Origin of the sequence: Rheinheimera marina (assembly GCF_042654345.1) — a bacterium.
Lineage (GTDB): Bacteria > Pseudomonadota > Gammaproteobacteria > Enterobacterales > Alteromonadaceae > Pararheinheimera > Pararheinheimera marina.
The window spans coordinates 57672-173014 of sequence record NZ_JBHSGB010000012.1 but is presented as its reverse complement, the minus strand read 5'-3'; the positions used below and the strand labels follow the sequence as shown (position 1 = coordinate 173014).

At 51.5% G+C, this 115343-nt stretch carries 100 protein-coding genes and 1 other RNA gene (2 of these 101 cut by a window edge); 58 read left to right on the top strand and 43 right to left on the bottom strand.

Annotated features, from left to right (window positions below; translation table 11 throughout):
* The 7 genes from ACFO3I_RS14070 to ACFO3I_RS14040 form a co-directional block, all read left to right on the top strand.
* Positions 1 to 518, top strand: the 3' portion of a protein-coding gene (locus ACFO3I_RS14070; RefSeq protein WP_377334931.1) for a mannitol dehydrogenase family protein. Its footprint begins 1006 nt before the window's first position; only the last 518 of its 1524 coding nucleotides appear in the window; its start codon lies off the left edge, out of view; its stop codon occupies positions 516 to 518.
* Entirely contained in the window at positions 515 to 1183 is a 669-nt protein-coding gene (gene eda, locus ACFO3I_RS14065) for a bifunctional 4-hydroxy-2-oxoglutarate aldolase/2-dehydro-3-deoxy-phosphogluconate aldolase (RefSeq protein ID WP_377334929.1), read from the top strand. The genes ACFO3I_RS14070 and eda overlap by 4 nt, the downstream gene beginning before the upstream one ends.
* A 13-nt stretch (positions 1184 to 1196) precedes the next feature.
* Positions 1197 to 2138: a sugar kinase gene (locus tag ACFO3I_RS14060; protein ID WP_377334927.1), complete on the top strand. Its 942-nt coding sequence runs from the start codon at positions 1197 to 1199 to the stop codon at positions 2136 to 2138.
* A 90-nt stretch (positions 2139 to 2228) separates the two neighbouring features.
* Complete coding sequence (locus tag ACFO3I_RS14055; RefSeq protein WP_377334925.1) at positions 2229 to 3851, top strand: aldehyde dehydrogenase family protein; 1623 nt, start codon at positions 2229 to 2231, stop codon at positions 3849 to 3851.
* A 187-nt stretch (positions 3852 to 4038) separates the two neighbouring features.
* The gene (locus ACFO3I_RS14050) at positions 4039 to 7047 is read left to right on the top strand and encodes a TonB-dependent receptor (RefSeq protein WP_377334923.1); all 3009 of its coding nucleotides are present in this window, start codon (positions 4039 to 4041) and stop codon (positions 7045 to 7047) included.
* A complete protein-coding gene (pelA, locus tag ACFO3I_RS14045) occupies positions 7047 to 8231 on the top strand; it encodes a pectate lyase (RefSeq protein WP_377334921.1) in 1185 nt (394 codons plus the stop codon). Before ACFO3I_RS14050 ends, pelA begins: the two co-directional genes overlap by 1 nt.
* Complete coding sequence (locus ACFO3I_RS14040; RefSeq protein ID WP_377334919.1) at positions 8212 to 9171, top strand: family 43 glycosylhydrolase; 960 nt, start codon at positions 8212 to 8214, stop codon at positions 9169 to 9171. The genes pelA and ACFO3I_RS14040 overlap by 20 nt, the downstream gene beginning before the upstream one ends.
* Positions 9172 to 9222: 51 nt before the next feature.
* Here ACFO3I_RS14040 and ACFO3I_RS14035 read toward each other — a convergent pair whose 3' ends face one another.
* Together ACFO3I_RS14035 and ACFO3I_RS14030 are read right to left on the bottom strand one after the other, a co-directional pair.
* Positions 9223 to 10392 carry an acetyltransferase domain-containing protein gene (locus ACFO3I_RS14035; protein WP_377334917.1) on the bottom strand — a complete coding sequence of 390 codons (1170 nt, stop codon included), beginning with the start codon at positions 10390 to 10392 and terminating at the stop codon, positions 9223 to 9225.
* Between the two features lie 7 nt (positions 10393 to 10399).
* Positions 10400 to 12478 (bottom strand): TonB-dependent siderophore receptor, encoded by a 2079-nt coding sequence (locus ACFO3I_RS14030; RefSeq protein ID WP_377334915.1) that lies wholly within the window; start codon positions 12476 to 12478, stop codon positions 10400 to 10402.
* Positions 12479 to 13024: 546 nt separating this feature from the next.
* On the opposite strand from ACFO3I_RS14030, the gene ACFO3I_RS14025 reads away from it, so the two are divergent.
* Positions 13025 to 14746 (top strand): potassium/proton antiporter, encoded by a 1722-nt coding sequence (locus tag ACFO3I_RS14025; RefSeq protein WP_377334913.1) that lies wholly within the window; start codon positions 13025 to 13027, stop codon positions 14744 to 14746.
* Positions 14746 to 15552: a polysaccharide deacetylase family protein gene (locus ACFO3I_RS14020; protein ID WP_377334911.1), complete on the top strand. Its 807-nt coding sequence runs from the start codon at positions 14746 to 14748 to the stop codon at positions 15550 to 15552. The genes ACFO3I_RS14025 and ACFO3I_RS14020 overlap by 1 nt, the downstream gene beginning before the upstream one ends.
* Positions 15553 to 15562: 10 nt before the next feature.
* On the opposite strand, the gene ACFO3I_RS14015 is transcribed toward ACFO3I_RS14020, so the two are convergent.
* Positions 15563 to 16501: a ZIP family metal transporter gene (locus tag ACFO3I_RS14015; RefSeq protein WP_377334909.1), complete on the bottom strand. Its 939-nt coding sequence runs from the start codon at positions 16499 to 16501 to the stop codon at positions 15563 to 15565.
* Positions 16502 to 16609: 108 nt separating this feature from the next.
* The gene (locus ACFO3I_RS14010; protein ID WP_377334907.1) at positions 16610 to 17104 is read right to left on the bottom strand and encodes an aldolase/citrate lyase/malate synthase family protein; all 495 of its coding nucleotides are present in this window, start codon (positions 17102 to 17104) and stop codon (positions 16610 to 16612) included.
* A 121-nt stretch (positions 17105 to 17225) separates the two neighbouring features.
* Here ACFO3I_RS14010 and ACFO3I_RS14005 point away from each other — a divergent pair, with 121 nt between their 5' ends.
* Positions 17226 to 18737, top strand: a complete 1512-nt coding sequence (locus ACFO3I_RS14005; RefSeq protein WP_377334905.1) for a DUF3612 domain-containing protein — start codon at positions 17226 to 17228, stop codon at positions 18735 to 18737.
* Here the strand turns inward: ACFO3I_RS14005 and pyrC are convergent, their stop codons facing one another.
* On the bottom strand, positions 18738 to 19778 hold the full coding sequence (gene pyrC / locus ACFO3I_RS14000; RefSeq protein WP_377334903.1) for a dihydroorotase: 1041 nt from the start codon (positions 19776 to 19778) through the stop codon (positions 18738 to 18740).
* A gap of 222 nt (positions 19779 to 20000) precedes the next feature.
* Between pyrC and ACFO3I_RS13995 the strand changes: the two genes are divergently transcribed.
* Both ACFO3I_RS13995 and ACFO3I_RS13990 read left to right on the top strand, forming a co-directional pair.
* Positions 20001 to 21917: an ATP-binding protein gene (locus tag ACFO3I_RS13995; protein ID WP_377334901.1), complete on the top strand. Its 1917-nt coding sequence runs from the start codon at positions 20001 to 20003 to the stop codon at positions 21915 to 21917.
* A gap of 18 nt (positions 21918 to 21935) precedes the next feature.
* Positions 21936 to 22610, top strand: coding sequence for a DUF599 domain-containing protein (locus ACFO3I_RS13990; RefSeq protein WP_377334899.1), 675 nt, complete (start codon positions 21936 to 21938; stop codon positions 22608 to 22610).
* Positions 22611 to 22685: 75 nt separating this feature from the next.
* Here the strand turns inward: ACFO3I_RS13990 and dolP are convergent, their stop codons facing one another.
* The 4 genes from dolP to ACFO3I_RS13970 are packed head-to-tail and all read right to left on the bottom strand — an operon-like array spanning position 22686 to position 25949.
* On the bottom strand, positions 22686 to 23252 hold the full coding sequence (dolP, locus tag ACFO3I_RS13985) for a division/outer membrane stress-associated lipid-binding lipoprotein (protein WP_377334897.1): 567 nt from the start codon (positions 23250 to 23252) through the stop codon (positions 22686 to 22688).
* A complete protein-coding gene (locus tag ACFO3I_RS13980; RefSeq protein ID WP_377334895.1) occupies positions 23252 to 23839 on the bottom strand; it encodes an SIS domain-containing protein in 588 nt (195 codons plus the stop codon). Before ACFO3I_RS13980 ends, dolP begins: the two co-directional genes overlap by 1 nt.
* Positions 23840 to 23851: 12 nt before the next feature.
* Positions 23852 to 24187: a YraN family protein gene (locus ACFO3I_RS13975; RefSeq protein WP_377334893.1), complete on the bottom strand. Its 336-nt coding sequence runs from the start codon at positions 24185 to 24187 to the stop codon at positions 23852 to 23854.
* Position 24188: 1 nt separating this feature from the next.
* Complete coding sequence (locus ACFO3I_RS13970) at positions 24189 to 25949, bottom strand: penicillin-binding protein activator (RefSeq protein WP_377334891.1); 1761 nt, start codon at positions 25947 to 25949, stop codon at positions 24189 to 24191.
* 164 nt (positions 25950 to 26113) lie between these two features.
* On the opposite strand from ACFO3I_RS13970, the gene rsmI reads away from it, so the two are divergent.
* Together rsmI and rnpB are read left to right on the top strand one after the other, a co-directional pair.
* On the top strand, positions 26114 to 26959 hold the full coding sequence (gene rsmI / locus ACFO3I_RS13965; RefSeq protein WP_377335090.1) for a 16S rRNA (cytidine(1402)-2'-O)-methyltransferase: 846 nt from the start codon (positions 26114 to 26116) through the stop codon (positions 26957 to 26959).
* Positions 26960 to 27054: 95 nt separating this feature from the next.
* Positions 27055 to 27408, top strand: an RNA gene (gene rnpB / locus ACFO3I_RS13960) — RNase P RNA component class A.
* Positions 27409 to 27471: 63 nt separating this feature from the next.
* Here the strand turns inward: rnpB and ACFO3I_RS13955 are convergent.
* On the bottom strand, positions 27472 to 29094 hold the full coding sequence (locus tag ACFO3I_RS13955; protein ID WP_377334889.1) for a hypothetical protein: 1623 nt from the start codon (positions 29092 to 29094) through the stop codon (positions 27472 to 27474).
* On the bottom strand, positions 29091 to 29669 hold the full coding sequence (locus ACFO3I_RS13950; protein WP_377334887.1) for a hypothetical protein: 579 nt from the start codon (positions 29667 to 29669) through the stop codon (positions 29091 to 29093). Before ACFO3I_RS13950 ends, ACFO3I_RS13955 begins: the two co-directional genes overlap by 4 nt.
* A gap of 315 nt (positions 29670 to 29984) precedes the next feature.
* Between ACFO3I_RS13950 and chrA the strand changes: the two genes are divergently transcribed.
* Both chrA and ACFO3I_RS13940 read left to right on the top strand, forming a co-directional pair.
* Positions 29985 to 31319, top strand: coding sequence for a chromate efflux transporter (gene chrA, locus ACFO3I_RS13945; protein WP_377334885.1), 1335 nt, complete (start codon positions 29985 to 29987; stop codon positions 31317 to 31319).
* Complete coding sequence (locus ACFO3I_RS13940) at positions 31319 to 31942, top strand: flavin reductase family protein (protein WP_377334884.1); 624 nt, start codon at positions 31319 to 31321, stop codon at positions 31940 to 31942. The genes chrA and ACFO3I_RS13940 overlap by 1 nt, the downstream gene beginning before the upstream one ends.
* A gap of 161 nt (positions 31943 to 32103) precedes the next feature.
* Here the strand turns inward: ACFO3I_RS13940 and ACFO3I_RS13935 are convergent, their stop codons facing one another.
* Positions 32104 to 32385: a hypothetical protein gene (locus ACFO3I_RS13935; protein WP_377334883.1), complete on the bottom strand. Its 282-nt coding sequence runs from the start codon at positions 32383 to 32385 to the stop codon at positions 32104 to 32106.
* 83 nt (positions 32386 to 32468) lie between these two features.
* Here ACFO3I_RS13935 and mraZ point away from each other — a divergent pair, with 83 nt between their 5' ends.
* From mraZ to lpxC, 16 genes are all read left to right on the top strand, one after another.
* Positions 32469 to 32933, top strand: coding sequence for a division/cell wall cluster transcriptional repressor MraZ (mraZ, locus tag ACFO3I_RS13930; protein ID WP_377334882.1), 465 nt, complete (start codon positions 32469 to 32471; stop codon positions 32931 to 32933).
* Complete coding sequence (gene rsmH, locus ACFO3I_RS13925; RefSeq protein WP_377334880.1) at positions 32933 to 33871, top strand: 16S rRNA (cytosine(1402)-N(4))-methyltransferase RsmH; 939 nt, start codon at positions 32933 to 32935, stop codon at positions 33869 to 33871. Before mraZ ends, rsmH begins: the two co-directional genes overlap by 1 nt.
* Complete coding sequence (gene ftsL / locus ACFO3I_RS13920) at positions 33868 to 34173, top strand: cell division protein FtsL (protein ID WP_377334878.1); 306 nt, start codon at positions 33868 to 33870, stop codon at positions 34171 to 34173. The genes rsmH and ftsL overlap by 4 nt, the downstream gene beginning before the upstream one ends.
* On the top strand, positions 34170 to 35933 hold the full coding sequence (locus ACFO3I_RS13915) for a penicillin-binding transpeptidase domain-containing protein (RefSeq protein ID WP_377334876.1): 1764 nt from the start codon (positions 34170 to 34172) through the stop codon (positions 35931 to 35933). The genes ftsL and ACFO3I_RS13915 overlap by 4 nt, the downstream gene beginning before the upstream one ends.
* Positions 35923 to 37404 (top strand): UDP-N-acetylmuramoyl-L-alanyl-D-glutamate--2,6-diaminopimelate ligase, encoded by a 1482-nt coding sequence (locus tag ACFO3I_RS13910; protein ID WP_377334874.1) that lies wholly within the window; start codon positions 35923 to 35925, stop codon positions 37402 to 37404. Before ACFO3I_RS13915 ends, ACFO3I_RS13910 begins: the two co-directional genes overlap by 11 nt.
* On the top strand, positions 37401 to 38777 hold the full coding sequence (locus ACFO3I_RS13905; RefSeq protein ID WP_377334872.1) for a UDP-N-acetylmuramoyl-tripeptide--D-alanyl-D-alanine ligase: 1377 nt from the start codon (positions 37401 to 37403) through the stop codon (positions 38775 to 38777). Before ACFO3I_RS13910 ends, ACFO3I_RS13905 begins: the two co-directional genes overlap by 4 nt.
* Positions 38771 to 39853 carry a phospho-N-acetylmuramoyl-pentapeptide-transferase gene (gene mraY, locus ACFO3I_RS13900; RefSeq protein WP_377334870.1) on the top strand — a complete coding sequence of 361 codons (1083 nt, stop codon included), beginning with the start codon at positions 38771 to 38773 and terminating at the stop codon, positions 39851 to 39853. Before ACFO3I_RS13905 ends, mraY begins: the two co-directional genes overlap by 7 nt.
* Positions 39854 to 39856: 3 nt before the next feature.
* Complete coding sequence (gene murD / locus ACFO3I_RS13895) at positions 39857 to 41182, top strand: UDP-N-acetylmuramoyl-L-alanine--D-glutamate ligase (RefSeq protein ID WP_377334868.1); 1326 nt, start codon at positions 39857 to 39859, stop codon at positions 41180 to 41182.
* Positions 41179 to 42378, top strand: coding sequence for a cell division protein FtsW (gene ftsW / locus ACFO3I_RS13890; RefSeq protein ID WP_377334866.1), 1200 nt, complete (start codon positions 41179 to 41181; stop codon positions 42376 to 42378). The genes murD and ftsW overlap by 4 nt, the downstream gene beginning before the upstream one ends.
* The gene (gene murG / locus ACFO3I_RS13885) at positions 42371 to 43447 is read left to right on the top strand and encodes an undecaprenyldiphospho-muramoylpentapeptide beta-N-acetylglucosaminyltransferase (RefSeq protein WP_377334864.1); all 1077 of its coding nucleotides are present in this window, start codon (positions 42371 to 42373) and stop codon (positions 43445 to 43447) included. Before ftsW ends, murG begins: the two co-directional genes overlap by 8 nt.
* The gene (gene murC, locus ACFO3I_RS13880) at positions 43444 to 44889 is read left to right on the top strand and encodes a UDP-N-acetylmuramate--L-alanine ligase (protein WP_377334862.1); all 1446 of its coding nucleotides are present in this window, start codon (positions 43444 to 43446) and stop codon (positions 44887 to 44889) included. Before murG ends, murC begins: the two co-directional genes overlap by 4 nt.
* A gap of 3 nt (positions 44890 to 44892) precedes the next feature.
* The gene (locus tag ACFO3I_RS13875) at positions 44893 to 45807 is read left to right on the top strand and encodes a D-alanine--D-alanine ligase (RefSeq protein WP_377334860.1); all 915 of its coding nucleotides are present in this window, start codon (positions 44893 to 44895) and stop codon (positions 45805 to 45807) included.
* Positions 45804 to 46580, top strand: coding sequence for a cell division protein FtsQ/DivIB (locus ACFO3I_RS13870; protein ID WP_377334858.1), 777 nt, complete (start codon positions 45804 to 45806; stop codon positions 46578 to 46580). The genes ACFO3I_RS13875 and ACFO3I_RS13870 overlap by 4 nt, the downstream gene beginning before the upstream one ends.
* A complete protein-coding gene (ftsA, locus tag ACFO3I_RS13865; RefSeq protein ID WP_377334856.1) occupies positions 46558 to 47793 on the top strand; it encodes a cell division protein FtsA in 1236 nt (411 codons plus the stop codon). Before ACFO3I_RS13870 ends, ftsA begins: the two co-directional genes overlap by 23 nt.
* Positions 47794 to 47857: 64 nt before the next feature.
* On the top strand, positions 47858 to 49033 hold the full coding sequence (gene ftsZ / locus ACFO3I_RS13860; protein WP_377334854.1) for a cell division protein FtsZ: 1176 nt from the start codon (positions 47858 to 47860) through the stop codon (positions 49031 to 49033).
* A gap of 92 nt (positions 49034 to 49125) precedes the next feature.
* Positions 49126 to 50037, top strand: a complete 912-nt coding sequence (gene lpxC, locus ACFO3I_RS13855) for a UDP-3-O-acyl-N-acetylglucosamine deacetylase (protein WP_377334852.1) — start codon at positions 49126 to 49128, stop codon at positions 50035 to 50037.
* Between the two features lie 7 nt (positions 50038 to 50044).
* Here lpxC and ACFO3I_RS13850 read toward each other — a convergent pair whose 3' ends face one another.
* Positions 50045 to 50518 (bottom strand): DUF721 domain-containing protein, encoded by a 474-nt coding sequence (locus ACFO3I_RS13850; RefSeq protein ID WP_377334850.1) that lies wholly within the window; start codon positions 50516 to 50518, stop codon positions 50045 to 50047.
* A gap of 29 nt (positions 50519 to 50547) precedes the next feature.
* On the opposite strand from ACFO3I_RS13850, the gene ACFO3I_RS13845 reads away from it, so the two are divergent.
* From ACFO3I_RS13845 to mutT, 3 genes are read left to right on the top strand one after another with little or no spacing between them, the layout of a single operon-like run.
* Positions 50548 to 51462, top strand: coding sequence for a M23 family metallopeptidase (locus ACFO3I_RS13845; RefSeq protein WP_377334848.1), 915 nt, complete (start codon positions 50548 to 50550; stop codon positions 51460 to 51462).
* A gap of 51 nt (positions 51463 to 51513) precedes the next feature.
* Positions 51514 to 54225: a preprotein translocase subunit SecA gene (gene secA / locus ACFO3I_RS13840; protein WP_377334846.1), complete on the top strand. Its 2712-nt coding sequence runs from the start codon at positions 51514 to 51516 to the stop codon at positions 54223 to 54225.
* Complete coding sequence (gene mutT, locus ACFO3I_RS13835) at positions 54225 to 54623, top strand: 8-oxo-dGTP diphosphatase MutT (RefSeq protein WP_377334844.1); 399 nt, start codon at positions 54225 to 54227, stop codon at positions 54621 to 54623. Before secA ends, mutT begins: the two co-directional genes overlap by 1 nt.
* A 73-nt stretch (positions 54624 to 54696) precedes the next feature.
* On the opposite strand, the gene yacG is transcribed toward mutT, so the two are convergent.
* The 9 genes from yacG to ACFO3I_RS13790 all read right to left on the bottom strand — a co-directional run bounded on the left by yacG (position 54697) and on the right by ACFO3I_RS13790 (position 62270).
* On the bottom strand, positions 54697 to 54930 hold the full coding sequence (gene yacG, locus ACFO3I_RS13830) for a DNA gyrase inhibitor YacG (RefSeq protein WP_377334842.1): 234 nt from the start codon (positions 54928 to 54930) through the stop codon (positions 54697 to 54699).
* Between the two features lie 44 nt (positions 54931 to 54974).
* Complete coding sequence (gene zapD / locus ACFO3I_RS13825; RefSeq protein WP_377334840.1) at positions 54975 to 55721, bottom strand: cell division protein ZapD; 747 nt, start codon at positions 55719 to 55721, stop codon at positions 54975 to 54977.
* 44 nt (positions 55722 to 55765) lie between these two features.
* Complete coding sequence (gene coaE / locus ACFO3I_RS13820) at positions 55766 to 56383, bottom strand: dephospho-CoA kinase (protein WP_377334838.1); 618 nt, start codon at positions 56381 to 56383, stop codon at positions 55766 to 55768.
* The gene (locus tag ACFO3I_RS13815) at positions 56380 to 57249 is read right to left on the bottom strand and encodes a prepilin peptidase (RefSeq protein ID WP_377334836.1); all 870 of its coding nucleotides are present in this window, start codon (positions 57247 to 57249) and stop codon (positions 56380 to 56382) included. The genes coaE and ACFO3I_RS13815 overlap by 4 nt, the downstream gene beginning before the upstream one ends.
* 11 nt (positions 57250 to 57260) lie before the next feature.
* A complete protein-coding gene (locus ACFO3I_RS13810; RefSeq protein WP_377334834.1) occupies positions 57261 to 58481 on the bottom strand; it encodes a type II secretion system F family protein in 1221 nt (406 codons plus the stop codon).
* Between the two features lie 15 nt (positions 58482 to 58496).
* Positions 58497 to 60194 (bottom strand): type IV-A pilus assembly ATPase PilB, encoded by a 1698-nt coding sequence (gene pilB, locus ACFO3I_RS13805; protein ID WP_377334832.1) that lies wholly within the window; start codon positions 60192 to 60194, stop codon positions 58497 to 58499.
* Positions 60195 to 60267: 73 nt separating this feature from the next.
* Positions 60268 to 60645, bottom strand: a complete 378-nt coding sequence (locus ACFO3I_RS13800) for a pilin (RefSeq protein ID WP_377334830.1) — start codon at positions 60643 to 60645, stop codon at positions 60268 to 60270.
* 195 nt (positions 60646 to 60840) lie between these two features.
* On the bottom strand, positions 60841 to 61716 hold the full coding sequence (gene nadC, locus ACFO3I_RS13795) for a carboxylating nicotinate-nucleotide diphosphorylase (protein ID WP_377334828.1): 876 nt from the start codon (positions 61714 to 61716) through the stop codon (positions 60841 to 60843).
* Between the two features lie 32 nt (positions 61717 to 61748).
* Complete coding sequence (locus tag ACFO3I_RS13790) at positions 61749 to 62270, bottom strand: retropepsin-like aspartic protease family protein (RefSeq protein ID WP_377334826.1); 522 nt, start codon at positions 62268 to 62270, stop codon at positions 61749 to 61751.
* 65 nt (positions 62271 to 62335) lie between these two features.
* Here ACFO3I_RS13790 and ampD point away from each other — a divergent pair, with 65 nt between their 5' ends.
* The 12 genes from ampD to ACFO3I_RS13730 all read left to right on the top strand — a co-directional run bounded on the left by ampD (position 62336) and on the right by ACFO3I_RS13730 (position 80097).
* The gene (gene ampD, locus ACFO3I_RS13785; protein ID WP_377334824.1) at positions 62336 to 62875 is read left to right on the top strand and encodes a 1,6-anhydro-N-acetylmuramyl-L-alanine amidase AmpD; all 540 of its coding nucleotides are present in this window, start codon (positions 62336 to 62338) and stop codon (positions 62873 to 62875) included.
* Positions 62872 to 63831 (top strand): beta-lactamase regulator AmpE, encoded by a 960-nt coding sequence (ampE, locus tag ACFO3I_RS13780; protein WP_377334822.1) that lies wholly within the window; start codon positions 62872 to 62874, stop codon positions 63829 to 63831. Before ampD ends, ampE begins: the two co-directional genes overlap by 4 nt.
* Before the next feature lie 288 nt (positions 63832 to 64119).
* Positions 64120 to 64878 (top strand): pyruvate dehydrogenase complex transcriptional repressor PdhR, encoded by a 759-nt coding sequence (pdhR, locus tag ACFO3I_RS13775; protein WP_377334820.1) that lies wholly within the window; start codon positions 64120 to 64122, stop codon positions 64876 to 64878.
* Positions 64879 to 64945: 67 nt separating this feature from the next.
* The gene (gene aceE, locus ACFO3I_RS13770; RefSeq protein WP_377334818.1) at positions 64946 to 67612 is read left to right on the top strand and encodes a pyruvate dehydrogenase (acetyl-transferring), homodimeric type; all 2667 of its coding nucleotides are present in this window, start codon (positions 64946 to 64948) and stop codon (positions 67610 to 67612) included.
* 11 nt (positions 67613 to 67623) lie between these two features.
* Positions 67624 to 69252: a pyruvate dehydrogenase complex dihydrolipoyllysine-residue acetyltransferase gene (gene aceF / locus ACFO3I_RS13765; protein ID WP_377334816.1), complete on the top strand. Its 1629-nt coding sequence runs from the start codon at positions 67624 to 67626 to the stop codon at positions 69250 to 69252.
* A 133-nt stretch (positions 69253 to 69385) separates the two neighbouring features.
* Positions 69386 to 70798: a dihydrolipoyl dehydrogenase gene (gene lpdA / locus ACFO3I_RS13760; protein ID WP_377334814.1), complete on the top strand. Its 1413-nt coding sequence runs from the start codon at positions 69386 to 69388 to the stop codon at positions 70796 to 70798.
* 197 nt (positions 70799 to 70995) lie between these two features.
* A complete protein-coding gene (locus tag ACFO3I_RS13755) occupies positions 70996 to 73077 on the top strand; it encodes a M13 family metallopeptidase (protein WP_377334812.1) in 2082 nt (693 codons plus the stop codon).
* A 252-nt stretch (positions 73078 to 73329) separates the two neighbouring features.
* A complete protein-coding gene (gene acnB, locus ACFO3I_RS13750) occupies positions 73330 to 75927 on the top strand; it encodes a bifunctional aconitate hydratase 2/2-methylisocitrate dehydratase (protein ID WP_377334810.1) in 2598 nt (865 codons plus the stop codon).
* A 78-nt stretch (positions 75928 to 76005) separates the two neighbouring features.
* Positions 76006 to 76416 carry a YacL family protein gene (locus ACFO3I_RS13745; protein ID WP_377334808.1) on the top strand — a complete coding sequence of 137 codons (411 nt, stop codon included), beginning with the start codon at positions 76006 to 76008 and terminating at the stop codon, positions 76414 to 76416.
* A 158-nt stretch (positions 76417 to 76574) separates the two neighbouring features.
* A complete protein-coding gene (glnK, locus tag ACFO3I_RS13740; protein WP_337843135.1) occupies positions 76575 to 76913 on the top strand; it encodes a P-II family nitrogen regulator in 339 nt (112 codons plus the stop codon).
* Between the two features lie 10 nt (positions 76914 to 76923).
* Positions 76924 to 78195 (top strand): ammonium transporter, encoded by a 1272-nt coding sequence (locus ACFO3I_RS13735; RefSeq protein WP_377334806.1) that lies wholly within the window; start codon positions 76924 to 76926, stop codon positions 78193 to 78195.
* Positions 78196 to 79191: 996 nt separating this feature from the next.
* Entirely contained in the window at positions 79192 to 80097 is a 906-nt protein-coding gene (locus tag ACFO3I_RS13730) for a Dyp-type peroxidase (RefSeq protein ID WP_377334804.1), read from the top strand.
* A gap of 9 nt (positions 80098 to 80106) precedes the next feature.
* Here the strand turns inward: ACFO3I_RS13730 and argR are convergent, their stop codons facing one another.
* The gene (argR, locus tag ACFO3I_RS13725; RefSeq protein ID WP_377334802.1) at positions 80107 to 80577 is read right to left on the bottom strand and encodes a transcriptional regulator ArgR; all 471 of its coding nucleotides are present in this window, start codon (positions 80575 to 80577) and stop codon (positions 80107 to 80109) included.
* 183 nt (positions 80578 to 80760) lie between these two features.
* On the opposite strand from argR, the gene mdh reads away from it, so the two are divergent.
* A complete protein-coding gene (mdh, locus tag ACFO3I_RS13720) occupies positions 80761 to 81699 on the top strand; it encodes a malate dehydrogenase (protein WP_377334800.1) in 939 nt (312 codons plus the stop codon).
* An 87-nt stretch (positions 81700 to 81786) separates the two neighbouring features.
* Here mdh and ispB read toward each other — a convergent pair whose 3' ends face one another.
* Positions 81787 to 82758, bottom strand: coding sequence for an octaprenyl diphosphate synthase (gene ispB / locus ACFO3I_RS13715; protein ID WP_377334798.1), 972 nt, complete (start codon positions 82756 to 82758; stop codon positions 81787 to 81789).
* Positions 82759 to 82965: 207 nt separating this feature from the next.
* Here ispB and rplU point away from each other — a divergent pair, with 207 nt between their 5' ends.
* The 5 genes from rplU to ACFO3I_RS13690 all read left to right on the top strand — a co-directional run bounded on the left by rplU (position 82966) and on the right by ACFO3I_RS13690 (position 85779).
* Positions 82966 to 83274, top strand: a complete 309-nt coding sequence (rplU, locus tag ACFO3I_RS13710; protein WP_337843129.1) for a 50S ribosomal protein L21 — start codon at positions 82966 to 82968, stop codon at positions 83272 to 83274.
* Between the two features lie 15 nt (positions 83275 to 83289).
* Positions 83290 to 83547 carry a 50S ribosomal protein L27 gene (rpmA, locus tag ACFO3I_RS13705; protein ID WP_377334795.1) on the top strand — a complete coding sequence of 86 codons (258 nt, stop codon included), beginning with the start codon at positions 83290 to 83292 and terminating at the stop codon, positions 83545 to 83547.
* Positions 83548 to 83666: 119 nt separating this feature from the next.
* Positions 83667 to 84827 (top strand): Obg family GTPase CgtA, encoded by a 1161-nt coding sequence (gene cgtA / locus ACFO3I_RS13700; RefSeq protein WP_377334793.1) that lies wholly within the window; start codon positions 83667 to 83669, stop codon positions 84825 to 84827.
* Between the two features lie 9 nt (positions 84828 to 84836).
* Positions 84837 to 85322: a type 3 dihydrofolate reductase gene (gene folA / locus ACFO3I_RS13695; protein ID WP_377334791.1), complete on the top strand. Its 486-nt coding sequence runs from the start codon at positions 84837 to 84839 to the stop codon at positions 85320 to 85322.
* 76 nt (positions 85323 to 85398) lie between these two features.
* Entirely contained in the window at positions 85399 to 85779 is a 381-nt protein-coding gene (locus ACFO3I_RS13690) for a DUF3718 domain-containing protein (RefSeq protein WP_377334789.1), read from the top strand.
* A gap of 71 nt (positions 85780 to 85850) precedes the next feature.
* Here ACFO3I_RS13690 and ACFO3I_RS13685 read toward each other — a convergent pair whose 3' ends face one another.
* The 7 genes from ACFO3I_RS13685 to ACFO3I_RS13655 all read right to left on the bottom strand — a co-directional run bounded on the left by ACFO3I_RS13685 (position 85851) and on the right by ACFO3I_RS13655 (position 94509).
* Positions 85851 to 87863 (bottom strand): methyl-accepting chemotaxis protein, encoded by a 2013-nt coding sequence (locus ACFO3I_RS13685; RefSeq protein WP_377334787.1) that lies wholly within the window; start codon positions 87861 to 87863, stop codon positions 85851 to 85853.
* Between the two features lie 110 nt (positions 87864 to 87973).
* The gene (locus tag ACFO3I_RS13680) at positions 87974 to 88765 is read right to left on the bottom strand and encodes a symmetrical bis(5'-nucleosyl)-tetraphosphatase (protein ID WP_377334785.1); all 792 of its coding nucleotides are present in this window, start codon (positions 88763 to 88765) and stop codon (positions 87974 to 87976) included.
* A 1-nt stretch (position 88766) separates the two neighbouring features.
* Positions 88767 to 89144 carry a Co2+/Mg2+ efflux protein ApaG gene (gene apaG, locus ACFO3I_RS13675; protein ID WP_377334783.1) on the bottom strand — a complete coding sequence of 126 codons (378 nt, stop codon included), beginning with the start codon at positions 89142 to 89144 and terminating at the stop codon, positions 88767 to 88769.
* Positions 89141 to 89953, bottom strand: coding sequence for a 16S rRNA (adenine(1518)-N(6)/adenine(1519)-N(6))-dimethyltransferase RsmA (gene rsmA, locus ACFO3I_RS13670; protein WP_377334781.1), 813 nt, complete (start codon positions 89951 to 89953; stop codon positions 89141 to 89143). The genes apaG and rsmA overlap by 4 nt, the downstream gene beginning before the upstream one ends.
* Complete coding sequence (gene pdxA, locus ACFO3I_RS13665; protein ID WP_377334779.1) at positions 89946 to 90941, bottom strand: 4-hydroxythreonine-4-phosphate dehydrogenase PdxA; 996 nt, start codon at positions 90939 to 90941, stop codon at positions 89946 to 89948. The genes rsmA and pdxA overlap by 8 nt, the downstream gene beginning before the upstream one ends.
* A complete protein-coding gene (gene surA / locus ACFO3I_RS13660) occupies positions 90938 to 92230 on the bottom strand; it encodes a peptidylprolyl isomerase SurA (protein WP_377334777.1) in 1293 nt (430 codons plus the stop codon). The genes pdxA and surA overlap by 4 nt, the downstream gene beginning before the upstream one ends.
* An 11-nt stretch (positions 92231 to 92241) precedes the next feature.
* Positions 92242 to 94509 (bottom strand): LPS-assembly protein LptD, encoded by a 2268-nt coding sequence (locus tag ACFO3I_RS13655; protein WP_377334775.1) that lies wholly within the window; start codon positions 94507 to 94509, stop codon positions 92242 to 92244.
* Between the two features lie 123 nt (positions 94510 to 94632).
* On the opposite strand from ACFO3I_RS13655, the gene ACFO3I_RS13650 reads away from it, so the two are divergent.
* The 3 genes from ACFO3I_RS13650 to djlA are packed head-to-tail and all read left to right on the top strand — an operon-like array spanning position 94633 to position 97120.
* Positions 94633 to 95634, top strand: coding sequence for an aminoglycoside phosphotransferase family protein (locus tag ACFO3I_RS13650; RefSeq protein WP_377334773.1), 1002 nt, complete (start codon positions 94633 to 94635; stop codon positions 95632 to 95634).
* A complete protein-coding gene (murU, locus tag ACFO3I_RS13645; protein WP_377334771.1) occupies positions 95635 to 96312 on the top strand; it encodes an N-acetylmuramate alpha-1-phosphate uridylyltransferase MurU in 678 nt (225 codons plus the stop codon).
* Positions 96302 to 97120, top strand: coding sequence for a co-chaperone DjlA (gene djlA, locus ACFO3I_RS13640; RefSeq protein ID WP_377334769.1), 819 nt, complete (start codon positions 96302 to 96304; stop codon positions 97118 to 97120). The genes murU and djlA overlap by 11 nt, the downstream gene beginning before the upstream one ends.
* 131 nt (positions 97121 to 97251) lie before the next feature.
* On the opposite strand, the gene ACFO3I_RS13635 is transcribed toward djlA, so the two are convergent.
* From ACFO3I_RS13635 to ACFO3I_RS13590, 10 genes are all read right to left on the bottom strand, one after another.
* Positions 97252 to 97668: a hypothetical protein gene (locus ACFO3I_RS13635; RefSeq protein ID WP_377334767.1), complete on the bottom strand. Its 417-nt coding sequence runs from the start codon at positions 97666 to 97668 to the stop codon at positions 97252 to 97254.
* A 1-nt stretch (position 97669) separates the two neighbouring features.
* A complete protein-coding gene (locus tag ACFO3I_RS13630; protein ID WP_377334765.1) occupies positions 97670 to 99526 on the bottom strand; it encodes a tyrosine-type recombinase/integrase in 1857 nt (618 codons plus the stop codon).
* The gene (locus ACFO3I_RS13625; RefSeq protein ID WP_377334763.1) at positions 99523 to 101160 is read right to left on the bottom strand and encodes a hypothetical protein; all 1638 of its coding nucleotides are present in this window, start codon (positions 101158 to 101160) and stop codon (positions 99523 to 99525) included. The genes ACFO3I_RS13630 and ACFO3I_RS13625 overlap by 4 nt, the downstream gene beginning before the upstream one ends.
* Positions 101160 to 102215 carry a tyrosine-type recombinase/integrase gene (locus ACFO3I_RS13620; protein ID WP_377334761.1) on the bottom strand — a complete coding sequence of 352 codons (1056 nt, stop codon included), beginning with the start codon at positions 102213 to 102215 and terminating at the stop codon, positions 101160 to 101162. The genes ACFO3I_RS13625 and ACFO3I_RS13620 overlap by 1 nt, the downstream gene beginning before the upstream one ends.
* Positions 102216 to 102935: 720 nt before the next feature.
* Positions 102936 to 105731, bottom strand: a complete 2796-nt coding sequence (locus ACFO3I_RS13615; protein ID WP_377334759.1) for an EAL domain-containing protein — start codon at positions 105729 to 105731, stop codon at positions 102936 to 102938.
* A gap of 2 nt (positions 105732 to 105733) precedes the next feature.
* A complete protein-coding gene (locus tag ACFO3I_RS13610; RefSeq protein ID WP_377334757.1) occupies positions 105734 to 107314 on the bottom strand; it encodes a methyl-accepting chemotaxis protein in 1581 nt (526 codons plus the stop codon).
* Between the two features lie 219 nt (positions 107315 to 107533).
* Positions 107534 to 109095, bottom strand: a protein-coding gene (locus ACFO3I_RS13605) for an IS3 family transposase (RefSeq protein WP_377334755.1) whose coding sequence is annotated in 2 segments (ribosomal slippage) — positions 107534 to 108645 and positions 108645 to 109095 — 1563 coding nt in all. Because the reading frame shifts where the segments join, the coding sequence is not laid out codon by codon here.
* A gap of 579 nt (positions 109096 to 109674) precedes the next feature.
* A complete protein-coding gene (locus ACFO3I_RS13600) occupies positions 109675 to 109977 on the bottom strand; it encodes a DMT family protein (protein ID WP_377334753.1) in 303 nt (100 codons plus the stop codon).
* Between the two features lie 59 nt (positions 109978 to 110036).
* Positions 110037 to 110801, bottom strand: a complete 765-nt coding sequence (locus ACFO3I_RS13595; RefSeq protein ID WP_377334751.1) for a DUF3530 family protein — start codon at positions 110799 to 110801, stop codon at positions 110037 to 110039.
* A 55-nt stretch (positions 110802 to 110856) separates the two neighbouring features.
* On the bottom strand, positions 110857 to 112533 hold the full coding sequence (locus tag ACFO3I_RS13590; protein WP_377334749.1) for an alkaline phosphatase D family protein: 1677 nt from the start codon (positions 112531 to 112533) through the stop codon (positions 110857 to 110859).
* Between the two features lie 245 nt (positions 112534 to 112778).
* On the opposite strand from ACFO3I_RS13590, the gene ACFO3I_RS13585 reads away from it, so the two are divergent.
* Both ACFO3I_RS13585 and ACFO3I_RS13580 read left to right on the top strand, forming a co-directional pair.
* Positions 112779 to 114305, top strand: a complete 1527-nt coding sequence (locus tag ACFO3I_RS13585) for a methyl-accepting chemotaxis protein (protein WP_377334747.1) — start codon at positions 112779 to 112781, stop codon at positions 114303 to 114305.
* A complete protein-coding gene (locus ACFO3I_RS13580; protein ID WP_377334745.1) occupies positions 114302 to 114817 on the top strand; it encodes a DUF6436 domain-containing protein in 516 nt (171 codons plus the stop codon). Before ACFO3I_RS13585 ends, ACFO3I_RS13580 begins: the two co-directional genes overlap by 4 nt.
* Here ACFO3I_RS13580 and ACFO3I_RS13575 read toward each other — a convergent pair.
* Both ACFO3I_RS13575 and ACFO3I_RS13570 read right to left on the bottom strand, forming a co-directional pair.
* Positions 114814 to 115197: a DoxX family membrane protein gene (locus ACFO3I_RS13575; RefSeq protein WP_377334743.1), complete on the bottom strand. Its 384-nt coding sequence runs from the start codon at positions 115195 to 115197 to the stop codon at positions 114814 to 114816. The genes ACFO3I_RS13580 and ACFO3I_RS13575 overlap by 4 nt on opposite strands.
* 60 nt (positions 115198 to 115257) lie before the next feature.
* On the bottom strand, positions 115258 to 115343 hold the 3' end of the coding sequence (locus tag ACFO3I_RS13570) for a glycoside hydrolase family 3 protein (protein WP_377334741.1). 1654 nt of this gene lie beyond the right edge of the window; only the last 86 of its 1740 coding nucleotides appear in the window; its start codon lies beyond the right edge, outside the window — the gene reads right to left on this strand; the stop codon is at positions 115258 to 115260.

The following is a 115343-nucleotide window of genomic DNA, read 5'->3' as shown; positions in this document are numbered from 1 at the left end:
TGGTGCAGCAAGAAATTTTACCTTCAGTACCGGCACTGCAGGGCCTGGATTTGGCCCAGTACAGCGCCGCTATTTTTCAGCGGTTCTTAAACCCGTCAGTGCGGCATTTGCTGGCGCAAATTGCCTGGGACGGTTCACAAAAACTGCCGATGCGCATTATCCCGGTGATCCTAGACAATTTACAGGCTGGCCGTCCGGTGCGGCTGCTCGCTGTCGCTATTGCCAGCTGGTTGCAGTTTATCCGTCGTCGTGTCTTGCAGCAGCAACTGCCAGAGCCGGTCCCTCTGGTCGACCCGCTGGCGGCGTCATTGCTGGCGATTGCGGCGCAGTGCAGTGGCAAAGCGGCTAACGACGTGCCTCTTTGGTTGGCGCTGGACGCCGTGTTTCCGGCCAGCCTGAGCCAACAGCCGGCATTTGTCACGGCGTTAAGCCGTGCTTATGACCTATTGAACCACCAGTCGGCCACTGATGCTGTGCAGCCCCAATGGAATTTATTACTTAATGGAGATCCTGTATGACCGCTTTGTCCCGCTTGTTAAATGGCTGCCCTTTACTACCGATTATTCAGACTGAAACACCTCAGCAAGCGGTGGACATTGCCGCTGCGCTGGCCCAGGGTGGGGTAAGTGCGGTGGAAGTGGTGCTGCGCACCCCAAAAGCACTGGATGCCATCAGCGCCATTCGTTCGGCTTTGCCTTCGGTACTTGTTGGCGCTGGCACAGTGCTGAACGCGGCACAGGCGCAGGATTGTAAAGATGCCGGTGCCCAGTTTCTGGTCAGCCCGGCGTCTACGCCGGCTTTATTGCAAGCGATGATCGACACCGGACTGCCGTTGGCACCGGGGGTGTCTACCGTGTCTGAAATGGCGATGGCCCATGAGATGGGATTGAATGAACTGAAGTTTTTTCCGGCCAACTTAAGTGGCGGTACTCCTATGCTGAACGCAGTGCGCAGCATATTGCAGCAGGTGCGTTTCTGTCCGACTGGTGGTATCAGCGCAGCGAATCTGACAGAGTATCTGAGCTTGCCCAATGTGTTTGTGGTGGGCGGCAGCTGGCTGACACCAGCCGATCTGGTGAAAGCCGGTGATTACACGGCTATTACGGCGCTGACTGCCGAGTCAGTGCGTCTGGCCAACGTCTGTCTGGCCGAAAAATCTGCGCCTCTGCGCAAATCAGCTTAACAAGGGGAAGTTTATGACGGGTCGGGTCATCGTATTTGGCGAATGCATGGTGGAGTTGTACCAACTGGTGGAAAACGTCTACCACCAGAATTTTGCCGGTGATGTATTTAATACCGCCGTGTATTTAAAGCGGATGAACCCGGCTGTGCAGGTCGACTTTTTTACCGCTGTAGGCACTGATCTGATCAGCGATAAATTGCTGGCGGCGGTGGAAGCGGAGAAACTGGGCAGCAGTCTGATGCTTCGTAGCAAAACTGCCCGGCCAGGACTTTATATGATCAACACCGACTGTTTCGGCGAGCGCAGCTTTGTGTACTGGCGCGACAGTTCGGCAGCCAAGCAAACCATAGCTTTGTACCAGCAGCAACTGACGCTTGGCAAACTCAGCAGCAGTGACTGGTTTTATTTCTCCGGCATCAGCCTGGCGATTTTGCCGGACGCTGACCGTGAATCACTGTTTGGCCTGTTGGCTGAACTGAAAGCGGCAGGCGTGAAAGTAGCCTTTGACCCGAATTACCGCCCTGCGTTGTGGCGCAGTGTGGACGACTGCAAAGCGGCTTTTGTGCGCGCTTATGCGTTATCCGATTTGGCGTTGCCTGGGCTGGACGACCACAAGGTGTTGTTTAATGCCCAGAGTATCGACGATGTGGTGGCGCAGCTGGCAGAGCTGGGTGTGGCCGAAATCGTGGTGAAAAATGGCAAAGACGGCGCGACGGTGCGCACCAGTGCTGACAGCTTCCATATGCCTGCTGTGACAGTGAAAAAAGTGGTGGATACCACAGCGGCCGGTGACTCCTTTAATGGTGGTTATCTGGCAGCCCGTCTGGCGGGTAAAGACGCTAAAGCCGCCGCCCGACTGGCTGCAGCGCTGGCCGCTTTTGTAGTGGAGCATACAGGCGCAATCGTTAGCCATGACAATTTCCGTGCTTTTACGCAGCGCTATAGCCTGAATTAGGTAGCAAAAAATGGAGCTGGCCTGACTATAACAATAACGCCAGCAACCCAGCCTGGGTTCGCAATTCACCTATTGCGAAAAGGAGCTTTTATGTCTGATTTAACCCATTTGTTTCCGACCGCCGCTGAGCTGGCGGCTGAATTCCCGCAGCCAGTTGCGCTCGAGCAGCGGCATTATCTGGTGGCTGGTGCATTGCAGCAATGGCCGGGGGAACTGGCTCCTGTGGTCAGCCCGGTGTGCGTGCGTGATGCACAGAGCCACACCCTGAACCCGGTGATCCTGGGCGCGACCCCGCTGATGGACAGCGCCGCAGCCTTGCAGGCGTTGGATGCCGCAGTCAAGGCTTATGATTTGGGCCGCGGCCATTGGCCGACGCTGCCGGTGCTGGAACGCATCCGTCATATTGAAGCGTTTCTGGCGGCCATGCTGAAACAGCGGGACGCCGTGATCCGGCTGCTGATGTGGGAAATTGGCAAAAATACAGCAGATGCCAGCAAAGAGTTTGACCGTACCTGTGACTACATTCGTGACACAGTGCAGGCGATGAAGTTGCAGGACAGAGCCGATAGCCACTTTGTCAGCGAGCAGGGCGTGTTAGGTAAAATCCGCCGGGTACCGCTCGGTGTAGTGCTTTGTATGGGGCCTTTTAACTATCCGCTGAATGAAACTTTTACCACCCTGATCCCGGCCTTGATGATGGGCAACACTGTGGTATTTAAGCCCGCCAAATACGGGGTCTTGCTGATTGAACCTCTGCTGCAGGCTTTTGCCGATTGTTTTCCTGCCGGTGTTATTAATGTGATTTATGGCCGTGGCCGTGAAACTGTGGGTGCGCTGATGGAAACCGGCAAAGTGGATGTGCTGGCCTTTATCGGTACCAATAAAGGCGCCAGCGACTTAAAACGTCTGCACCCTAAGCCGCACCGGCTGAAAGCTGTGTTGGGCCTGGATGCGAAAAACCCAGCCATAGTGCTACCTTGCGCTGATTTAGCCGCAACGGCCAAAGAAATTATTGCCGGGGCTTTGAGCTTTAACGGCCAGCGCTGTACGGCGCTGAAAATCATTTTTGCGCCGCGCCAGCAGGTGGAGGCGTTGCTGCCGTTGCTCAGTGCAGAAATCAATAAATTGCAGTTGGCGATGCCTTGGCGTGCCGGTGCGCAAATTACCCCAATGCCGGAGCCTGGTAAAACCGCGGCCATGCGGGCGTTGATTGAGGATGCACTGGCAAATGGTGCGATAGTGCAGAACCCGGGCGGTGGCGATCTGGCCGGGCCTTTAATGAAGCCGGCTTTGCTGTACCCGGTTAACCCGGGCATGCGGCTGTACCAGGAAGAGCAGTTTGGTCCATTGGTGCCGCTGGTGCCGTACGACGATATCAGCGAAGTGATTGATTACGTCATTCACAGCAACTTTGGCCAGCAGTTGAGTATTTTTGGTCAGGACGGTGCGGCCATCGGGCCTTTGGTGGACTTATTTGCCAATCAGGTGGGCCGGATCAATATCAACAGCCAGTGTCAGCGCAGCCCGGATTCCTTTCCTTTTACCGGCCGCAAGGACTCTGCTGAAGGCACCTTGTCGGTACAGGATGCGCTGCACCAGTTTTCAATTCCGACCCTGGTGGCGATTAAAGGCACAGAGCAGGGCATAGCGCTGGTGCGGGATATGGTGCAACAGCGTCAGTCCGGTTTTCTGGCAACCGATTTCTTGTTCTGATCCAGCGCTGCCCTGCCGTGATTCTGCCGGCAGGGGGATCTTTTTTTAATGGGATTAGTATTTCGCTTATTTGCTACCGGTGGCAATGGGGCGAAATGTTGTAGTCAGACGGGGACTCAGCCTGCTCACACCGACCCTACGGGGAAACAAAAAACAATTTTAATAAAGAAACAACAGGGAATTAAACATGACGAACAAAGCTTTTCTTCCGGGCAAGCTTAGCCTTGCTATTTGGCTGGCGCTGGGCAGTGGCTCCGTAGTAGCGCAGCAACAGCAGGAGACCAAAACCGCGACAGAGCAGGATGTCGAAGTGATCCAGGTGTCAGGTTACCGCGGCAGTCTGAGCCTGGCCTTGTCGGCCAAACGTGAAGCGGTTGGCAGTAAAGAAACCATTCTGGCTGAAGACTTGGGTAAATTTCCGGACCTGAACGTGGCCGACAGCCTGGCCCGTATTCCTGGTGTGGCTATTGAACAGGACGCCGGTGAAGGCCGTCAGATCAGTTTACGTGGTCTGGGCGCCACTTTTGTCAAAACCACCATCAACGGCATGGAGTCAGCTTCTGCTGGTGCCGCAACAGACGCTTCGGGCGGCGCCAATAAAAGCCGGGCTTTTGACTTTAACGTCTTTGCCTCTGAGCTGTTTACCCAGATTGATGTGAATAAAACCGTGGCAGCTGAGCTGGAAGACGGCGGTATTTCCGGCAATGTGAACCTGCAGACAGCACGGCCTTTCCAGTACCAGGACAGCAAGTTCGCGTACAACCTGAACGCCCGGTACAACGACGTGGCGGAAGAAGTCACCCCGCGTGGCTCGTTGATGTTCAGTCAAAACTGGGACAACAAATTTGGTGTGCTGGTATCGGCAGCGTATTCGGAAGGTCTGGTGCAAAGTGAAGGCGCGACTACAGTGCGCTGGTCGGTGAATAACCCGTCCTGGGTGAAGGATTCGGCTGACAATCTGCTGACCGCAGCACCAGTCACTCAGCTCAGCCCAAAAGGAGTCTATACCAATGAAAATATGGAAGGCATCTGGCTGCCGCGTATTCCCCGGTATTCCATCTTCAACAAACAACAAGACAGGTTAGGTCTGACCGCAGCGTTTCAGTATCAGCCGACCGACGATTTACTGCTGAACCTGGATGTTCTGCAGGCCAAACTCGACAGTACCATGGATGAGTTCCAGTACTCCGCCTTGCTGCGTGGCAACGTCAGCAGTAAAACCAGTATCTACGCGGAGAACCTGCTGGTGGATGCCAATAACACCCTGGTGGCCGCAACCTTGTCTGGCGTACCTATTCGTTCTGAGGCGCGGCAGGATGTGTCCAACTCCGACTTTAATCAGATGACTTTCTCCGGTGACTGGCATGCAACAGATGCACTGAAAATCAGTTTCCTGGCCGGGACAGGTAAATCTGATCTCGATATTCCTTACCAGCGAACCTTTGGTCTGGACAGCTTTAACTCGACTTTCGCCTACAGCTACGACAGCTCAATTGACCCGATCAGCCTGCTCAGCCAGACCGGCAGCAGTATTGGTTCGGCCAGCATGAACATGAATATGCCGTCTTTTGCTTTTGCGCCAGCGCAGGCCTTTGGTGGCAGCTACAGCAAAGAGCAGCTGCAACAACTGATGCTGGACCCAAGCTTGTACAGCCTGGGCCTGGTGCGTAACCGCAGCCAGCAGATTAACAGCGAAAACAATAACTTCTCATTGAATTTTGCCTATGAACTGAATGACGAACTGACGCTGAAGTGGGGCCTGAACCACCGTACCTTTAAAACCGCTAACGTGCAGTATGACAATGGCTGGAAAGTGCTGAACACCAGCACCAATAAAACCAGTGGTGATGCGGCAGAAGCACTGGTGCAAAAGCTGCCTGCTGCTGAACGGGCTGGTGCCTTATTTGGCATCTCTCTGGCAGACGCCGGTCAGCATTTTGGCAACGCGGCGTCAATTCCGGGCAACTCCACGCTGGATTCCAACAGCTGGTTAACCACCGACTACCAAAAGGTGTACAACGCCTTCTCGGCGGCTGACTTCTTTGTGGCGAAGCAGCGTTACAACGCCACTTACGACATTGAAGAAAAAGTGTCAGGGGTTTTTGTGCAGTTGGATTTTAAAACTGAACTGGCCGGTAAAGAGCTACGCGGTAATATTGGTGGCCGTTACCTGGATAACGAAAACACTTCAGGCATTGTCAATCTGGACCATATCTACGCCGACGGTTACACCGCTGGCCGCGGTGCGGGCGCAGATTTGGCGGATGGTTACGGCTGGCGGTACACCAATAGCAGTAACAAAGATTTTCTGCCCAGTTTAAACCTCGCCTATGATCTGACTGAAGACGTCGTCGCCCGTCTGAGTCTGGCCAAAGCTATTACCCGGCCAGCTATTGCAGACCTGGCGTCCGCCATTAAAGTGAATACGCCGGATTCGAAAGATCCGACGGCCACCATCGAAATGGGCGCAGGCCCCACCTTGATGCCGTATGAATCTGACCAGATCGATCTGGCGCTGGAATGGTACTTTGACGACGAAGCACTGCTGGCTCTGTCGGTGTTTTATAAAGACATTACCGGCTTGTCAAAAGGCACCACCTCACAGGTGTTCAGTCGTGAACAACTGTCACAGCTGGGCATCGACTTAGGCGACACAGACCCGGCGACTGTAACCTGGGAAGTGACACAACTGATGAATACGCCGGCTGAAGGCGTGCGGGGCGCTGAATTTATTTATCAGCAACCGTTCAGCTTCCTGCCGGAACCCTGGAACCATTTTGGTATTCAGAGCAACCTGACCTGGATTGATTACATGAAAGATCTGGCGGACCCATTAACTGACGTGACCCTGAGTTTGCTGGCTGAAGAAACCTCACGCCTGGCCTATAACACCACCTTGTATTACGAGCATGGCGATTTCAGTGCCCGTTTTTCCTGGAACTTCCGCGAGCGTTATATCAAGGAATATCTGGATAAATACAAAGACGAAGGTAACTTCGGTCGTGGTTATGAAGACAAAGGTCAGTTGAATTTCTCATCGCGCTACAAAGTGAGCAAAAACCTGTCGGTGAGCTTTGAGGCGATTAACCTGACCAACGCCGCGACTGAGCAGTGGAGTGATGTTTATACTTCCCGTCCGGTGGAGTATTTGCTGACCGGCCGTCAGTTCCTGGTAGGTGTGCGGGGGACCTTCTGATGATCCGTTGCAGTGGATTGCTTCTGCTGCTATTGGGGAGCCCCGTCTGGGGCTCTTCGTACTGGCAGGATCAACCCTTAACTTCAGCCTGGCAGCAGTATTTGCAGCAATCGGAGCAGTTGAAACTGCAGGACCAGCAGCAGCTGCAGCAGGAGCTGAAAAGCCTGGGCTTGTCGAAACCGCTGAAAGCCAGCCATGCGAAAAACTTTGGTCTGGAGGCGATTGGGTCGACGGCAGATCTGATGGCGGTGCTGAGTTACCAGACGCCAAGTGGCGGCTGGAGCAAAAGAACCGACATGAGCCAGCCGCGCGCAAAAGGGCAGTGGGCAGGGTCTGAACCTGGTTATATTCCGACATTCGACAATGGTGCCACCAGCAGTCAGATGCGCTGGCTGATGCAGTATTTCCCACAAGCGACTGCCGCCCAGCAACAGCAAATCCGCCAAAGCCTGGGCAATGCACTGCAGTTTATGCTGCAGGCGCAATTTCCTAACGGCGGCTTTCCGCAGAATTACCCGCTCAGAGGAGGCTACCATGACGCCGCCACCCTGAACGACCATGTGATGGCGGACCTGTTAACCCTGCTGTGGGACATTAGTGAGTCGGCTCTGTTTAGTAGCGAGCAACAGCAGCAGGCCCGCGAGGGTTTTGGGCGCGGTGTGCAGTTTTTGGTGAAGTCTGTGGTGGTGCTGAATGGCCGGCCGACGGTCTGGGCTGCTCAGCACCATCCGCTGACGCTGGCACCTGTAGCCGCACGTAAGTTTGAGCAGGTCAGTCTGGTGAGTACCGAAAGCGCCAAGTTGCTGGCGTTGTTGCTGGAGAAAGCCAGTGATCAGCCTGGTGTAGTGAAGACTTTGTGTTATGGCGCTTTATGGCTGCAGCAGCATCAGATCAAAGACAAAAAATGGCAACGCACCGCCACCGGCTCGTCTTTAGTTGATGCCAAAGGCCAGTTGCTCTGGGCGCGCTTTTACAGCCTGACTGACGAAAAACCGGTGTTTTTTGACCGTGATGGTCAAACATACTCTGATGTCAACCAATTATCACTGGAGCGGCAACAAGGCTATGGCTGGTATCAGTCGGAAGGCAAACCCTTTTTGAAAGCCTGGGCCAAAAGGCCCGAACTGCAGCAACAGTGTGCCCCAAGCCAACAGGAGCTGTCGGATGCGACTAAAACTCCTTAACTGGCTCTGGTTAGTCAGCGGCGCGGCTCTGGCTGGCAACCCACTGCCTCTGGGTGAGCAACTACGGGTGGCAGACCCCTCCGCTCATGTCTGGCCCGATGGTCGGTTGTACCTGTACACATCGCATGACCTGGAATGCCAACAAGACTTTTATATGCAGGACTGGCTGGTTTTTTCAACGTCTGACTTGCAGCACTGGACTGCGCATGGTCCGGCGCTTGATTTAAAGGCTGTCAGCTGGGCGGATAACTACGCCTGGGCACCGGACGCCGCCTATAAAAACGGCAAGTACTACCTGGTGTTCCCTGCTGGCACCGGCGTAAAGAACCGCAGCCAGCCGGAAAAAAGTACGAAATGGATGGGTATAGGCGTTGCGGTCAGTGACAACCCGGCCGGGCCCTTTAAAGACGCGATTGGGGCGCCACTGTGGCGCACTCCTTATGCCAACGATCCCAGTCTGTTTATTGATGACGACGGCCGCAACTGGCTGTATTTCCACGGCCGTGACTTTGATTATTATGTGGTGGAGCTGGCGGACGATTTACTCAGCACCAAAGGCGACTTTATCAAAATGGATATGGGCGGGTATGAGCCCAAAATGGAAGGCCCCTGGGTGTTTAAACGCAATGGTCTGTATTACTTCACCATGCCGGAAAACAACAGATCGCTGGCGTATTACACCGCCACATCGCCAACCGGACCCTGGACTTACAAAGGGGTGTTTATGGCGCAGGAGGGGGAAAACAATAACCATCACTCCATAGTGCAGTACCAGGGCCAATGGCTGCTGTTCTACCACCGCTGGCTGCAAAGTGCCGACTCGGCCTGTGGCAAACAACGCCAGGTGGCTGCTGAGTACCTGCAGTTTGATCTGCAAGGGCTGATTTTGCCGGTAAAACGCACTGAACAAGGGCTGAAAGGGTTTGCTGCTCAGAAGTAAAAGCGGGCATTGATGCCCGCTTTGCGTTATTACATAAAGAGTTGTGACGACTTAAAAATACGTCAGCCAGGGCTTCAGGTGTTTTTCCCTGTGTTTGTACTGTGCAAACCACTGGGTCGGTTTGTACAGCGCCAGGGGCAACAGGATGGCAAAGGCCCAGATTAAGTAATAAGAATCCACGCCAAATCTGTCGCCCTGGTTCGCGCCGAAAACAGCGTAACAAAGGCTGTAGCAAAGCAAAATGACATACAGATGCAGCAGATAAATAAACATTGGTGCTGAGCCAAATACGGTCAGGGCTCTGATGAATCTATTGTCCAGAGATTCAAACAAGCAAAGCAGTAACAAACCTGTGCCTATGGTAATCAGCAGGAAATCTAAGGACGGCGGGTACTTGGTAAAGTTAAAAAACGCCATCAGAGTCAGCAGTGTGCTTTGCTGGCTTTCCCAGGGCAAGCTTTCGCCATAGAGATTGAAGCCCCGCAACACCAGCAGCAGTGCATAACAGCCCAGGCCTAAACTCAGTAGCAGTTTTTTGCGGTTTTCCGGCGAGCGGCTCTGTGCATATAAAGGCCCGGCAAAATAGCCAACCAGAATGACCCCTATCCATGGCAACACCGGATACGACACCCGGATGGTGAAAGGCCCTGTATCGGTCAGGTAGCCTCTGTCATGCATCAATGTCCACAAGTTGTAGCCCCATTCATCGGGTGTGAAATGCACTGGGGACAGCAGGTTATGCCCAATCACAATGGCAAAACCCAGCAGGCCAACCAGCCAATAATTCAGTTTGCTAAGCACTGCAAGCGCCAGCATACAGAGGCCGATAGCCCAGATCACCTGCAGGAAAATAGTGCTGATGGAGCCGGCCCACACCAGATAAACCGCTGTCAGTTCCAGCACAATTAAAAACAAACCACGTTTAGCCAGAAAGCGGCTTGGTGAACGAAAGGCTTGGTTGGCCGGATGAGCATAGAGCCAGGCCGATAGCCCGGTTAAAAACACAAACATAGGCGCACAAAGATGTGCCAGATAGCGGGAGAAATACATCGCAGGCGAGGTCTGTGCCAAATCCATCGGATCCAGAATGGGAATATGCAGCGCAAAGCGTTCTTTAATGTGGTCCAGCATCATAAAAATAATGATTAAACCGCGCATCGCATCTATCGACAGGATACGTTTGGTCTGGTTTTGGGCGGCAGCCGGATCGGGTAAAGTCATAGTGTCTTTAGAAACCATAACGCACACCCACACGGTAGCTGCGTGGTTCACCCGGCACTGTCCACAGCGCTGAATAGGAGTTCAGCACATAATTTTTATCGAACAGGTTGTCGATATTCAACTCCAGCTGCCAGTTGGCATCAAGTTCAGTGTGTAAAAACAGATGGGTCAGGCTGTAGGATGGCAGCAGATAAGACGGCTGTACTGAATCACCCAGGCGTTCACTCTGGTAGCGCCAGCGTACGCCGGCATTATGGCTGAAACCCAAGGCAGCGAAATGCTGGTTCAGCGCCAGGCTTGCCGTGTGTTTTGGCACGTTGACCAGGCGGCTGCCTGCCGGAATTTCCACGCCCCAGTCCAGACTCAGCGCATTGTTTAAAGTGCGGGTATCTAGCCAGGCGTAAGACAGGTCCAGCTTTAAATCCTCAGTCAGCGGGTAGCTCAGGTCCAGCTCAACCCCTGTGCTTTGTGCTTCACCCAGCGGTGCAGCAAAACCGACGTTGATTGGATCTGAGGTCAGAATATTGGTTTTGGTGCCGTCAAATACAGCTAAGGTCCAGCTGGCGCCGTCTTGATGCCACTTCAGACCCATTTCTTTTGAGCGGCTGCTCTCCGGGTCGAAACCACGGCCCAGATAATCGGCACCACTCAGGGGCAAAAAGCCTTCGGAATAGCTGGCATACCACTGCAAATGTGGGGTGACGTCATAAACCAAACCTAAACGCGGGCTGCGCTCGGTAAAGGATTTATCCGCAAAGGTAGCGTTTACCTGCTCTTCAAGGCTTTGTTTCACCTTATCCAAACGCAGGCCAATTAACAGCTGCCAATCCTGATGCAGGCGGATAATGTCCTGTATATAGACGCCATAAGCTTTCTGATGCTCTAAATTGGCATACAGTGGGTTGACTGTGCCTGGCACCGCGACGCCATACTGCGGGTTAATAATATTTATGGCATAACTGCCTTTGGCGCCACGGTAACGGCCCAGATAGTTATACAAGTCATAGTCATAGCCATCAGCACCCAGCATCAGGTTATGCTCCAGCCCCAGCAGTTGCAGGCTGCCGCTGATTTCGGCCCGTACTGATAAATCTTCTGACCAATAATCACGGAAACGGCGCTGCCGGGTCAGGGTTTGGCCGTCGTCATAAATTGACTGACGGGCGACCGCCAGTTCTGCGTCTGAAGAAAAACCAGACAGATCGGAATCGCGGTAACTGATGCCAGCGTTAAAGGCCCAACCGTTGGCCAGATCCTGCTGAAACGTGAGCTGGTGGCCGCGGGCGCTGATTTCGGTCGGGCCGTCAGTGGGTTCCCCCAGATAACGTTCGCGTGGCAGGCTGTCAAAATTGTTATTCAGCACCACCAAACCACGGTCAAACAATTGAGATTGTTCCAGGTATTCAAATTCATACAACAAAGAGCTGTCTGAATTGATTTGCCAAAGCAGCGATGGGGTGATCACTTTTTTGTCTGAATTCACATAGTCGCGGAAGCTGCCGTAATCCTGCACTGCGCCATTGACCCGAAATGCCAAATCCTCGGAAAGGCCCGTTGTATAGTCGGCTTCGACCCGGTTTTGCTCAAAACGGCCATGGCTGGCTTTGATATAGCCCTGGGTATCAAAGGCGGGTTTACGGGTGACAATATTAATGGTGCCACCAGGCTCAGAGCGGCCATAGAGTGCAGAGCCGGGGCCTTTTAAAATTTCGACGTATTCGACATTGGATAAATCGCGGTGACCACTAAAACCCCGGCCACCATTAAAGCCATTGATCAGGTAACCTGATGGCATGTTTTCGTTGCCCGGAAAACCGCGCAATGAATAGCTGTCCCATAAACCACCGCCATTGTTTTGCCGGGCAATACTGGCCGAATTGTCGAGTGCATCCTGAAAGCGCGTCAACGCCAGTTGGTCAAACTCATCGCGTGACAACACATCAATGGCCTGAGGCAAATGCTCGGCTGGCACATTGCCACGGTAAGCCTGGTGATGATGAACCTGAATATGCTCAACAGAGGTTTCAGCTGCACTGACAAGAGCAGGAAATAACAACAAAGTGGCGATGGGAGTTAAACGGGGCATGCTGGTTCCTGAGACGACTTAACACGAAATTTTTGTGATAATATCACAAATAATGTGTGATAGTGTTACATGTTTTGCGATAAGCCCAGGTCAGAGAGGGTTCTGCTGCAGTTTGGCGAGTTAAGTTACAAAGGTTAACATTTTGTGTATTTTTATTTAATGCTGATTCTGGCAGACTAAATCGGTCTGAATGGATCGAACTAGCGCATCAGACCTTTTAAGCTGCCCTGTTGGCAGCTTTTTCTTTTCTGGCTGGCGGCGACCGATTTTCTTCTGACGAATTTGTTGAGTTTCCGGCTTCATCCCTCACTATGTGATTATCTCTGCTGAAAATCTGGGTTTACTCCTAAACATCTGCAGTGAAAATGCGGTTTATTTATAATTTTAGTTAAAACTAATAAATATTAACTTATTGAAAATTAACTACTAAAAAGTAGTATTTTTTATTTGTGATAATTTGGTACTGATTTTTTCTGCTAAAGCCCATAGATAACCAGCAAAGATCTGTTATCTTGAAAAAAGCTGATTTGAAACGGAGGGCGCGCCTTGGATGCAATTACCATCAATAATCTGTTACTGATTGGTGCTTTGCTCGTGGCGGCCAGCATTATGGTCAGCTCAGTCGCCAGTAAAATTGGCGTGCCGATCCTGGTGATCTTTCTGGCTGTAGGCATGCTGGCCGGAACCGATGGCCCGGGAGGCATCGAATTCAGTGATTATTCGCTGGCCTATCTGGTCAGTAACCTGGCCCTTGCCGTTATTCTGCTCGACGGTGGTATGCGTACCAACGTGAAAACCTTCCGTGTCGCGCTGTGGCCCTCTTTATCTTTAGCGACTTTAGGTGTCGCCATCACCGCCGGTTTGACCGGTCTCGTCGCGGCCTGGCTGTTTAACCTGGAATTGATTGAAGGCTTGCTGATAGGCGCTATTGTGGGCTCCACCGACGCCGCTGTGGTGTTTAACCTGCTCAATGGCAAAGGTCTGAACGAACGGGTGGGCTCAACACTGGAAATTGAATCCGGCACCAATGACCCGATGGCAATGTTCTTAACTGTCACTCTGATTGCGATGATTGCCGAAGGCAAAAGCAGCTTCGATTTGATGATTCTGGTCAATCTGGTGCAGCAATTCGGCGTCGGCATTCTGCTGGGGCTGGGCGGTGGCTGGATGATGCTGCAGTTGATTAACAGGCTGGAGATCGCCGACGGTCTTTACCCTTTGCTGGCGGTCAGTGGTGGCATTTTGCTGTATGCGGTGTCTGGTGCTGTTGGTGGCAGCGGTATTATGACGGTCTATGTGTTGGGGTTGATGCTTGGCAATAAACCTATCCGCAACCGCCATGGTATTTTGCATATGTTTGATGGCCTGGCCTGGCTGAGCCAAATCGGTATGTTCCTGGTGCTTGGCTTGTTGCTGACGCCATCAGAGCTTTTGCCTATCGCGATTCCTGCACTGATTTTGTCGTTGTGGATGATCTTCTTTGCCCGGCCTTTGTCGGTTTTTGTTGGCTTATTGCCATTTCGCAGTTTTAAGCTCAAAGAGCGGTTATTTATTTCCTGGGTTGGCTTACGGGGGGCTGTGCCGGTGATCCTGGCTGTGTTTCCGCTGATGGCCGGGTTGGACCATGCCCATCTGTTTTTTAATGTGGCGTTTTTTATCGTGCTGGTGTCTTTGCTGGTGCAAGGCACCACTTTGGGTTTTGCCGCGTACAAAGCCAAAGTGGTGGTGCCGCCCATGCCGATGCCAGTGTCGCGCTCTGGCATCACAGTGCATTTAACCAGTCAGTGGGAGATCTTTGTCTACAAACTGGGTGCGGAAAAATGGTGCATTGGCGCTGAGCTGCGCGAGCTGAATATGCCGGACAACACCCGTATCGTCGCCTTGTTCCGCGAGCAGATGTTATTGCACCCAAGCGGCAGTACCAAATTGCTTGAAGGTGATATTCTCTGTGTGATGGCGCACGATGCCGACTTGCCAGTATTGGGGCGGATGTTCAGCGAAACGCCACAGCGCAACTTCGATTTTGGCTTCTTCGGCGACTTTATGATTGAAGGTAACGCCAGGTTGACCGATATGGCGCTGTTCTACGCCTTGGATCTGACAGGAATGGATAAATTTGACAATATAGGTGACTTGCTGACAGAACTGGTGGGTGGTAAACCCGTGGTGGGCGATACTTGCCAATGGAGCAATATGCTCTGGACCATAGCCGAGCTGGACAACGGCAAGGTGAAAAAAATAGGTGTCAAACCTCTGGACGTGGCCTGATGAAACACTATGTTGTTGCTGTGTTACTGAGTTCTTTATTGCTGGCCTGTACTGAGCCAGAGCCTGAATTCCACTGGCCTGCCGGGGCAAAAGCTGCTGTCAGCCTGTCTTATGATGATGCGCTGCTTAGTCAGTTGCAGCATGCAGTACCGGCGCTGAATAACGCAGGTATCAAAGCCAGCTTTTACCTGCCGACCCGCTTTCCTGTGTTTCAGCAGCATCTGTCTGAGTGGCAGCGGTTGGCGGCACAAGGGCATGAGCTTGGCAATCACACCGCCAGTCACCCATGCCAGGCGCAAGGCCGGCCTTGGGTCACCCCAGAGCAGGATTTAAACCGGCGTACCGTGGCGCAAATGCAACAGGAGTTGCAGGAGGCGCATCAGGCGTTAAAAGCGCTGGATGGCCAGCCGCAGCGTACTTTTACCCCACCTTGTTTTGATTCTCAGGCGAAAGATGGTCACTATTGGGCGCAGTTGCCCGAGTTTCTGCTGGCGGCGAAAACCAATCAAATAGCGCAATGGACCAGTCAAAATGGTGCCAGGGTACCCAATCTGTTTTTGGTAGTAGAGCAACAAGGTCTGGCTGATATTCTGGCGTTTTTGCAGCAGGCTGCCGAGCAGGGGGCGGTGGCAAACTTGCTGTTTCATGGCGTAGGGGGTGACCATATGGCGGTATCAGTAGCCACCCATCAGGCGATACTGGATTACCTGAACGAGCACAAATCCATCTACTGGACAGACACTTACCTGCATATTCAACAGTATTTACAACAAGGCAGGCTGCCAGCTGCAGTGCCTGCCGGTTAACTCAGGCTGATTAGCCCAGGCTGGTGTCCAGCACCATCATCAGCGCAAAACCTGCCATCAGCCCCAGAGTAGCAGAGGTCTGATGGCCATTTCTGTGGGTTTCCGGGATCACTTCATGCGACACCACAAAAATCATTGCACCTGCCGCCAGGCCCAGCCCTATAGGGTAGGCCAGCGCAAAACCGCTGGATAACCCCACGCCCATCAAGGCGCCCAGCGGCTCTAATACGCCGCTGGCGGCAGCGACCAGCACAGCAAAGCCAGGTTTAAAACCAGCAGCGCGTAAGGACAAGGCCACCGCCAGACCTTCCGGGATATCCTGCAAGGCAATGGCAGTTGCCAGAGGCAAGCCGACACTCATATCGCCAGAGGCAAAGCTGACGCCAACGGCCATGCCTTCCGGCAGGTTATGCAGCGCTATCGCAAATACAAAAAGCCAGATGCGGTCGCATTTTTGGTAACCCGGGCCACAAGGGCCGGTTTTGTCATGTTCATGCGGGGTGAAGGCATCCAGACCCAACATCAGCAGCACACCTAGTGTCATACCCGCCACCACCACTAAGGCCCCTAAGGCATCACTTTGCAATAAAGACGTGCCGGCTTCGATGCCTGGCAGTATTAAAGAGAACGCGCTGGCGGCTAACATCATGCCGGCGGCAATCCCCAGCAGGCTGTCTTCCAGCGCAGCATTCAGCTGGCGTAAAAATAACGCGGGCAAAGCGCCAAGCGCGGTAGCGACAAAACCTGCGCTGCCACCCAGCAGCGCCAGTTTCAGGTTGTTGCTGCTGGGGCTGTTGGATAAATGCAGCAGGCTTTGGCCAAGCAATAGTAACACGGCCAGCATGGCGACAGCCAAACCGGCAGCCGCCAGTTTGTGTTCGCGCAGGTGGCTGCGAAATTCAGGCCACCAGCTTTGGCTGTTCAGAGAAATTGAGGTAGGTGAATTCATCGGCAGACTCCTGTTGCACTGAGTCCCAGTAAAACCTGTTGGGGACTCCAGTGCAACAGCAGTAGGCTGAGATTAATCGCTTGTTGTGTTCAGGAAAAACGATACAAGCTATTGCGGCTGATAAAAACCGCCCTGCAGATCACGGAAGCAGGGACTGTACTGAGCCGGACTGACGCAGGCGGCTGGCGCCGTATTGCCGCGTAACATGCTGAACCACTGGCCGTCCGACAACTGCAGCAGAATGTCACTGATGCCCGCTTTGTCGTCACTGCTGGCGCGGCAGAACAGCAACTCAACATGGCGGCCATGGTCGCAAAGCAGCAGGCTTTGTGGCTTTTCTTCGGCACCACCAAAGGCCACCAGCTGAGCTGGGTTTTGCAGGCCGGTCTGGCTGCCGTCGGCAAAAAACACCAGCAAGTGTTGGTAATACATCACATAACTCTGCACATCCTGATGGCTGCCTCTGTCCAGTGGAAAGACTTTGTCGAGGAAGGCTTTGGAATAATCCAGGATCTGACGGCGGTGCATCACATTGAATTCCGCAATCATCTGGCACTGTTGCTGGAAAGGCTGCTCCATTTGGGTCAGGGCTGTATTGTTCATTTTTTGTTCCTCGTTTTTTCTGTGTAGGGTGGTCACACCAGTTGTCACTGTGTGAAAAACAGTCTAGTCTGAAAATCTGACAAATTTCACAATAAAAACTTCACACTGTGAATTTTACAAAATGAGCCAATCCAGCCTGAGCCGACAGTCACACTTTTTGGGCACTAAAGTGCGCAACTTACGTAAACGTAACCAACTGACGATGGAAGATTTATCCACCCGTTGTGTGCGGATAAGCCCGGAATACGCCCCGTCGGTGTCTTACCTTTCGATGATCGAAAACGGCAAACGTACGCCGTCGCGTGAGATGCTGGACGTGATAGCCCAGGTGTTTCAGAAAGAGCCGGACTGGTTTCTGGATGGCGATGAGCAGCAGCTCGACCTGACTCCGGCCAAATTCAGCAGCAAAGGCGGCGTGTCCGGCATGCCGCTGGAGCCTGGCTTTTTATTTACTCAGGATATTTTACAAATTGCCATCCCGGAGATGCTGTCGCAAACCGGCATCAGCGGCCGCCAGTTTGCTCAGTTGCTGATCCGGGCGCATCAGGAGCATCACCAGAACCACTTTCCCGAGCTGGAAAGGGCTGCAGAGGAGGTTGGACAAAAGCGGATGCCGCTTAGTCTGGACGAGCTGTTGCAGATTTGCCGTCAGCTGGGACTGGAACTGCATTGGTTCAATGAGCCTGCGGCCGAAGTGCTGGATGAGCTGGGGGTACGCAGTCAAAACGTAGCTACGTCGTATTTTTTGCCGCCGAATCAATTGCATCTGAACCTGCTGTTGCAGCAATGGCCAACCCGGCTTAAGTATGAGTTAGCGGTGCACATCGGTCACGCGGTGTTGCATGGCAAAGACAGGGTAAAAAGCACCATGCAGGTGGGGGGCGCGTACGACAGCGAAACCGCCGATACGGCGCAAATGGCGCCGCAGGATATTCTGCAGGCCTGGCGTGATTTTGAATCCAGCTTTTTTGCTGGCGCTTTGCTCTGTCCGAAACAGCCGTTTCGTCAGTTGCTGGACAGAACAGGTTATGCCATCAGCAGCCATGAACTGGCGGGGGTGTCGGCGTCGGTGGCGATGCGGCGGATGACTGCCGTGTCGCCTTACCGGCATTGGCACTATTTCGATGCCTACACGCCGGGCAAGCTGAAAGCGGTGTACCGCGGCAATGGTATTCCGTTGCCCTGGGGCAATATGCGTCAGGTGCCGGACCCTTGCCAGCACTGGGCCGTATTTCGCATGTTCGGCCAGCCGGACACCGGCTCGTCCGCCCAACTGTCGTTGCTGGACGTGCAAGGCAAACCGCGGATTTATTGCTGTGAGTCAACCAAAGTGACTGACATGGCCGGCAATGCGCATGTGCTCTGTGCCGGCGTCGATCTGAACCCCGCAATAGCGGCTCAGGGCATAGACGCCGATGCGATGGCGCTGGAACTCAAACAGCTGTGTGTGACGGCGCAGGGTGGGGTGATGGTGCCAAAAGCGATTCGCAGCACCTTAAATACGGTGGCGAATGTGCTGAATATTCAGTGGGTGCAACGCAGTATGGAAAAACCAGCCCAGCTGATTTGCGCCAGAGGAAGCAGTTGCCCCCGGCAGCCGGGCTGTTATCAGAGTTGTCAGCACAAGGTCTGATCACAGACCTTGTTGCAGTTTCCAGTTTAACTTTTGTTCGGCGAAAAACGGCACTATCGGACTGCCGTCTGGCAGGCTGATTTCAGCTGGTACAGTCCAGTCTTCTTTCACCAGCCTAATGGTGCCGCTGTTGCGTGGCAGGTTGTAAAAATCCGGGCCATAGTGGCTGGCAAAACCTTCCAGCTTGTCCAGACATCCTAATTCTTCAAATACCTGCGCATAAAGCTCAATGGCACTCCAGGCGCTGTAACAACCGGCGCAACCACAGGCCGCTTCTTTTTTGTGACGGGCATGCGGGGCTGAGTCGGTGCCGAGGAAAAAGCGTGAATGGCCAGATGCGACCACAGCACGTAAGGCTTCCTGATGAGTACGGCGTTTTAACACCGGCAGGCAGTAGTTGTGTGGACGAACGCCCCCCACCAGCAGGTCGTTACGGTTCATTAGCAAATGCTGTGGAGTGATGGTGGCTGCCACCCGCTCTGGAGCTGCTTTGACAAATTCAGCCGCGTCGGCGGTGGTGATGTGTTCGAACACCACTTTCAGGCCTGGCACTTTTTCAACAACCTGAGATAAATGCAGGTCGATAAAGACTTTTTCACGGTCGAAAATATCAACATGGCTGTCGGTCACTTCGCCGTGAACCAACAGCAACATCTGTTGCTCAGCCATCACTTCCAGTACTGGGTACAGCTTACTTAAACTGCTGACGCCCGAGTGCGAGTTGGTGGTGGCGCCTGCCGGATACAGTTTGGCTGCCACTACACCGGCAGCTTTGGCTGCTTTGATATCTGCCGCACTGGTTTGGTCGGTCAGATACAGCACCATTAAAGGTTCAAAGCTGCTGTGGGCCGGGCGGGCCGCCAGAATACGTTCTTTATAGGCCATAGCTTCGGCCGCATTTGTCACAGGAGGAACCAGGTTCGGCATGACGATAGCGCGGCGGAAGCAGCGGGCTGTGGCTGCGACCGTTTCTTGCAGCATATCGCCATCACGGAAATGTAAATGCCAGTCGTCAGGGGTCTGAATAGTCAGAGTGGTCACAGTTCTCTCCTCGGGTGGGTGATTACGCCATCAGGGCGGCGCAGTTTAGCATGCTTGCGTCTGGCTGGTGGTGATCCGGCGCGAATTTTCATCTGAAAATCCGGCGCCAAGCGGACCGGTGGGCCACAAAGTTGTTGGTCCGCTGGATGCTGCATGGTCAAAGTCAAATGGAATGAGTTATAGTTTTGATACTTCAGGTTTATTTGCCTTTTTGGAGTACGAATGCAGGGCAACTCATTGCCACATTGGCCGCTGTTAAGACTGAAGCTTTGGTCCTGGCTGCTGCCTTTGTTTTGTTTAGTCTGTGCTCTGCTACTTACTGAATACCAGGCGCGCGAAATCGTCGCCCGTCAACAACATCAACAACTGAAACAGCTGGTCAGTGTGGCGGGGCAGCTGCGCTCCTTTATTGAAGCTGAAGTGAATACACCGCTGTATCTTAGCCTTGGGTTAGCCTCACATGTGAAAGCTACCGGCGGGCACCCGGATCCGAAAGACACCATGTTGTTGTTGTCCAGCTTGCTGGATCAGGGCAAACATATCCGCAATATCGGCATTGCGCCGGACAACGTATTAACGCTGATTTACCCGGTAGAAGGCAATGAGCGTGCACTTGGCATCAACTATACCCAGTTGCCGCAGCAATGGCCGGTGATCCAGCAAATTATCCAGCAGAAAAAAGCCCGCCTGGTCGGGCCCATAGCTCTGGTGCAGGGCGGGACAGGGTTTATTTATCGGGTGCCGGTGTTTCTGAATGACGGCAGTTACTGGGGCATGATCAGCACAGTGCTTGACCTGAACCTGCTTTGGCAAAGTCTGACGCAGCAAAGTAACAGTTATCAGGTGGCGATGGCACTGCGCTATGACGGTGAATCGCAGGCGTTTTTTGGCCGGACAGAATGGTTTCAGGATGCGACTCTGACACTGGATCTGAGCTTACGCGGCGCCCATTGGCAAATGGCTATCCGCTCGCTGGACGGCACCGCCGGTTGGGGCCTGTGGCATTGGCGGCTGGCGGGTGGTTCGGTGTCGGTGATTTTCTGTCTGATGCTTGGCTGGTTATTGTTTTCCTTCCGGCGCAGCTTCGAGTTTTCCGAAGCTTTGCAGGAAACTGAAACCTACAGCAGGCGTATTCTGGATGCGGTATCGGACGTGATTATCACCACCGACCTGCAAGGGCGGATAGAACGGATGAACCAGGCTGTCACAGTGGTGTTTGGCTACCTGCAACCTGAATTGCTCGGCAAGGATTTCGCTATCTTGTTGCAAAGCGGGGAATCCGGCTGGCACGAAGGGCAATTGCCTTTGCAGGAAAGCATAGGGGTGCGCAAATCCGGCGAGCTTTTTGCGATGGAGTTGTCCCGGCGGGAAACGGAGAGGGCAGGTCAGCGCCGCTATGTCTGGTTATTGCGTGATATTTCAGAGCGCAAAGAAGTGGAGCAGCTGAAAGACGAATTTGTTTCGACAGTCAGCCACGAATTGCGCACGCCACTGACCTCTATTAACGGTGCTTTAGGCCTGGCGTTAGGCGGAGTGTTAGGCCCGTTGACGGATAAACAGCAGCATATGCTGTCGCTGGCGGAGCAAAACAGCCGGCGGCTGGCGCATTTAATTAATGACTTGCTGGATATTGAAAAGCTGGCGGTGAATAAGATGCCGTTTAAGTTTAAGCTGTGGCCGCTGCAAAGTCTGTTGCAGCAGGCGATAGAGCTGAACCAGCCGGTGGCATTCGCCCGGCAGGTGCAATTGCAGCTGGTTGACCCTGAGCAGGCTGATGCCTGGGTTGAAGTAGACGACACCCGTTTCCAGCAGTTGATGGCGAACTTGCTGGCCAATGCCATTCGACACAGCCCGCTCAAAGGGGTCGTCAGCATCAGGATTGAACTGCAACCCACCCAGGTGACTGTCTCTGTGGTTGACCAGGGCGCTGGGGTACCGGTTGATTTCATCCCGCGCTTGTTTCAGAAATTCTCGCAAGCTGACGCGTCAGACCGGCGGACTGTCAGTGGTACCGGGCTTGGGCTGGCCATTTGTAAAGAGCTGGTCAAAACGATGCGGGGAGAAATTGGTTATCGCCACTCTGAGCAGGGCGGTGCCTGTTTTTATTTCCACCTGCCTTTGGCAACCCAATTGTTTTAACAGAAAAATGGAGTAGGCATGACCCTGATAGACGCCGCTGCGGTATGTTGGTTTTTAGTGTTGTGGGGTGGTTATACCTTCTATGCCAAGCGCAAAGCCCGTACCGACAGTTGTTTATCTTTTGAAATGCGGCGTAAACGTAATGACTGGATGCAGCAAATGCTGCGCCGGGACAATAAAATGGCGGATGTGGCGCTGATTTCGACCTTGGAGCGAAATGTGTCCTTCTTTGCATCCAGTACCTTATTAATCCTGGCAGGTTTATTGACGGCTATGGTGTCCAGCACCAGTCTGGCTGAGGTATTGGCATATCTGGCTCCCTGGCATGAAGTCAGCAAAGAGGCGATTCAGGTAAAAGTTCTGTTTTTGGCGGTGATTTACGTCTTTGCATTTTTCCAGTTTACCTGGGCGCTTCGTCAGTATGGTTTTGGTGGTGTGCTGATTACCGCCGCGCCTGATGGAAAAAACCTGACCGAAGAAGAGCATGCGCTCTATGCCAACCGTACAGCCAAAGTCATCGATCTGGCTGGCCATTCATTCAACTACGGACTACGTGCCATCTATTTTTCACTGGCGACGTTAAGCTGGTTTATTGACCCGCTTGCTTTTATGGCCTCTTCAGTCGTGGTGCTGGCGGTGATGCGCCATCGGGAGTTTCATTCCAAAGTGCTGAAGGCTCTACAGCAGTGTTAAAACCACTTGGGGGTCAGGTCTTGAATTTTGCATGCCAATGCAAAATTCAAGACCTGACCCCCAAGGTAAGTTGGTTTACTGCTTGTATTCGAAGGCTTTAATCACGCGGGCTACACCGTCCACATTTCGGGCCAGATTCACCGCTTTATTGGCTTCATCTTCGCTGACCAAGCCCATCAGAAAGACTTCGCCGTTTTCGGTGACAATTTTTATATTCATCGCATTGACGGCGTCATCGGCCAGAAACTTGGTTTTGACGCGGGTGGTGATCCAGGCGTCCTGACTGGCGGTGCCAAAGGTGACTTCACTGCCCACCCGGATTTGGTTATGCACATCACGGACTCCGTCCACCCGCACCAGTTCAGCGGCCTGCTGGCGCACACCTTCAGCCGGAACCTGGCCAGTGAGCAGCACAATGCCGTTATAACTGGTGATATTGATATTGCCGGTTTTTTTGGTGGCAGGGTCTTGATCCAGTGCTTTGGATGCACGCAGAACTATGGTTTTGTCGTCAATCTGGCTGCCCAGAGTGCGAGGGTCGCCAGCTGAGGTTACCGCGGTGGCGCCACCGGCCAGCACTGCCGCTGCACAACCTTGTAATAACCAGGCGACTAAAGCTAAAGCTGTGATACGTAACATCATCAGTAATCCTCTTGTTGTGGGAATAAGGTCATGTCGATCAGCTCACAGATCGCATGCAATAAAAAACTGTAACATTCAAACACCCGGGCAGGCCTGTGGGCCGGTACCCGCAGCTCGGTGTCCTGTGGCCCCAGCAAACCGGACAACTCGCCGCTGCTGTCGACCGTCAATGCCACCACGGCCATATCCTGAGTCAGGGCTGCTTCCACCGCTTTGATCAGGCGGTGCTCTTCCCCTGTCATTGATATAACGACCAGCACATCCCCTGCCTGACCTATGGCGCGCACCTGGCGGGCCAGATGTTCAGGTTTGGCCTGATTATCCGGCTGCAGTGCACTGCTTTGGCTGACCAGCGCAAAAGCCGGTAAACAAGGACGCTCCGCTTCAAACTGATCCAGCAGGAGTTGTGAAAAATGACTGGCGAGTGCCGCCGAAGCACCTTCACCGCAACAGACTACTTTGCCACCATTGATCAGGCAGTTCACTATCGACACGGCCGCATTTTCTATCGGGGCGGCCAGGGCTTCGCCTGTGGCGATCATGGTCTGAATGTTTTCGGTAAATAACTGCTTAATATGGTCTTGCATGGGTTCCTGGTCCTAAAAGGCGTTTTTTACCCAGCGGATATCCGCCGGGTCTGCGCCAATGGCGATCACGTCAAAGCGGCAATGGCACTGGCCATGCTGCTGTAAATACAGGGCCGCCGCGCGGCGCAGCTTTTGCTGTTTGGCGTGGGTGACCGCTGCCGCGGCACCGCCAAAGGAGCGCGACTGGCGAAATTTCACTTCGACAAACACAGTACAGTTGCCATCCTGCATCACTAAATCCAGTTCCCCAAGGCTGGTGCGGTAATTGCGCTCCAGCAAAGTCAGCCCCTGTTGCTCCAGATAACGCAGCGCCTGTTGTTCATACAGCTGGCCACGTTGCAGGTTCATTTCAGGGCTGACCCAAGGTGTTCAAACTGGTCTTACTGTATTGCCCCAGCGTTAACTGGCGCTGAATCTGTCCGTCTGTCGCCAGCCGCAGTTCACCGGTTAAGCCACTGTGAGGCAAGGCCGGAAACTGTTGCTGTTGCTTCAGCTTAAATACCAGCTGGAAGGCGTCATAGCCCATAGCAAACAACCGTTGCAATGTTTCGTCCTGTTGCGGAAACAGCGTGTTGTATTGCTCACGCAGCGCTTGCTGTTGTTGCTGGTTTAACATCCAGGGCATTTCGGTGAAGGTTAAATTGAGCAGATCGCGGCGGTCGGTCAGCTCGGCCGATTTCTGATGGCTGCGGGAGCTGGCATAAATGGGCAGGCTGATAGCGGCTGGCGCCACAGACACATCAATAAAAGGTTTTAACAACCGCGTCTGGGCCGGGTCGGCCAGCAGGTAAATGGCATCTATATCCTGACGGCTGTGAGTTTCAGCGCGCACATCCTGGCCGCTTAACCGCTCAATTTCTTTGATGCGTTGTTCACTGGCGTCGGTTTCCAGCAATTGTTTGATGGTGCTTTCCATGGAGGCCATATCGGTGACCCAATAGGTCTCAGGGGCTTTGCCGGTGATTTGCTGCCAGTCGCGGCTGAACTGAGCCACCATACGTTGACTCAGTGGGTTGCGGCCTGCCATCAGTACAGGTTGTTTGTAGCCTTTATGCTGAAACAGCTGCGCCATTTGGCGGGCTTCATCTTCCACACTCAGTGCGAAATAGTACTTCTGCTCTGACGGGGCAATTTGCTCTGTGCGGCTGTTCAGAAACAGGGTCGGTAAGGTCCAATCCGGGTCGTTGGCCAGGCCATCGACCTGGTCTTTCAGTAAAGGACCAATCACAAAATCAGCTTGTTGTTCCTGCATTTGCTGTTTAATCAGTGCCGGGCTTTGAGTGCTGTCGAGAAACACCAGCTTGGCCGGATGATTGACCGAGGCGGCGAGCAAGCCTTGCTGGATGGCTTCGGCATGCTGGCGAAAATTGCTGTTAAAAGGCAATAACACTGCAATGGTCTGAGGGTTGTAGCCCTGTACCTGACTGAGTTGCTGAATTTCGGCTGGCAATTGTGCCAGAGCGGGCAGGTTGCTGTAGCTGCTTTGCCAGTTCTGCAGTTCAGTTTGCAGCGCTAGTTGGTCGCCCAGCAGACGCTGATGAATTTGCAGCAGGCTGGCCCAACCTTGCGCGGCTTTGTCGTTGCTTTGCAGTAGTTTTTGCAGCTGCTGTGGCGTTAGCAGGCCAAGCTGCTGCCAGAGTGCCAGTTGGCTGGCCTGGTCTGTCGGCACCAATTGCAGCAACTGCAAATAAACCCCAACAGCTTTGTTTGGTTCTTGCCGTTCGATCCAGTACTGCGCTTGTTTTTGCAGGTACAGCTGCTGGTCTGCCAGGTTAAAGCGGCTGAGCGGGAACTGCTGAATAAATTGTTGAATGTCCTGATGCTGGCCTTTGGCCAGTAAAGCTTCAAACCAAGGCAACAGGTTTTGTTGCATCACACTGCTGTCGGCCTGCTGCTGCAGAACCTGATGAATGGCGAGTGCCTGATCAACCTGGCCTTGCTGCAAATTCGCCCGGGCGGCTTGCAGTAATTCCAGTTGTTGCTCGGTGCCCTGACTTTGCTCGGCTTGCTGCAAAAACTCGCTGGCAGACAAGGGCTGACTCAGTGGGGCTACTTCAACGTCCGTTTCGGGTTCCGGTTCGGCTTTGATGACAGGCTGTACTGCTTTCATTGGCGCAGGTGCAGGTGTGGAACTGCAGGCGGTCAGGGCCAGGCTGGCGGTGAACAGAAATAAGGGCTTGAGTTTGCTGCTTTTCACAATGCACGGGTACAATGAGGCTTTGAATGCGGGTATCTTACAAAGAGCCGGGCCCAAGCTCAATGAATTCACAAATTATGACCCAAGAAAACGGACAGTTATACATAGTTGCCACGCCAATCGGAAACCTTGACGACATCAGCCAGCGTGCTATTCAAACCTTAGGCAAAGTGGCCTGGGTGGCGGCTGAAGACACCAGACACAGCGGCAAGCTGTTGAGCCACCTCGGTCTTTCTGCCCGTATGCTGGCGCTGCATGACCACAATGAAAAACAACGGGCCAGCGCTTTGCTGCAAAAATTGCAGGCCGGTGAGGATGTGGCCCTGATTTCCGACGCCGGCACCCCACTGATCAGCGACCCTGGCTACAGCCTGGTGCGTTTATGTCGCGACGCTGGCATCAAAATAGTGCCTATCCCCGGCCCTTGTGCCTTGATTGCGGCGCTGTGCTGCTCAGGTTTACCGACAGACAAATTCCACTTTATTGGGTTCTTACCGGCAAAGTCCGGTCAGCGCCAGCAGGTGCTGCAGGCGATCCCGGCTGGTGTCGGCACACTGATTTGTTATGAAACAGCCCGGCGTATTCTCGATACACTGGATGACCTGGTGGCTGTGTATGGCCCTGAGCGCGAGTTGGCGCTGGCCAAAGAGCTGACCAAAACCTTTGAGCATTTTGCCTTTGGCACTGCGGCTGATATTAAAGCCTGGCTGACCGAAGACCCGGCACGTTGTCAGGGCGAAATGGTGCTGATGATTGCACCAAGCCAACCGGTGGACGACGAGATCCCAGCCGAAGTGCAACGTACGCTCAAGCTGTTGATGGCCGAACTGCCGCTGAAAAAGGCGGCGGCACTGGCGGCGGAAATTCACGATCAGAAAAAGAACGCCTTGTATAAGCTGGGCTTGAGCTGGACCGGGATGTAGAGACGGTAGTTTACTCCGCCCGGTTTTATCTGGTGTTGCTGCTGTGTGGTCAACCACCTTGCAGCTTCGGGGAAGAAGGGTATAATGCGCGCCGTGAGTTGGCCCAGACAATCGCTGCCTGCGTAAGCAGGGGGAGGAAAGTCCGGGCTCCATAGGGCAGGGTGCCAGGTAACGCCTGGGAGGCGCGAGCCTACGACCAGTGCAACAGAGAGCAAACCGCCGATGGCCCGCTTGCGGGATCAGGTAAGGGTGAAAGGGTGCGGTAAGAGCGCACCGCGCGACTGGTAACAGTTCGTGGCACGGTAAACTCCACCCGGAGCAAGACCAAATAGGCCCCCTTTGGCGTGGCCCGCGTTGGGGGCGGGTAGGTTGCTGGAGGCGTATGGTGACGTACGTCCTAGAGGAATGATTGTCCACGACAGAACCCGGCTTATCGGGCCGACTCACACTTTCTTCTGTTTGAACCCATTGCAGCCACTGCACTGACACAGTGACCGCAACGGAGTCCCGCTTTAGCCGCTACAGCCGGTTACATCCAGTGTTTCCACTATGACTTGATCGTCTTTGCAAGCCAGCCGTTGTGGCATTAATGACTCGGCCGACAAACAGCCTAACCCCATACCGGTGAAATTGTATTGTGTACTGCGCAGGCCTGAACCGCGCGGCGTGCCAGGGCAGCGCGCTTCGTACTGCACCGAGATGCAGGACGAATAATGGTTAATTTCTTTCGGCATTGGGTTGGATGGCCGGTCACCAATCAGCCGGTAGGGTTTGTCCCTGCCGTCACATTGCATGGCGCCAAGCCGGATGCCACGTTTATACACCGCCAGCCAGTTGGTCCAGGCTTGTTTTTTCTGCTGCTCAGCTTGCTCTGCGGCCAAACGACGCTCTTCGGCTTCTTGCTGTAATTGTCGTTGGCGTTCAGCCCTCTCTTGGGCTGCTTTTTCAGCGGCAAGTCGTTGTTGCTCGGCACGCTGCGCTGCGTCCTGCTCACGTTGTTGTTGCTCGCGTGCGGCGCGTTCAGCTGCCAGTCGTTGTTTCTCGGCTTGCTCGTCAGCTGTGCGCTGAGCCCGCGCCTGGTCATAACCGGCTTGAGTGCCTTGGGTTGCCATGCTATCAACCTGACTGTAGATCCCCATTTGTTGGGCTGCCTGCATAGCGGCGGCATTGTCGCGTTTAAGCTGCTGTAACCTGGCAGGGTCTGTAGTTTGAGACATCTGCATATTACGGTAGGCAATGCCGTCGGCGAGCTGTTTGGCCAGCGCTTCGCGGCCAACCTGTTGCTGCGCGGCCTGGGCTTGCCTGACGGCCTGTTGCTCCGCTTCCTGCTGCTGGCGCTGTGCTTCGGCCTGGGCATCCGCCTGAGCTTGCAGATTATTCAGAAATTGAGCCTGCTGGGCTTGCTGCGCCTGATAGTTGGCCATTTCCGCGTTTAAGGTGTTTTGGAATTCCGGGCTGGCGGCCACTTCAAGTGCAGCACCGGCGAACTCACCGGCACCCGATACGACGTCCATGGTGCCTTCGACTGTGGCCACAAAGCCATTGGCCAGTGCCACCCCAACAGTGCAGCCAAAGTTGGAACCGCCACTGAGTTCCTGTTGAATCGCGCTTTCCAGGCTGCTGGCCTGAGCGTTGAAACCGGCATCCCCCTGACTTTTGCGCAGTTCCACCAGCAGCAGTTTCAGATTACCAGCCATTGCCGCATCATAGTCATTGCTGTCGCCGTCGACAGGGGCCTGAGTGGTGATAGAGAAACGACTCACTTCCCTGGCACCGTCATAGAATCGGTAGGTCAGCGCCAGACTGCCGGCTGTGGTTTTGCAGCCGTCTTCATCGACGTCGCCCGCTACATAGCCGCGTTCTATCTGCAGTTTCAGCCGGGGCGCCTGAGCGGTCTGGAAATAGTTACTGGCCCGAAGTGCTGCGCGTAAATCGCCCATGTATTCCAGCCAGGCATCACTGTTGCCTTCTTTAAATTCAATGACGCCCAGCCGGTAGGGCAGAAAAGACTCGGCCGATTTGATGTTTTGCAGCCACTGCGGGTCAGGTTGATAGCGGCTGGCACTGCACAGTGGTGCCAGCAACAGTAAGCTCAGCAGGCTGCCAACGCGCAGCAGATTGGCTCTGGCGCTCATTCAAAAGACCCTTGTTCAATCCATAAACGCAGCACACTGTCATGAGCGTCGGTGCGGGCGGTGTTTTTCGCCGATTCGGCGCCGCTTAAGGTGGAAGACACAGAAATTAAGCCCACAGCTTCGTCCCACTCGGCTGGGGTATCAATGCTGTGCAGCATTTCTTGCCCGGCCCATAGCTCGTAGTGAATGCTGGTTTTGTAGCTAAAAATGGCGGGCACCACACCTAAGGTAAAGATCACCGCGTTGGCACCTAACGCGCCTGCCCATTCGCCTGTGGTTTCTTGTACGGCGCCTTCGCTGATTTTAATTTTGAAGCTGCTGTTGTCTTCAGTGACGGGAATAAAGCCATGCGGTTTGAGCAAATCCTGAATTTCAGTCATGCGCAGTTGCTGTTGTTCGCTGATTTCTTCGGCGTCCAGGTCAGCGTCTGGCGGGAAGCTGTACTCCACCTTCACAGTTGCCTTGGCCGCATTAAAGCCGGACACATCGGCTTTACCCAGCTTTGCCTCGGCCGCGCAGCCTGTCAGAACCATAGAAATAGCGAGCAGCACGCCCAGTTTAATCCTGGATGTCATAAAATTTCCCTCTGCTAGGGCACAGGACTTGCTCCGAGGGAGAGTGCTGGAGTAAGCCGGCCAAATTTATTGTTATTGTTCAGGCCAGTAGCAAACTCCGGATGCATCAACATCAGGGTAATGGAGTCAGGGGAGTGGTACAGCATTCACCCAATTGGCGTCACTGAATAATAAGCAGCATTTTTTTTCACGTCCAGTTGTGTAGTTAACAGGCATATTTATAGGAACTTGAGCCAATTCAATTAGTTTTGTTGGAAGTGACAGCGGCTGGTTTGCTAGGCTTGGGCATGCTCAGGCTTTGGATGGAGTCCGTGGATGCAATTACCCTCAGACATTTCGTTTTGGCAGGCTTTGCGCTTTTGGTTCAAGTTAGGTTGTATCAGCTTTGGTGGCCCGGCTGGTCAGATTGCCATTATGCATCAGGAGCTGGTTGAAAAGCGGCGCTGGATTAGTGAAGGGCGATTTTTGCATGCGCTCAATTACTGCATGCTGCTACCCGGGCCTGAGGCGCAGCAGCTGGCGACTTACCTGGGCTGGCTGATGCACCGGACTCTGGGCGGTATTGTCGCCGGGCTGTTATTTATTCTGCCTTCGTTAGTGTTGCTGGTGCTGCTGTCCTGGGTTTATCTGGTGTATGGCGAACATCCCTGGCTGGCCGGTATTTTTTATGGCATTAAACCTGCGATCGCGGCCATAGTGCTGCATGCGGCCTGGCGGATCGGCGGGCGGGTGATGAAGCATCCGCTGCTTTGGGCTATAGCTACTGCAGCTTTTGTCGCTATTTTTGCGTTAAAGTTGCCCTTTCCGCTGATTGTAGTGTCTGCGGCCATTATTGGTTTTATTGGCAGTAAACTGGTACCAGCGGCTTTTTCCGGCAGTGCACATACCAGTGCGCAGAAAAGTTATGGCCCGGCTTTGATTGACGACAACACGCCAACACCGCCTCATGCCTTGTTTCGCTGGAGCCGTTTTAGTCTGGTGTTTTGTTGTGGTGTGCTGCTTTGGGCTTTGCCTATGGCGGCGCTGACACTAAGCCTGGGCTGGCAGCATCAACTGACGCAAATGAGCTGGTTTTTTACCAAAGCCGCGTTATTAACTTTTGGTGGCGCTTATGCGGTGTTGCCTTATGTCTATCAGGGCGCGGTAGAAAAATTTTCCTGGTTGACGCCCGGGCAGATGATGGATGGACTTGCATTGGGAGAGACCACGCCGGGACCGCTGATAATGGTGGTGGTGTTTGTTGCTTTTGTCGGGGCGTATATCGACGCCAGCTTTGGGCCGGAGCTGCGGCTGGTGGCTGGCATCACTGCTGCCTTGCTGGTGACCTGGTTTACTTTTTTACCTTCTTTTTTGTTTATTCTGGCAGGCGGACCTCTGGTGGAGTCTTCGCAAGGCAACCTGAAGTTGACAGGTCCGCTCACGGCTATCAGTGCAGCTGTGGTGGGGGTCATTGTCAATTTAGCCTTGTTCTTTGCCGGTCACATACTGTGGCCGCAAGGATTTGCCGAAGGACTTTGGCAAGGGGTGGACCTGTGGGCCCTGGTCATTGCAGTGCTGGCTGGCCTGTTGCTATTTAAGCTGAAGTTCGACGTGATGCGTGTTATTGCCGTGGCTGCTGTGTTCGGTGTTGTTATTAAGGTGATTAGCTGATGTGGATTGATGTAAAAAGCCTGCAAGCGCTCGACTGCTACCGTTTGTTAACCAGTCTGGTGACGCCCAGACCTATTGCCTGGGTCAGTAGTTATTCCAAAACCGGTGTATTAAACCTGGCGCCTTTTAGCTTTTTTCAGATGGTGACCGATCAGCCGCCAACACTGATGATCTCCACTCAGCACAAAGCTGACGGCAGCCGCAAAGACACCAGCCTGAATATTGCAGCGACAGGTGAGTGTGTGATCAATCTGGTGCCTTACGCCTTAATTGATGCGATGAATCAAACGGCAGCAGCCTTAGCTGCCGACGAGAGTGAAGTGGCATTGGCTGGGCTGACAACAGTGGCGTCAGCCAAAGTCGCAGTTCCCCGGCTGGAACTGGCGCCAGCGGCTTTTGAATGCACTTTGGCGCAGCTGCAGCCCTACCCGGCAGAGCAACCCTCCTGCGAGCTGATTTTCCTTCAGGTGCAGTCGGTCTACCTGAATCCTGCTGTGCTGAATGCGCAAGGGCGACCGGATCCCCACAAACTGGATTTGGTCAGTCGTCTGGGCGGTTCCGATTACAGTCGGGTGGCTGCCGATGTATTTAGTTTGCAGCGGCCAGCTTCCGGTCAGCGTTAAGTGCTTTTCATGTAAGCACTTGCTTACATCGTGAGCCTTTAAATAATTGATTAGTTAGTGTTCGCTTACTTTGTGTCTGGCGTTTTTTTATCGCGTACTCCTGCAGATGTTGCTGGCTGGACGCTAAAAAAATGCCGGGCATTTCTTCTGCAGTGCCAGGGTTATATCCTGTTATTCATTTTATATTCATCAATAAAATCATTAGCTTGAGCAACATTTCTTGCCGTTGCCAGGCATGTGCCATTTTCAGTTGGTCGCAAGCAGACTGAAACTGGTCTGAATGTCATGGTTACGCGTAGCGGTTCGAGGAATTTATAATTTTTTTTACGTTTTTTTCTTCCACTTTTCCCCACATAAATCAGGATCTTCGCGCTAAGCCGCATTTTTACTGGATCTGCGCCGATCGCTTCACATGGTTTTTGCCTTGACAAGCTTTCATTCACAGCCCTAAACTGTCTGCTAGTGGAGAATTGTGGGTATTTGTGGATCAAATTCACGGATCTAACGACAACAAGTGGGATAAAAAATGTTTCGTGGCTCGTTTTCATTAACATTGGATGAGAAGGGACGGTTAGCGCTGCCAACGCGCTACCGTGACAGCCTTTTTGCCGATGCTAATGGTGCCATGGTCTGCACCATCCACATTAAAGATCCCTGTCTGCTGCTGTATCCGCTACCAGAATGGGAAGATGTCGCTGAGCAACTGCAACGGCTGTCTAACCAAAATGCCCAGGAATTGCGTTTCAAACGTTTGCTGATCGGCCATGCGTCCGACTGTGACATGGACAAAAGCGGCCGCATTTTATTGCCGGCACCGCTGAGAAGTCACGCCAATTTAAGCAAAAACATCCGACTTGTCGGTCAATTAAACAAATTTGAGATCTGGGACGAAGAGATCTGGAATCGCCGGGTGGCTGACGATATGGCCCTTGAACGCGATCTGCCAGCAGACGCCGAGCTCTCAGAACGGCTGCAGGACTTTGTACTCTGATGGATCAAAGCGCCCATATTTCCGTCCTGTTGGCCGAGACCATCGACGGATTAGCCATCACACCAGACGGGATTTACCTGGACGGTACCTTTGGCCGTGGCGGTCACTGCAAGGTGATCTTATCCAAACTGTCTGACAAGGGCCGGCTTTTTGCCATTGACCGCGACCCAACGGCTATTGAGGCGGCCAAAGCCTTCGCCTCTGACCCACGTTTTCATATCACTCACAGCGCTTTTGCTGAACTGGCCGCCATTGCTGAACAACAGCAAATCACTGGCCAGGTCGACGGCATTTTATTGGATTTAGGCGTGTCGTCGCCGCAACTGGACGACGCTGAACGAGGCTTCAGCTTTATGCGGGATGGTCCGCTGGATATGCGGATGGACCCGACCAGTGGTTTGTCTGCCGCCGACTGGCTGGCCAAAGCCGATGTGGAAGAAATCAGTTTTGTGCTGCGCGAATACGGCGAAGAAAAATTCGCCTGGCGTATTGCCAATGCCATAGTCGAAAAACGTGGCGAAACCCCTTTTACCCGCACCGCTCAGCTGGCCAGCCTGATTAGCGCTGTGGTGCCAAAAAGCCCGAAAGAGAAAAAACATCCGGCCACCCGCAGTTTTCAGGGCATCCGTATTTATATCAACAGTGAACTGGAGCAGGTAAAAACCGCACTGGAAGCGGCGCTCACTGTGCTCAAACCTGGTGGTCGTCTGACAGTCATCAGTTTCCATTCACTGGAAGACCGGCTGGTGAAGCAGTTTATGCGGCTGCATAGCAAAGGCCCGGCCATTCCAAAAGGCTTGCCGCTGACCGAAGATCAGATCAAACGCCATACGCCGCTGAAACTGATTGGCAAAGCCATTATGCCGTCTGAGCAGGAACTGACGCAGAACGTACGGGCCCGTAGCGCCGTATTACGCATTGCGGAGCGTACTGCATGAGTGCCATTAAGCTGAACCGTTTAATTCTGGCCGATATCTGGCGCCATAAGCTGGTGATTGGCTTGATCCTGGCTTGTCTGGGTTCAGCGCTGGCGGTGGTGGAATTTACCCATATGAACCGTCAGCTGACGATCACCGAAGACAAGCTGCTGCAACAGCGTGACAGTCTGGAAATGGAATGGCGTAACCTGCTGGTGGAGCAACGTGCGCTGGCCGAACACAGCCGGGTGGAGGACATAGCTGCAAATCAGCTCGATATGGTCCGACCCTACGGGGCGCAGGAAGTGGTGGTGCAGCAATGATCAAAAAGCCCACCAAAGCCGCTACGCCTAAACGTCAGGCCAAGAAGAATCAACAGCCAGCTGTCATCAGTTGGCGTTTTGCTTTTGTAATAGTTGCGTTGCTTGGGGTGTTCAGTGCACTGGTGATCCGCTCGGCTTACCTGCAGGTGATTGAGCCTGAGATGCTGTTAGAGCAAGGGGATGCCAGAACCTTGCGGGTTAAAGCGGATGCGGCCATGCGTGGCATGATCCTGGACCGGCATGGCGAAGAGCTGGCGGTCAGCGTGCCGTCGCAGTCGATCTGGGCTGACCCGCAGCTGGTGCTGCGTAATAAAAACAAAATTGATCAGCGCCACTGGCATGCGCTGGCCGAAATGTTGCGCATGACGCCGCAACAGCTGTCCGCCAAAATTGGTTCGGACGACAACAAACGTTTTGTGTATTTGCAGCGCCAGGCCAGCCCTGCCACTGTGGATTACATTCGCCAGCTGAAAATCCCTGGCATTGCCTTTAAACAGGAATCCCGCCGTTATTACCCGGCTGGCGAAGTCACAGCGCATTTGCTCGGTTTTACCAATGTCGACGAGCAGGGCATGGAAGGCATTGAGCGGCAGTTTAATGACTACCTGACCGGCACACCAGCCACCAAAACCGTACGTAAAGATGCCAAAGGCCGTGAAATTGAAGTGCTGAAGCAAACGGACGGTGAAGCCTCGAAAAACCTGCAACTGAGTATCGACCAGCGTATTCAGGCGGTGGCTTACCGCGAGCTGAAAAAAGCGGTGCTGCAATATGGGGCGACTTCAGGCTCTGTGGTGGTGGTGGACGTGCACACTGGCGAAGTGCTGGCGATGGCCAATGCGCCGTCTTACAACCCGAATAACCGTAAAAACTCAGATGCGGGCCGTTACCGCAACCGCGCTATTACGGACACCTATGAGCCAGGTTCCACCATCAAGCCTTTACCTGTGCTGGCTGCACTGGAAAACGGCACTGCCACTATGGATACCGTGATTTCCACCGGTTATGGCCCGGTGCGTATTGGTGGCCGCCTGGTACGCGATATCGCTGGTTACGGTGACCTGGATTTAACCGGCATTTTGCGTAAATCGAGCAATATCGGCGTCAGCCGCCTGGCACTCGACTTACCTGTCGATAAGTTCCTTGGTATGTATTACAAAATGGGCATTGGTCAGGAAACCGGATTAGGTCTGACCGGTGAAACGCCAGGTACGCTGCGTGAACAAAAACGCTGGGGCGAACACGCGTTGGCAACCGTCTCTTTCGGTTACAGCTTTACCGTCAATGCGGTGCAGCTGGTGCGCGCCTACGCAGCTATTGCCAATGGCGGCATACTGCGGCCTTTGACCATTATCAAACAAGACAAAGTGCCGCCAGGTGAGCGGGTGTTGTCTGAACAAAACGCTGAAAATATGTGGACCATGCTGGAAGCCGTCGTTGGCCCGGGTGGTGGTGGTAAACGCGCTGTAGTCCCTGGTTACCGGGTAGGCGGCAAAACCGGTACTGCCAAAAAAGCCGGTATCCGTGGTTACAGCGACGATTACATCGGCTCTTTTGTTGGTATCGCACCTATTTCTAACCCGCGTCTGGCTTGCATTGTGATTATTAACGAGCCAAGCGGCGATTATTATTACGGTGGTGAAGTCGCGGCCCCGGTGTTTGGTGCTGTGATGGGCGCCACGTTAAAACTGCTGAATATTGCCCCGGATGCCAATGACAGCCGCATTACCCAAGTGACTGGAGGCGACCATGCAGGTTAATACCGCCGCTTCCTGGTTAACGGCTTTTGGGCTGGAACTGCCGCAGACACTGGCACAACAACCTTTGGCGGACCTGCGTGTCAGCAGCAAAGAGGTGGTTGCAGGTGATGTGTTTCTGGCGCTGCCAGGCACCAAAACCCATGGCAATGATTTTATTCCTCAAGCGCTGGCCCAGGGTGCTGCGCTGGTGCTGACTAACCAGCCGGCTGCAGTCGATGATGCGCGTGTTTTGGTGTGGCCAGCACTTATGTCTCAGCTGACGGCGCTGATTGAAGCCTATTACCCACACCCGCAGCTACAGCTGGTGGGGGTGACAGGCACCAATGGCAAGTCCAGTACCGCAATTTTTATTAACCAGCTGATGCAGTTATTGGGCGGCCAGGCCGGTGTGATTGGCACTCTGGGTTATGGCCATTACCAGCAATTGACGCCGCTGAATAACACCACGCCGCATTTAGCTGACTTACACCGCATTCTGGCGCTGAGCAGCGAGCAAGGCCGTCAGTTAATGGCTCTGGAAGTGTCGTCGCATGCGCTGGACCAACAGCGGGTAGCCGGTCTGAACTTTGAAGTGGCGGTGTTTACCAACCTGACCCGTGACCATCTGGATTACCACGGCACTATGCAGGCGTATGGTGCTGCCAAAGCGCGGTTGTTTACCCCGCAGCTGTCACGCCGTGCTGTGATCAATGTGTCCGATGCCTTTGGCCAGGAACTTGCCCGTAGCACTTCATTGCCTGTTCTGGTCTATGGCCGTCTGGACGATTGCCAGCAAAGCGCCGAGTATCTGGCGTACGACGAGCTGGCGATTACCCAACGCGGCTATCAGTTTGTGCTGCACAGCCGTTTAGGTGGTGCCGCTACTGCGCAGCTGGTGCAATTGCAGGTGTTGGGTGAATTTAATATTCAAAATGCGTTAGCAGCGGCTGCCACTATGGTGCAGCTGGGCCATCCGCTGCCGGCCGTGCTGCGGGCGCTGAGCCAGCTGGTCAGTGTGCCGGGCCGTATCGAGCAGTTTTATCAGGCATCCACTCAGGTGATGGCAGTGGTGGATTATGCCCATACGCCAGATGCTCTGGAGCAAACCTTGCTCGCCTGCCGTAACCATACCCAAGGTCAGTTATGGGCGGTATTTGGCTGTGGTGGTGACCGAGATAAAGGCAAAAGGCCTTTGATGGGCGCTATTGCTGAACGCCTGGCCGATCAACTGGTGATTACCGCAGACAATCCGCGCACCGAAGACGTATTGGCAATTTGTGCCGACATTGCTGCCGGTTGCAGCAGCGGCAAGTACCAGATCGTTGCCGACAGGAAAACCGCGATCACCCAGAGCCTGAAAGCCGCCAAAGCCGGTGATTTAGTGCTGATTGCCGGTAAAGGCCATGAAGATTATCAGATCATCGGTACTTCGGTGATCCCTTACGACGAACGCGCATTTGTACAGCAATTGGTCACGGAGCCGTCCTTATGATCCGCTTAACGACAGCAGAGATCGCTTTATCAGTTCAGGGCCAGTTGCATGGCGCTGACATCGGCATTGAAAGTGTCAGCACCGACAGCCGGGCTATCACGGCCGGTGACTTATTTATTGCGCTCAAAGGGCCGAATTTTGACGGTCACCAGTTTGCGGCTGATGTGATCAGCAAAGGTGCAGCCGCTTTGGTGGTCGAGCAGTTGCTGGACGTTGCTGTGCCGCAAATTCTGGTGAAAGACTGCCGCTTGGCACTGGGCGCTTTGGGCGCCGCTGTGCGGCAAAAAGTGAACCCAAAAACCGTAGCAGTGACCGGCAGTGTCGGGAAAACCACGGTCAAAGAAATGATGGCCGCCATTCTGGGCAACATCGGTCATGTGCTGGCGACGGCCGGTAATTTCAATAATGACATTGGTGCACCTCTGACTTTATTGCGACTGACCGCGCAGCATACCCATGCGGTGATGGAGCTGGGCGCTAACCATTTAGGCGAAATTGCGTACACAGCAGGTTTGTCACAGCCTGCCGTGTCCGTGATCACCAATGTCGGTGCGGCGCATCTGGAAGGTTTTGGTGATTTGTTTGGCGTGGCGCGCGCCAAAGGCGAAATTTACGGTGCCTTGCCAGCAGGAGGCACCGCTGTAGTGCCGCTGGACAGCGAGTTTGCTGAGTACTGGCTGAAACGGCTTGGCGATAAAAAAGTACTGACCTTCAGCGCAACACAACAGGCGGATTTCTACGCAGAAAACATTGTGCTGAACGAGCAGGGTTGCGCCGGTTTTGACCTGGTTTGCCCACAAGGCCGGGTGCTGATTCAACTGGTGTTACCGGGCAAACACAATGTGGCTAATGCGCTGGCCGCTGCTGCCGCCGTGCTGCAATTGGGGGCCAGCCTGACGGATGTTCAGCTGGGGCTGGCGTCGATGAAACCGGTGAAAGGCCGTATTAATGTGATTCAGGCGACACCTGCGCTGCGGCTGATTGACGACACTTACAATGCCAATTCGGAGTCGGTGAAAGCCGCTATTGATTTGCTGGCCACTTACCCGGGCTACCAGGTACTGGTGTTTGGCGATATGGGTGAACTGGGTGCGGACGCGCGGCGTTACCACGAAGAAGTGGGTGTATATGCCAAACAAAAAGGAATTCACCTGTTATTCACCCTTGGCGTGTTATCACAGAGCGCCAGTGATTTATTTAATGGCCAGGGTGCACATTTCAGCTCCCGGCAACAACTGATCCAGAAACTCGGCCCGCTGTTAGACCAACAGACGCAGGCAACTGTACTGGTGAAGGGATCGCGTAGCGCCAAAATGGAGTTAGTCGTACAGGACTTGCTAGAACGTAGTCAGCAGGAGAGTCACCCATGTTAGTCTGGTTAGCTGAATTTCTTACTCAGTATATCAACGCCTTTAACGTATTCAGTTACCTGACCTTCAGGTTTATCTTAGGCATTCTGACCGCATTAATGCTGAGCCTGTATTTAGGCCCCAAGCTGATTGCCAAATTGCAGAAACTGCAAATTGGTCAGACAGTGCGTGATGACGGCCCGCAAAGCCATTTCTCGAAAAAAGGCACCCCAACCATGGGCGGCTTGCTGATTTTGGGCTCAGTGCTGGCGTCTGTGTTGCTGTGGGCCAATCTGGAAAACAAATACGTTTGGGTGGTGATCTTTGTGCTGGTCAGCTACGGCTGGATTGGTTTTATTGATGACTACCGCAAAGTAGTGCGTAAAGACCCGAAAGGTCTGATCGCCAAATGGAAATACTTCTGGCAGTCGCTGTTTGCGCTGGTGGTGGCGTTTTTTCTGTATGCCACGTCCGACCGTCCGGCTGAAACCAGCCTGGTGGTGCCCTTCTTAAAAGATGTGCTGCCGCAACTGGGCATGTTGTACATCGCTTTATGTTACTTCGTGATTGTTGGTACCAGTAATGCCGTCAACCTGACTGATGGTCTGGACGGCCTGGCCATAGTGCCGACCATTATGGTGTCTGCCGCCTTCGCCATTATTGCCTATGCCAGCGGTAACGTGAACTTCGCTGCTTACCTGAATATTCCTTACCTGCCACAAGCCAGTGAACTGGTGGTGGTCTGTGCTGCGTTGATAGGTGCAGGTTTAGGTTTCCTTTGGTTTAACACTTACCCGGCGCAAGTCTTTATGGGTGACGTGGGATCGTTAGCGCTGGGCGCTGTGCTCGGGGTCATCGCCATTCTGGTACGGCAGGAAATTGTGCTTTTTATCATGGGCGGCATTTTTGTGATGGAGACCCTGTCGGTGATCCTGCAAGTGGGCTCCTACAAGCTGCGTGGCCAGCGTATTTTCCGCATGGCGCCTATTCACCATCACTACGAATTAAAAGGCTGGCCGGAGCCGCGCGTGATTGTGCGTTTCTGGATCCTGTCGGTGATTTTTGTACTGGTTGGCCTGGCCACCCTGAAGTTGAGATAACAGATGACGACGAAATTGTTTCAGTCAAAACGTGTTGCCGTTATTGGGCTGGGCCTGTCAGGTCTGGCGACGGTGCGCTATTTGCTGAAACATGGCGTCAAACCTGTGCTAATGGATACCCGCCTGAAGGTGGCGGGGCTGGAGCAGGTACCGGCCGATAAAGTAGACGGCATTTATTTGGGTGAGTTGGACGCGAACCGGCTGGCGCAAATGGATGTGCTGGTGGTCAGCCCTGGGCTGGACCCGAAACACCCGGCGATCCGCTTTGCGCTGGCACAAGGGGTTCAGCTGATAGGCGATGTTGAGCTCTTTGCCTTAGCCAATAGCAAGTCGGTGCTGGCGATTACAGGTGCCAACGGTAAATCAACTGTCACCCGACTGACCGAATTTATGCTGCAGTGCTCAGGTGTGCATGCGCTGGCTGCCGGTAATATCGGTTTGCCTATTCTGGACGCGCTGAACTCAGACGCCGATGTGTTTGTGCTGGAGTTATCCAGTTTTCAGCTCGACACCACCTGGTCGCTGCACAGCAAAGCCGCCTGCATTTTAAATGTGACTGAAGATCATATGGACCGTTACGGCACTATGGCGGCTTATGCGGCGTCCAAGCAACGAGTCTACCAGGGCACTCAGCTGGCCATTGCCAATCAGGCGGATCCGCTGACGTATTGCCAGTCTGCTGTCGCGCAGTTACAGCTCAGCCTGAATGGGACCGAATATGGCGTCGTGCAGCATCAGGGCGACGCCTGGTTGCAGGTGGACGGTCAGCCGTTATTAGCCGTGCGTGAGATGACGCTGGTTGGCAGCCATAACCAGTTTAATGCGCTGGTCAGTTGTGTGCTGGCGCTGCAGGCTGGTGCCAGCCGTGAAGGTCTGGTACAGGCGCTGCGTACTTTCCATGCCTTGCCGCATCGTTGCCAGTTAGTAGCCGACCATCAGGGCGTACGTTGGGTGAATGACAGCAAAGCGACCAATGTGGGCGCAACCCTGGCCGCTATTGCCGGTTTACGGCCTGAAGTCACAGGCAAACTGGTGCTGATTGCTGGTGGTGATGGCAAAGGCGCCGATTTTACGGAACTGGCGCAGGTGCTGAACACAGAGACGGATCTGGTGATTACGCTGGGGCAGGATGGTCCGGCCATTGCGGCTTTAGTGCCTGGTGCTGTGCAAGTCAAAGATTTACAAGCGGCAGTCAAAACTGCGGCCGCTTTAGTGCAGCCAGGTGATCTGGTGTTGTTATCGCCCGCCTGCGCCAGTCTGGATATGTTTAAGAACTATGAGGACCGCGGCGAGCAGTTTGCTCAGGCGGTGCAGAAGGTGTGGTTATGATACAGCGCGTGTTGCAGTTCGTGCCATCACCCACCCAGTGGTTAGCCAACTGGTGGCGCCGCGACGAAATCAACAGTTATGACCGGCTGTTTCTGACCTTGCTGGTACTGGTGCTTTGTGTCGGCCTGATTATGGTCACCAGTGCGTCAGTGCCTGTGGCTGAGCGTCTGTACGGCAATCCGCTGTATTTTACCTTGCGTCATCTGGTGTATCTGGTGGCAGGCTTTGGCGCGGCTTATGTGGTGCTGAATGTGCCGGTGTCCTGGTGGCACAACACCAACCTGTTACTGCTGATGTTTGCGGTGATTTCGCTGATGGCGGTATTGCTGCTGGGCAAAAACGTCAATGGTGCCACCCGTTGGCTGGCGCTTGGCCCTATCAATATTCAGGCGGCCGAACCAGCCAAACTGTTTTTCTTTGTCTATTTGTCCAGCTACCTGGTGCGCCGTCATGAAGAGGTGCGGGAAAACCTGAAAGGCTTTGTGAAGCCATTGATTTTATTGTTTATTTTGGCCGTGTTGCTGCTGATGCAACCAGACCTTGGCACCGTGATTGTGATGTTCTCCACCTCTGTGGTGCTGCTGTTTTTAGCTGGCGCCAAACTCTGGCAGTTCTTTGCGCTGATTTTCACCGGCCTGGCTGCTATTGGCGTGCTGATTGTGTACAGCGAATACCGCTGGCGCCGGGTGACCGCGTTTTTGGATCCATGGGCTGACCCTTTTGGCAGTGGTTATCAGCTGACGCAGTCGTTGATGGCCTTTGGCCGTGGCAGCTGGTTCGGTCAGGGCCTGGGCAACAGCGTGCAAAAGCTGGAATACCTGCCCGAAGCCCATACCGACTTTATTTTTGCCGTAATCGCCGAAGAAACCGGCCTGGTGGGTGTCACTCTGGTGCTGAGCCTGCTGTTTATGCTGGTGTGCCGTGCGCTGTGGATGGCGAACAAAGCCTTAAATAAAGGTATGAGTTTTCATGGCTTTCTGGCATACGCACTGGCGATTTGGATTGTATTCCAGACCTGCGTCAATGTCGGTGTGGCCAGCGGTCTGTTGCCAACCAAAGGCTTGACCTTGCCTTTTATCAGTTATGGCGGTTCCAGTTTGATCATTATGTGTGTGGCCGCCGCCTTACTGCTACGGATTGATTTTGAAGTGCGGCTTAAAGGCCGCCAGGCCATCGGCGGTGCTCCTCATGGCTAAAGTCGCACTGGTGATGGCAGGTGGCACGGGCGGGCATATTTTCCCGGCCAAAGCTGTGGCCGATTTATTAACAGCCGAAGGCTGGACTGTGCACTGGCTGGGCACAGCCGACCGGATGGAAGCCAAACTGGTGCCAGGTTTTGGTTATGCCTTTCACAGCATTGCAGTGGCCGGTTTGCGTGGCAAAGGTCTGATGTCCTTACTGAAAGCGCCGCTGATGTTATGGCGTTCTTTGTCTCAGGCCCAGGCTTTAGTCCGTCAACTGAAGCCGCAACTGGTATTGGGTTTTGGTGGTTATGCCAGCGGCCCTGGTGGGCTGGCGGCTTATCTGGCAGGCATTCCACTGCTGGTGCATGAACAAAATGCGGTGGCAGGCACCACCAATAAATTGCTGGCCAGACTGGCTGCGAAAGTGCTGGTGGCCTTTCCACAAGCGCTGGCCGGTTTAGGCAAAGGCCAGGTGGTGGGCAACCCTGTGCGCAAAGAAGTGCTGGCTTTGGCTGGCCAAAGCAAAGCTGCCGGTTTGCCGCTGCGGGTGCTGGTGGTGGGTGGCAGTTTAGGGGCGCAGGTGTTTAACCAGCAATTGCCCAAGCAGTTTGCACAATTATCGGCCCAAGGCCCGCTGGAGATCTGGCATCAGACAGGCCAGGCCGATGCGGCCGACGTGCAGGCGCAGTATCAGCAGCTTGGGCTGCAAGCGCGCTCTGACGCTTTTATTCAGGATATGGCACAGGCCTATGGCTGGGCGGATCTGGTGGTATGTCGCGCCGGTGCCTTAACAGTGTCCGAACTGGCGTGTGCCGGCTTACCGGCAGTCTTTGTGCCGCTGCCATCGGCCATTGACGATCATCAGACCGCCAATGCCAATTTTCTGGTGCAGCAGCAAGGCGCTGTACTGCTGAAACAAAACGAATTAATGCAAGGCGCCCTGGTGCCTTTACTGCAGCCCTGGTTGCAGGACAAAACAGCGCTGGTACAGATGGGACAAAACGCCCGTCGTGCCGCCACAGATGATGCGGCAGAACAAGTAGTCAGAGTCTGCCGTGAGTTAGCAGGTAACACGAAATGAGTACAACAACACAACAAAAAATGGCAATGCGCCGGGTCGACCGTATCCACTTTGTTGGGATAGGTGGCGCCGGTATGGGGGGTATTGCCGAGGTGTTACTGAATGAAGGCTACAAAGTCTCTGGGTCGGATATTGCCAGCAACTCTGTGGTGGAACGTTTAACGGCGCTGGGTGCACAAATTTTCATTGGCCACGCGGCGGAAAACATTCAGGGGGCCAGCGTGGTGGTGGTGTCCAGCGCCATTAAAACCGACAACCCGGAAGTGGCGTCTGCACTTGAGCAGCGTATTCCCCTGGTGCGCCGTGCTGAGATGCTGGCGGAGCTGATGCGTTTCCGTCATGGCATTGCTATCGCGGGCACCCATGGCAAAACCACGACGACCAGCCTGATCGCCTCTATTTTTGCTGAAGCCGGCACAGACCCGACTTTTGTGATTGGCGGTTTGCTCAATTCTGCCGGCACCAATGCCCGTTTAGGTTCAGGCCGTTACCTGATTGCCGAAGCGGACGAAAGCGATGCTTCTTTCCTGCATTTGCAGCCAATGGCGTCTGTGATCACCAATATCGAACCTGACCATATGGACACTTATCAGGGCGATTTCGAAAAGATGAAATCGACCTATCTGGAGTTCTGCCACAACCTGCCGTTTTACGGTGCAGTCGTGGTTTGTATCGACGACCCTGTGGTGCGTGAGCTTATTCCGCAGATTGGCCGGATGGTGATTACTTACGGTTTTAGCGAAGACGCCGACTATGTGCTGAGCAACTTCAGCCAGACTGGCACCCAAAGCCGTTTTGATATTCAGGACCCGCAAGGTCAGCGTCACTCGATTGAGCTGAACCTGGCCGGTCGCCACAACGCTTTAAACGCCACAGCGGCTTTTGCCGTGGCTACCGACGAAGGCATCAGCAAAGATGCCATTCTGGCCGCACTGCGCAAATTTGAAGGTATTGGCCGTCGCTTCCAGCAATACGGTGAGTTTGACACCGGCCGCGGCAAGGTGCTGCTTGTCGATGACTATGGCCATCACCCAAGTGAAGTGGCTGTGACCCTGGCTGCTGCCCGCAGTGCCTGGCCACAACGCCGCATGGTGATGGCGTACCAGCCACACCGTTACAGCCGGACCCGCGATTTGTACGAAGACTTCACCAAAGTGTTGTCTGGCGTCGATGTGTTGCTGCTGCTGGAAGTCTACTCAGCCGGTGAAGCGGCCATTCCTGGCGCCGACAGCCGCAGCTTATGCCGCTCTATCCGTGCCCGTGGCCAGTTAGACCCGATTTATGTGGCAGGCCCGGCCGATTTACCTGCAGCTTTGGCTGACGTATTACAGGACGGTGACGTGGTGCTGACTCAGGGCGCTGGCAATATTGGTGCGCTGGCCAAGCAACTGGCGGCGCTTGAGCTGAAAATTTCTGCATTAAAACCAAACGAAGGAGCTTGAAGTATGAGCAACAAATTTGGCAAAGTGGCTGTGTTGTTTGGTGGACATTCCGCAGAGCGTGAAGTGTCACTGCGCTCTGGTGCTGCCGTTCTGGCTGCATTGCAAAAACAAGGTATTGATGCACACGCCTTTGACCCGAAAACCCAGGCGCTGACGGAACTGCTGTCGGCCGGTTTTGATCGGGTCTTTATCGTACTTCATGGCCGTGGCGGCGAAGATGGCACTATGCAAGGTGCACTGGAGCTGCTGGGCTTGCCTTACACAGGTTCCCGCGTTTTAGGTTCTGCACTGGCAATGGATAAAATCCGTTGCAAATGGTTATTTCAGGCGCAGGGTTTACCCACAGCACCGTTTCGGGTGGCCAAAACAAGTACCGCTCCCGATCACGCCGCCATGCTCTCAGCGCTGAACGGCAAAGTGATGGTTAAACCCGCTAACGAAGGCTCCAGCATTGGCATGAGTGCGGCCAGCACCGCAGCCGAGTTGCAGCAGGCGCTGGACACCGCTTTTGCCTACGACTCCGATGTGCTGGTGGAGCAGTGGATCCAGGGCCGTGAATTTACCGTGTCTGTGCTCAATGGCAAAGCACTGCCTGTGGTCGAAATGCGCACCCCCCGCTCTTTTTACGATTACGAAGCCAAATACAAATCCGACAGCACCCAGTATCTATGCCCGGCGCCATTGACGGACGAACAGACTGCATCGTTGCAGCAGGCTGCGGTTGCAGCCTTTCAGGCGGTGGGCGCTTCAGGCTGGGGCCGGGTGGACGCCATGCTGGACCAGGCGGGCAATTTCTACCTGCTGGAAGTGAATACAGTGCCTGGTATGACGGAAAAGTCGCTAGTGCCTATGGCAGCCAAAGCGGCTGGGCTGAGCTTTGAACAGCTCGTGGTTGAGATTTTAGAACAGACTTTATGAAAAAAACGCAGCTGACAATCTGGCAACGCATCGACAAGCCCTACTGGGCTGGTGTGCTGTTTTTTTGTCTCTGCCTCTGGCTGGTCAGCTGGATGGCGGTGCAGATCTGGGCCTGGCGACAGGACCAGAACAGTGCACCTATTCAGCAAATCCGGTTGTATGGTGAATTTGCCCATATTCAGGCTGACCAGCTGAACCAGAAGCTGCAACAGCAGTACCTGGGTAACTTTTTCAATTTGAACGTGGATCAGGTGCAGTTGTTCCTGCAACAACAACCTTGGGTCGCTCAGGCAGCCGTGCGCAAACAATGGCCTGACACCCTGGTGGTGGTGGTGACGGAGCATAAACCGGTGGCGATTTGGAATGACCATGAATTACTCAACCAACAAGGTCAGGTCTTTGTCGCACCCGTAGAGGAGCTGAACGAGCCTTTGCCGTTGTTGCAGGGCCCTGAAGGCTCAGAGCAGGATGCCCTGGCCATGTTCAACAATTTAAATCAGATGCTTAAAGTGCATCAGCATCAGGCCACAGGTCTGAAAGTGACAGCCCGTCAGGCCTGGCAAGTGCAATTAGAGCACGGTTTGCTGCTGACCCTGGGACGGGAAGATACGGTCAAGCGGGTGCAGCGTTTTATTGATTTGTACCCGCAGATCAGCCAACACAAATCTCAGCCAATGGCTGAGGTGGATTTGCGCTACGACACCGGCATGGCAGTGCGTTGGGTCGAAGTGCCAGAGACAAGAGAACAAGATGACAAAGTCGGCAGAACGTGACCTGATTGTTGGCCTGGATATTGGTACGGCCCAGGTAAAAGCATTGGTGGGGGAAATTACCCCGGACAACCAACTGAGTATTGTTGGTGTGGGCACTCATGTGGCCCGCGGTATGGACAAAGGTGGCGTGAATGACCTGAACCTGGTGGTGCAGTCGGTACGTCGTGCGGTAGAAGAAGCTGAGTTAATGGCGGACTGTCGGGTGTCTTCGGTGTATCTGGGCATTACCGGTAAACACATTCGTTGCCAGAACGAAAGTGGCATGGTGCCGATCAACGATGCCGAAGTGACAGCCGAAGATGTCACCAATGTGATCCACGCCGCCAAATCAGTGCCTATTTCGGCAGAGCGCCGCATGTTGCATGTGCTGCCACAGGAGTTCTCTGTGGATATGCAGGAAGGCATTAAGAGCCCGATTGGCATGTCCGGCGTGCGGATGGAAGCCAAAGCACACATCATCACCTGCGCCAACGATATGGCAAAAAACATCGAAAAATGTGCCGAACGTTGCGACCTGCATGTTGACCAGCTGATTTTCAGCTCGCTGGCGTCCAGCTATGCGGTGCTGACCGAAGATGAAAAAGAGCTGGGCGTCTGTGTGGTGGACGTGGGTGGTGGCACCATCGACATCTCGATTTTTACCAATGGCGCTTTACGTCACACCGCGGTGATCCCGGTGGCGGGTAATCAGGTGACCAGTGACATTGCCAAGATTTTCCGCACGCCATTTGGCCATGCAGAAGAAATTAAAGTGCAGTACGCCTGTGCGCTGCGCAGCATGGTAGGCAAAGAAGAAAATATTGAAGTGCCCAGTGTCGGTGGCCGTCCGGCACGCAGTATGTCGCGCCACACCCTGGCTGAAGTGGTGGAGCCTCGTTACCAGGAACTGTTTGAACTGGTGCAGGACGAGATCCGCAAATCCGGATTGGAAGAGCAGATTGCCGCCGGCATCGTACTGACTGGTGGTACTGCCAAGATGGAAGGGGCGGTTGAATTCGCTGAAGACATTTTCCAGATGCCGGTGCGTCTGGGTTATCCGATTGGCATTACTGGTCTGAAAGAGTATGTGGCTGACCCGGCGTATGCCAGCGTCGTTGGCCTGCTGATTTACGGCAAAGATATGAAAAACCAGCTGAAAAAAACTGTCGCTGCACGGGAGAGCATGGGCTCGATGATGAAGCGACTGACCAGCTGGTTTAAAGGTGAATTTTAATTTTTGAGTAAGCGTAACAGAGTAAGCGTAACTGCTTAGGCGAAACAAAACGGAGAGAGAAGCTATGTTTGAGTTAATGGAAAACCACAGCGAAGAAGCTGTTATTAAAGTCATCGGGGTTGGTGGCGGTGGCGGTAACGCCGTGGAGTACATGGTTGCCAGCAACATTGAAGGTGTGGAGTTTGTCGCGGCCAATACGGATGCACAAGCGCTGCGTAATTCCTCTGCTCACCTGACCCTGCAGTTAGGTGCCAATGTGACCAAAGGCTTAGGTGCAGGTGCAAACCCTGAAGTGGGCCGCAAGTCTGCCGAAGAAGACCGTGAAACCATTAAGAAAACCCTGGCTGGTGCAGATATGGTGTTTATCGCTGCCGGTATGGGCGGTGGTACAGGTACAGGTGCTGCACCTATCGTCGCTGAAGTGGCCCGTGAAATGGGTATTCTGACTGTGGCTGTAGTCACTAAACCTTTCCCGTTCGAAGGCAAGAAGCGTTCTACCTATGCAGACGAAGGCATTGGCGAACTGGCGAAACACGTCGATTCACTGATCACTATTCCGAACGACAAGCTGTTAAAAGTGTTGGGTAAGGGTACCAGTCTGCTGGACGCGTTCAAAGCAGCTAACAATGTGCTGTTAGGTGCAGTGCAGGGTATTGCTGAACTGATCACCCGCCCTGGTCTGATCAACGTCGACTTCGCCGACGTGCGTACCGTGATGTCAGAAATGGGCACCGCGATGATGGGGACTGGCCGTGCTTCAGGCCCAGACCGTGCTGAAGAAGCGGCAGAGCAGGCGATTTCCAGCCCACTGCTGGAAGACATCGACCTGTCAGGCGCTAAAGGTATTCTGGTGAATATCACCGCGGGCCTGGACATCAGCATCGAAGAATTCGAAACTGTAGGTAATGCAGTGAAAGCTTTCGCCTCTGAAAATGCCACTGTGGTGGTGGGTGCTGTGATTGACCCGGATATGTCAGATGAGCTGCGTGTGACTGTGGTTGCCACAGGGATCGGCGCCGAACGTAAAGCAGACATTACACTGGTGCCAAGCCACCGTGAACCGGCTCGTTCAGCGCACGTTTATGGCAATGCTGGTACAACCTTCCAGGGTAATGCCGCGCGTGAGCTGGCTCCGGCTGCGATGGAAATGCCAATGACAGCAACCAAACCAGTGGCAGAGAAACAAGCGAATATCGATATTTTTGATATTCCTGCATTCCTGCGTAAACAGGCAGACTAAGGCCTGAACAGGCCTCAAGTTGGCAGAATGGAACGGCTGTGGTATGCTGCGCCACCATTTTGACATGTTCAAAATTTGAACAGGAAGAAATTATGATTAAACAACGTACCATTACAAAAACGGTAAGTTCGGTCGGTGTCGGACTGCACAAAGGGGAAAAGGTTACGCTTACTCTCCGGCCTGCCCCTGACAACACAGGTATTGTGTTCCGTCGTGTGGACCTGGACCCGGTCGTCGATTTTCCGGTGCGCCCCGAATTAGTGGGTGACACGGTAATGTGTACCTGTTTGATCAATGAAGAAGGTGTGCGGCTGTCAACCACAGAACACCTGATGGCGGCTATCGCTGGTCTTGGCATCGACAATCTGTTGATTGAAGTCGATGCGCCGGAAATTCCTATTATGGACGGTAGCGCCAATCCTTTTGTCTACCTGTTATTGCAGGCCGGCATCAGCGCTCAGAAAAAAGCGAAAAAATTTATTCGTATCAAACAGAAAGTACGGGTGGAAGATGGTGATAAATGGGCCGAGTTCGTGCCACACCATGGCTTCCGCCTGGACTTTGCTATCGATTTCGACCACCCGGTGATTTCGGAAAGCCGTCAGCATGTGCAGATGGAGTTTTCAGCTGCCAGCTTTATCAAAGACATCAGCCGTGCCCGTACTTTTGGTTTTATCCAGGAAGTCGAGTACCTGCGTGCCAATAAACTGGCACTGGGCGGCAGCATGGATAACGTGGTGGTGCTGGACGAGTTCCGTGTGATGAACCCGGACGGTCTGCGTTATGACGATGAATTCGTTAAACACAAAATCCTCGATGCAATCGGCGATTTGTATATGGCCGGTTACAGCATTCTGGGTGAATTCCGCGCCTATAAAACCGGCCATGCGCTGAACAACGTGTTGTTAAATGCGGTGTTGGCGGATGAAGCCAATTATGAGTTTGTCACCTTCGAACACGAAGCTGACCTGCCTATTTCCTATCTGGCACCTCAGCTGGCTTGAGACCTGTCTATCCTTTGGCGGAGCGCTGTCTGGCCAGCTCCGCCAGTCTTTGCAGTTTTTCTTTTAGTTGTCCATCCATGGTTTCTGCTGCTGCTAACAGGTAATCCGCTGCCTGCTCTGAGATTTTCGGCATGTCTTTGGGCGATGCTGTTTCCGGCTTTTGGTACTGCAATTGCAGATTAGGTGAGACTTCTATATCAATACCGGCTAATTCAGGCAGGATTTTTTGGCGAAAATTGGCTAGAATGGCGTCCCTTTGCATTTTGAGCCGGGTTGCCCAAGCGGGAGATTGGCATAAAATCATCAGCCGACCTGCTTTAATGGTACTGATTTTGCAAAAAGCAGACTGTTCCAGTTGCAAGAACCGGATTAATTCGGTATTAAGTTGGCGCAACAATTGTGCGTGCTGGGCGGAACTGGCCAAGGAGTTCTGTTCCAATAGCTGATGCAAAGCGACAGGTTTAGTGCTGTAACGCGCCATGGTCTGACAAAAATTCGAATTGAGGTTGCATGAGTGTAACAGTTTTCTATCGTGGCCGACATCGGCACTTCAGCTTCGGCAGTACGCCCTGGCAGCTGACAGTGTCCGCGGTCATGCTGTTTTGTATAGCTGCGGGCGCTGGAGCTGCTTTTTCTAATTTATTCCAGCAAGGTAATGCAGAATTAGAAAAAGTACGTTTAAGCCGGGCCGCTGAAACGGAAGAAATCGCTGATATCCGTCGCCGTGCTGAAAACCAGCTGGCGGCGCTGACCGCTAAAGTGGCTACGCTGCAGGCGCAGGTGAACCGGCTGAATATGGTCGGTGAGCGCCTGATCGATGCCGCAAACTTACCTACTGAAGAATTCAATCTGCACAGTGCGCCTGCTATGGGCGGGCCTTCTCAGACGTCGACTGAGATCAGCCTGGCTGAGCTGAACGCCGTGTTGCTGCAGCTCAACGAGCTGGAGCAAAACCTGCAATCTGAACAAACCCGCTTTGCGATGCTTGAATCTTTGGATCTGAATCACCAGATCGGGAAAAGCGTAGCGCTGTCAGGTCGTCCTGTATTGAGCGGTTATTTATCCTCAAGCTTTGGGGTGCGTAGTGATCCCTTCAGTGGTGAACCTGCTATTCACCGTGGCGTGGATTTCGCCGGTAAAGAAGGCGATGCCATTATGGCGACAGCTGGTGGCATCGTAACCTGGGCCGGTGAGCGTTTTGGTTATGGTCTGATGGTCGAGATAGAGCACAGTGATGGCTATCGAACCCGGTATGCCCATGCCAAATCCGTGACAGTACAAATTGGTCAGGTGGTCAGTAAAGGTGAGCAGGTGGCAGAGATGGGCAATACAGGCCGCTCCACCGGGCCCCATGTGCATTACGAAGTATTAAAGAATGGCCAGCAAATTGACCCAATGTTGTTTGTCAATCGCCGAATCCAATAAGAATAAGACCTGCATCCGTGCAGGTTTCAACCTATGAAGTGGTAACAACTGATGTTCGCAAAACTATTTACCAAAATGTTTGGTAGCCGCAATGATCGTTTCCTGAAAAAGCTGGATAAACAGGTCGGTCTGATTAACAGTCTTGAAGCAAAATTTGCGGCGTTGTCTGACGACGAACTGAAGCAAAAAACAGCAGAATTTAAACAACGTTTTGCTGACGGCGCCACACTGGATGATTTATTAGCTGAAGCTTTCGCCACAGTGCGTGAAGCCAGTAAACGTGTGTTTGGTATGCGTCATTTCGACGTGCAGCTGATTGGCGGTATGGTGCTGCATCAGGGCAAAATCTCTGAAATGCGTACCGGTGAAGGTAAAACCCTGACGGCAACTCTGCCGGCTTACCTGAATGCGCTGAGCGGTCAGTCGGTTCATGTCATTACTGTGAACGATTACCTGGCCAAGCGTGATGCGCAAACCAATGCGCCGCTGTTCAGCTTCTTAGGTCTGACTGTTGGTGTGAACGTGCCTGGTATGGGCCACTACGAGAAGCAGCAGGCGTATCAGGCCGATATTACCTACGGTACCAATAACGAATTTGGTTTTGATTACCTGCGTGACAATATGGCGTTTTCCGCACCGGAGCGGGTGCAACGTCGTCTGGCGTACGCCATTATCGACGAAGTGGACTCGATCCTGATTGACGAAGCCCGTACGCCGTTAATTATCTCCGGTCAGGCGGAAGACAGCTCTGAACTGTACCGCGTGATCAATACTGTGGTGCCTAAGCTGCAAAAGCAGGAAAAAGAAGACGAAGAAGGCGAAATGGGGGATGGCCATTTCACCATCGATGAAAAGGCCAAACAGATTTATCTGACCGAACGGGGTCAGATCCAGGTCGAAGAGATGCTGACCGAGCTGAAGCTGATCCAGCCCGGTGATTCTTTGTATTCCGCCAGCAATATCACCTTGTTGCACCATGTCTATGCCGCTTTGCGGGCCCATAACCTGTTCCGGAAGGACGTGGACTATGTGGTCAAAGAAGACGAGATTGTGATTGTTGACGAACACACTGGCCGTACTATGGAGGGCCGTCGTTGGTCTGAAGGTTTGCACCAGGCGATTGAAGCCAAAGAAGGTGTACGCATTAACCACGAAAACCAGACATTAGCCTCTATTACCTTCCAGAACTACTTCCGGATGTACGATAAGCTGGCCGGTATGACCGGTACTGCCGACACCGAAGCCTTTGAGTTCCAGCAAATTTATGGCCTGGAAACCATAGTGATCCCAACCAACAGACCGATGATCCGGAAGGATATGGCGGATCTGGTGTATTTGACGGCAGAAGAAAAATACAACGCTATTATCAAAGATATTGAAGAGACCCGAGCGGCAGGCCGTCCGGTGCTGGTGGGTACAGCGTCGATTGAAACCTCTGAATACCTGTCGTCTTTACTGCATAAAGCAAAAATTGAGCACCAGGTGTTAAACGCCAAGTTCCATGCCAACGAAGCACAAATTATCGCTCAGGCTGGTGTTGCCGGCACTGTGACTATTGCCACCAACATGGCAGGTCGTGGGACCGACATCGTGTTGGGTGGTAATCTACAGGCCGCTATTGCTGCTTTAGGAGAAAACCCGACGGAGCAACAAGTTGCCCAGGCCAAAGCGGAATGGCAACAACGCCACGATGCAGTGATTGCTGCCGGTGGTTTGCATATTATTGGTACTGAGCGCCATGAATCCCGCCGTATCGACAACCAGCTGCGTGGTCGTGCCGGTCGTCAGGGTGACCCTGGTATCAGCCGTTTCTACCTGTCGCTGGATGATGCGCTGATGCGTATTTTCGCCTCGGACCGGATGGCTGGCATGATGCGTAAACTGGGTATGCAGCCTGGTGAAGCCATCGAGCACCCGTGGGTCAGTCGTGCCATTGAAAACGCACAACGCAAAGTGGAAGCCCGTAACTTCGACATCCGTAAGCAATTACTGGAGTTCGATGACGTCGCCAACGATCAGCGTAAAGTGGTGTATGAGCAACGGAATGAGCTGATGGATGCATCAGACGTTTCAGAAACCATTTCGGCCATTCGCCATGACGTGGTGGACGCTGTGATTAGCCAGTACATTCCTCCTCAGTCGCTGGATGAAATGTGGGACGTACCTGGTTTGGAAGCTCGTCTGCGCGCCGATTTTGCGATCGACATGCCTGTGGCCAAATGGCTGGCAGATGATAAAAAACTGTTTGAAGAACAGCTGCGTGAACGTATTCAGGATGTAGTCGCCAAAGCCTATCAGCTGAAAGAGCAAATGGTCGGTGAATCGGTGATGCGTCAGTTTGAAAAATCCGTCATGTTACAAAGCCTGGATACGCATTGGAAAGAGCACCTGGCGGCCATGGATCACCTGCGTCAGGGCATCAATCTGCGTGGTTATGCACAGAAGAACCCGAAGCAGGAATACAAGCGTGAAGCTTTCGAGCTGTTCTCCACTATGCTGGACCAGCTCAAGCTAGATGTCATTGGGGTTCTGTCGCGTGTGCAAATTCGTGCAGCTGAAGATGTGGACGCGGTGGAAGAGCAGCGTCGTCAGGCTGAGAGTACCCAAGTACAGTACCAACACGATGAAGTTGAGCAGGTGGCATCAGAAGCGCCGGAAAACCGCGCCCCAGTGTTCCGCGAAAGTGAAAAAGTCGGTCGTAATGATCCGTGCCCATGTGGTTCAGGCAAAAAATACAAAGCCTGTCACGGTAAGCTGGTTTGATGACGAAAGTGGTGCATGTGGCTGTTGGCGTGATCTTGCGCCAACAGCAGGTTTTGTTGGCACTGCGGCCGGATAAGCTGCATCAGGGTGGCCGTTGGGAGTTTCCCGGTGGCAAAGTGGAAGCAGGTGAAAGCACCGCACAGGCGTTGTCCCGGGAGTTGGCTGAAGAGGTGGCCTTAACGGTGCACAGCAGCAGCCCTTGGTTTGAACTGACGTACGATTACCCGGAAAAAACTGTGCGGCTGGATATTCATCTGGTGCAGGACTTTAGTGGCGAAGCGCAAGGGCTCGAAGGGCAACCTGTGCGTTGGGTACCATTATCTGAGTTAGCACAGTATCAGTTTCCTGATGCCAACCAGCCTATCCTCGACAAACTTCTTGCAGAATTTGGCCGCTGATAAGCGGCCTTATTATTCGCTGCAGCTTCAGCCTGTTCTCGTGGCCAGCATAGCTGTAGCGACCAGACCCCTGTCAGTCTTTAAAAAACTCAGCGTCCTGCCCGGCAAATAATTCATCAAGCTCGGTCAATTGTTGTTCGGTCAATGGCTGGTCCTGCAAGCTTTTATCAGCAATACGGTGTTCCTCAGCCGCCCAGGCGCCTAAATCAATCAGACGACAACGGTCCGAGCAAAAGGGTCTGAATGCAGCTTCGGGTCCCCAGACAACTTCAGTCTGGCAGGTTGGGCATTTTACAATAGTGGCCATTGGGCTCTCCGGCGACAAATATCGGCCGCAGTGTAGCGGAAGCCTTAGCAGCAGGCCAGTTGGAAGCTGACGTTTTTGTCGATGGTAGTGCGGCCCAATTCATCACAGAGCTGCATAAAGCGAATGGCGTAGCGGTATTTATTGCCACTGATGGTTGGGTAACAGCCAGCCTGACTGTCGTATTCAATTCTCAGCAGCTCAAACTGTTCAGTGTTATTTTGCATAAAACCGTTTTCCGCGATCAGCGCCTGAAACTGGCCGCGCTCGCGGATAAAACTCAGCACAAAGCTGATGGCCGACTCCACCAGCCGGAGTTGTTCCAACCAGTCGTTGGCTTGTTGCTGGCGAATGTGATGTGGCCGCTCTGACCAATACTGCAATTGGGGTAAATCGAAGGGGCAGGTGCCGCCTGGAATAAAAAAACGTTGGCGCAACGGCGACAGAAACTTATCTTCTTTCAGGCAATTAGCTAACTTGCTGCCGCGTAGTAATTCACTTTGCAGCCGGACTGCTTTTTGCAGCATTTGTTGTAAGGCGTCGTCAGAAATTTGTGGATGACGGGACCAATTGACCAGGGAGGCTTCACAACGTTCAATGTCTTTGATTAAATCCGGTCTGACGTCATTGCGGTCCAGCACTTCAATCAAGGCAAAAAGTGCAGTAAAAAAACCTTGTTGCTGCCACTGTGTTTCTAACGGCAAAAACTGCTTTACCTGTGCAAACAGGTAATCAACCCGCAGGTAAGTCCGGACTTTTTCGTTCAACGGATGTTCGTACAGTACAGCAGCCATAGCAGAAACATTTGTTAACAATGAGCATTACCATAAACCTAAGTTCAGGCTTTGGCTAGTTTTTCCTCAGCGAGCTGGCGATAGAGTTCATCCAGTCGCCGCACCCGTTGTTCAACCATCGGCAGGCTTTGACTGTTGTCTATCAATTGATCGGCCAATTCGCGGCGTTGAGCCCTGCTGTGTTGGCTGGCGAGGATCTGTTGCACCTGCTGTTCGCTGACCTGGTCACGTTTGACTGTGCGTTCAATTTGCAGGGATTCCGGCACATCCACCACCAGAACCTGGTCGCAGTACTGCTGCAAACCATTTTCCAGTAATAAAGGCGCGGTCAGAATAGCGTAAGCGGATTGGCACTGTGCCAGTTGCTGCAACAGGCGTTGGCGGATCAGCGGATGCAGCAGCTGATTCAGCCAGGCTTTTTGCTCCGGGTTGGCAAAGATAATGTCCCGTAACGCGGCGCGGTCCAGCTGGCCTTCGGCTGTCAGCAGTTCTGCGCCAAAGTGAGCAATGATTTGCTCCAGTGCAGCTTGCCCTGGGGCGACGACCTGGCGGGCAACCAGGTCAGCATCCACGGTTTGAATACCCAATTGCTGGAAAAAGCATTCAACCGTGCTTTTTCCGCTGCCGATACCCCCCGTTAACCCAACAATGAACTGACTCATAAACCCAGGCTCGCCAGATACCAATGGTTAATTTGGTCGCCCCATAGCATCGCAATCAAACCTGCAGCGGCAATGTAAGGGCCAAAAGGAATAGGGGTGGTTTTATCTTTACCCTGGACCAGCAACAACACAGAGCCCACCACGGCGCCGACCAGCGCAGAAAACAGAATAATTTGCGGCAGTAAAGCCCAGCCAAGACCGGCACCCAGTAGCGCTAATAGTTTAAAATCACCGTAACCCATGCCTTCTTTGCCGGTGGCCAGTTTAAACAGCCAGTACACAGACCAGAGACTCAGGTAACCAAAGACAGCACCCAACACCGCATCCTGCACGGGCAGGGTCCAGCCGGCTACGGCACTCATCAGCATCAACCATAACAACGGCTGAGTGATTTGGTCCGGTAACAGCATTTTATCCAAATCGATAAAGGTCAGTGCTATCAGGCCCCAGCTCAGCACCAGGTACACCAGACAGCTGCTGGTTACGCCAAAGCGTGCGGCGACAGCCACCGAAATTAAGGCGGTGAAGAGTTCGACGAGAGGGTAACGTGGGCTGATTTTTGCGCTGCAATAGCGGCAGCGACCTTTCAGGCTCAGGTAACTCAGCAGCGGGATATTGTCTTTGGCGGCTAATGGATGCTGGCAATGAGGGCAACAGGAACCAGGCAGGGCCAGATTAAAACGGCTGGTCGTTGCGGGGTGTTCGGGCTGAAAATAGGCCTGGTAATCACGTTGCCATTCCAGCTCCAACATTTTCGGCAAGCGGTAGATCACCACATTAAGGAAACTGCCGACCATCAGGCTGAACAGAAAAACCAAAGGTAAAAATACCCACTCTGATTGTTGCATGGCCTGCAACAACGGCATAAAAAAATCCATTACACAATACTGCCCAGTTGGAAAATCGGAAGGTACATTGCCACGATAAGGCCGCCTATTAAGACACCTAACACCGCCATAATCAAGGGCTCCAGCAAGGAAGTCAGGCCATCGACGGCATCATCCACTTCTTGTTCATAAATCGTCGCCACTTTGGCCAGCATGCTGTCTAAGGCGCCGGATTCTTCACCAATGGCGACCATCTGGTTCAGCATTTCAGGAAAAGCCTGGGTGGTTTTCATCGCCATATTCATCTGATTACCGGCTGCCACTTCTTCCCGCACCGTGAGTATCGCAGCGCGGTATTTTTCATTGCCGGATGCGCCTGCTGCTGATTCCAGTGCTTCAATCAACGGGACGCCAGCGGCAAAGGTGGTGGACAGGGTACGGGCATAACGGGCGACCGCCGCTTTATTTAAGATGCCCCCGATGACAGGTAGTTTCAGCATGCCATGGTCCGCTGCTACTTTAAACTGATGGTTGGTTTTGTAGGCTTTGCCATAAGCCCAGATTAGCGCCATCACTACAGCCAAAGCAACGTACCAGTAAGCCTGCATCCACTCTGAAATGCCGAGCACAAAGAGCGTAAAGGCGGGCAACTCGGCACCCATACTGCCAAAAATCTGGGCAAACTGAGGCACCACAAAAATCAATAAAATGGACGTAACTATCACTGCCACCACGACGACGGCTATCGGGTAGAACATCGCTTTTTTAATTTTGGATTTCAGGGCTTCAGCTTTCTCTTTATACAGCGCTATCCGGTCAAAAATGCGGTCCAAGGCACCGGACTGTTCACCTGATTTCACCAGGTCACAGAACAGTTCATCGAAGTAGTCTTTATGCTCGCGCAGTACTTCCGACAAGGGGGTGCCGCCCTGCACCTTGGAAGAAATCTTCAGCATCAGTTGGCGTAAGGTTTCATTGCTGGCGCCGTTGGCAATTAAATCCAGGCTTTGCACCAAAGGCACACCAGCGCCCAGCATAGTGGCTATTTGCCGGGTAACGACCGCGATATCCGCCGAGCCGACTTTCGGCTGGCCAATCATAATGGGCTTGGCTTTTTTCTTCACTGCTGTCGGGTTAATACCCTGACGCAGCAGTTGTTGGCGGGCTTCAGCCACAGAGCCGGCCTTCAGTTCGCCACTGATTTTCTGGCCGCGGCGATTCAGACCTTTCCAATTGAAACTGTCCAGCTCCTTTAGTTTGCTTTGTGCCATATGTCAGCGCCTCAGTCAGAGATTGGTCACCCGGTTTACTTCGGCCAGGCTGGTGAGCCCGTTAGCGGCTTTTTTTAACGCACTTTGGCGCAGACTGGCAAAGCCCTGTTGCCTGGCCAGTTGCGCTATATCCAACGAATTGGCGCCTTGCATAATCTGTTCAGCTATTTCGCTGCTGATTGGCATCACTTCGTAAATGCCGACCCGGCCTTTGTAACCGCCGGTGCAATAATCACAGCCTACAGCTTTAAACAGCTTCAGCTCTGCCAGTTGACCGGGTTCAAAGCCTTGTTTCAGCGCCTCATTCTCAGGCAGGTGTTCTGCGGCTTTGCAGTGTGGGCACAAACGCCGGGCCAGCCGCTGAGCAATAATCAGCGACACTGAGCTCGCCACGTTGTAAGCGGGCACGCCCATATTCAGCAGACGGGTCAGGGTTTCAGGCGCCGAGTTGGTATGCAGCGTGCTTAGGACCAGGTGACCGGTTTGCGCCGCCTTAATGGCTATTTCAGCGGTTTCCAGGTCGCGGATTTCACCGACCATAATCACATCAGGATCCTGACGCAGAAAGGCCTTTAACGCCGAAGGAAAAGTTAAACCGGCTTTAGGGTTGACCTGCACTTGGTTAATACCCGGCAAATTAATTTCCACCGGATCTTCTGCGGTAGAAATATTGGTTTGCTCGGTATTGAGAATGTTGAGGCCGGTATAAAGTGACACCGTTTTGCCCGATCCTGTGGGACCCGTGACCAGGATCATGCCTTGCGGCTGTTCCAATGCTTGCAAATACAATTGTTTTTGTTCAGGTTCATACCCCAAAACATCGATGCCCAGCATGGCACTGTCAGAGTCGAGGATCCGCATCACGATTTTTTCGCCCCACAAGGTCGGTAAGGTGCTGACCCGAAAATCAATCGACTTCTTCTGCGACAGTTTCAGTTTGATGCGGCCATCCTGCGGTATGCGTTTTTCAGCGATGTCGAGCCTGGACATCACTTTCAGCCGGGCGGAGAGCCGGGTTGAAAGCGCCGCAGGCGGCGACGCCACTTCATGCAGAATGCCGTCAATACGAAAGCGGATGCGGTAGATTTTTTCGTAGGGTTCAAAATGCAGGTCTGAAGCGCCTTTACGCACAGCGTCGTGCAGCATCTTGTTGATAAAGCTGATAATGGGTTGGTCTTCACTGTCACTGCCAACCGTTTTGTTCTCTTCGTCTTCAGGGCCTGTCAGCCCGAGTTTGGCTAAATCCCATTCGGTATTGGAAAAGCTGTCAGTGCTGGTGGTTTCAAACAGCTGTTCAATGGCTTTATGCAGCTTATCAAACTCCACAACGACCAGTTCTGCATTCAGACCCGTATTGAATTCAAAATCTTCTACTGGCGCCATATCCGTGGGATCCGCGACCGCCAGAAACAAGGTTTTATGACGCCGTGCCAGCGGCAGGATTTGGTGTTTGCGGATCAGTTTTTCATTGCGGATGCTTTCCGGAATGGCGGAGACGTCAAAAAAGTCCAGGTCCAGGCTGCTGTGTAAGGTGTACGCAGCTGCAGCTTCAGCCAGCACCCTGGCACTGATGAGTTTTTCCTGCACCAATAACTCAGCCAGACTTTGGTACTGATGCGCTTTTTCCTGCAACAGTTTCTGCAGCTGCTGTAAGTCCAGCAGCTGTGATTGTTGCAAACGCTTCACTAGTACTGAGTGTGTGTTCAGAGCCATGCTACCGGACCAAAGTGGGAAGCTGACAAATAAGATAAAAACGGCCCTGTCGGGCCGTTTTCAATGAGAGCAATTAACCTGCGGTACAACCTTGAATAGGTACTGCACCATCACCACTGAGGACACAAGCCCAGGTAATGCTTTCACCTGGATTGGCCGGCGCTGTCGGGGTTAAGGTGGCGGTAATACCGTCATACTCCAACGATAACACGCCAGCGTCAGCACAATCCGGAATGGCATTGCCAGCAGAGTCATTACAAGCCAGAGTTCCGGTTGTAGCAAAAGCCTCTGCAACTTTAATTTTCTGCCCCCCCAATGAAGCAACTGCGTTGGAACCGCGGGCACGTGCTGTGTAGTCCTGATAAGCAGGTAAAGCTATTGCAGCCAAAATACCAATAATGGCAACAACAATCATCAATTCAATAAGGGTAAAGCCTTGATTTCTATTCATGAAACTTCTCCTGAAAGTCCTGTCCACTGAGGAACAGTCTAAGTGTGGTAAATATTTGTTATTCCGCAAGTCTGAGATTCAGCTTTTGCTTAATAACTTAAAAAACAACAAATTAGACTGGGTTGCTGCGATTTCCGATACAGAGTGCTGAGCCAGATTTAGATGCAGGGCGGGACAGGCTGCCCTGCATCGCACTTAAAGTGAGCGCAGCCGCATGGAGAGGTCGATGGCCTGAACGTGTTTGGTCAAAGCGCCGCTGGAAATATAATCCACCCCAGTGGCAGCCAGAGCCCGCAGTGCCTCTGCCGTGATATTGCCAGACACTTCCAGTTTGGCTTGACCTTTATTCAAACTGACCGCTTGTTGAATGTCGGCCACATGCAGGTTATCCAGCATGATGATGTCAGCACCGGCTTGCAGTGCCTGGTCAAATTCAATCAGATCTTCCACTTCCACTTCCACGGCTTTACCAGGGAAGTTTTGTCGGGCTTTTTCCACCGCGTTTCGAATAGAACCTGCAGCGGCGATATGGTTTTCTTTTATCAGAAATGCGTCAAACAAGCCTAACCTGTGGTTTTTACCGCCACCGCATGCAACGGCATACTTCTGCGCCAACCGCAGGCCAGGCAAGGTTTTGCGGGTATCAAGCAGTCTGGTATGGCTGCCTTCGAGGTGTGCGACATAAAGCGCCGTTGTGGTGGCCGTGCCACTCAGTGTCTGCACAAAATTTAATGCGGTGCGCTCACCAGTTAGCAGCACCCGGGCTGACCCTGTAAGTTCACAGAGCACTGTGTTGGCGGTGAGGTGATCGCCATCTTGGGCAAACCAGCGCACCTGAATGTCCGACGAGAGCTGGGCAAAGACTTCATTCAACCAGGCTGCGCCAGCCAGAATGCAATCTTCACGGCAGATAATAGTGGCCACTGCTTGTTGTTCCACAGGGATCAGCGAGGCGGTAATATCGCCGCTGTGTTGATCCAGATGACCTAAATCTTCGGCTAAGGCGGCAGCGACGGAACGCTGGATCTCCAGCTTCAATTGATCGGCATAAGGTACTGCAAATAACATCATAGAAGTGTCCGGTGTTGCACCAATGGTTGGTGTTAATGACGCTGTATAAGACGGAGTTCGTCTCCCTGTTGGCTGAATTCTAATTGTTTCAGCGCACTCATGCCTAACAAAATATCTGTACCTGCCAGGCCTGGGCTGATACTGGCGCGAATATCCTTCAACTGAATGTCGCCGAGCTGCAATGTGGCCAACCGGCTGTCATAGGCCGTGCTGATGCCATTGGCTGTACTGATGGGATAAGCTCGGCCTTTGGACATACCCAGCTTTGCTGCAGCCTGTTCTGACACCGCCACTGTGGTTGCCCCGGTATCCAGCATAAATTGGGCTTCAACTCCGTTAAACAAGGCAGTGCCTACATAGTGACCTGACGGATTGCGTTTGAGGATGGTGATGATTTCCCCTGACTGGCCGACCTGACTTTGCAGCCTGGGGTTGGGATTTATTTGTAACGAAATATAGTCGGCGAAGAACCAATACAGCAGCCCAAGCAGCAATAACCAGCTAATCCAGCTAAAGAGCCTGCTGATTTTTGTTGTCCCTTCATGTGCTTGCATTCATTTCCTTTCGCGTTGACAATAAAGACATAGCTTAACCAATAGCGTGCAATGGGAAAAGGCAGATGTCCGCGGTTCAGATGGTGCAGTACCAAAGCCCGCATTATAACGACAGACCACAAGGCACTGTGGTCAGTTTACTGGTGATCCACTGCATCAGTTTGCCCGCTGGTGAATTTGCGACCCCTTATATTCACGATCTCTTTATGGGGCAGCTGGACTGCGATGCAGACCCCAGTTTTCGCAGTCTGCAAGGCGTGCGAGTGTCGGCGCATCTGGTGATTTTTCGTGACGGCAGCGTGCATCAGTACGTGCCTTTTAACAAAAGAGCCTGGCATGCAGGCCAGTCCGAATTTCAAGGACATGAAAACTGTAATGACTATTCGATAGGTATAGAGTTGGAAGGCACCGAACAAGAGCCTTACACCGAGGCCCAATACCAAAGTTTGATTCAGGTTACCGCCTTACTCTGTCGCTTTTATCCTGCAATTACTGCTGAACGTATTGTGGGTCATCAGCAGATTGCGCCTGGACGCAAGACAGACCCAGGCCCCAGTTTTGACTGGGAACGTTACCTGCACGCTGTAAAGGAGAACAATGTATGACGCTGATCAGTATGCTGATAGCCCTGATAGTGGAACGTCTGGCCGTGCGCAGTGATGCCTGGCAATTCTGGCCCTATGCCCGTAAATACCTGAGCTTCAGCCGGACCAGTGCTATTGCGCGTTTGGCTTCGCACCCACAAGGCCAGTATCTGTGGTTAGTATTGCCTGGGCTGCTCTATGCACTGCTGCTGTGGCTGATCGACAGCGGCTTGGTGTCGCTGGTGCTGAATACCCTCGTATTGCTGGTGTGTATCGGCTGTTGGCACTACCGCCAGCAGTACAAGCATTATTTGAATGCGACTGAGCGTGGCGATAATGAAGCCGCATTTTTAACGATGCAGCAAATCTCTAAAGATGCAGGCCTGACTGAGCAGGAATTGAGTTATGGCCAGCGTCTGGTCTGGCTGAACTTCCGTTACTATGCTGCGGTGTTGTTTTGGTTTGCGTTATTCGGTGGTGCCGGGGCTTTGACCTACGCGCTACTCCGCCAACTGTCTGAGCCTGTGTTGTGGCAGGCTGACGCTGAAACTGCAGTGACGGAAACAGAGCTGGTTGCTGTGGAAGAAGGCACTGAGACCTATCAGGCACAACAGGCTGAGGTGGATCCTGACGCTGAATCAAACGCGGCGCCGGCGAGCCAATGGCTGGACGATCTGCAACCTCTGCAGCGGCTGATGTTTTGGGCCGATTGGTTACCAGCCCGGATTTTTGGCCTGGGTTTAGCTCTGGTTGGGCATTTCTCCCGCGCGTCTGCAGCGCTGATTGGTTTCTTTGCCAATACCCATGCACCGGCAAGTACCGTGATTACGACGGTCGCGAAGGCTGCTGAACCATTGCCGGAAGACAGTTATAACTGCAGCGAAGAGACCGCATGTATGGTGCAGTTGTCCAAGCGTAATGTGTTGTTTTTCCTAGCCTTGGTTGCTGTGTTGACGCTGTCAGGCTGGGTCCGCTAAGCACAGTTTTCTTTGCCATCTGCACAAGGCCGGTATCATACCGGCCTTTATTTTTATAACAGCCCTAAGACTATTGGTCAGACCAATTCCATTGGTGAAAAATTGCTCGCTTGAATTTGAGTGATTGCTCTAATTATTTGTCGCCGGAAAGTCGCAGAATAGGGCGCTTTAATTTACAGTCCATGCAGTTTCTGTTAAGTTAAGCCGCAATTTAATAAATTGGTCTGACCAATTTACAATAAGCTGATAAAAAGCAGCATAACCTGACAAGGCAGCAGACAGAGTTTCATGTCCAGCTTAAAAATAAAACCGGCCAAGTTATCCGATCAGATAGTAGGTCAACTCGAGCAGATGCTGCTGGAGGGAATTTTTTCGCCCGGACAAAAGCTGCCACCAGAACGCGAATTGGCTGAACAGTTTGATGTCTCCCGTCCTTCGCTGCGCGAAGCCATTCAAAAACTGGAAGCAAAAGGGCTGGTCAATCGTCGCCAAGGGGGCGGTACTTATGTCTGTGACAACCTGGCGGTTGGTTTAACAGACCCGTTGTTCGCGCTGATTGGCCGCCATCCGGAATCTCAGTTCGACTTGCTGGAGTTTCGTCATGCGTTGGAAGGTATTTGCGCTTATTACGCGGCGTTGCGTGGCACTGCTGCTGATTTTGCTCAAATTACCCAATGCTACGAGCAGATCTGCGCTGCCCAGCAGCAACAGGATTTAGATGCCGAAGCCCGGGCCGTAGGCCAGTTCTATTCGGCAGTCGCAGAAGCATCCCACAATGTGGTGCTTCTGCATTTGGTGCGCGGCTTAACGCCGCTGGTGGAGCAGAACATCAAGTTAAACCTTGAAGTCCTGCGTCCCAAGGAAGGTGTAGTGAGCCAGCTGAACGCGCATCGGCATACGCTGATGCACGCAGTGATCAATGGCGAGCCGGAGCAAGCCCGGCAAGCCAGCAACAGCCATTTGGCCTTTATCGAAGAGGCTTTGCTGGAAGCTGACCGGGAGCGCTCACGCATTGAACGCTCGCTTCGTCGGTCGCAACAGAACTGACGGGCTGAGGAATTTTTTAACTGGTTGATGGTCTGCTTTGGCAGTCCATCCAAAAAGGAAACTGACTATGTCTGAAGTCACTACCATTGACGTCGACGCGCTGGAAACCCAAGAGTGGCTGGAAGCGCTGGAATCCGTTGTCCGTACAGAAGGCGTGGAACGCGCCCAATTCCTGTTGGAACAAGTACTGGAGCAAGCCAGATTAGAAGGCGTGGACATGCCAACCGGCGTGACCACTAACTACATCAATACCATTCCACCTCAGCAGGAACCTGCGTACCCTGGCGATGTGAACCTGGAACGTAAAATCCGTTCAGTGATCCGCTGGAACGCCATCATGATCGTGCTGCGTGCCTCGAAAAAAGAACTGGATTTAGGTGGCCATATGGCGTCTTACCAGTCGTCCGCTGCCTTTTATGAAACCTGTTTTAACCATTTCTTCCGCGCGCCAAACGAAAAAGACGGTGGTGACCTGGTGTATTACCAAGGTCACATTTCACCGGGTATCTACGCCCGTGCTTTTGTGGAAGGCCGTTTAACTGCAGACCAGCTGGATAACTTCCGTCAGGAAGTAGGTGGAGAAGGTTTATCCTCTTACCCGCATCCGAAATTAATGCCGGAGTTCTGGCAGTTCCCGACCGTTTCTATGGGTTTAGGCCCAATCACCTCGATTTATCAGGCTCGTTTCCTGAAGTACCTGGACGGCCGTGGTTTAAAAGACACCACCGATCAACGGGTGTATGCCTTCCTTGGTGACGGTGAAATGGATGAACCGGAAAGCCGTGGTTCGCTGTCGTTCGCAGCCCGTGAAAAACTGGACAACCTGTGTTTCCTGGTGAACTGTAACCTGCAACGTCTGGATGGCCCGGTGATGGGCAACGGCAAGATCATCCAGGAACTGGAAGGTCTGTTCCGTGGCGCCGGCTGGAACGTCATTAAAGTGGTATGGGGCAGTGGCTGGGACAAGCTGTTGGCCAAAGACACCACAGGTAAACTGCTGCAGTTGATGAACGAAACTGTCGACGGTGACTACCAGACGTACAAAGCCAAAGACGGTGCTTATGTTCGTCAGCACTTCTTCGGTCGTTATCCGGAAACTGCGGCTCTGGTCGCAGACATGACGGATGAAGAAATTTTTGCATTAAAACGTGGTGGTCATGAACCATCCAAGCTGTTTGCCGCCTTTAAAGCCGCGCAGGAATGCAAAGGCCGTCCAACGGTGATCCTGGCCAAAACCATCAAAGGTTACGGCATGGGTGAGGCTGCTGAAGGCAAAAACATCGCGCACCAGGTGAAGAAGATGGACATGACGCACGTGCTGCAAATTCGCAAGCGCCTGGGTCTGGAAGACTATATCAGTGAAGAGGATGTGGCTTCACTGCCATACATCCAATTGCCTGAAGGTTCACCTGAGCACCAGTATCTGCACGCCCGTCGTAACGCCTTAAATGGTTACACACCAGTGCGTCTGCCGCAGTTCAGCGAAACCCTGACGCTGCCAGAGCTGAATGCCTTTGAACCTCTGCTGGAAGAGCAGAAACGTGAAATTTCGACCACAATGGCTTTTGTGCGTGGTCTGAACGTGTTGCTGAAAGATGCCAATATCGGTCAGCGCATTGTGCCAATTATTGCCGATGAAGCCCGTACTTTTGGTATGGAAGGTCTGTTCCGTCAGATTGGTATCTACAACCCACGTGGCCAGACCTACACGCCGGAAGACCGCGCTGTGGTGTCTTACTACAAAGAAGAAACCTCTGGTCAGGTACTGCAGGAAGGTATTAACGAGCTGGGTGCCATGGCGTCCTGGGTGGCGGCGGCAACCTCGTACAGCACCAACGATCTGCCGATGATCCCGTTCTACATTTACTACTCAATGTTCGGATTCCAGCGTGTGGGCGATATGGCCTGGCTGGCCGGTGACCAACAAGCCCGTGGTTTCCTGTTAGGGGCGACAGCGGGCCGTACCACACTGAACGGTGAAGGTTTACAACACGAAGACGGTCACAGCCACATTCTGGCCGGTACAGTACCGAACTGCATTTCTTATGACCCGACTTATGCCTATGAGCTGGCGGTGATCATGCAGGACGGTATCCGTCGTATGTATGGCGAGGACCAGGAAAATATCTACTACTACATCACTGTGATGAACGAAAACTATCACCACCCGGCCATGCCACAAGGTGCTGAAGAAGGGATCCGTCGTGGTCTGTACAAGCTGGAAAGCCATGCCGGTGACAAAGCTAAAGTACAGTTAATGGGGAGCGGCACCATTCTGAATGAAGTGCGCAAAGCGGCTGAAATTCTGAGTGAAGACTATGGCGTTGGCTCTGATGTGTTCTCTGTGACCTCATTCAACGAGCTGGCGCGTGATGGTCAGGACTGTGAGCGCTTTAACATGCTGCACCCACTGGAACAGGAAAAAGTACCATACATCGCTCAGGTGTTAGGTAAAGAGCCGGTGATTGCCGCCACCGACTACATTAAAAACTACGCCGACCAGGTGCGTGCTTTTGTACCTTCAGTCTCTTACAAAGTACTGGGTACCGACGGTTACGGCCGTTCTGACAGCCGTGAAAACCTGCGTCGCCATTTTGAGGTAAACGCTGGTTATGTGGTACTGGCGGCGCTGCATGAACTGGCCAAACAAGGTGCAGTAGACAAGCAGCTGGTGCAAGACGCCATCGCCCGTTTTGGGATTGATACCAACAAAACTAACCCGCTGTACGCATAAGAGGATTGGACATGACGATTGAAATTCATGTACCGGACATTGGTGCGGATGAAGTAGAAGTCACCGAAGTGCTGGTCAAAGTGGGCGATAAAGTCGCAGTTGACCAGTCGCTGCTGTCGGTGGAAGGCGACAAAGCGTCGATGGAAGTACCCGCCATTCAGGCCGGTACCGTCAAAGAAATTAAAGTCAAAGCGGGCGACAAGGTGAAAACCGGTAGCCTGATTATGCTGTTCGAAGCTGAAGGTTCAGCAGCGGCGGCTCCTGTTGCTGCACCAGTAGCTGAAGCTGTTACAGCCCCGGCGCCAGCTGCGGCCGCGCCAGCAGCTGCCGCAGTGCAAGACGTCGCAGTACCGGATATAGGTGGCGATGCGGTAGAAGTCACCGAAATTATGGTGAAAGTGGGTGACAGTGTCACTGCAGATCAATCATTGCTGTCTGTCGAAGGCGATAAAGCTTCGATGGAAGTTCCTGCACCTTTTGCTGGTGTGGTGAAAGAAATCATCGTCAATAAAGGCGACAAGGTGCAAACCGGTACGCTGATCATGCGCTTTGAAGTGGCAGGTGCAGCACCAGCTGCTGCGGCCGCACCTGCGCCAGTGTCCGCTCAAACCCCAGCTGCTCCAGTGGCTGCTGCGCCAGCACCAACAGCGGCACCAGCTGCAACGGCTGCCCCAGTTGCTGCCAGCACAGGTTTTGTTGAAAACAGCGCCTATGCCCATGCATCGCCTGTGGTGCGTCGTCTGGCTCGTGAGTTTGGCGTGGACCTGTCCAAAGTGGCTGGTTCAGCCCGCAAAGGCCGTATTGTGCGCGAAGACGTGCAAAACTACGTGAAGAACATCATCAAGCAAGTGACCTCTGGTCAGGGGTCGGTCACTGGTTCTGGTAACAGCGTTGGCTTTGACCTGATCCCATGGCCAAAAGTCGACTTTGCCAAATTTGGCCCGGTGGAAGAGAAGCCACTGTCGCGTATTCAGAAATTATCTGGCGCGAACCTGCACCGTAACTGGGTGCGCATTCCACACGTCACGCAGTTTGATGAAGCGGATATCACTGAACTGGAAGACTTCCGCAAAGAGCAGAACGCACTGGCTGACAAGAAAAAACTGGGCGTGAAATACACCCCGTTGGTGTTTGTGATGAAAGCCGTGGCCAAGGCGCTGGAAGAATTCCCAACCTTCAACAGCTCACTGTCTGAAGACGGTGGCAGCCTGATCCTGAAGCAGTATGTGCATTTAGGTATTGCGGTTGATACGCCAAATGGCCTGGTGGTACCTGTGGTTCGCGATGTGAACAAAAAAGGCATTATCGAGCTGTCACGCGAGCTGCAGGAAATTTCCGGCAAAGCGCGTGAAGGGAAACTGACCTCTGCAGATATGCAGGGTGGAACCTTTACCATTTCCAGCCTGGGTGGTATTGGCGGTACGGCGTTCACGCCAATAGTCAATGCGCCGGAAGTGGCTATTTTGGGCGTGTCCAAGTCGGACATCAAACCAAAATGGAACGGCAAAGAGTTTGAGCCTCGCCTGATGGTGCCGCTGTCAGTGTCTTATGACCACAGGGTGATTGACGGTGCGCTGGCCGCCCGTTTCACTGCAACGCTGGCGTCTTATTTAAGCGATATCCGCCAAATCATTATGTAAGGCAAAAGATGTCCCGTAGGCTGAAAAGTTACGGGACTTCTTACATGGGCGATGTTAAAATTTCGCCCACTTCATTTTTCGCCTGTCTGAGAGAAATCAGGCAGTTATCTGAACAGAGATAAAAGGTAAATCCATGAGCAACGAAATCAAAACGCAAGTCGTCGTTCTGGGCGCAGGCCCTGGTGGTTATTCAGCTGCATTCCGTGCCGCCGACTTAGGTCTGGACGTGACGTTGGTGGAAGCGCGCAGCACTTTAGGTGGTGTGTGTTTAAACGTTGGTTGTATCCCATCAAAGGCTCTGCTGCACGTCGCTAAAGTGATTGACGATGCCAAAGAAATGGCATCACACGGCGTAACTTTCGGCGCTCCACAAATCGATCTGGATAAAATCCGTGCCTGGAAAGACAAAGTAGTAGGTCAACTGACCAACGGTCTGTCTGGCATGGCGAAAATGCGTAAAGTGAAAGTGGTCAACGGTTACGGTAAATTCACCGGTGCCAACACCCTACAAGTGGGTGACACCACTATTACATTCGACAGCGCCATTATCGCTGCAGGTTCTGAGCCTGTTGCGCTGCCTTTTATTCCTAAAGATGACCCACGTGTCATCGATTCAACTGGCGCGCTGGAATTAAAAGATATTCCAGGCGAAATGCTGGTCTTAGGCGGCGGTATTATCGGTCTGGAGATGGGTACTGTGTACCGTGCTCTGGGTTCTAAAGTGTCTGTGGTTGAGTTTGCTGATCAACTGGTTCCTGCCGCTGACGCAGATATCGTCAAAGCCTACACCAAATACAACAAAGACAACTTCACCCTGATGCTGTCGACCAAAGTGACGGCTGTAGAAGCTAAAGCTGACGGTCTGTATGTCACCTTCGAAGGCAAAAACGCACCAGCGTCGCCAGTACGTTACGACAAAATCCTGGTGGCAGTAGGTCGTCGTCCTAACGGTTCACTGCTGGACGCAGCCAAAGCCGGTGTGAACGTCGATGAGCGTGGTTTTATCAATGTGGATAAACAACTGCGTACTAACGTGCCACACATTTTCGCTATCGGTGACGTGATTGGTCAGCCAATGCTGGCGCACAAAGCGGTGCACGAAGGCCATGTGGCTGCTGAAGTGATCTCTGGTATGAAACACTTCTTCGACCCACGTTGCATTCCTTCAGTGGCATACACAGATCCTGAAATGGCCTGGGTTGGTATCACTGAAAAAGAAGCCAAAGAAAAAGGTGTTGCAATAGAAACAGCGGTATTCCCATGGGCGGCTTCTGGCCGTGCTATCGCGTCAGCCCGCACTGAAGGCTTCACTAAACTGATTTTCGATAAAGAAACGCACCGTATTCTGGGTGGTGCTATTGTCGGTATCAACGCCGGTGAAATGCTGGGTGAAATCTGTTTAGCGGTTGAAATGGGTGCTGATGCGGAAGATATCGCACTGACCATCCACGCTCACCCAACGCTGAATGAATCTATTGGTTTAGCGGCCGAAGTGTACGAAGGTTCAATCACTGACCTGCCAAATCCAAAAGCGAAGAAAAAGTAATTTTTCTTGCTGATTAAAAAAGGCCGCCTTGCGGCCTTTTTGCTTTCTTACGCCTAGCTTTATGGCATTCAGCTTCAACCAAGCCGTGTGCATGTTGGGGGTATTTATATTCTGTTACAACTTCTGTTCACATTGTGCTTTCAACAGGCGTACCATAAGGGCGCTATCTTCCCATCCGATCTTCTGACAGGACCAAAATGAAAAAAATAACTCTGACTGCTGCCAGTGTGGCACTGGCCTTAGGCTTGGTCGCTTGTGGCAAAGCACCGCAAACCACGGAAAACGTCACTGCAAAAACCGAACAGGCAGCTGCACCTGCAGCTGCATTGGTCTCTGGCGTCGATAAAGAAAACTTCGACAGCGCTGTACGCCTGCAAGATGATTTCTTCCTGGCTATTAATGGCGGCTGGCTGAATAAGACCGAGATCCCAGCTGATAAGGCCTCGTACGGTTCTTTCCATGTACTGGCTGACAACTCTCAGCTGGCAGTGAAAACTATTATTGAAGAAGTATCCAGCCGCACGGATCTGGCGCCAGGTTCAGATGAACAGAAGCTTGGCAGTTACTACAACAGCTATATGAATGAAGCCAAGCTGGAAGAGCTGGGCTTAACCCCATTGCAACCTCAGCTGGAACTGATCCAGTCACTGAAAGATAAAAAGCAGCTGGCTTCTGTGTTTGCCTCGCTGCAACGAGATGGCGTCAGCATTCCGCTGAGCTGGTACGTCAACAATGACGCGAAAAACTCCAGTCAGTATGCCGTTTATGCCGATCAAAGCGGCTTAGGTCTGCCTGACCGTGATTACTACCTGAAAGACGACGAACACTCGAAAAAGATTCAGTCTGAGTATCAGACCTACTTGCAAGATTTGATGACCCTGGCGAAACACCCGGATCCAGCCGCAGCCGCTCAACGTGTTTATGCATTGGAAAAACAACTGGCTGAACTGCAATGGACTCGCGTGCAAAACCGTGACGCAGAGAAGACGTACAACAAAGTGACAGCGGCTGAGCTCAGCACTATGTTGGGTGATTTCTCGTGGGCAGAATTTGCCGCCGGTGCCAAACTGGCCTCAGTGAATGAAATCATTATTGGCCAGCCAAGTTATTTTGCTGCGTTGAGCAAAGTGATCGCCGATACAGACACCGCAAGCTGGCAGGATTACCTGAGGTTCCACACGGTCAACAGTTTTGCTGACAAACTGAATAAAGCAGTCTCCGATCGTCAATTCCAGTTTTACGGCACAGTGCTGAGCGGGACCACAGAGCAGAAGCCGCGCTGGAAGCGTGCGGTGGCGTCATCCGATTCTGTGTTGGGTGAACTGACCGGCAAGCTTTATGTCGAGCGTCATTTCAAACCAGAAGCCAAAGCCCGCATGGAACAGCTGGTGGCCAATCTGATTAAAGCCTATGAAGCCTCGATTAAAGAGCTGACTTGGATGTCAGAAGACACCAAGAAGGCTGCACTGGCGAAACTGGCCACCTTTACGCCAAAAATTGGTTATCCAAATAAATGGAAAGACTACAGCGCTTTAGAGATTAAAGCCGATGATTTAGTGGGCAATACGGTACGCTCCAATCACTGGGGCTACGACGAGATGCTGGCCAAACTGGGCAAGCCGATTGATAAAGATGAGTGGTTTATGACCCCTCAGACGGTCAATGCCTACTACAACCCGGTCAACAATGAAATTGTGTTCCCTGCCGCTATTCTGCAACCGCCATTTTTCAATATGGCTGCTGAAGATGCAGTGAACTACGGTGGTATTGGTGCTGTGATTGGCCATGAAATTGGCCATGGTTTTGACGACCAGGGTGCCAAGTTTGATGGCGACGGTAACTTGCGGAACTGGTGGACGTCTGAAGACGAAAGCCGCTTCAAGGCGCTGACTCAGGCGTTAAGTGCACAGTACAGCAAGTTTGAACCTGTGGCTGGCCATTTTGTGAATGGCGACCTGACGCTGGGTGAAAACATTGGTGACTTAGGTGGTCTGACGGTGGCGTTAAAAGCTTATGAGCTGTCACTGAATGGTCAGCAAGCTCCAGTGCTGGACGGCTACACCGGAGAGCAACGGGTATTACTGAGCTGGGCTCAGGTCTGGCGTTCCAAGTACCGGGATGCCGCCATGCAGCAAATGATTGCAACAGACCCGCATTCACCGCCGCACTACCGTGTGAATGGCATTCTGTCGAACTTGCCACAGTTCTATACAGCCTTTGATGTGAAGCCAACCGATAAGATGTATATCGCGCCGGAAAACCGGGTGAAGATTTGGTAATTGAATGCTGATTTGACGTGAAGGGCCGCAGTAGCGGCCCTTAATTTTTATGAATTCAATCAATCTCTACCACTATTTTTGAGAATAATTCTCAACTGGGGTGGTCATTCATCGTATTTATAGTGACTATAAGCCTGACTGCTTATACTCTGATGTCAATTCAGTGGGTTTTTTCTTATAATCCAGCTGTTTTTATTGCTTCCTTTCCCTCGCTGCAGCAGCGTTGCGGCGACCTAACCTGAGGACATTACTGTGTTACAACAATACCGTGAACATGTCGCCGAGCGCGCGACCCAGGGCATTCCTCCAAAGCCGCTGACTGCACAACAAGTTGCCGATTTAGTTGAATTACTGAAAAACCCACCAGCAGGTGAAGAAGCATTTCTGGTTGATCTGTTAGAAAACCGTATTCCACCTGGTGTTGATGAAGCCGCTTATGTAAAAGCTGGTTTTTTAAGTGCTGTTGCTAAGGGCGAAGTAAAAAGCCCATTAGTGACTACCGAGCGTGCCACTGAGCTGCTGGGCACCATGTTTGGTGGATACAACATTCAGCCCATGATTGATCTGCTGGATGACAGCAAGCTGGGCGCTATCGCCGGGAAAGGTTTATCGCACACCCTGCTGATGTTTGATTCGTTCCATGATGTCAAAGCAAAAGCGGACAAAGGCAACGCGCACGCCAAAGCTGTGCTGCAAAGCTGGGCTGACGCCGAGTGGTTCCTCAGCAAACCTGCTATTCCAGAAAAAATCACTGTGACCGTCTTTAAAGTGACTGGCGAAACCAACACCGACGATCTGTCTCCGGCACCAGATGCCTGGTCACGTCCGGATATTCCTCTGCACGCCTTAGCCATGCTGAAAAACAGCCGTGACGGTATTGAACCGGATCAAGCAGGCTCTATCGGCCCGGTGAAACAAATTGAAGCGCTGCAAAAAAAAGGTTTCCCATTAGCCTACGTGGGCGATGTCGTGGGGACTGGTTCCAGCCGTAAGTCTGCGACCAACTCTGTGCTGTGGTTTATGGGCGACGACATTCCATTCGTGCCAAACAAACGCACTGGTGGTGTTTGTTTAGGTGGAAAAATTGCACCTATCTTCTTCAACACCATGGAAGACTCCGGTTCTCTGCCTATCGAACTGGATGTGGGCAGCATGAACATGGGCGACGTGATTGATATTTTCCCACATCAGGGTGTGGTGAAGCGTCACGGCACCGACGAAGTGATTTCTACCTTTGAACTGCGTTCCAACGTACTGTTGGACGAAGTGCGCGCCGGTGGCCGTATTCCGTTAATCATCGGCCGTGGTTTAACAGACAAAGCACGTGAAGCTTTAGGCCTGAGCCACTCTGACGTATTCCAGCGTCCGGTTGACGCCGCTGATTCTGGCAAAGGTTACACCCTGGCGCAGAAACTGGTTGGTAAAGCCTGTGGCGTGACAGGTGTTCGTCCTGGCCAGTACTGTGAACCAAAAATGACCACAGTGGGTTCTCAGGACACCACAGGTCCTATGACCCGTGATGAATTAAAAGACCTGGCCTGTTTGGGCTTCTCTGCAGATTTAGTGATGCAGTCTTTCTGCCACACGGCCGCCTATCCAAAACCAGTGGACGTCAACACGCACCACACACTGCCAGATTTCATTATGAACCGCGGTGGTATTTCGCTGCGTCCGGGGGACGGCGTCATCCACAGCTGGCTGAACCGCATGTTGTTACCAGACACAGTGGGTACTGGTGGTGACTCGCATACCCGTTTCCCGCTGGGTATTTCTTTCCCTGCAGGTTCTGGTCTGGTGGCCTTTGCTGCTGCTACTGGTGTGATGCCATTGGATATGCCTGAGTCTGTACTGGTGCGCTTCAAAGGGGAAATGCAGCCAGGTATCACACTGCGCGATTTAGTGCACGCTATTCCTTACTACGCCATTCAGCAAGGCCTGTTGACCGTAGAGAAAAAAGGCAAAGTGAACATTTTCTCTGGTCGCGTACTGGAGATTGAAGGTCTGGAACACTTAACTGCTGAGCAGGCATTCGAATTGTCAGACGCTTCAGCCGAGCGTTCTGCTGCTGGCTGTACTATCACCCTGTCAGAAGATTCAGTACGTGAGTACCTGGAGTCCAACATTGTGATGCTGAAGTGGATGATCAGCGAAGGTTATGGTGATGTTCGCACTATCGAGCGTCGTATCCAGGGTATGGAAGCCTGGTTAGCCAATCCGAAACTGGAACGTGCTGACGCCGACGCAGAATACGCTGCCATTATCGAAATTGATCTGGCCGACGTGAAAGAACCAATTTTGTGTGCGCCGAACGATCCGGATGATGCCCGTCTGCTGTCTTCTGTGGCTGGTGACAAGATTGACGAAGTCTTTATCGGTTCGTGTATGACTAACATCGGTCACTTCCGCGCTGCCGGTAAACTGCTGGATAAATTCAAAGGTCAAATCCCAACCCGTCTGTGGATTGCTCCGCCAACCAAGATGGATAAAGACCAACTGACCGAAGAAGGTTACTACGGTATTTACGGCCGTGTCGGTGCCCGTATCGAGATCCCGGGTTGTTCGCTGTGTATGGGTAACCAGGCGCGAGTTGGCGACAACACCACTGTGGTTTCGACCTCAACTCGTAACTTCCCGAACCGTTTAGGTCAGGGGGCAAATGTGTACCTGGCATCGGCTGAACTGGCGGCAGTGGCTTCGGTTACGGGTCGTCTGCCTTCAGTGGAGGAGTACCTGGAATTCGCCAAGCAAATCGAAACGACGGCTGCGGATACCTACCGTTACCTGAACTTCCATCAGATGAGTCAGTACACCAGCAAAGCGAAAGATGTCATCATCCAGCAAGCTGTGTAACTAGCCTTTTGAGTAAACAAAGCCCGCTTCGGCGGGCTTTGCTATTTTTGATTGTAGAGAACCTGGGTAGAGCTCTGGATGGAATACGATTTTCTTGCCTTGGATGAGGTGGAAGTTGAGCAGCAGTTTGCTCAGTTTGACCGGCGTTACAACAGCCAGTCCCGGCGTTACGTGCTGCGGCTGGGCAATGAGCATTTAGCCTTGCAGCAGTTTCTGCTGGATGAGTTTGCTCAGCGAGCCGCAGCCTATCAGCCTCTTGTAGCCGCATTGGCGCAGCTAGGGCCTTATGATGACTACCACTGGCAGGGCAGGGAATACAGTCTGCTGGTCGAACGCAAAGAGGTGCAAGTTCGCCACCATAGCCTGGGATTGGACATAGGATTGGAAGAGCCCGAACTGGCGGAAGATCAGTCTCAGCTATTTTGCGAATGCGGCCTGGAAGATTTGTTGCATTTGCTGCAGGAATGGCAGCAATTTTTGCCCGCTTAACGCACCTTGCTTGTGAAGAAATGCACCGATTAGGTGCATTTTTTTTGTACAAAATTTTTATTCTTTCGTATGTGTATGTTTTTTAACACATTTAAATATTGGCACAGCACTTTCTTGTACTGGAAGCAATGCAACAAGACACTCTAAGGATAATAACCATGAAACTCGTAACTGCCATCATCAAGCCATTCAAGCTTGACGATGTCCGTGAAGCCATAGCGGATATCGGCATTGAAGGTTTGACTGTGACTGAAGTGAAAGGATTTGGCCGGCAAAAAGGCCATACCGAGCTGTATCGCGGTGCTGAATACCAGGTTGATTTTCTGCCAAAAGTAAAACTGGAAATTGCAACGCTGGACGAAAATGTAGAGCGACTGCTGGAAGTGATCCAGAAAGCAGCACATACGGGTCGGATCGGTGACGGTAAAATTTTCGTCTACGACCTGGAGCAGGTAGTGCGGATCCGCACTGGTGAAATGGACTCAGAAGCCATCTAAGGGGATTGTAATGCAAGAACAAATTTTTCACTTACAGTATGCAATGGACACCTTTTACTTTCTGGTATGTGGTGCTCTGGTGATGTGGATGGCGGCCGGCTTCTCTATGCTGGAAGCTGGTCTGGTACGCGCAAAAAATACAACAGAAATTCTGACGAAAAACATCGTGCTGTATTCTGTCGCTTGTACCATGTATCTGGTTTGTGGTTACCAGCTGATGTATGAAGGTGGTTTCTTTTTAAGTGGTGTAGGTTCAGTGGATGTTGCTGCGACACTGGCTGAGTTTGCTGCCCGTGAAGATGGTTTTGAAGGTGGTGCTATCTACTCTAAAGCGTCTGACTTCTTCTTCCAGGTGGTGTTTGTTGCAACTGCGATGTCTATCGTGTCAGGTGCAGTGGCTGAACGCATGAAGCTGTGGGCATTCCTGGCTTTTGCTGTTGTGATGACAGGTGTGATTTATCCAATGGAAGGTGCCTGGACTTGGGGCGGTCAGTCTGTATTCGGTCTGTACTCGCTGGGTGATTTAGGTTTCTCTGATTTCGCTGGCTCAGGCATTGTGCACTTGGCTGGTGCTGCAGCTGCGTTAGCTGGTGTCCTGTTACTGGGTGCCCGTAAAGGTAAGTATGGCAAAGACGGCAAAGCGCACGCGTTCCCGGGGTCTAACATGCCTCTGGCTGCGTTAGGTACTCTGATCCTGTGGTTGGGTTGGTTCGGCTTTAACGGTGGTTCTGTGCTGAAGCTGGGCGACATTTCGAATGCAAATTCAGTGGCCATGGTTTTCCTGAACACCAACGCTGCTGCTGCTGCTGGTACTATCACTGCGATTGTTGTCTCTAAACTCTTGTTCAAAAAGGCCGACTTAACCATGGCACTGAATGGTGCATTGGCTGGCCTGGTTGCTATTACGGCTGAACCTTCCACTCCAACCGCACTGCAGTCAGCCATTTTCGGCGGTATCGCAGGTGTGTTAGTGGTTGCTTCTATTCTGGCGTTGGACAAGCTGAAAATTGATGACCCGGTAGGTGCTATCTCTGTACACGGTACTGTAGGTCTGTTTGGTCTGTTATTGGTGCCACTGACAAAAGAAGGCACGAGCTTTGCAGGTCAATTGGCAGGTGCTGCGACAATCTTTGTCTGGGTCTTCGTGACTAGCTTTATCGTGTGGTTTGTTCTGAAGCTGGTGATGGGTATTCGTGTCAGCGAGCAAGAAGAATATGAAGGTGTGGATCACGCAGAGTGTGGTATTGAAGCCTACCCTGAGTTTGTTTCCACAGTAAAGTAAGCAGCCTGGGGAGAGCCGGTGGGGCTTCTCAGGAGCGTGTGACCGAGTCAGCAGCACCATTGGTTGTTGCTGAACTCAGTCACTGAACCCTTACCACCAAATCGTCTATCCTTGTCCTTTGTCTTTTATCAGACAGCCCCGGTAGCAAAAGTTGCCGGGGTTTTTTATTTTGGTCGTTGCCAACAGCAATGTGCTATTTTGGTGCGACATTGCCTTATTTTTGTTCAGGACATGGTTAATCTAACAGCTGTCTTCGGGATGGAAAAGCCGGTGAGCGAAATATTTCAGTAATTAATTAGATTGATTACTCTAATTGAAGTGTCGGTTTATGCAGACCTTAGCTGCTATAGAGCGCTTTGCGCTTGTACGCTGGTCTGGTGCCGTGTGGGCGTGGAGTGAAAAGATGTAGCGCCAGAAATAAGATGGGCCGCGAACTTCGCGGCCCCCAATACTTTTATCGGCTTCCTACCGATCACCGTCCCTGATGGATCATCCCTGGTTTCATCCTGAAACATCCAGCTGCTCCTAGCAAAATCCATTTTCCATCTGTACCCTCTCCAGAGGGTGCTGTTCATCCTTGACCTGTCCCATTCTTCCTTGCTGCTTCATGCACAGTCCCTGTTCGTCCTCTGCATCCTGCGTCGACATCCTATCGAATCAATCCTTGCTGGTCTCCTGACCTTGTTATCGCATCCGGCGACAACGTAATTATGGTCTTTTCTGAACTAAAAAGGGGGCTGCGGAAGCGACTGTAAGCCCTGTTATAAAATTGTAACATGGTGATTTTTATGCAAAAACAATATAAAACAATGTGTTATGTTGTTTTTCTTTGTGAGTGGCTGCTTAAAATGCCGCTTTGGCTTACTAATTTGTGAGATATATCTCACAAAGTCTGCAGCCAAAAAGCGGATATTTCTGCATTCTGTGAAAATCTGCTGCTTCGGTAAGCTGCTTTCGTTATGATCAACAGGTTGAACACTATCCAATTTGGTGGCTATGGCAAGGGAACAAACAGGTATTTGCGCTGAACCTAATTTACATGGCGTTTTTCTGCTGTTTAATGGGTTAGAAGGCAAGGAACGGCAACTTAAACAACAACTGGGGAAGCTCACGCCACTAATTGATGTGTTGGCAGAACAGTTTTCCGAGGCGATGCTGAACAGCGTCATTGGCATTGGCCCCGTACTATGGCCACGGTTGAATCAGAGTGTGACACCGGAGTACCTGTCATGGGCTGAGTTGGGGGAGACCGAAGCTGAGTTACCCAGCTTCCATTATGATTTGCTGGTGCATCTAAGAGCCGATCGCTTTGATGTGCTCTACATCGCTCTTTCCCAAGTGATGCAATTGTTGAATCAACAGGCTGAGCTGGTCGAGCAATGGTTTTGTTTTCGCTATTTGGACGGACGGGAGCTGACTGGCTTTTATGATACGCCGGACAACCCTCGTGGACGCGCCAAACGCGTTGCAGCCTTGGTGGATTCCACTGGTCATCCTTTTAACGGCGGGAGTTACCTGCTTTTGCTGAAACAGCACTGTGAGCTCCATCGTTGGCAGCAGCTGACCAGTGAACAACAACAAACCCTGATGGGACGTTATAAAACGAGCGGGCAATTATTACCCAGTGCTCAGCGCGAGGCTGACTCAATGGCTGAACGGGCGGCGCTGGAGCCTCAAGGCGAGCGATTGAAGCTACTTTGGCAGAATATGCCTTGTGCAGATGCCAAGCAGCAAGGAATGGTTGCGCTGGGTTGCAGTGCAGAGCCTGCTGATCTGTTGCAGTACCTGGATAAGCGTTTTGGTGTGCAGAACGGTTACGATCGGATGTTGGATTATTGTCCTATTGAGCAAGGCGCGCTGTTTTTTGCGCCTTCACTCAATATGCTTGAGAAATGGGGTTAGTCTGAGACCTCAGACTTTCTCGAACAGCTCCGTAACTTTCGTCAGGGTGTAATTGATATTTTTGACGCTGGTAGGGGCGATAAAAATGGTGTCATCGCCAGCGATGGTGCCCAACACGCCTTCTGCTTTTCCTACGGAGTCCAACAACCTCGCGATCAATTGTGCTGCACCCGGGCTGGTGCGGATGATGATCATCACATCATTGTGCTCAATGTCTAAGACCAACTGCCGCAACGGGCTTTTGGTGGTCGGTACCCCCAATTCGGGCGGCAGGCAATACACCATTTCCTGACGGGCATTACGGGTGCGTACTGCCCCGTATTTACTAAGCATACGGGATACTTTGGACTGACTGATGTTATCAAAGCCTTCCGCCTTTAAGGCTTCGACAATGTCACTTTGTGAGCCAAAACGCTCTTCTTTTAACAAAGATTTAAAGGCCTGAATCAAGGCTTCCTGCTTGGATTGTTTTGTAATCATGTTTCTTATTTTCTTGGTCGGCCCGGTTTTTCCGTGGGCACTGCTGTTGGCAGCGAATTCATCAGCTAAATTACACTAAATTCCACTAAAATGCTCAGACTTTAGGCGTAGCTTCATTGTATTTTGCGCCACATTTTAGTAGTGTTGGCGCGTTTCCATTGAACCGTAAATTGGGAGAATAGCATGAAAGTTGCCGTATTAGGTGCTGCCGGTGGTATTGGTCAGGCGTTGTCTTTGTTATTAAAGCTGAACTTGCCCGCAGGTACTGATTTAGCGTTGTACGATCTGGCCCCGGTAACTCCAGGTGTGGCTGTGGATCTGAGTCATATCCCTACCGCGGTGAAAGTGACAGGTTTTGGTAAAGAAGATTTGGACAAAGCCCTGGTTGGTGCTGATGTCGTGATGATCCCTGCTGGTATGCCACGTAAGCCTGGCATGGACCGTTCAGACCTGTTCAATATCAATGCTGGCGTAGTGAAAACTCTGGCTGAAGCTATCGTTGCTCAATGCCCGAAAGCACTGGTGGGTATCATTACAAACCCAGTCAATACCACTGTTGCTATTGCGGCTGAAGTATTCAAAAAAGCCGGTACTTACGATCCAAAACGTCTGTTCGGTGTAACGACTCTGGATGTTATCCGTGCTGAGACTTTCATTGCTGAATTGAAAGGCAAGAACCCAGCCGAACTGATAGTTCCGGTTATTGGCGGTCACAGCGGTACCACTATTCTGCCTCTGCTGTCTCAGGTAGAAGGTGTGAGCTTCACAGATGAAGAAGTTGCTTCACTGACTTACCGCATTCAGAATGCCGGTACTGAAGTGGTTGAAGCCAAGGCTGGTGGCGGATCGGCGACTTTGTCGATGGGGCAGGCAGCTGCTCGTTTCTGTGTATCTCTGATCAAAGGCCTGCAAGGCGAAAAAGTGACTGAGTACGCTTATGTAGAAGGCGCAGGCGAGCATGCCCGCTTCTTCGCTCAGCCGCTGGTGCTGGGTAAAAATGGTGTAGAAGAGTTACTGCCCATCGGTGCTCTGAGCGCTTATGAGCAAAAAGCTATGGCTGATATGTTAGGTACATTAAAAGCAGACATCACTCTGGGTGAAGAGTTTGTTGCTAAGGCCTGATTGATTCGACACTAAAAAAGCCAGCTTTAAGCTGGCTTTTTTATTTGCGGGAACTGCGCCTGAAATTGGAGAGTTCTGCCTTCAAAATTAATGTGAGCGTTCGACCGCGATATCGGCCAAAGTCTCTAATGCCTGCTTATAAGGGCCTTCGGGTAAAAACGCGATGGCCGACTTTGCTTTATCAGCCTCCTGCTCTGCAATCTTGCGTGTGTAAACAAAGGCGTTAGTGCGCTGCAGGATGGCTAGAATGCGGTCGAGGTGCTGCATGCCATTGGCATGTTCTATCGCATCTTTTAATAGCTGCTGTTCTTCGCCTGAGGTCTGACGTAAGGCGTAGATCAATGGCAGTGTCGGTTTACCTTCAGCCAAGTCATCACCAATGTTTTTGCCTAGCTCGTCCGCATCCGCCTGATAATCCAGCACATCATCAATCAACTGGAAGGCAGTGCCCAAATGCATGCCATACAGCTTCATCGCGTTGACAACAGTGTCGGACTGGTTTGCCAGTATCGCTGCTAATTGAGTGGCTGCCTCGAATAACTTCGCAGTTTTGCAGTAAATCACTTGCATATAACTTTGCTCAGTCGTTTGCGGATCATTCACGTTCATCAGCTGCAACACTTCGCCTTCAGCTATCACGTTAGTAGCGTCTGCCAGAATTTGCATGATTTGCATCTTGTCGAGTGACACCATTAACTGGAAGGCGCGTGTATAGAGGAAATCTCCGACCAACACGCTGGCTTGGTTACCAAAAACAGCGTTGGCCGTTTCTTTACCGCGACGCAGCATCGACTCATCAACAACGTCATCATGCAGCAGAGTGGCGGTATGGATGAATTCAATAATAGTGGCCAGGGTGACATGCTGCTCACCTTGATAGCCAAGCGCTCGTGCGGCTAAAACTGCCAGCAGCGGGCGTAGTCGTTTACCGCCGCTGTTTACAATATAAATACCTAACTGATTGATCAGAGCGACTTCTGACGTCAGTTGAGAGAATATATGCTGGTTCACGGCCGTCATGTCTTCAAGACTTAACTGGCGGATTTGTTCAAGCGTCATGAAATAAAAACAACTGCTTAGGCATTTTAGTTGCGCCAATTCTACACCAGAGCCGCAACGGAGCTAAAGGAAATCTGATCTTTTTGTCTACGCTGATCTTTTTCATAATTGCACTTGCGGGGGTAGGGGAAATTGCGTACAATTCGCGCCCTGTGATTTGTAATTAACACGCCCCAAAGAGTTGGCGTGCTTTGTTTGGAGTTAACTATGTACGCGGTTTTCCAAAGTGGTGGTAAACAGCACCGTGTAACTGAAGGTCAAACCCTTCGTCTAGAAAAACTGGACTTAGAAACCGGCGCAACTATTGAATTTGCAGCTCTGATGATCGCCAACGGCGAAGACATCAAAATCGGTACTCCAGTAGTTGCCGGCAGCAAAGTAGTAGCGGAAGTGGTCAATCATGGCCGTGGCGATAAAGTTAAAATCGTTAAGTTCCGTCGTCGTAAGCACTATCGTAAACAAGCTGGCCATCGCCAGTGGTTTACTGAAGTGAAAATTACCAGCATCAGCGCTTAAGAGGAGTAACTACTCATGGCAAGTAAAAAAGGTGTAGGTAGCACTCGTAACGGTCGCGATTCAGAAGCGAAACGCTTAGGTGTTAAGCGTTTTGGTGGTGAGTCGGTTTTAGCTGGTAACATCATCGTGCGTCAACGTGGTACTAAATTCCACGCTGGTACTAACGTAGGTATCGGTAAAGACCACACTTTATTCGCTCTGACAGACGGTAAAGTTCAGTTCGAAACGAAAGGCGAGTACAACCGCAAGTTCGTGAGCATTGTTACTGAGTAACAGTAGCCGAATTGATAAAGCCCCGCCTAGTGCGGGGCTTTTGTTTATATACAGCCAGGCTTCAAATTGCTGCTAGGGTTGTATAATGAAGCCAATTATTTTGACGCAGGATAATCCAGATGAAATTCGTAGATGAAGCGGAAATTCGAGTTGAAGCCGGCGACGGTGGCAACGGTATTGTCAGTTTCCGCCGCGAAAAATTTGTTGCCAAAGGTGGCCCAAATGGTGGTGATGGTGGTGATGGTGGCGACGTTTATTTGGTCGCTGACACCAACCTGAACACTCTGGTGGATTATCAGTTTGAAAAATATCACCAGGCTGAGCGTGGTCAGAATGGCATGAGTACCAATTGTACCGGTAAGCGTGGTTCTGATTTAATCTTGCGTGTGCCTGTCGGAACCCGCGCTGTTGATATGGATACCGATGAAGTCATTGGGGATCTGACCAAAGCTGGCAATAAACTGATGGTGGCCAAAGGCGGCTGGCACGGTTTGGGTAACGCTCGTTTTGCCAGCAGTACCAATCGGGCTCCGCGTAAAAAAACCAATGGTACGCCGGGTGAAGTGCGTAATATCCGTCTGGAATTGCTGTTATTGGCTGATGTCGGTCTACTGGGTCTGCCTAACGCTGGTAAATCGACGCTGATCCGGGCCGTCTCTTCAGCAAAACCAAAAGTAGCTGACTATCCGTTTACCACCTTAGTGCCAAACTTAGGCGTAGTGCGGGTTGAAGCACATAAATCTTACGTGATCGCAGATATCCCTGGCTTAATCGAAGGCGCGGCAGAAGGCGCAGGTTTAGGCATTCAATTCCTCAAGCACCTGGAGCGCTGCCGCTTGTTACTACATGTGGTCGACGTTTTACCGGCTGATGGTTCGGATCCTGCAGAGAACGCGTTGACAATTATTCGCGAGCTGGAGAAGTACAGCGATAAGCTGGCAGGCAAGCCACGTTGGCTAGTGTTTAACAAAATCGACTTGTTACTGGACGATGAGCAGGATGAAGTGATTGCGTCTGTGACTGCTGCATTGAACTGGGAAGGTCCTGTTCATAAAATTGCAGCGGCCAGTCGCACCAACACTCAGCAAATGGCCGGCGATATTCATGCCTACCTGGAAACTCTGCCTCAGGATAAGATTCAGGAACAGATTGATGCAGCACCAGTCACCTTTAAGTGGGACGACTACCACTCTGATGTGATGAATCTTGAAGACGACCTGGATGATGACGAAGACTTTGACGACGACGATTATGGCGTTGAAGTCATTTACCGTCGTTAAGGCTGTGGCATGAAGATTGCGCTGATAGCTGCGATGGCAGATGAAAGGGTTATTGGAAAAGATAACCAGATGCCTTGGCATCTGCCTGCTGATTTGAAGCACTTTAAGACTGTTACTTTAGGCAAACCGGTGATTATGGGCCGTAAAACCTATCAATCGATAGGCAAAGCCCTGCCAGGCCGGCGCAATATTGTTATTAGCCGCGGTGACGCGCTTAGCCACGATGCGGAGTGGGTGAATAGCCTGGACGCGGCGTTAACGCTTGTTTCTGCTGAGACCGAAGTCATGGTGATTGGTGGCGCTGAAGTGTATCGCCAGGCTTTGCCTTTGGCTTCAGTTCTTTACCTCACTCATATTGACCTCAAAGTGGAAGGCGACGCATGCTTTCCTGACTACCTGGCACATGCAAGCTGGCAGGTCCAGTCGACTGAATCCCATCAACCTGACGAAAAAAATCCCTATTCTTATCAGTTTCTCACCTTAATTCGCAGTTAAATAACCTAGGTTTGCACCTGCGCAGACATATTGTTAAGATAAATTTGTCTGTTTTTTGTCAGTGCAGGAGTTGGGTATGAAATTGTTGCCAGCAGTGTTGTTGGGAGTTGTGGTAGCGGGAGCTATCGTTGTGTCTCCGGAAGCGAAGGCTGACGATCAGCTGGCTGCCTCTATGTGTGACTATGTCAAGGCTGACGACAAAAACCGTCTGCGTAAAGTGCTAAGCGACTATCGTTTACGCTTACGCAATATTTATGATGGTGTGATTTGCAACGGGGATTCATTGCTGCGTCTTGCTTTCAAAAGTAATGCGAACGACGTCGGTGAATTTATTGCCAAGCAGTTGCCTGGTGCGCACATTACCGCTTCTGGCGATATTGCCTGGGCTGAAGCAAACGGCTTTTCTGCATCGCCTTTACTGGCCGTGTTGAAAGCCCGTGCCGGCGGTGGTGATTAAGTATTGTTTGACAGAATAAAAAATCCGCCTGTTGGCGGATTTTTTATTTCAGCGGATAGGATCCGAGTCTTTTAGACTTTGAATTGGTCCACTGACTGACGTAATTCTTCCGCCAGACGTGCCACTTCATGGCTGGACTGCGATGTCTGCTCAGCTCCTGAAGCTGTTTGTTCTGCGATAGTCACAATCGACTCCAACAGATGACTGATCTCATTCGAGACTTGGTTTTGCTCACGGGCAGCATGCGAAATTTGCTCACTCATGTCGTGTGCCAGATGAACTGCATTGGTTATAGATTCCAGTGCTTCAGCAGCGACTTCGGTCTGAGTGACACAGTTTTCGGCTTGTTTCTTGCCTTTGTTCATCGCTTCCACTGCGGCATGAGCGCCAGTCTGTAATACCTGGATCATCGCCTGGATTTCTTGGGTAGAAGCTTGGGTCTTGCTGGCAAGAGAGCGAACTTCATCAGCAACTACGGCAAAACCACGACCTTGTTCACCGGCACGGGCAGCTTCAATCGCTGCGTTTAATGCCAGCAGGTTGGTCTGTTCAGCGATACCCCGAATAACATCTAGGATGCTACCAATTGAGGCACTGTCTTTATGCAGCTTGTTAATCACACCTGAGGCCTGTTCCACTTCGTGAGATAACTGCAGAATGGTCTGTTTGTTATTTTCTGAAATGGTTTTTACGCGCTCTGCTTCGCTATCCGCATTTTTGATCTGACCCAGTGCGTCGTTCGAGCTTTGCATCACACCTTGTGACGTACTGCTCATTTCTGTGGTCGCAGTTGCCGCTTGGGTGACCTGAGATTTTTGCTCACGGATTGCTGTGGTGGTTTCCACTGTAATAGCCGAGGTCTGTTCAGATGCCGCAGCCAGCTGTGTAGAGCGAGAGATAATCCCCTGGATCAGCTGACGAAGATTGGTAATTACCTTGTTGCAGTTGCGGGCCAGCTCTCCAAATTCATCTTGTGAACTGTCATCCAGACGTTTGGTTAAATCACCAGATGCAACCACACCGAGCATCTCATTCACCTTAGCCAATGGCTGAGTCACTCTTCTGACTGTCAGTGTGGCGACCACAGCTGCGCCGGCAATGGAGGCTAGTGACAAAATGATAATGATGGAGATAGCTGTGTTCACGCTGCTCTGCGCTTCACCCTGAATTTCTCCGGCGACCGCGCGGGCACGGCTTAACAAGGCATTCAGGCTTTCAAGAGCTGCTTTGTTCAGATCTTCAGCATTTTGCAGCAGTTTTTCAGACGAGGCTGAAGCGGCCAGCATTTTTGTTTTCAGACTCAGGATGCCGTCGCCACCAATTAAGAGTTCAGTGATTGCCGTGATTTTTTCATCCAGCTCGGCGACCATATCTACACTGCTACCGGCTTCGTTACGGATAGCGGTCATTTGCTGGCTTACACCATCAACGCGGGATTTAATTTCGTTCGAAATAGTGTCTGAGGTCGATGGGTTGTTTGTTCTGGTCAAATCAACCACCACACTGACCAGTGTATTCAGACCCGTTTCCAGTTCAGTGGCAGCTTTAGCTGCATTTGGAAAACGACGATTCACCTCACGAACATCGCTGAAATCCAGCAACAATGAAGCCGAATCATCAGAATTCATTTCGAGGTCAGACAATTTGCTGGCAATTTCATCACGCAATGTCAGTTTGTTTTGCAGTTCATTGAATAACTTATCACTGACCGGAACAAAGTCAGTGTATGCAGCCAGAACCTGTTTAAAGGAGTTGGCCAGCTGTTCTTCTTCAGCCACAACGGATTGCAGTGCCGCTGCGGAAGCTTCATACAGGGCTTTTTCCTGGTCGAACGAACTCTTAAAGGTTTTCACCTGCTTAACTTCGTCTGCATTAAAAGCCTGCAGGCTTACTTTGCTCATTTTGACAAATTCGCTTTGTAAGACAGCACTGTTTTCCAGTGCAGGTATCGAGATATCGTTTACCTGGGACGTAGAGCTGTTGATACTGCTCAGGCTCATAAAAGAAGTGATGCCGATAATCAGCAGTAACAGTGAAATCACACCAAAACCACCGATAATCCGCAAGGCGACCGTTAACTTCATACTTTGACTCCCAAGATCAAAACGCATTTGCGGTTGCTGCCCATAAGGCAAAACTATTGTTACTGTTGTTTTTCTAAATATGTGCGGCATTATAACCGCGACTTACCCGATTAGACACTATACCGTTGACCACTTTCAATACAATAGGCGGTAAGTGAATTTCCCCAAACACAGCCTGTATCCAGAGCATGAATTCCTTTGACCGGACTCAAGCCCATTAACGAAGCCCAATGACCAAAAAAGATCTGTGGGTGCGGCACTTCTTGCCAAAACTCATACCATGGCCGCAATTGAGGCACTTCCGTTGGTGGACGTTTCTCTTTTAGTTCCAAAGCGCCATTGTGCTGGCAATAACGCATTCGGGTACAGCTATTGACGGTGAAACGCCAACGCTCTGCGTCTGTTGTGGCCTGATGCCATAAAGTGGGTTCGTTGCCATACATGTGCAGAAATAACTGCATCGGCGATTGCCGCAACAGTTGCTCTACTTTCGCGCAGGCCTGCAATGCGGTGGCAACAGACCAACCCGGCGCCAGTCCGGCATGCACAAGCAGCAGTTGTTCCTGCGGCTCGTAATGCATCAGTGGTTGATACCGCAGCCAATCCAGCAGTTCATCGCGGTCCGGTGCCTGCAATACCTGGTCAATCTGGTCTGATGCTTTGGCTGTCGCAACGCCGTATGCACAGGCCAGCAAGTGTAAATCGTGATTGCCGAGCACCACTTTATGCTGAGGGCCCAATGCTTTGATAAATCGCAAGGTCTGCAGTGATTCCGGGCCGCGGGCAACCAGGTCACCACAGAACCACAGCTCGTCCTGAGCCGAATTAAATTGCAGCCGCGCCAGCAGCTGTTTTAGCTGTGGCAGACAGCCCTGTATGTCGCCGATGACATAACGGGCCATATCAATTCAGAATGTTCGGCATGGCCAGCCGGAATAATGGAATGGACGTTTTAAAACTCAGTTGGCTTTGGCTGGTCATTTCATAATGGCCTTGCATAGTGCCAACCGGGGTTTCCAGCACGGCACCGCTGGTGTAACTGTAGCTCGCTCCCGGCGCCAGCTGTGGCTGCTCGCCGACAACACCATCGCCATAGACTTCGGTTTCTTTGCCATTGGCATCGGTAATCAGCCAATAGCGTTTGAGCAACTGCACAGATTCGCTGCTGAGGTTGCGCAGAGTAATGGTGTAAGCAAAGACATAACGGTTCTGTGCCGGGTCGGATTGTGCTGCGATGTAAAAAGTGTCGACCTGCACTGGAATTTCGAAGCTCAGACTCATTCGACAGGCTCCTGTTGTTGCAACCAGGCCGCCAGTTGAATAAATTGTTCAACCGACAGCTGCTCAGGTCTGAGCGTGGGGTCTAAACCCAACTGTTCCAGTTGCTCGGCGGTAGCGAAATTAGCAAAGCAGTTACGCAGTGTTTTGCGGCGCTGATTAAAGGCTTCAAGACAAACCCGGTTCAGCACCTGCACGGACACATTGTGCCGTTCTGCCACAGGTTTCGGAATTAACCTGACTACGGCGGAGTCTACTTTGGGGGCTGGTTTAAAGGCGCCTGGACCAACTTCGACCACAGGAATCGCCTGACAAAAAAACTGGGTCATCACCGTTAAACGGCCGTAGGTCTTGGAGCCGTGACCGGCAGTCATCCGTTCAACCACTTCTTTTTGCAGCATAAAGTGCATGTTTTCAATCGAGTCTGCATAGTCAAACAGATGAAACAGTAAAGGGGTCGAAATGTTGTAGGGCAGGTTGCCGAAAATTTTCAGCTTTTTACCCGGTTGCAACAACTGACGAAAATCGAATTTCATCGCGTCAGCCTGATAGATACTCAGCTTGTCCGACAGTGTAGGATGCTGTTGCAAACGTTCTGCCAAATCTCTGTCCAGTTCAACCACAGTCAGATGACCGGCTTGTTCAGCCACAGGTTCTGTCAGGGCGCCAAGGCCTGGGCCTATTTCAACCAGAATATCATCGGGTTTTGGGTTGATGGCGCGGACAATGCGACCAATCACTGCAGGATCGTGCAAAAAATTCTGGCCAAAACGTTTGCGGGCGTGGTGGCCCAAATGGACTTTATCAGACATGGTGTACTTGTGCTCGTCTGGCCAAATCGATGGCCTGTTCTACTGCGTGAAATAAACTACCGGGATCAGCTTTACCTGTACCGGCTAAATCCAGTGCTGTACCGTGATCCACCGAAGTGCGGATCAATGGCAAGCCCAGACTAATATTAACGGATTTGCCAAAACCTTTGTGTTTCAATACCGGCAGGCCCTGATCATGGTACATGGCTAATACAGCATCAGCATGGTCCAGGTATTTAGGCTGAAACAAGGTGTCGGCTGGCAAGGGGCCAACGAGCTGCATGCCTTCAGCACGCAGCTCGTTTAATGCCGGGATCATCACATCAATTTCTTCCCGGCCCAGATGGCCATCTTCCCCTGCATGCGGGTTCAGGCCGCAGACATAAATCACCGGATCAGGAATAGCGAATTTTTGCTGTAAATCTTTATGCAGCACGCGGGTCACCTGCTGCAGCCGCTCATAAGTAATAGCTTTGGCGACATAAGCGAGTGGGATGTGCGTGGTGGTCAGTGCCACCCGCAGCCCTTCGGTGGCCAGCATCATCACCACATAGGGCGTATTGGATTGCTGGGCAAAGAACTCGGTATGGCCGCTGAACGGGATGCCGGCTTGGTTGATGACACCTTTATGGACGGGGCCGGTGACAATAGCGGCAAACTCGCCTGACATAGCGCCTGAGCCCGCATAGGTCAGGGTCTGGACCACATAATGCCCGTTAGCTTCGTTCAGCTGACCGGCTTCCACCTGCTGCTCCAGCGCAAAATCATGCACTGCCAGGGTCCCTGCCTGTTGAGGGGTTGGCGGTAGCTCGGCCTGATAAGGGACCAGCTGCAATGGCAAGCCTAACTGCTGAGCCCGTTGCTTTAACAGTTCCGCATTGGCACAGACCACCAGTTGCACAGGCCAGCTGCGCTGGGCCAGCATAATCGCCAGGTCAGGGCCTATACCGGCAGGTTCTCCTGGGGTCAGTGCAATCCGTAACGTCATTCCGCCTGATCCAATACTTCAATGTAAGCCTGGTCGCGTAATTCGCGCAGGAAGTTGGCCTGCTCTTCCGCAAAGCGGCGGTTAAACAACATGCGATAGACCTGATCCTGTTTTTTCTCAGCAGTCATATCCACGGTACGACGGTCCAGTAACTGCACGATGTGCCAGCCGTGTTCGGTACGGAATGGTTCGCTGATTTCGTCTTTTTGCAGGCGCTGTAACGTGTCGCGGAAAGCGGGTACATACATGGCCGGGTCGGCCCAACCCAAATCGCCACCTTTCAGTTTAGAACCAGGATCTTCTGAGTTTGCCGAAGCAAATTCTGCAAAGTCGGCTTTGCCTGCTTTGAAATCGGCGACAAACTTCGCCAGAGTGTCTCGGGCTTTTTCTTCGCTCATAATGATGGACGGTTTAATCAGCACGTGACGGGATTTCACTTCCTGCAGCTCGGCCACATTGGCACCGCGGATATCAAAAATGGTCAGAATGTGGAAACCTGCACCAGAGCGCAGCGGGCCAATCAGGTCGGTTTTCTTTTTGCCGCGGATGGCGTCTGCGAACAATGTCGGCATTTCGTTGATGTTCATCCAGCCCATATCACCGCCGTCCAGTGCTGTGGTGTCTGATGAGGAGGCGATGGCAATTTTACGGAACTCACTGCCGTCGCGCAGCAATTTCATAACCTTGTCGGCACGGTCTTTGGCGTCGGCCAACTCTTCCGGGCTCGCCTGACTTGGCACTGCGACCAGGATATGGCCGATATTGTACTGTTCGTTGCTGGCGCCCTGTTCGTCCATCACACGCATCAGGTTATCGATTTCCTGCGGGCTGATATAGACACGGCGCTGTACGTTGGCACGTAACACTTCGCTGGTGGTCAGTTCATCGCGGAAGCGTTCACGAAACGCCTGGTAATCACCTTCTTCTTCAATAATACGCTGACGGAACTGCTCCAGACTGAGGTTTTCGCCGCGGGCCACGTTTTCCAGTGATTGGTCCAGTTGCGGGTCGGTGATCTGCAAACCCATACGTTTCGCCATCTGCAGCTGCAGGCTGGTATTGATCAGACGTTCCAGCACCTGCGTTTGCAGCGCACGGTCGGACGGTAAGGTCTGTCCCTGAGATTCGGCATTGCGTTTGACCATCGCCACCATATTGTTCACTTCGGTCTGAAGCACGACGCCATTGTTGACTATGGCGGCAACTCCATCCACTTTCTGTTCCACAGCCTGACTGTTCAGGCAGAACAGCAGAGGCAAGGACGTGAGCAAAACTGATTGTAACTTCATAAATTCCTGCGTTAATTATTTAGTAAATAAGGGCGACGGTAGCCGAATATACCATCACTGAGCATATCGGCCACACTGAAGCCAGCGGATTGACCAAAACCTTTTAAGACAAACTGGATGGCAACCCCGTTGTCAAAACTGGGGGCAAGCAGCGGATCATTCACCGCCTGTTCCAGGTTGGTATTTATCTGGCGTCTGGCCACTAACCGCACAGCCCAGCAGCAGTCTTCATACTGCAAACCCAGGCTGGCTTCCATCATTTGATCCTGATTCAGGTCACGGTAATAACTGGCAACCAACTTCCATTGATCGCTGATCGGTGTGGTTCCCAATAAGCCAGCCTGCTCAACTTCGTAGTCTGAGACCGATCTGCTATAGCGGTGGTTCAATTGCAGAACCGTATTATCATCAGCGATGTAGTCCACTGAGGCACTGCTTTTTACTAAACGTTCAGTGCTCGCGTCATATTGTACTGCGGTATTGAGGTACCAGCCTTTACGCCAGTGCCATAACAGTTCAGAGGCAAGCACCGAATCAGCCTGCACTGTTTCACCCGTAACGGCGTCGATACTTCTGGCATCCTGCAGGTAGACGATTTGGCCCAGGCTGAAGCGAAACAGCTCAGTGTCCTGTTCATCGTAAAAGCGGGTCGTGACCCCCAAGGTCACCTGATTGGTGTCAGCAATCCGGTCCAGTCCGGAATAACGGTTCTGCCGGAACAGACCATAGTAGTCATCCTGCAAGCGGGTGCTGTCATAACGGCCAATGGTGGATTGATCACGGTATGGCATATACAGGTACTGGATTTGTGGTTCCAGTGTCTGCAAAGCTGCCTTGCTGTCCCACTCCAGCTCGCGCTCTAAGTTAAATTTGGCATTCAGCCGTACTTTGGGCAGAGTCCGGCTTGGGTCTTTGTCAACGGCCACTAAATCCTGTCGGGTGTCCTGCTGGTATTGGGTATGCAGCAAGCTGGTTTCTGCGACCAATTCCATTGCCGGCGTCAGCAATGGCCAGCGCAGCGTCGGTTCCAGATGCAAGCGGTCGGCACTGTGGATGGTGGCATCATCATTTTTAAAATGAACATACTGACCTGACCACAAAAACTGCAAGCCAGACCCAAGCTCCATTGGTGCGGCCGACTGCAGGTCCAGCTGGGGCAAGGCCGCATATGAATTCAGGTAATTCCCCAGAGTTTCAAAACCCTGCAATTGCAGCTGCGAATCGACATGGTCACCGAAGTAATTCAGACTGGCCTGCCGGTACAGCTGGGTATCACTCTGGTTGGAGTAATCGGAACCGAGTTCTGTCAGGTAGGCATCGTCGCTGACGTCGGTAAAATCAATAGTCGCGCGCCAGCGCTCGGATAAATCGCCGGTGTGGCTGAGATGGCCTAAATAACGACTGCCGAAGCCTGCTGGTTTTTCGTTATCTTCCGGCATCATTTCCAGTTGTATAAAACCCTGTTGACCCGAGGTCAGGTAACGGAATTCCGATTTTAACTGTGCACCACGTTTACTCATATAACGTGGGGTCAGGGTTGCATCGTAGTTTTCCGCCAGATTCAGGTAATAAGGCGCTTCTAAGTCCAGCCCCAGCTTCTGTGAACTGCCAATCTTCGGAAACAACAAACCACTTTTGCGTTTCTCGCTGACCGGGAAGGTCATGTAAGGCAAGTAGAACACCGGGATATCGCCGATTTTCATCACGGAGTGCCAGGCTTCGCCCCAGCCTTCTTCATTATTAATTTGGATTGACTGAGCATGCAGGGCCCAGCTTTGGTCCTGCTCGGGGCAGGTGGTAAAGCTGGCTTCTGATAATTCAATTTGTTTTTCTTTGGCTTGCAGGCGCTCTGCAAAACCCCGACCTGATTGTTCGGTCAGCCGGTAATTGGCCTGGCCTAACTCAACGCTGTTTTGTTTCAATGAGGCATGAAAGTCACTACTGCTCACTTTCAGCCCCGGGCTGTAGTATTCAATGCCACCAGAGGCATTCAGCGTTTGTTGTTGTTGATCCAGACGGGCCTCATTGGCTGTCATCAGGGTATTGCGGTGGCTGATCTCAATATTGCCTTCAAGCACTGCGGTTTGATTTTGCAGCATCTTAATCCGATCCGATAAGACCTTCAGTCTGCTGTCATCGCTGCGTAACTGGTCAAAGCCTGCAGGCGGGGCTTCCGGTATGTAACACAGCTTCGCTGGAGCGACCGGCTCTTCAGCCAGAACCAGGCAGGGCAGGCCAAGTGCCAGCAGAATTAATCTGTGTATCAGGGTGGGGGTCATGCAACCTACTTAAATTCTAATCCGCGCAGAGAAAGACAAAAAACAGGAGCCTTATCATAAATGAATTTTACCGTTCCTGCTAATCCGTTATAGTGCCCTCTATGACCCCGACAGGAGTAAAAAGTGTCCAGCCGTTCCGACCTTATCGCACTCTTTTTGCAGCAGTATTTTACCAACGAACCCTACAGTCTGACGGCGATTTCCGGTGATGCCAGTTTCAGACGTTACTTTCGGGTTAGTACAGCCCGGCAGACCTACGTCTTGATGGATGCGCCAGTGCCTCAGGAAGATTGTGGCCGTTTTGTGGCGACTCAGCAAAGTCTGGCGGTGGCAGGATTGTTGGTACCTCAACTGCTGGCGAAGGAGCTGGACCAAGGACTATTGTTGCTGTCGGACCTGGGCGATCAATTGCTGCAGCCTTTGCTTAACGAGCAGACTGCAGTGGACTGGTATCGTCAGGCCTTAGCTCTGCTACCGAAAATCCGTTCTATTGCAGCCACCAGTGCAGGCCCTTTGCCAGAGTTTGACCAGGCTTTTGTGCTGCGTGAGCTGATGATTTGCCCTGAGTGGTTTTTGGGCACGCATTTGCAGCTTGAACTAAGCGAACAGGACTGGGCGCTCTGGCAGCAGGCATTTTCACTGCTCAGCGATGCGGCCATGCAGCAACCCAAAGCGGGGATGCACCGGGATTATCACAGCCGCAACCTGATGCCGCAAGCCGACGGCCAGTTAGCGGTGATTGATTTTCAGGACATAGTCCTGGGGCCTGTCAGCTATGACGCGGTGTCCCTGCTGAAAGACTGTTATGTCAAATGGCCGCCAGCTTTGGTGCAGCAGTTGGCGATTGAGTTTTATCAGCAGTTGCAACAACGCGGTGAGCTTAGCTCTGAGGTCAGCGAGCAGACTTTTCTCCGTTGGTTCGATTGGATGGGGTTACAGCGTCATATTAAAGTGCTGGGCATTTTCAGCCGCCTGTATCACAGGGACAACAAAGCAGGCTATTTGCCTGATCTGCCACGGGTATTGGGTTATGTGCTGGAATGCTGTCAGCGTTACCCAGAGTTTCAGCCGTTGGCGTTGTGGTTGGAGCAGCATGTGGTTCCTCTACTGGCACCGGAGTATTAAATGAAAGCCATGATTCTGGCCGCTGGTCGCGGCGAACGCATGCGGCCTTTGACCGATCAGTTACCCAAACCTTTGCTGAACGCTGCAGGTAAACCACTGATCCAATACCATATTGAATCCCTGGTGAGAGCCGGTTATCGCGAGCTGGTCATTAATCATGCCTGGCTTGGCGACAAATTAACGGCTTATCTTGGGGATGGTCAGCGTTTTGCCGCACAGATCCGGTATTCGGATGAAGGCACTGAAGGGCTGGAAACCGCTGGTGGTATTCGCCAGGCCTTGCCGTTATTAGGCAACGAGCCTTTTCTGGTGGTCAATGGCGATATCTGGACCGATCTCGATTTCTCATCCCTGCATTTGCCTGCAGACAAACTGGCGCATTTGGTGTTGGTGCCCAATCCTCCTCAACATCCGCAAGGTGACTTTGGCCTGCAGCAGGATGGGTTGGCGCTGCAGCAGGCGGCTACTCAATACACCTTCAGTGGTATTGCACTGTACAGACCGGCATTTTTTCAGCAGGTACCTGCGGGTAAACAAAAGCTGGCGCCTTTTTTACGCAGCGCCATGGCGCAGGGACTGGTCAGTGCAGAGCTGTATCAGGGGCAATGGTTTGATATTGGCACCGTGGAACGGCTGACTCAGTTGTCAGACTTACTGGAGAAGCGGCATGTGGGGTAAGTTGCTGGGTGCGCTGTTTGGCATGGCGCTGCTCAAGTGGCCCGGCCTGGTGTTGGGACTGTTGATTGGTTATTGGTTTGACAAAAGGTATGCCGAGGCTTTTCGTCAAGCGGGTGGCTTTGCTGGTTTTGGCCGCGATCAGACCGAGGCGCAGGGGATATTCCGCTACAACACCTTTGCCGTGATGGGCCATATAGCCAAAGCCAATGGGGTGGTGACGCAAGCTCATATACAACAAGCCAGTGTGTTTATGCAGCAGCTCGGTTTGACCACGGCACAGGTGCAGGAAGCGCAAAATGCGTTTCGTGACGGCAAGCAAGCCGATTTTCCGGTGGAACAACAACTGGCAGAGTTTCGTACGGTATTTCGTTTCCGGCCGGACTTATTGCTGCTATTTATGGAAATTCAGATCAGCATGGCCTATGTCGATCTTGATTTGAGTGCGCCGGAGCAGCGCATTCTGCTCAAGGTGGCCAAAGCGCTTGGCTTGTCTGAAGCACAGTTACAACAGATGGTGCGTCGTTATGAAGCTGAAGCCCGTTTTGCCCGCAGCCGCCAGGGCCAAAGTAAGCAAGACGACAGCCAGCAACTGGCGTCCGCTTATAAAGTGCTGGGGGTTGAGCCTGGGGTCAGTGAAACCGTTCTGAAAAAAGCCTACAAAAAATTAATGGCACAGCATCACCCGGACAAGCTGGTGTCGCAAGGTTTGCCGCCTGAGATGCTGGAACTGGCCACTAAAAAGTCTCAGGACATTCAGGCCGCCTATGAACTGGTCAAAGCACAGCAGGTCAGGAACGGAAAAACATAAAATACACCGCACCTAACAGGCACAGGCCGGCGTAGACATAATTCCAATTTATTAGTACTCTACCAACAGTGTTACATTAGATAAGCCATTGAAATGTTTAGGAATGATTTTAGTGACACTTTTCGCAATTTTTAGGTGTTTTTTCCTTTAAAAATAGCCACATTATCGCTAGAAATGATGGCCTGTAGCCGTCTAATTTCCAAGGTCAAACTGGCGTTCTTCGAAGCAAGTGCATCCAGTTGTTTCGTCAACTCCTTGTTGAGTTCAAGTAACTGCCGGTTTTTCTCCTGTACCTTTTTTAATGCTTCATGCTTGCGATTGCGCTGAGCCTGGATTTGCTTATTAGAATTGCCCCTTATCCGCTCTAAAAGGTCGGGATAGTCATTATGGATAAGAGATCTGCTGACTCCTGCTTCTTCGGCTACCGCTGCCACCGAGATTTTACGACCTATATTAACTACTTGTGGTCGTTGTTGCTCCAGTCGGACAATAGCCCTGCGAATTTTGTCATGGGTGTCCTGACGGTGCTTTGTATGATAGTCAGACATTCTATGTTACTCGTTCTTTTATTGTTCTGATATCAGCCCCTAACTCCGCCAATACCTTTTCGCAGCGTGTTATTGCTCGCTCTATCGTAAGGTTTTCGGCCTCGCCCATACCACTTAATTGGCGAAGCTCAATTTGTTGGACATAGACTGCCTCCCACCATTTCTGTTTTTTATCGTCAATGACCCCATGCTCACACGACTCGCACTGGCCACCACCACAACCGCCATCATCGTTAGTGCACCAGGCAATACTGGTTGATCGCAAAAATATTTGGTTAGAAATGGCTTTAATCATCTCTTTACGAGAGGCATAGGTACGCACATGTTCGCCTTTTTCACGCAGGTTACGGATATATGGCGCGAGCCCTCCAGACAAAGGGGTATCAGGTTCTAACCAGTGCCCGATAATTCCTTGTCTGACAGTATCAAATGCACTGTATATCTCATCATAAAGCTCCAAATCCTGGACTTCATTCATTGCATACAATGCAGCCATGTCCAGTGACCAATGTTTAAAGTGATCACGCAGGTATCTTAGATCTCCAAGCTTGTGATGAACGACGTAGTTAGCAAATGTTCGCCTGAACTGATGTGGAGTCAGATGCCAATCTAGCCCTAGCATTTTTATCCGAATTTGCAACGTAGATGTTAATGAGTGACCACTTAACACGTTAATTTGCTTGTTCTTTGTAGCGACAGAAAGGGCTATGCAACCTGATAATGCCTCCAGTCGCTTGACTTCAGAATATTGGTGAGCATCCTGGGCATCGCGTAATCTTGTTTTTAACAATGCGTTTAATGGTGAAGATAATCGCTCCAGTATATTTACTGCATCAATAGCGATTTTTGGGCAGAGCCAATGGGTGTGCCCTTCGTTGGTTTTATCAGACCGAGATCCAATGAAATAGAACCTCTCCCCATCTTTAACCTGACTGTACCAACAGTCCTGTTTAATATTTAATAGTTCATGAATACGCATTCCGGTTGTAAGTAAGATAAGTAAAAAGGCACTATCCCGCAGCTCAAAAAGAGCATTCTTAAGCTGCCGGAGTCCTGCGGGCCATCCACGTTGTTTTAATAATTGGTTCTTTTCATCATTCTGACTCACCAGGTGTTTGCTTTTTAATGTCATTTCTGCAATAGAATCTCGGTGTGCAATGAGCTCATTTGCACGACTCAGCTGTTTTTCAGCCCACTGCGCCAATGGAGCAAGAATAACGTCTGGGATAATCGAAGTTTTAGGTGATAGGTTGTATTTCAATCCAGATAGTACCGAAGCACTGGACTCGGGCCATGGATGCTCAAATGAATGCACAGTTCCCAATGTACTGCGCCAACAGGTTTCAACTGCCATAAATCTGGATGTTTGAACATTCGCAGTTATAGGCGTTCCTTTTCGCTTTCCTTTATCGTGAATGAGTGATTTAACGTGCTGCACGTATTGCTGTGCCAGCATGGGGGTAATGTCAGCTAAGGAGCTTACATCACGAGTTTTTAACCAATGTAGATGTAAGACGATAGAGTCAAAAAGATTAATATAAGACTTTCCTGCCTTTCTGTTGCTGAACGTTTCGCTGCCCCACAGCTGTCTCGCCATAATGAGCTTTGCAGCCACTCTGAGTTTTTGCGTTCCAATACGCTCGAAATTTAGTTTCTTTTGACCATTCTGCACGCCGTGAGGGAACCAATGGTGAGGCAACTGCCATACAGAGTCTTCATAGCGTGAAAGTACATGGTATTGACCATCACTAAGTTTCACCGCTGTAATGATTCCTTTTGGGTTATCCTCATAATGGATGGTATCAAGTAAGCGTATTTTATCTGAAAAGATAGCTTCAGCTGAAACGTTCATGTTCATTGAGTCAACCTAACCATATCTAGGCTCCGCCAAAACGGATGGGGCGATGTTTTTGCTTGCTCTCGTGCCGCATTTACTCGCCCAGTGTCAAATTGTGGCCCAATATCGTTATCAATGATACGGATGATATGACGAAGGTACTTCTCCCAACGTTTTGCGCCGAAACTGCCCCGTTCATTTACCACTGCCCAATAAAAGCTATACAGGCGATATAAATCATCTTCGGTAACGACAAAGCTTTTGCAGCGAAAGCAGTTGAGGACATCCATACACACAGTACCATTCTTTGGGGCGAGATGGCCGTAACGGGGATCTGTGCATCTGGCAATCGCTGTGCGGTCAGCAGGTATATGAGTTACATCCAGAAGTTGTTTAATTCGGGTTTCTCCGATAAACCGCATATTTCGTTCAGCCTCTGGCGGTGCCTCCCAATAGTGTTTGTTGGCGGTATCGGGGTTATGTTTGCCATGCCTGGCAGTGATTAAGGGATCTTGCCCTGAGAGTTCCCAGATGCGGTTAATGTAGGTTTTTCGCAATCGCATCATACTCAATTTCATGGAGCGACCATCATCATCTTTTAGGGCATGTTTTTCGATTAAGTTCTGAATCGACATCCAAAGGGTATTTAACCTTAGTGGCCGGACAGCACCATAGTTGCCACCACTTTCACTTTGATAGACTAGCAGGTGATTTGGGTTGCTATAGTGCATCCTCAGTGCTGCATTACGTTCAATGAGCATGTCGATGGTATTTGCGACATTCAGTTTTACACTTTGAAGCAGAGCAATATCTTCACTTTGCCGCAGAGAAACTAAATGAGTTGAATTGCCCCTCCGTTTAAAGGCTACTAAGAGTCGTAAATTAGCTTTCAGTGGGTGTGGTTGAAGGCAATCTATCGGTAATGACAACACGGGGGTTGGGTTCATTCCGGTTGAAATGCCAATGGCCAAAACACAGACTGCAAGGTCATAACTTGAAAGTGGCATATCCGATGACAGAATTCGACTCATTTCAGATTTAAGTGCCAGGACAAGATAGCGTTTTTCATGCTGGCTTAACGGTCGCTCACCTTTCATTTGTTTGTTGGAATGAGGAAACGGATTGCGTGGAAAAAGAGTTTTGATATCTACATCCGGCAAATATCCGGCTCTATGGCACGCAATCAACAAGGATTTTGTCAGAGTATAGCTCGTTTTCTGAGAGGCAGGTGCAAGTGTCAGTCCTTTAATGTACTGAATATATTCGATAATGTATTTAGGAGTAACGCTGGACAGTGTGATGTCATTTTTGACGCTAGCATGAAGTAGGCTGCAAAAATCGAATAAATTACGAGCGCCAATATAGCAATAGCCTGCGATACTTACGATAGATAAGGAGCTTTGGTGGGTACTGATGCTTTCTGACAACAAGTGTTCTATTGTGTGTTGGCAGGCAAAAACAATTTCATTGAAACCCTTGCCGTAAAATCGGCAAAAGTCGAAGTTGCGAAGCGTAGAGTTGTTTTCAGGAAACTTGACGATGGTGCTTGTTGGTAAAGAATTTATCGCTATTTGTGGCTGAGAGTGTGTACTTGTAAGAGCTGGCGCTATGGGTTCGATTTCCTTAGGTAGTAGCTGAAATTTTTTCCCGCTCATCAGATTATCTCCTCACATATAGCATCAATCTCTTGTTGATAGCTGTTGATCAGATCGTCTTCGATTTCGTGAAGAAAATGTAGATAACGCTCTGTGGTGGTTATACTGGTGTGTCCCAGTCGGTCGCGAACATACAGTAATGGTTCAAAGCCCAAGCCTTTTTTCTGGCGTAATGACTTCAAAGTATGAGTCGCATAGGTGTGCCTCAACATATGTGGGTTTACATGAAACGGTAAATTGAGGCGTTTTAGCTGATTATTAAAAGACTTGGCCGTTAGGCTCCAGGCTTCACCATGCCTTGCTACGAAGAGTCTGTCTGTTGGCGTTACTTGTCTTGCCAGCAACTGATAGCGTTCGTGGATCACATAATTCCACAATGCTGACATCACTGAGACTGGCACATGAATAGATCGCGGTACACTCCCTTTGGTGTTCATTTCTGCAGGATTAAGTTGGACGACGATGTGGCTTCGTGCAGAAGTGCTGGCTGGATTAATCACATATTTGAAGGGAAAGGTCAGAATTTCCTCTTTTCGCAGGCCGGTGCTAAGCGCCAATCTGACCATAAGGTACAAAGTTTTATCTCTAGTGGCTTTCAGCAAATCAGCAATCTGTTCACCGTTCAGTACTTTGATCTGAGTGCGTGATTGCTTTAACATCACGTCTGGACGCATCTTATGTCCACCACTGGTGTCAGTGTGTGCGAGAAACTGTTTGGGTTTTCGGACAATGACGTCCTGAAGCTCGTATGGCAAAGTGCTTACCCAGCCGCGATTACAGGCGTATTGGTAAAACTTAATGATCAAACCAAGCCGTCGATTGATCGTGGTTGCTCCAACATTAAACTGAGACATTGAAGCGTCTCGGTAAACCGCTAGTAGCCGATTTTCTGTACGTGAGTTAATACTTCTCCAATCTAAATTATTCGCCTCAATAAAGGCAAAATAGTCGTATGCATCTCGTCCATAGGTCTCCCAACTACGTATACTTTGCACTGATCCACGTTTGATACAGTAATAGACCAGCCACTCTAGGGCTTCTGCGAATATATCCATGTTCTTGTCCAGCAGAATTGGAAAGTCCTGATATGGAATCCCATGGATAGTAAAATCACTGGTGGAAAATACGAGCTTCATTATCTAAAAGGCATTTGTGGGAACTATTAATAACTTCAGTATAGATAAGTCGCTCAGCTGCACAAACTCGCGGTATTATATTTACCTCCTCATTGCAACTGTTCCTTAACACTTGTCGAAAATTAACACCACGACTATCACTGAAAGTACCACTTCCGTGGATCGTGGCTTTGTGCCAGAAGAGGACATATCCCGTGGCTGATAGAAAAGACTGCTTTGCTGTTCAAAGCCGTCAATACTTAACTTCAGACAGCATCAAAATCGCTCACTTTTTTTTAATTGCTTAATTGTCTGAATCCGCAACTCACTAATCATATTAACTTCTCTATAAAAGAAGTGATGCTCATGCATGAGCTGTGCATTATGTAACTTCGCACAGTAGAGTGCATACTATACTGGCATCAATACATCATTCCAGCCATTTACGGTGGCGATTCGGCTAGCAACCATGTTACATGCTCGCCAATACTGCAGTTCAAAAATTATACTGTTGTATTCATGTAACACAGCATCGAACACAAACGGTCTTCTTAGGTAATTGTTAGAATGCTACGATTACAAATTTGTTACGTTCTCCAGTTTTGCAGAACCGAAAATCGCTCAGCTCGTATAAAAATTCGCAATTTCTGATATGCAAGTTTAATTAAGTGAGAGCTCTTTACTAAGCTTCTCAATTGGCAGAGGGTGGGCAATATGAAACCCCTGTACCATATCAACATTCAGCTCAGTCAAGCAGTCTAGAATATCTTGCTCACTAACAAACTCTGCAATGGTTTTAATGTTAAGGCTGCGTGCCATATCAATAATACTTTTGGTGACTAAGCGACTGTTTTCATTTTTTACGATTGTTTTGATTATAGAGCCATCGATCTTAATATAATCGGGCTTTATTTCGACTAAATACGCAAAGTTTGAATAACCACTCCCGAAGTCGTCTATCGCAATTTTGGCACCGAATTTTCTAACCTGCTTGATAAAGTCAGCTACGCTGTTGAAGTCCTGAATCGCTTCTGACTCAGTTATTTCGAAAATCATATTGGCACCACCATATTGGTGTAACTTGTCAAAAATAAAATTTTTGGTTTGCTGGTCTGCAATATCCTGAATCGATAAATTAACTGAGATTATGCAGTTCAGCCGGTTTGCGGTATCAACGGAAATGGTTACTACTTCTCTCGTCAGTGCACCGTAGAGGCGGGTTTTTTTGATATGTTGTAAGAACTCTCCCGGTGATAACAGGCTGCCATCGTTGGTATTTATTCTTACTAATGCTTCGTATTTGGCAGGATTTTGAAAACTGTCTTTCACATAAGCCAGCCGCTGAAATACTGCCATGATGCGTTTCTCAGCCAAAGCATTACGAACTTCTTCGATACAGGAGTACGCCCGGTTACTGGTTAAATCATGATCTGTTTTAACGACGCAGCCTCTGGTGTAACTTAATTTGGCATCGTTCAGTGCGCTTTCTGCCAGAGCCATAGAGTGCGTTTCAGAAATGCCAACGCCCATGCTAAGTGTAATATCAAAAGATTTTGCATTTACATCAACGCTATGTTCTTCGATATGAGCTTTTAACTTTTCACACATCCTGATAAAAACCGTGGTGTCTAAGTTTGTCGCTGCAAGTAAGGAAAAGGTTGCACCATTAATCCGGTAAGGTTCAATTCGAAGGTTATAGCTATATTCCTTTAACATGTTAGCGATAGTTTTTATGATGTCGTCACCATGTTCCATCCCCCAGACATCATTTAATAACTTAAAGTTGCGTACATCAATCATAGCCAGAGCGATTCTTTGCTGTTGCTTTAAGTCGGCAGAAAGTTTGGCGCGATTCGGCAAGCCAGTAAGTGCATCTGTGGTGTGCATTTTTATTGTTTGCCGCGCTTTTACTACGTCGGTAATATCCTGGCGGATACTCAGAAAGCTGGAAATATTTTGCTGCTCATCCAGCAGCGGCACGACGACCGTTTTTACATAATACCCGGAGCCATCTTTACGCTTGTTCAGCATCAGCCCCTGCCACGGCTTTTTTTGAGAGATAGTTCGCCATAAGCTGTGATGCACTTTTGCCGGCATAGCAGGATTCTTAATAATACGGTGGTTTTTTCCTAACAATTCATGGCTTTTATAGCCGCTGATTTCCTCAAATTTTTTGTTTACGTAGGTAATATTACCATGCGGATCAGTCATGGAGACGATAGAGCTATAGTTCAAAGCGTACTGTTGTTGCTCCAGAAAAATCATCGCCTCGTTTAACTCTACCCCGGTCGTCTTAGCTAAAAATGCCAGAGTTTGTAATGAGTTGGGTTTTGCAGTGTTCGATCGTAATGTAGTGAACTGCAACTCAATAGTTTCCGCTTGCTCGGCTAAAACTAACAGAGTGCTGGAAAGGTTATGCAGGCTGAAATGCTGTTGTTCTGTGGCAAATTCTCCGTATAAAAAGCAACCGTTAGCTTGATTTAGGGTGCCAAGCTTCGACACTTCCTGCTCAATTTGCTGTTGCATAAAAGTTTTTCGGGCAGCACATGAATAGATCAGTGGTGCTATGCCACTTTGTTGCTCTAGCTGTTGTACTTCTGTGCTCAATCCATGCAGATCAGCAAAGGAGAAATAAACCTGATCGTTAACTTGCAGGTTACCGGCTAAAATTACCCCTTGTTTATCTGAAGTAATGCCAACAGGTGCCCGCAAAAACTGTTGCTGGCCTCTTTTAACCAGGAGTGGGAATTCCATCACTGTATTGGGGAAGCCACTCAGAACATGCTCACCTAAATATTTTCGATAGATCTCCAACACAGGGGTATTATCGAGGCTATAAAGAACATTATTTTTTACCGAAGTGACAGTAAACTTTTGGCCAATCGGGTGCCAGCCGCGGTAACTTATCAAGCTCGTTTGCAGTTTCTCACCGGATAATGCGATCCCTACTAAACCTTGCTGATAGAGCTTGTCCTCTAAAAGTGTAAAAGTACTGTGAAAAACATTGTTATCAGCAGCGTACCCGCCGGTAACTAAACTGTCTGGGTATTGCTGGTTAAGCGAGCTTAAAAGTGGCTCTGCACTATCCTGTAATGCATTAGCAAAACAAATCATCACTTTAGGATGTAACCTTGGCGGCAGAGTGTGGATAGTATCTATACCGGCCGTCAGAGCCGAGTAAAATGGTATGACTTCAATCTCAGTTTCAAACATTATGATGTCAATCACAATGGCTTCAGATACGCAGGTACCACGATAAATCTCTCCAGCCGTGGAAGTACCGATCAGCACAAAGTGGGGAAGGCTGGCTTTAAGCATCCGCTGTACGTGCAAGGTTTCGTCCGGGCTACGCCCGGAAAATAGCTGAACAATTCCGTGACCTGAACTCAGCCTGTGCTCGGACAAGTAAGCCTGCAGCTCCTGTTCCGAGCTATAAATCAGTTTTAAGGTGCGCATGGCTAGGTCCCTTGCTGTGTTGCCCAAAACTGATTGGTTAGCTGATCCAATCTTCTGGTGATATTGACAGTCCTCTCCGCAACCTTGCCGCTTAATTTAACAGCATCCAGATTTTCCTGCGCATTGCTTTTGATATTTAGCACGCTTTCACTGACTGAGTTCGCTACAGATGTTTGTTCATTCACTGCCCGTGCAATTTGCTCGCTCATACCGGAAATCGTGCTAATCGCATTCAGGATGTTTTCCAGAGCCTGCGCTGTGGCATGACTTTTTGCTACACTTTGTTCCGCTGCCGCTTCACCGGATCGCATAGCACTGACTGCTTGTCGAACACCGCTCTGTAACTGCTCAATGACGCTGCGGATTTCCTTAGTTGATGCTTGAGTACGATTTGCTAAAGATCGCACTTCATCGGCAACAACCGCGAAGCCCCGGCCGAGTTCTCCTGCCCGTGCCGCTTCAATGGCCGCATTTAATGCCAGTAAATTGGTTTGGTCGGCAATGGCGAGAATTACGTCGAGGATTTTTTCAATTTCATTACTACTAACGGCAACGTTATTGATGACCTGCGACGCAGAGTGAATGAGACGTTTCAATTCATTAATGGTACTGGCATTTTCATCAACGACCTGTTTGCCGGAGTTGGCAATTGCCAGTCCGTCAGCTGAGGCGGTAGAGGTTTCTGCTGCGTTGATGGATACGCTTTGGATACTCACGGCCATCTGTTCCATTGCCGCTGCAACCTGCTCTGTTTGTTCAAACTGACGTAAGGTGCCATTTTCAGATTGTGTTACGGCAGCACTTAAACTTTGGGCATTTTCACTTAAGGTTGACGACATATCATTGATGCGGCCAATTAATGCCGCGTTCTCAGACTCAAGTTTTTTAACCGCCAGTAACAAAGTCCCGGCTTCATCATTTCGACCGGTGTAGACATAGCGCGCGACCCTATCTTCAGAAATGGTTTTGAGTTTTTGTAAGGCAAGCAGCAGCGGCTGGTTGAAGGCAAATATAGCGGCACAGACAACCAGGGTGCTAAATATTGTGGCTAATAGTACGAATAAGGCGGAGTAGTTTAAGGCATAAACCAATACTGGCAACAGTAAGCTGGTAAGGAGCGCAAAGGTAATCTTGGTGGGTAGCGATAATGAATCTTCCAGCTTGCTTAAAGATTTTCCAGCTTGGATTGCGGCGTAGACTTCTTCTGCACGAGCAATAAATTCGGGTTTAGCTTTACGCCTTACTGATTGATATTCCTCTGTTCTACCATTCTTTTTAATTGGCGTAGCATAAGCATCAACCCAGTAATGGTCACCATTTTTACATCGGTTTTTGACAATACCCATCCATGATTTTTCGGCGCGTAAATCAGCCCAAAACATTTTAAATACGGCGGGCGGCATACCCGGGTGGCGCACAATATGGTGGTTCTGGCCAATTAACTCCTCTTTAGTGAAGCCGCTGACATCAATAAAGTCTTTGTTAATGTAGGTGATTTTACCCTCAAGATTTGTTGTAGATAAAATATTGGCTGTGGGTGAGAAGCTAAGCTCCACCCCAGTCACTGGTAGGTTGTTTTTCATTCAAGCCTCATCTGTTATAATAGTAGTATAAAATGTAGGGTTAATATACATTACGACCGTCATGTAATTGAGATCATGAATAACCATAATTTTTTTGTGGTTAAATATAACCTAATTTAGATGTTGCCGATATTAGTCATTTTTAATACACATAGGTTTCTGAGACAAAATGACTGCCATATACGGCGTTTTTCAAGCTAGTTGTCACTATTGACTGTTTTAAGCGGCCTGTTTTTCTACCTTTTTGATCGGCTCTTTTTCGGGATTTAGCGTTGTCGGTCCCACTGGTTTGCAGTTTCGCACTTCGCGTTTCCCCCAACGGCTTGGGTTGGCTGCTTTCGCGGCTTCAATCCGTTCTTTGCGCTTTGCCAGGAGGATTTGATCCTGACCGGTATGGCGCTGGTGCGGCGTCACGAACCGCAACTTACTGTGCTTATGTTCGTAGTTGTACCAGCGCGTAAACTTCAACACCCAAGTTCTTGCTTCATCAAGACTTTTAAAGCCTGATGATGGCCAGTCCGGTCGGTATTTACAGGTACGGAACAGCGACTCTGCAAACGGATTATCGTTACTAACCCGAGGTCTGTTGTACGATGTCGTCACGCCAAGTTCATACGCTTTCATTCGCATGGTCTGCGATTTCATTGGCGCACCGTTGTCCGAATGCAGCACCACACCACTGTGTAAACATTTCTCCCGGATCAGCGTTTGCTCTAACAGCTTTGCTGCATGCTCACCTGATTCCTGTTCATGCACTTCACCACCAACAATTTTCCGGCTGAACACATCTTCGAGCATATACAGGTAGTAAAACTGCCCACGCACCGTGCTCGGCAAGTAGGTAATATCCCAACAGAACACCTGACAAGGCCCTGTTGCGGTATAGGTCGTTGGCAGTGTTGACCCTTTCGGCGCTAAGCTTCGGCCGCGATGGTGCAGCTGACCAAAGGCTTTTAATACCCTATAAAATGTTGATTCAGAACCATAATATTCATCTTCATCCAGCAGCGTTGGGACGATTTGCGATGGCGGCAAGCTGGCAAACTTTGGCCAATTACACACTTCGACGATCTTCGCCTGTTCTGCTTCCGTCAGCTTATTCGAGGGCGGTGGACGAACCGCATCCGGCCTTTGATCAGCGGTGATCTTGCCATCCCGATACCAGCGCCGATAGGTGCGCAATGTAATGCTAGCTTCTTCGCAGGCCAGAGGAAGCCTCGCTCCAGCCTGGTTCGCTTCCTGTATCAAGTTCACACATTTAGTGCGCTCTGAGACCAAGGTTAATCGTCCTCGTTGTCGTTCTCCCAAAGCGCATTTAACTTTTTTCTGAGCACCAACAAGGCTGCGGTTTCAGCCAAAGCTTTTTCTTTGCGCCTCAGTTCGCTTTTTAACTGTTTGATTTCCTTATGATCAGCTTGGCGCTGTCGCTTAGCTTCCAACTCCTGCTCGCGGGAGCTCATAAACCCTCGCAGTGCATCGGTTTTCCAGGCTTTAACCTGATCAACGTACAGGCCTTTAGCCCGGCAATACTCGCTCAATTCAGCTTCATTCAAACTGGCGGTTTCAAGCACAGTGGCAAACTTAGCTTCTGCTGACCAATGTTCTGAGGTTGGTGTACTTCCGGGCACAGGACGACCTTGTTGTTTGGCTTTATCCCGCCAATTATACAAAGTTTGTAGCCCAATCCCTTCGATTCTTGATACTTCAGCTACGGTCATATTCGAAGGCGGCAGTAACTTATTTAAAATCTGCTGCTTACGTTCTTCACTATAACTCGGCACAATTAAGCCTTAACGCCCCAACTGGTTAAATTTTAAGTAGTGACAACTATCCTGCCAGAGCGGGTATAGGATGAGGCCATGAATTTAAGCGACCAATGGCATGAATGGTGAAGCTTTATCGGTTTCTGGTTGTATCGCGTTATTGGCTGTGGTGTTCGAAGCATTCACGTAGAACCATCCGCTTTAAAATGTCTTGCCGCCAGACAGTTCAGTAGCCTTATTTAAGGAAAAATTAGGCACATTGTGACCTAGTTTCATTTGTTTATTTTTTCACAGGGTTTTCGCGTATTTCTTTAAATTCGTGATAATTTTTCCGCTCATATGTTCGAGTGAGCATCTGCTTAAAATTTAAAGCTGACATATGGTTATTAAACATCTTCGAATTCAAATAACCGCTTTTCGCTCTTTGCAGTCTTTGGGGGATTGATCATATTGGTGATGCACAAACTGCAAAGAGTGGTGTGTTTGCTATGAAACTGCTTTTGGTACTCAGCAGGTGAGGGAGGCCGGTGAACTTATCTGAATGTAGCGATCATCAATGAAGCAAGATAAAGATATTCGTTGCTACTAAAGTAAAGGTTACGTATTCCTGAGTACGAAACAGTTAAAGGGCTCTTTCATATAGAGCACCGCAAAGGGAATAAACACACTTAAGGTAATGACTTCCTGCAGGATTTTCAGCTGGGCCAGGCTAAGCACCTGATGGCCAATCCGGTTGGCCGGCACCATCAGCATGTATTCAAACAGTGCGATACCCCAGGACACGGCTATTGCGATATAAAGCGCAGAGCTTTTCAGGTGTTTCAGATGACCATACCAGGCGAAGGTCATAAAGATATTGCTGACCGTCAGCAGGGCAACGGTGGTGATCAGTGGCGACATAACGTATTTCCATCCGGCAACAAAAGCCGCAGTTTACTCTGAAGCACAGGGGCTGCGCATCAGTAGCCCTGATAACTCAGCCAGCCGTACACTTCTTTCAGCATTTGTTCCTGCCAAAGCGGGCTTTTCATATCGCCCGGTAATTCACGCTGACGGTACAACAACTTGTTTTCTTTGTTAACCCACTGCTGGCGTAGGCGCCAATGACCATCCAGCACTGAGTTGTCCTTTTGCTGTTTCAGATCCAGCGTGGGAATAGCCAGTTTGGCTATCCATTGTGCCAGCTGTTTATTGCCTGCCTGCAGTGGGTGGTAAGCGCTGAGCAGCACCAGGGATTCAGGTTCCGGAATTTTTTTGTCTGCATAGAGTTGAGCCACTAAAGCGCCGTTATTGCCTTGGGCCAGCACAATCAGGTACCCACTGTTCTGTCGTGCCGCTGTGGTCGCCGCGACCACCCGCTGCAGCAATAACTGCTGATACTGTTCCAGCGCTTCGGTACTGTCGTCTGCTGCGGCTTCGGGCGGCAGAATGGCAATGGTATTCCAGCCATAGTCAATTAGTTGTTGGCGCAGGGTCTGGATGTAGCGCGGGCTGGCAGGATGTTGTGAGCCGTCCGGAATAAGCAGTGCCGTGCCTTTGACTTCGGCAGTCATTGCGGGCAGTTGCAGGGTCAGAAACTCGCTCTCGCCAGCGGCAATGATTTTGACTTCGTCCTGATCCAGCTGTCGCTCCAGATCCGAACGTTGCCAGAATTCGGCACTGGCCGGGCTTTCCGCCCATAAGCTGGCAGGCAGCAACAAAAACACCAACAGGAGAGTACGCATGACGGGCCCGGATAAACAGCTAGTTCTCCTGTTATCGGACCCGCCACGCCAAGCTTTAGAGTTTTGTCAGCGCAGGGCTGAATTTCATTTCGTTCAGCAGCAGGCTTTGGTACTGCCGGGTTTTCACTGAACTCAAGCCAAACCATTGCGCTGTTAACTGGCTGGAGGTGAAATTCAGCAGCAGATAACCGCGTTGTTGCAGGTTGCACCAGTCCAGCTCGTCAATCAGCCCGACCAAATCCTGCTCCAACTGACGCAGTTCTGTAGGCCCCAGCTGCAGGTAATCTTCAATACCGGACGAGGTGACTGAAGCCGTTGCCAGCTCAATTCCGACCGGCTGGCCATTGCCGCTATGCAGGCTGGACGCCCAGGCATTGTGGGTGTCTCCGGCCAATACCACCAACGGTTGGCCAGATTTCAATGCGGCTTGATAAATGAGCTCCCGCTCGGCCGGATAACCGTCCCAGGCATCCAGATTGTAGGGCAGGGTATCGGCAGGTGAGGCTGCCGTCTTTGCTTGCTGCGCCATTTGATGCAGCTGGCTTGCCAGTTCAGGGCCAGGTTTACCCAGGGCTGCCAGTGCAGGCGCGGGCAACCACATCTTGGCCATCAACACCTGCTGGCCCAGCACTTTATAGGTCGCTTTGGCACTGAGTAGTTGACTCAGCAACCACTCTTGCTGTGATTGACCCAACAAAGTGCGCTGTGGGGCATTTAACGCCTGACGAAAGGCGCTGAAGTCCAAACCAGATTCCTTCGTGCTGAAGCTGGCATAATCCAGTTGCTGCATCCGGCCTTCAATCCGGGTGTCGAGCATACAGAGGCTCAGCAGGTCGGCAAAGTCAAAGCGGCGGGCCAGTGACTGCTGTTGGTTGACGACCAGTGGACGCACCGGCATCCACTCGTAATAAGCCCGCAGGGCGGCCAGTTTGCGGGACTGGTAGGAGCCTTCCTCCGGCTGATGATTTTCCGCGCCGTCTGTCCAGGCGTCGTTGGTAATTTCGTGATCATCCCAGACGCAGATAAAACTGTGAGCCTGGTGAGCGGCCTGCAAATCCGCATCAGTTCGGTACAGGGAGTAACGTTTACGGTAGTCCGTCAGGCTGAGCATTTCTTTGCTGTTGTCGGCGGCGAGCTCCCGGCCCAGTGCTGAGGCTTGCTCGGTGCCGTATTCGCCCATCGCATATTCATACAGGTAGTCGCCTAAATGCAGCACGACGTCGAGTGGTTGCGTGGCCACTTCTCGGTAGGCGTGAAAATAGCCGGCTGGATAATTGGAGCACGACAGCACAGCCATTCGCACCGCTTCTGGTCTTTGTGCCGGCAGTGTGCGGCCATGGCCTACAACAGAGCTGTGTTGTTGGTCGCGAAACCTATAGTAATAGTCGGTGGCCGGACTCAGCCCGCTCAGGTCCACTTTAATGCAGTAATCGTTGTCCGCTTTGGCCAGCACCAGTTCTGTATGCACCAGCTGGCGCATGTCGGCGCTGGTACTGACTTCAAGCAACAGCTGCACGCCGCCCAGTGGCTGCGCCGGGCTGACCCGGGTCCAGAATAACAAGCGGTTTTGTTGCGGGTCACCGCTGGCAACCCCATGCAGAAATTCAATGGGTGTTCTGTTGGTTGGCGCTGCAGTCGGACTGCTGCAACCAAGCAGACTGCTGGTCAGCCAGCTGGCACCACTGGCGAGGGCTAAGTGTTTCAGAAAGGTCCGGCGGGAAAATTGTGTCATCAGATAAGCTCCAAAAAATTCAAGCATAAGCAGAGCAGATGACTTTTTGATGGCAGCAGAAGCTGCTGCTGTCCGCTAAATTTTTTGTCAAATTGATCTGAGCTTCCATACTTCAACGTAAAGCAGCCACTGTGTGCTGAGCATACGAAAGTACAAAATGTGATATTTGATAAAAATTGCAAATATGATAAAATTTTATCGTTTTGTTACCGGCGCCATTGCGTAATCATTCCATGGAACGACCCATGCAACTGCAGGATGCTGAAGTGTTAAGTGAGGAACCTATGCAGTTATATCCTTTCCGCCAGCAAGCCTTTCGTATTATGAACAGCATTAACCTGCTGTTGTTTCTATTAGCGTTGATGCTGGCCAGCTGGCATCAGACCTGGTGGCCAACCCTGTTGGTTGGGTTACCGGCGCTGGTAATCCCTTTCGTGCTTTACAAGAGTTTGCGTGACCACCTGCTCAGCCGTTTGTCTTTTGGTGTCGCCTTTATGCTGTTCTGCGCTTTGCATATTCATCAGTCGATGGGTAAAACCGAACTGCATTTTGGCATCTTTGTGTTGTTGGCTATTTTAAGTGCGTTTCGGGACTGGCGGGTGATAGTTGCTGCGGCCGCGACTATTGCGGTACATCACCTGGCCTTTGCCTGGTTACAGGCCTCAGGGGGCGCGGTGTACCTGGTACCGTCACAGGATGCCAGTCTGGCTAATGTCGTAGTGCATGCGCTGTATGTAGTGGTTGAAGCCCTGGTGCTGGTGATTATCAGCCGCCATTCTTACCGTGAAGCGATGACCGGGCTGGCCTTTGCCGAAACCACCGAAGAGCTGGTACGCGACGAGCGACAAATTAACCTGACCGTACGTTGCCGCGAGGTAAATTCGAAGTTGGTACGCCAGTTTAATCAGGCGCTGGCCGGCATTCAGCAGGCGGTACAGGTGATTAATAGCTCTGTAGACCAACTGGCGGATCAGACGGGTGAGTTGAAAAAAGACGGTGCCCAACTGGTACAGGACATGGAAAAGAAACGGCGGGAAGTGCGGCGTATTGCAGCCGCCACCGAAGAGATGTCGAATTCGGTCAGTCAGCTCAATATGCTGGCTTCAGAAATTCATCAGCTGTCAGAGTTATCCCGCCAGCAAAGTCAGGAAGGAGCCCGCTCGGTGCAACAAACCAGTCAGCTGATCCAGCAATTGGCGCAGTCACTGCAACAGGCCGGGCAAAATGTCGACTCGATGGCTGTCTCCACCAAAGAAATTGGCACCGTGTTGGGGGTCATTCAATCGGTGGCTGAGCAAACCAATTTGCTGGCGCTGAATGCTGCTATCGAAGCGGCCCGCGCTGGAGAACAGGGCCGAGGCTTTGCAGTGGTGGCTGATGAAGTCCGTAGTCTGGCCAGTCGCACTCACGCGTCTACTGGTCAGATCCAAAGTATGCTGAGCAGTCTGAACCAGGCGAGTCAGAGTTCGGTGCACTCGGTGCAACATTGTCTGGGCCAAATTGATCAGACCCTGGAACAAACTGCGCAAAACGGCGAGATCCTGCGCCAACTGGAGCAGAATGCCGGCCAGCTGGCATTGTCTGCGGAGCAAATGGCGGATTCGGTGCAGCAGCAACAGGCGGCCAGTAATGAAGTGGCACAGAGCGCGATGCAGTTAGCAGATATGGCGGACGCCCAAAGTGCTTTGGGTCAGCAATTGCAGCAAAGTGCCGTGGCTGTTGGCCAGGTCAGTGAACAACTGGCCACCCAGGCTGAGAGATTCCGTTATTGAGTGGTAAAACCTTTTGGGCCTCAGTGCTGCTGCTTTTATGGTTAGTGGGCAGCGCTGCTGGCTTTTATTATTTCTTCGCCAGCCACTACGGTATTTTCGACCCCACAGGCCAGTGGCAGCAACAACCCTGGCCTGAGCTAGAAGTGCAGCAGTTGGGGCTGGCCCCAGAAGCTGGCCGCGAATGGCAAGGAGTCCTGATTGCGGACAACAGCTGCAGCTGCAGCAGTTTTGCCCGCGCACATAGCAAAGCGCTGGTCGAACAACACGCAAACCTGCAGATCACCGAGTTGCCTTTGCCACTGGCGCAGCAGCACCTGCGGTTGTTTGCCACCCCGGTGTTTTTATTATTCAGGCATCAACGCTTGGTGTATGCAGGCCCCTTGGCAACCGACTTGCTGTGTTCTGAACAACAAAGCCTGATCAGCGCTCTGCTCAGTGCAAAGCAGCAGTTGCCCGGGGTGTGGCTGAATGGCGAAAGCAGTGCCTGTCGTTGCAGTCTGCCTGCTGGTTAACGGCGGGCAGGCCAGTGCTGTACCATCAGCACCAAAAGCACCGCAATCAGTAACGCACTAAACTCGGCGCCATTACGGCCCGGGCCAACCACAAACCAGCCGACTTTAGCGTGCAGCAGCGCAACGCCGGTACTGTACAGCACAATAAATAGCAAACAAAACACACTGACATAGCGGTTTATCAGCAAGAACAACGGGCCTATCAATTCCAGCCCGGTCACGCCGACAGACCAGATTAACCCAAGCGGAAAGCCTTGTTGGCTTAAATACTGACCAAAGGGCTCTATGCCGCCGTGTAACACCCGATAACCGCCATGCAGAAAAATAATCACAGCGACCAGCAGTCGCAGCAGGTTCAGACCAAAAAGTTGTGACAGCATTCGTTTTCCTTGTCTGGCGTCATTTCTGCTTTGTACAAGCGGCCGTGGCCGCCTGGCACTTTAATCCAGTTGCACCGGCAGTTGGCCGATTGGCTGAATTTTACCCAGCAGGCAAGCGATCACAGCATCGTAAGCCGGGCCAGCCA

Coding starts and splice junctions, on each gene's coding strand:
- ACFO3I_RS13730 (WP_377334804.1), top strand. CDS start 79,192: ATGGCAAGGGAACAAACAGGTATTTGCGCTGAACCTAATTTACATGGC.
- ACFO3I_RS13950 (WP_377334887.1), bottom strand. CDS start 29,669: ATGACATCCAGGATTAAACTGGGCGTGCTGCTCGCTATTTCTATGGTT.
- ACFO3I_RS13980 (WP_377334895.1), bottom strand. CDS start 23,839: ATGCAAGACCATATTAAGCAGTTATTTACCGAAAACATTCAGACCATG.
- murD (WP_377334868.1), top strand. CDS start 39,857: ATGACGACGAAATTGTTTCAGTCAAAACGTGTTGCCGTTATTGGGCTG.
- ACFO3I_RS13970 (WP_377334891.1), bottom strand. CDS start 25,949: ATGAAAGCAGTACAGCCTGTCATCAAAGCCGAACCGGAACCCGAAACG.
- mraZ (WP_377334882.1), top strand. CDS start 32,469: ATGTTTCGTGGCTCGTTTTCATTAACATTGGATGAGAAGGGACGGTTA.
- pilB (WP_377334832.1), bottom strand. CDS start 60,194: ATGGCTCTGAACACACACTCAGTACTAGTGAAGCGTTTGCAACAATCA.
- ACFO3I_RS13875 (WP_377334860.1), top strand. CDS start 44,893: ATGAGCAACAAATTTGGCAAAGTGGCTGTGTTGTTTGGTGGACATTCC.
- zapD (WP_377334840.1), bottom strand. CDS start 55,721: ATGGCTGCTGTACTGTACGAACATCCGTTGAACGAAAAAGTCCGGACT.
- ACFO3I_RS14020 (WP_377334911.1), top strand. CDS start 14,746: ATGAAACACTATGTTGTTGCTGTGTTACTGAGTTCTTTATTGCTGGCC.
- rpmA (WP_377334795.1), top strand. CDS start 83,290: ATGGCAAGTAAAAAAGGTGTAGGTAGCACTCGTAACGGTCGCGATTCA.
- ACFO3I_RS14005 (WP_377334905.1), top strand. CDS start 17,226: ATGAGCCAATCCAGCCTGAGCCGACAGTCACACTTTTTGGGCACTAAA.
- ACFO3I_RS13800 (WP_377334830.1), bottom strand. CDS start 60,645: ATGAATAGAAATCAAGGCTTTACCCTTATTGAATTGATGATTGTTGTT.
- ACFO3I_RS13630 (WP_377334765.1), bottom strand. CDS start 99,526: ATGAACATGAACGTTTCAGCTGAAGCTATCTTTTCAGATAAAATACGC.
- ampE (WP_377334822.1), top strand. CDS start 62,872: ATGACGCTGATCAGTATGCTGATAGCCCTGATAGTGGAACGTCTGGCC.
- ACFO3I_RS13810 (WP_377334834.1), bottom strand. CDS start 58,481: ATGGCACAAAGCAAACTAAAGGAGCTGGACAGTTTCAATTGGAAAGGT.
- mdh (WP_377334800.1), top strand. CDS start 80,761: ATGAAAGTTGCCGTATTAGGTGCTGCCGGTGGTATTGGTCAGGCGTTG.
- ftsZ (WP_377334854.1), top strand. CDS start 47,858: ATGTTTGAGTTAATGGAAAACCACAGCGAAGAAGCTGTTATTAAAGTC.
- rplU (WP_337843129.1), top strand. CDS start 82,966: ATGTACGCGGTTTTCCAAAGTGGTGGTAAACAGCACCGTGTAACTGAA.
- ACFO3I_RS14010 (WP_377334907.1), bottom strand. CDS start 17,104: ATGAACAATACAGCCCTGACCCAAATGGAGCAGCCTTTCCAGCAACAG.
- ACFO3I_RS14030 (WP_377334915.1), bottom strand. CDS start 12,478: ATGCCCCGTTTAACTCCCATCGCCACTTTGTTGTTATTTCCTGCTCTT.
- lpxC (WP_377334852.1), top strand. CDS start 49,126: ATGATTAAACAACGTACCATTACAAAAACGGTAAGTTCGGTCGGTGTC.
- ACFO3I_RS13625 (WP_377334763.1), bottom strand. CDS start 101,160: ATGAGCGGGAAAAAATTTCAGCTACTACCTAAGGAAATCGAACCCATA.
- ACFO3I_RS13995 (WP_377334901.1), top strand. CDS start 20,001: ATGCAGGGCAACTCATTGCCACATTGGCCGCTGTTAAGACTGAAGCTT.
- ACFO3I_RS13975 (WP_377334893.1), bottom strand. CDS start 24,187: ATGAACCTGCAACGTGGCCAGCTGTATGAACAACAGGCGCTGCGTTAT.
- ACFO3I_RS13735 (WP_377334806.1), top strand. CDS start 76,924: ATGCAAGAACAAATTTTTCACTTACAGTATGCAATGGACACCTTTTAC.
- surA (WP_377334777.1), bottom strand. CDS start 92,230: ATGAAGTTACAATCAGTTTTGCTCACGTCCTTGCCTCTGCTGTTCTGC.
- coaE (WP_377334838.1), bottom strand. CDS start 56,383: ATGAGTCAGTTCATTGTTGGGTTAACGGGGGGTATCGGCAGCGGAAAA.
- murU (WP_377334771.1), top strand. CDS start 95,635: ATGAAAGCCATGATTCTGGCCGCTGGTCGCGGCGAACGCATGCGGCCT.
- murC (WP_377334862.1), top strand. CDS start 43,444: ATGAGTACAACAACACAACAAAAAATGGCAATGCGCCGGGTCGACCGT.
- mraY (WP_377334870.1), top strand. CDS start 38,771: ATGTTAGTCTGGTTAGCTGAATTTCTTACTCAGTATATCAACGCCTTT.
- ACFO3I_RS13620 (WP_377334761.1), bottom strand. CDS start 102,215: ATGGATATATTCGCAGAAGCCCTAGAGTGGCTGGTCTATTACTGTATC.
- mutT (WP_377334844.1), top strand. CDS start 54,225: ATGACGAAAGTGGTGCATGTGGCTGTTGGCGTGATCTTGCGCCAACAG.
- lpdA (WP_377334814.1), top strand. CDS start 69,386: ATGAGCAACGAAATCAAAACGCAAGTCGTCGTTCTGGGCGCAGGCCCT.
- aceE (WP_377334818.1), top strand. CDS start 64,946: ATGTCTGAAGTCACTACCATTGACGTCGACGCGCTGGAAACCCAAGAG.
- cgtA (WP_377334793.1), top strand. CDS start 83,667: ATGAAATTCGTAGATGAAGCGGAAATTCGAGTTGAAGCCGGCGACGGT.
- djlA (WP_377334769.1), top strand. CDS start 96,302: ATGTGGGGTAAGTTGCTGGGTGCGCTGTTTGGCATGGCGCTGCTCAAG.
- ACFO3I_RS13910 (WP_377334874.1), top strand. CDS start 35,923: ATGCAGGTTAATACCGCCGCTTCCTGGTTAACGGCTTTTGGGCTGGAA.
- ACFO3I_RS13940 (WP_377334884.1), top strand. CDS start 31,319: ATGTGGATTGATGTAAAAAGCCTGCAAGCGCTCGACTGCTACCGTTTG.
- ACFO3I_RS14040 (WP_377334919.1), top strand. CDS start 8,212: ATGCGACTAAAACTCCTTAACTGGCTCTGGTTAGTCAGCGGCGCGGCT.
- ACFO3I_RS13845 (WP_377334848.1), top strand. CDS start 50,548: ATGAGTGTAACAGTTTTCTATCGTGGCCGACATCGGCACTTCAGCTTC.
- ACFO3I_RS13850 (WP_377334850.1), bottom strand. CDS start 50,518: ATGGCGCGTTACAGCACTAAACCTGTCGCTTTGCATCAGCTATTGGAA.
- pdxA (WP_377334779.1), bottom strand. CDS start 90,941: ATGACGTTACGGATTGCACTGACCCCAGGAGAACCTGCCGGTATAGGC.
- ACFO3I_RS13575 (WP_377334743.1), bottom strand. CDS start 115,197: ATGCTGTCACAACTTTTTGGTCTGAACCTGCTGCGACTGCTGGTCGCT.
- dolP (WP_377334897.1), bottom strand. CDS start 23,252: ATGATGTTACGTATCACAGCTTTAGCTTTAGTCGCCTGGTTATTACAA.
- ACFO3I_RS13635 (WP_377334767.1), bottom strand. CDS start 97,668: ATGTCTGACTATCATACAAAGCACCGTCAGGACACCCATGACAAAATT.
- ACFO3I_RS13680 (WP_377334785.1), bottom strand. CDS start 88,765: ATGGCCCGTTATGTCATCGGCGACATACAGGGCTGTCTGCCACAGCTA.
- apaG (WP_377334783.1), bottom strand. CDS start 89,144: ATGAGTCTGAGCTTCGAAATTCCAGTGCAGGTCGACACTTTTTACATC.
- ACFO3I_RS13955 (WP_377334889.1), bottom strand. CDS start 29,094: ATGAGCGCCAGAGCCAATCTGCTGCGCGTTGGCAGCCTGCTGAGCTTA.
- eda (WP_377334929.1), top strand. CDS start 515: ATGACCGCTTTGTCCCGCTTGTTAAATGGCTGCCCTTTACTACCGATT.
- aceF (WP_377334816.1), top strand. CDS start 67,624: ATGACGATTGAAATTCATGTACCGGACATTGGTGCGGATGAAGTAGAA.
- yacG (WP_377334842.1), bottom strand. CDS start 54,930: ATGGCCACTATTGTAAAATGCCCAACCTGCCAGACTGAAGTTGTCTGG.
- ACFO3I_RS14055 (WP_377334925.1), top strand. CDS start 2,229: ATGTCTGATTTAACCCATTTGTTTCCGACCGCCGCTGAGCTGGCGGCT.
- murG (WP_377334864.1), top strand. CDS start 42,371: ATGGCTAAAGTCGCACTGGTGATGGCAGGTGGCACGGGCGGGCATATT.
- ACFO3I_RS13990 (WP_377334899.1), top strand. CDS start 21,936: ATGACCCTGATAGACGCCGCTGCGGTATGTTGGTTTTTAGTGTTGTGG.
- ACFO3I_RS13590 (WP_377334749.1), bottom strand. CDS start 112,533: ATGACACAATTTTCCCGCCGGACCTTTCTGAAACACTTAGCCCTCGCC.
- rsmH (WP_377334880.1), top strand. CDS start 32,933: ATGGATCAAAGCGCCCATATTTCCGTCCTGTTGGCCGAGACCATCGAC.
- secA (WP_377334846.1), top strand. CDS start 51,514: ATGTTCGCAAAACTATTTACCAAAATGTTTGGTAGCCGCAATGATCGT.
- chrA (WP_377334885.1), top strand. CDS start 29,985: ATGCAATTACCCTCAGACATTTCGTTTTGGCAGGCTTTGCGCTTTTGG.
- pelA (WP_377334921.1), top strand. CDS start 7,047: ATGATCCGTTGCAGTGGATTGCTTCTGCTGCTATTGGGGAGCCCCGTC.
- ACFO3I_RS13585 (WP_377334747.1), top strand. CDS start 112,779: ATGCAACTGCAGGATGCTGAAGTGTTAAGTGAGGAACCTATGCAGTTA.
- ftsA (WP_377334856.1), top strand. CDS start 46,558: ATGACAAAGTCGGCAGAACGTGACCTGATTGTTGGCCTGGATATTGGT.
- ACFO3I_RS13870 (WP_377334858.1), top strand. CDS start 45,804: ATGAAAAAAACGCAGCTGACAATCTGGCAACGCATCGACAAGCCCTAC.
- ACFO3I_RS13790 (WP_377334826.1), bottom strand. CDS start 62,270: ATGCAAGCACATGAAGGGACAACAAAAATCAGCAGGCTCTTTAGCTGG.
- argR (WP_377334802.1), bottom strand. CDS start 80,577: ATGATTACAAAACAATCCAAGCAGGAAGCCTTGATTCAGGCCTTTAAA.
- ftsW (WP_377334866.1), top strand. CDS start 41,179: ATGATACAGCGCGTGTTGCAGTTCGTGCCATCACCCACCCAGTGGTTA.
- ACFO3I_RS14015 (WP_377334909.1), bottom strand. CDS start 16,501: ATGAATTCACCTACCTCAATTTCTCTGAACAGCCAAAGCTGGTGGCCT.
- ACFO3I_RS13755 (WP_377334812.1), top strand. CDS start 70,996: ATGAAAAAAATAACTCTGACTGCTGCCAGTGTGGCACTGGCCTTAGGC.
- rsmI (WP_377335090.1), top strand. CDS start 26,114: ATGACCCAAGAAAACGGACAGTTATACATAGTTGCCACGCCAATCGGA.
- ACFO3I_RS13600 (WP_377334753.1), bottom strand. CDS start 109,977: ATGTCGCCACTGATCACCACCGTTGCCCTGCTGACGGTCAGCAATATC.
- ACFO3I_RS13685 (WP_377334787.1), bottom strand. CDS start 87,863: ATGAAGTTAACGGTCGCCTTGCGGATTATCGGTGGTTTTGGTGTGATT.
- pdhR (WP_377334820.1), top strand. CDS start 64,120: ATGTCCAGCTTAAAAATAAAACCGGCCAAGTTATCCGATCAGATAGTA.
- ACFO3I_RS13905 (WP_377334872.1), top strand. CDS start 37,401: ATGATCCGCTTAACGACAGCAGAGATCGCTTTATCAGTTCAGGGCCAG.
- nadC (WP_377334828.1), bottom strand. CDS start 61,716: ATGATGTTATTTGCAGTACCTTATGCCGATCAATTGAAGCTGGAGATC.
- ACFO3I_RS14035 (WP_377334917.1), bottom strand. CDS start 10,392: ATGACTTTACCCGATCCGGCTGCCGCCCAAAACCAGACCAAACGTATC.
- ACFO3I_RS13595 (WP_377334751.1), bottom strand. CDS start 110,801: ATGCGTACTCTCCTGTTGGTGTTTTTGTTGCTGCCTGCCAGCTTATGG.
- ACFO3I_RS13745 (WP_377334808.1), top strand. CDS start 76,006: ATGGAATACGATTTTCTTGCCTTGGATGAGGTGGAAGTTGAGCAGCAG.
- ACFO3I_RS13610 (WP_377334757.1), bottom strand. CDS start 107,314: ATGAAAAACAACCTACCAGTGACTGGGGTGGAGCTTAGCTTCTCACCC.
- ACFO3I_RS13690 (WP_377334789.1), top strand. CDS start 85,399: ATGAAATTGTTGCCAGCAGTGTTGTTGGGAGTTGTGGTAGCGGGAGCT.
- ACFO3I_RS13615 (WP_377334759.1), bottom strand. CDS start 105,731: ATGCGCACCTTAAAACTGATTTATAGCTCGGAACAGGAGCTGCAGGCT.
- ACFO3I_RS13915 (WP_377334876.1), top strand. CDS start 34,170: ATGATCAAAAAGCCCACCAAAGCCGCTACGCCTAAACGTCAGGCCAAG.
- ACFO3I_RS14060 (WP_377334927.1), top strand. CDS start 1,197: ATGACGGGTCGGGTCATCGTATTTGGCGAATGCATGGTGGAGTTGTAC.
- ampD (WP_377334824.1), top strand. CDS start 62,336: ATGTCCGCGGTTCAGATGGTGCAGTACCAAAGCCCGCATTATAACGAC.
- glnK (WP_337843135.1), top strand. CDS start 76,575: ATGAAACTCGTAACTGCCATCATCAAGCCATTCAAGCTTGACGATGTC.
- ACFO3I_RS14050 (WP_377334923.1), top strand. CDS start 4,039: ATGACGAACAAAGCTTTTCTTCCGGGCAAGCTTAGCCTTGCTATTTGG.
- ACFO3I_RS13815 (WP_377334836.1), bottom strand. CDS start 57,249: ATGCCGTTGTTGCAGGCCATGCAACAATCAGAGTGGGTATTTTTACCT.
- folA (WP_377334791.1), top strand. CDS start 84,837: ATGAAGATTGCGCTGATAGCTGCGATGGCAGATGAAAGGGTTATTGGA.
- rsmA (WP_377334781.1), bottom strand. CDS start 89,953: ATGTCTGATAAAGTCCATTTGGGCCACCACGCCCGCAAACGTTTTGGC.
- ftsL (WP_377334878.1), top strand. CDS start 33,868: ATGAGTGCCATTAAGCTGAACCGTTTAATTCTGGCCGATATCTGGCGC.
- ACFO3I_RS13655 (WP_377334775.1), bottom strand. CDS start 94,509: ATGACCCCCACCCTGATACACAGATTAATTCTGCTGGCACTTGGCCTG.
- ispB (WP_377334798.1), bottom strand. CDS start 82,758: ATGACGCTTGAACAAATCCGCCAGTTAAGTCTTGAAGACATGACGGCC.